Source organism: Paenibacillus sp. FSL H8-0259 (assembly GCF_037963255.1).
GTDB lineage: Bacteria > Bacillota > Bacilli > Paenibacillales > Paenibacillaceae > Paenibacillus_AQ > Paenibacillus_AQ phytohabitans.
The window spans coordinates 922,745-1,038,087 of record NZ_CP150147.1 but is presented as its reverse complement, the minus strand read 5'-3'; the positions used below and the strand labels follow the sequence as shown (position 1 = coordinate 1,038,087).

General features: G+C 51.0%; 92 protein-coding genes and 2 pseudogenes (2 of these 94 running past the window's edge). 22 read left to right on the top strand and 72 right to left on the bottom strand.

The features are described 5' to 3' along the window. A protein-coding gene (locus NSU01_RS04435; protein WP_076248004.1) for a methyl-accepting chemotaxis protein crosses the window boundary here: on the bottom strand, positions 1 to 696 show its 5' portion. It extends 132 nt beyond the left edge of the window; only the first 696 of its 828 coding nucleotides appear in the window; it begins with the start codon at positions 694 to 696; the stop codon falls past the left edge of the window. A gap of 295 nt (positions 697 to 991) precedes the next feature. On the opposite strand from NSU01_RS04435, the gene NSU01_RS04430 reads away from it, so the two are divergent. After that, the gene (locus NSU01_RS04430) at positions 992 to 2,527 is read left to right on the top strand and encodes an AMP-binding protein (protein ID WP_076248015.1); all 1,536 of its coding nucleotides are present in this window, start codon (positions 992 to 994) and stop codon (positions 2,525 to 2,527) included. A gap of 158 nt (positions 2,528 to 2,685) precedes the next feature. Here NSU01_RS04430 and NSU01_RS04425 read toward each other — a convergent pair whose 3' ends face one another. The 5 genes from NSU01_RS04425 to NSU01_RS04405 all read right to left on the bottom strand — a co-directional run bounded on the left by NSU01_RS04425 (position 2,686) and on the right by NSU01_RS04405 (position 7,143). After that, complete coding sequence (locus NSU01_RS04425; protein ID WP_076248002.1) at positions 2,686 to 3,576, bottom strand: CPBP family intramembrane glutamic endopeptidase; 891 nt, start codon at positions 3,574 to 3,576, stop codon at positions 2,686 to 2,688. A 108-nt stretch (positions 3,577 to 3,684) separates the two neighbouring features. Beyond that, positions 3,685 to 4,257 (bottom strand): hypothetical protein, encoded by a 573-nt coding sequence (locus tag NSU01_RS04420; RefSeq protein WP_076247999.1) that lies wholly within the window; start codon positions 4,255 to 4,257, stop codon positions 3,685 to 3,687. 20 nt (positions 4,258 to 4,277) lie between these two features. Continuing rightward, on the bottom strand, positions 4,278 to 5,237 hold the full coding sequence (locus NSU01_RS04415; protein ID WP_076247997.1) for a DUF561 domain-containing protein: 960 nt from the start codon (positions 5,235 to 5,237) through the stop codon (positions 4,278 to 4,280). 76 nt (positions 5,238 to 5,313) lie between these two features. Next, complete coding sequence (locus tag NSU01_RS04410; RefSeq protein WP_042133669.1) at positions 5,314 to 5,754, bottom strand: HEAT repeat domain-containing protein; 441 nt, start codon at positions 5,752 to 5,754, stop codon at positions 5,314 to 5,316. 135 nt (positions 5,755 to 5,889) lie between these two features. Beyond that, positions 5,890 to 7,143 (bottom strand): MFS transporter, encoded by a 1,254-nt coding sequence (locus tag NSU01_RS04405; RefSeq protein ID WP_076247994.1) that lies wholly within the window; start codon positions 7,141 to 7,143, stop codon positions 5,890 to 5,892. 246 nt (positions 7,144 to 7,389) lie between these two features. Here NSU01_RS04405 and NSU01_RS04400 point away from each other — a divergent pair, with 246 nt between their 5' ends. After that, complete coding sequence (locus tag NSU01_RS04400; protein ID WP_076247992.1) at positions 7,390 to 8,331, top strand: NADP-dependent oxidoreductase; 942 nt, start codon at positions 7,390 to 7,392, stop codon at positions 8,329 to 8,331. A 156-nt stretch (positions 8,332 to 8,487) separates the two neighbouring features. Here the strand turns inward: NSU01_RS04400 and NSU01_RS04395 are convergent, their stop codons facing one another. Continuing rightward, positions 8,488 to 9,198, bottom strand: coding sequence for a DUF554 domain-containing protein (locus tag NSU01_RS04395; RefSeq protein WP_076247989.1), 711 nt, complete (start codon positions 9,196 to 9,198; stop codon positions 8,488 to 8,490). Positions 9,199 to 9,528: 330 nt separating this feature from the next. On the opposite strand from NSU01_RS04395, the gene NSU01_RS04390 reads away from it, so the two are divergent. Beyond that, positions 9,529 to 10,719, top strand: a complete 1,191-nt coding sequence (locus NSU01_RS04390; protein WP_042133662.1) for a nucleotidyltransferase family protein — start codon at positions 9,529 to 9,531, stop codon at positions 10,717 to 10,719. Further along, complete coding sequence (locus tag NSU01_RS04385; RefSeq protein WP_179093630.1) at positions 10,700 to 10,852, top strand: hypothetical protein; 153 nt, start codon at positions 10,700 to 10,702, stop codon at positions 10,850 to 10,852. The genes NSU01_RS04390 and NSU01_RS04385 overlap by 20 nt, the downstream gene beginning before the upstream one ends. A gap of 455 nt (positions 10,853 to 11,307) precedes the next feature. Here the strand turns inward: NSU01_RS04385 and NSU01_RS04380 are convergent, their stop codons facing one another. The 6 genes from NSU01_RS04380 to NSU01_RS04355 form a co-directional block, all read right to left on the bottom strand. Continuing rightward, entirely contained in the window at positions 11,308 to 13,107 is a 1,800-nt protein-coding gene (locus NSU01_RS04380; RefSeq protein ID WP_042133661.1) for an ABC transporter ATP-binding protein, read from the bottom strand. A gap of 13 nt (positions 13,108 to 13,120) precedes the next feature. Next, positions 13,121 to 13,579: a lasso peptide biosynthesis B2 protein gene (locus tag NSU01_RS04375; protein ID WP_042133659.1), complete on the bottom strand. Its 459-nt coding sequence runs from the start codon at positions 13,577 to 13,579 to the stop codon at positions 13,121 to 13,123. Further along, on the bottom strand, positions 13,576 to 13,881 hold the full coding sequence (locus NSU01_RS04370; RefSeq protein WP_052421665.1) for a lasso peptide biosynthesis PqqD family chaperone: 306 nt from the start codon (positions 13,879 to 13,881) through the stop codon (positions 13,576 to 13,578). The genes NSU01_RS04375 and NSU01_RS04370 overlap by 4 nt, the downstream gene beginning before the upstream one ends. Next, on the bottom strand, positions 13,878 to 14,813 hold the full coding sequence (locus NSU01_RS04365; protein ID WP_042140742.1) for a hypothetical protein: 936 nt from the start codon (positions 14,811 to 14,813) through the stop codon (positions 13,878 to 13,880). Before NSU01_RS04365 ends, NSU01_RS04370 begins: the two co-directional genes overlap by 4 nt. Positions 14,814 to 14,929: 116 nt before the next feature. Beyond that, positions 14,930 to 15,055, bottom strand: coding sequence for a paeninodin family lasso peptide (locus tag NSU01_RS04360; RefSeq protein WP_039306512.1), 126 nt, complete (start codon positions 15,053 to 15,055; stop codon positions 14,930 to 14,932). Between the two features lie 29 nt (positions 15,056 to 15,084). Further along, positions 15,085 to 17,010 (bottom strand): asparagine synthase-related protein, encoded by a 1,926-nt coding sequence (locus NSU01_RS04355; RefSeq protein ID WP_076247987.1) that lies wholly within the window; start codon positions 17,008 to 17,010, stop codon positions 15,085 to 15,087. 279 nt (positions 17,011 to 17,289) lie between these two features. Here NSU01_RS04355 and NSU01_RS04350 point away from each other — a divergent pair, with 279 nt between their 5' ends. Both NSU01_RS04350 and NSU01_RS04345 read left to right on the top strand, forming a co-directional pair. Then, positions 17,290 to 17,877, top strand: a complete 588-nt coding sequence (locus tag NSU01_RS04350) for a GNAT family N-acetyltransferase (RefSeq protein ID WP_076247984.1) — start codon at positions 17,290 to 17,292, stop codon at positions 17,875 to 17,877. A 13-nt stretch (positions 17,878 to 17,890) separates the two neighbouring features. Continuing rightward, entirely contained in the window at positions 17,891 to 18,766 is an 876-nt protein-coding gene (locus tag NSU01_RS04345) for a GNAT family N-acetyltransferase (RefSeq protein WP_076247982.1), read from the top strand. A gap of 23 nt (positions 18,767 to 18,789) precedes the next feature. Here the strand turns inward: NSU01_RS04345 and NSU01_RS04340 are convergent, their stop codons facing one another. From NSU01_RS04340 to NSU01_RS04330, 3 genes are all read right to left on the bottom strand, one after another. After that, on the bottom strand, positions 18,790 to 19,443 hold the full coding sequence (locus tag NSU01_RS04340) for a SprT family zinc-dependent metalloprotease (RefSeq protein ID WP_039306541.1): 654 nt from the start codon (positions 19,441 to 19,443) through the stop codon (positions 18,790 to 18,792). Between the two features lie 23 nt (positions 19,444 to 19,466). After that, positions 19,467 to 20,918 (bottom strand): hypothetical protein, encoded by a 1,452-nt coding sequence (locus NSU01_RS04335; RefSeq protein WP_076247979.1) that lies wholly within the window; start codon positions 20,916 to 20,918, stop codon positions 19,467 to 19,469. 140 nt (positions 20,919 to 21,058) lie between these two features. Beyond that, the gene (locus NSU01_RS04330; RefSeq protein ID WP_076247976.1) at positions 21,059 to 21,811 is read right to left on the bottom strand and encodes a glucose 1-dehydrogenase; all 753 of its coding nucleotides are present in this window, start codon (positions 21,809 to 21,811) and stop codon (positions 21,059 to 21,061) included. A 173-nt stretch (positions 21,812 to 21,984) separates the two neighbouring features. On the opposite strand from NSU01_RS04330, the gene NSU01_RS04325 reads away from it, so the two are divergent. Continuing rightward, the gene (locus NSU01_RS04325) at positions 21,985 to 22,632 is read left to right on the top strand and encodes a TetR/AcrR family transcriptional regulator (protein ID WP_076247974.1); all 648 of its coding nucleotides are present in this window, start codon (positions 21,985 to 21,987) and stop codon (positions 22,630 to 22,632) included. 128 nt (positions 22,633 to 22,760) lie between these two features. On the opposite strand, the gene NSU01_RS04320 is transcribed toward NSU01_RS04325, so the two are convergent. The 7 genes from NSU01_RS04320 to NSU01_RS04290 form a co-directional block, all read right to left on the bottom strand. Then, on the bottom strand, positions 22,761 to 23,786 hold the full coding sequence (locus NSU01_RS04320) for a dipeptide ABC transporter ATP-binding protein (protein WP_076247971.1): 1,026 nt from the start codon (positions 23,784 to 23,786) through the stop codon (positions 22,761 to 22,763). Continuing rightward, entirely contained in the window at positions 23,783 to 24,799 is a 1,017-nt protein-coding gene (locus NSU01_RS04315; RefSeq protein WP_076247969.1) for an ABC transporter ATP-binding protein, read from the bottom strand. The genes NSU01_RS04320 and NSU01_RS04315 overlap by 4 nt, the downstream gene beginning before the upstream one ends. Then, positions 24,766 to 25,725 (bottom strand): ABC transporter permease, encoded by a 960-nt coding sequence (locus NSU01_RS04310; protein WP_076248012.1) that lies wholly within the window; start codon positions 25,723 to 25,725, stop codon positions 24,766 to 24,768. Before NSU01_RS04310 ends, NSU01_RS04315 begins: the two co-directional genes overlap by 34 nt. A gap of 59 nt (positions 25,726 to 25,784) precedes the next feature. Further along, positions 25,785 to 26,756 carry an ABC transporter permease gene (locus NSU01_RS04305; RefSeq protein WP_039306525.1) on the bottom strand — a complete coding sequence of 324 codons (972 nt, stop codon included), beginning with the start codon at positions 26,754 to 26,756 and terminating at the stop codon, positions 25,785 to 25,787. 123 nt (positions 26,757 to 26,879) lie between these two features. Further along, entirely contained in the window at positions 26,880 to 28,622 is a 1,743-nt protein-coding gene (locus tag NSU01_RS04300; RefSeq protein ID WP_076247967.1) for a peptide-binding protein, read from the bottom strand. Positions 28,623 to 29,251: 629 nt separating this feature from the next. Next, entirely contained in the window at positions 29,252 to 31,819 is a 2,568-nt protein-coding gene (locus NSU01_RS04295) for an ABC transporter permease (RefSeq protein WP_042133638.1), read from the bottom strand. 13 nt (positions 31,820 to 31,832) lie between these two features. Next, entirely contained in the window at positions 31,833 to 32,534 is a 702-nt protein-coding gene (locus NSU01_RS04290) for an ABC transporter ATP-binding protein (RefSeq protein WP_042133636.1), read from the bottom strand. 357 nt (positions 32,535 to 32,891) lie between these two features. Here NSU01_RS04290 and NSU01_RS04285 point away from each other — a divergent pair, with 357 nt between their 5' ends. Continuing rightward, positions 32,892 to 33,353 carry a hypothetical protein gene (locus tag NSU01_RS04285; protein ID WP_144026199.1) on the top strand — a complete coding sequence of 154 codons (462 nt, stop codon included), beginning with the start codon at positions 32,892 to 32,894 and terminating at the stop codon, positions 33,351 to 33,353. Between the two features lie 125 nt (positions 33,354 to 33,478). Here NSU01_RS04285 and NSU01_RS04280 read toward each other — a convergent pair whose 3' ends face one another. From NSU01_RS04280 to NSU01_RS04240, 9 genes are all read right to left on the bottom strand, one after another. Then, positions 33,479 to 34,375, bottom strand: coding sequence for an SDR family oxidoreductase (locus tag NSU01_RS04280; RefSeq protein ID WP_076247963.1), 897 nt, complete (start codon positions 34,373 to 34,375; stop codon positions 33,479 to 33,481). Positions 34,376 to 34,517: 142 nt separating this feature from the next. Then, entirely contained in the window at positions 34,518 to 35,357 is an 840-nt protein-coding gene (locus NSU01_RS04275; protein WP_076247960.1) for an aldo/keto reductase, read from the bottom strand. Between the two features lie 84 nt (positions 35,358 to 35,441). After that, the gene (locus NSU01_RS04270) at positions 35,442 to 35,624 is read right to left on the bottom strand and encodes a hypothetical protein (protein WP_076247957.1); all 183 of its coding nucleotides are present in this window, start codon (positions 35,622 to 35,624) and stop codon (positions 35,442 to 35,444) included. Continuing rightward, the gene (locus NSU01_RS04265; protein ID WP_076247955.1) at positions 35,597 to 40,471 is read right to left on the bottom strand and encodes an AAA domain-containing protein; all 4,875 of its coding nucleotides are present in this window, start codon (positions 40,469 to 40,471) and stop codon (positions 35,597 to 35,599) included. Before NSU01_RS04265 ends, NSU01_RS04270 begins: the two co-directional genes overlap by 28 nt. A gap of 240 nt (positions 40,472 to 40,711) precedes the next feature. Continuing rightward, a complete protein-coding gene (locus NSU01_RS04260) occupies positions 40,712 to 41,053 on the bottom strand; it encodes a cupin domain-containing protein (RefSeq protein WP_076247953.1) in 342 nt (113 codons plus the stop codon). 57 nt (positions 41,054 to 41,110) lie between these two features. Next, the gene (locus NSU01_RS04255; RefSeq protein ID WP_039292428.1) at positions 41,111 to 42,364 is read right to left on the bottom strand and encodes a PTS ascorbate transporter subunit IIC; all 1,254 of its coding nucleotides are present in this window, start codon (positions 42,362 to 42,364) and stop codon (positions 41,111 to 41,113) included. A 430-nt stretch (positions 42,365 to 42,794) separates the two neighbouring features. Continuing rightward, entirely contained in the window at positions 42,795 to 43,817 is a 1,023-nt protein-coding gene (locus tag NSU01_RS04250; protein ID WP_076247952.1) for a substrate-binding domain-containing protein, read from the bottom strand. A gap of 471 nt (positions 43,818 to 44,288) precedes the next feature. After that, the gene (locus NSU01_RS04245; protein WP_256704024.1) at positions 44,289 to 44,744 is read right to left on the bottom strand and encodes a putative immunity protein; all 456 of its coding nucleotides are present in this window, start codon (positions 44,742 to 44,744) and stop codon (positions 44,289 to 44,291) included. Between the two features lie 70 nt (positions 44,745 to 44,814). Further along, the gene (locus tag NSU01_RS04240) at positions 44,815 to 47,202 is read right to left on the bottom strand and encodes an amylo-alpha-1,6-glucosidase (protein WP_042133623.1); all 2,388 of its coding nucleotides are present in this window, start codon (positions 47,200 to 47,202) and stop codon (positions 44,815 to 44,817) included. Between the two features lie 170 nt (positions 47,203 to 47,372). Here NSU01_RS04240 and NSU01_RS04235 point away from each other — a divergent pair, with 170 nt between their 5' ends. Further along, positions 47,373 to 48,359, top strand: coding sequence for a DUF4003 family protein (locus NSU01_RS04235; protein ID WP_076247949.1), 987 nt, complete (start codon positions 47,373 to 47,375; stop codon positions 48,357 to 48,359). 350 nt (positions 48,360 to 48,709) lie between these two features. Here NSU01_RS04235 and NSU01_RS04230 read toward each other — a convergent pair whose 3' ends face one another. Continuing rightward, positions 48,710 to 50,089, bottom strand: a complete 1,380-nt coding sequence (locus NSU01_RS04230) for an amino acid permease (protein ID WP_076247947.1) — start codon at positions 50,087 to 50,089, stop codon at positions 48,710 to 48,712. 233 nt (positions 50,090 to 50,322) lie between these two features. Between NSU01_RS04230 and NSU01_RS04225 the strand changes: the two genes are divergently transcribed. Then, complete coding sequence (locus NSU01_RS04225) at positions 50,323 to 52,098, top strand: ABC transporter ATP-binding protein (protein ID WP_039292437.1); 1,776 nt, start codon at positions 50,323 to 50,325, stop codon at positions 52,096 to 52,098. Next, positions 52,085 to 53,860, top strand: coding sequence for an ABC transporter ATP-binding protein (locus NSU01_RS04220; RefSeq protein ID WP_076247945.1), 1,776 nt, complete (start codon positions 52,085 to 52,087; stop codon positions 53,858 to 53,860). Before NSU01_RS04225 ends, NSU01_RS04220 begins: the two co-directional genes overlap by 14 nt. A gap of 143 nt (positions 53,861 to 54,003) precedes the next feature. Here NSU01_RS04220 and NSU01_RS04215 read toward each other — a convergent pair whose 3' ends face one another. Together NSU01_RS04215 and NSU01_RS04210 are read right to left on the bottom strand one after the other, a co-directional pair. Then, positions 54,004 to 54,576, bottom strand: coding sequence for a GNAT family protein (locus NSU01_RS04215; RefSeq protein WP_076247942.1), 573 nt, complete (start codon positions 54,574 to 54,576; stop codon positions 54,004 to 54,006). 24 nt (positions 54,577 to 54,600) lie between these two features. After that, positions 54,601 to 55,518, bottom strand: coding sequence for an AraC family transcriptional regulator (locus NSU01_RS04210; RefSeq protein WP_076247940.1), 918 nt, complete (start codon positions 55,516 to 55,518; stop codon positions 54,601 to 54,603). Between the two features lie 66 nt (positions 55,519 to 55,584). Here NSU01_RS04210 and NSU01_RS04205 point away from each other — a divergent pair, with 66 nt between their 5' ends. Then, on the top strand, positions 55,585 to 56,145 hold the full coding sequence (locus tag NSU01_RS04205; protein WP_076247938.1) for a histidine phosphatase family protein: 561 nt from the start codon (positions 55,585 to 55,587) through the stop codon (positions 56,143 to 56,145). 67 nt (positions 56,146 to 56,212) lie between these two features. Next, positions 56,213 to 56,740: a ClbS/DfsB family four-helix bundle protein gene (locus tag NSU01_RS04200; protein WP_042133608.1), complete on the top strand. Its 528-nt coding sequence runs from the start codon at positions 56,213 to 56,215 to the stop codon at positions 56,738 to 56,740. A 39-nt stretch (positions 56,741 to 56,779) separates the two neighbouring features. On the opposite strand, the gene NSU01_RS04195 is transcribed toward NSU01_RS04200, so the two are convergent. Together NSU01_RS04195 and NSU01_RS04190 are read right to left on the bottom strand one after the other, a co-directional pair. Next, positions 56,780 to 57,052: a hypothetical protein gene (locus NSU01_RS04195; RefSeq protein ID WP_144026198.1), complete on the bottom strand. Its 273-nt coding sequence runs from the start codon at positions 57,050 to 57,052 to the stop codon at positions 56,780 to 56,782. Further along, on the bottom strand, positions 57,018 to 58,610 hold the full coding sequence (locus tag NSU01_RS04190) for a glycosyltransferase family 39 protein (RefSeq protein WP_076247933.1): 1,593 nt from the start codon (positions 58,608 to 58,610) through the stop codon (positions 57,018 to 57,020). Before NSU01_RS04190 ends, NSU01_RS04195 begins: the two co-directional genes overlap by 35 nt. Before the next feature lie 489 nt (positions 58,611 to 59,099). Between NSU01_RS04190 and NSU01_RS04185 the strand changes: the two genes are divergently transcribed. Then, positions 59,100 to 59,516, top strand: coding sequence for a VOC family protein (locus tag NSU01_RS04185; RefSeq protein WP_076247930.1), 417 nt, complete (start codon positions 59,100 to 59,102; stop codon positions 59,514 to 59,516). 236 nt (positions 59,517 to 59,752) lie between these two features. Here the strand turns inward: NSU01_RS04185 and NSU01_RS04180 are convergent, their stop codons facing one another. The 11 genes from NSU01_RS04180 to NSU01_RS04130 form a co-directional block, all read right to left on the bottom strand. Further along, positions 59,753 to 61,426: a sugar ABC transporter substrate-binding protein gene (locus NSU01_RS04180; protein WP_076247927.1), complete on the bottom strand. Its 1,674-nt coding sequence runs from the start codon at positions 61,424 to 61,426 to the stop codon at positions 59,753 to 59,755. Between the two features lie 71 nt (positions 61,427 to 61,497). Then, complete coding sequence (locus tag NSU01_RS04175) at positions 61,498 to 62,370, bottom strand: carbohydrate ABC transporter permease (protein ID WP_042133598.1); 873 nt, start codon at positions 62,368 to 62,370, stop codon at positions 61,498 to 61,500. 15 nt (positions 62,371 to 62,385) lie between these two features. Further along, on the bottom strand, positions 62,386 to 63,312 hold the full coding sequence (locus NSU01_RS04170) for an ABC transporter permease subunit (RefSeq protein WP_042140738.1): 927 nt from the start codon (positions 63,310 to 63,312) through the stop codon (positions 62,386 to 62,388). Between the two features lie 332 nt (positions 63,313 to 63,644). Further along, positions 63,645 to 65,927, bottom strand: coding sequence for a helix-turn-helix domain-containing protein (locus tag NSU01_RS04165; RefSeq protein WP_076247924.1), 2,283 nt, complete (start codon positions 65,925 to 65,927; stop codon positions 63,645 to 63,647). Between the two features lie 111 nt (positions 65,928 to 66,038). Continuing rightward, positions 66,039 to 66,878, bottom strand: coding sequence for an SUMF1/EgtB/PvdO family nonheme iron enzyme (locus tag NSU01_RS04160; RefSeq protein ID WP_042133594.1), 840 nt, complete (start codon positions 66,876 to 66,878; stop codon positions 66,039 to 66,041). 214 nt (positions 66,879 to 67,092) lie between these two features. Continuing rightward, positions 67,093 to 67,728 (bottom strand): glycoside hydrolase family 11 protein, encoded by a 636-nt coding sequence (locus tag NSU01_RS04155; protein WP_042133591.1) that lies wholly within the window; start codon positions 67,726 to 67,728, stop codon positions 67,093 to 67,095. A 287-nt stretch (positions 67,729 to 68,015) separates the two neighbouring features. Next, the gene (locus tag NSU01_RS04150) at positions 68,016 to 69,056 is read right to left on the bottom strand and encodes an NAD(P)-dependent alcohol dehydrogenase (RefSeq protein ID WP_076247922.1); all 1,041 of its coding nucleotides are present in this window, start codon (positions 69,054 to 69,056) and stop codon (positions 68,016 to 68,018) included. Positions 69,057 to 69,103: 47 nt separating this feature from the next. After that, positions 69,104 to 70,105, bottom strand: a complete 1,002-nt coding sequence (locus tag NSU01_RS04145; protein WP_076247919.1) for a sugar ABC transporter substrate-binding protein — start codon at positions 70,103 to 70,105, stop codon at positions 69,104 to 69,106. Positions 70,106 to 70,183: 78 nt separating this feature from the next. Beyond that, positions 70,184 to 71,218 (bottom strand): ABC transporter permease, encoded by a 1,035-nt coding sequence (locus NSU01_RS04140; RefSeq protein ID WP_076248010.1) that lies wholly within the window; start codon positions 71,216 to 71,218, stop codon positions 70,184 to 70,186. A gap of 10 nt (positions 71,219 to 71,228) precedes the next feature. Then, entirely contained in the window at positions 71,229 to 72,740 is a 1,512-nt protein-coding gene (locus tag NSU01_RS04135; protein ID WP_076247917.1) for a sugar ABC transporter ATP-binding protein, read from the bottom strand. 272 nt (positions 72,741 to 73,012) lie between these two features. Next, complete coding sequence (locus NSU01_RS04130; RefSeq protein ID WP_076247914.1) at positions 73,013 to 74,140, bottom strand: ROK family transcriptional regulator; 1,128 nt, start codon at positions 74,138 to 74,140, stop codon at positions 73,013 to 73,015. Positions 74,141 to 74,839: 699 nt separating this feature from the next. Here NSU01_RS04130 and NSU01_RS04125 point away from each other — a divergent pair. Then, positions 74,840 to 75,289 (top strand): acetyltransferase, encoded by a 450-nt coding sequence (locus NSU01_RS04125; RefSeq protein WP_042133582.1) that lies wholly within the window; start codon positions 74,840 to 74,842, stop codon positions 75,287 to 75,289. On the opposite strand, the gene pcp is transcribed toward NSU01_RS04125, so the two are convergent. The 7 genes from pcp to NSU01_RS04090 form a co-directional block, all read right to left on the bottom strand. Further along, the gene (gene pcp, locus NSU01_RS04120) at positions 75,258 to 75,869 is read right to left on the bottom strand and encodes a pyroglutamyl-peptidase I (protein WP_076247912.1); all 612 of its coding nucleotides are present in this window, start codon (positions 75,867 to 75,869) and stop codon (positions 75,258 to 75,260) included. The two genes, NSU01_RS04125 and pcp, sit on opposite strands and share 32 nt — an antisense overlap. A gap of 102 nt (positions 75,870 to 75,971) precedes the next feature. Beyond that, positions 75,972 to 79,334 carry a hypothetical protein gene (locus NSU01_RS04115; protein ID WP_076247909.1) on the bottom strand — a complete coding sequence of 1,121 codons (3,363 nt, stop codon included), beginning with the start codon at positions 79,332 to 79,334 and terminating at the stop codon, positions 75,972 to 75,974. A 198-nt stretch (positions 79,335 to 79,532) separates the two neighbouring features. After that, positions 79,533 to 80,303, bottom strand: a complete 771-nt coding sequence (gene yaaA, locus NSU01_RS04110; protein ID WP_076247907.1) for a peroxide stress protein YaaA — start codon at positions 80,301 to 80,303, stop codon at positions 79,533 to 79,535. A gap of 250 nt (positions 80,304 to 80,553) precedes the next feature. Further along, entirely contained in the window at positions 80,554 to 81,720 is a 1,167-nt protein-coding gene (locus NSU01_RS04105) for a GyrI-like domain-containing protein (protein ID WP_076247904.1), read from the bottom strand. Positions 81,721 to 81,774: 54 nt separating this feature from the next. Beyond that, positions 81,775 to 83,043 (bottom strand): AraC family transcriptional regulator, encoded by a 1,269-nt coding sequence (locus NSU01_RS04100; RefSeq protein WP_076247902.1) that lies wholly within the window; start codon positions 83,041 to 83,043, stop codon positions 81,775 to 81,777. A 349-nt stretch (positions 83,044 to 83,392) separates the two neighbouring features. After that, positions 83,393 to 85,555, bottom strand: a complete 2,163-nt coding sequence (gene gnpA, locus NSU01_RS04095) for a 1,3-beta-galactosyl-N-acetylhexosamine phosphorylase (RefSeq protein WP_076247899.1) — start codon at positions 85,553 to 85,555, stop codon at positions 83,393 to 83,395. A 12-nt stretch (positions 85,556 to 85,567) separates the two neighbouring features. Beyond that, entirely contained in the window at positions 85,568 to 86,587 is a 1,020-nt protein-coding gene (locus NSU01_RS04090; protein WP_076247897.1) for a glycoside hydrolase family 88 protein, read from the bottom strand. Between the two features lie 176 nt (positions 86,588 to 86,763). Here NSU01_RS04090 and NSU01_RS04085 point away from each other — a divergent pair, with 176 nt between their 5' ends. Beyond that, positions 86,764 to 87,705: an AraC family transcriptional regulator gene (locus tag NSU01_RS04085; protein WP_039292517.1), complete on the top strand. Its 942-nt coding sequence runs from the start codon at positions 86,764 to 86,766 to the stop codon at positions 87,703 to 87,705. Between the two features lie 2 nt (positions 87,706 to 87,707). Continuing rightward, on the top strand, positions 87,708 to 88,226 hold the full coding sequence (locus NSU01_RS04080; protein ID WP_179093627.1) for an IS3 family transposase: 519 nt from the start codon (positions 87,708 to 87,710) through the stop codon (positions 88,224 to 88,226). A gap of 208 nt (positions 88,227 to 88,434) precedes the next feature. Here the strand turns inward: NSU01_RS04080 and NSU01_RS04075 are convergent, their stop codons facing one another. The 7 genes from NSU01_RS04075 to NSU01_RS04045 all read right to left on the bottom strand — a co-directional run bounded on the left by NSU01_RS04075 (position 88,435) and on the right by NSU01_RS04045 (position 99,666). Beyond that, positions 88,435 to 88,866: a universal stress protein gene (locus NSU01_RS04075; RefSeq protein ID WP_039292518.1), complete on the bottom strand. Its 432-nt coding sequence runs from the start codon at positions 88,864 to 88,866 to the stop codon at positions 88,435 to 88,437. A 93-nt stretch (positions 88,867 to 88,959) separates the two neighbouring features. Then, positions 88,960 to 89,199: a NifU family protein gene (locus tag NSU01_RS04070; RefSeq protein WP_038596501.1), complete on the bottom strand. Its 240-nt coding sequence runs from the start codon at positions 89,197 to 89,199 to the stop codon at positions 88,960 to 88,962. A 286-nt stretch (positions 89,200 to 89,485) separates the two neighbouring features. Next, positions 89,486 to 90,883, bottom strand: coding sequence for a Fe-S cluster assembly protein SufB (sufB, locus tag NSU01_RS04065; RefSeq protein ID WP_076247894.1), 1,398 nt, complete (start codon positions 90,881 to 90,883; stop codon positions 89,486 to 89,488). A gap of 63 nt (positions 90,884 to 90,946) precedes the next feature. Continuing rightward, positions 90,947 to 92,254 carry a Fe-S cluster assembly protein SufD gene (gene sufD / locus NSU01_RS04060; RefSeq protein WP_076247891.1) on the bottom strand — a complete coding sequence of 436 codons (1,308 nt, stop codon included), beginning with the start codon at positions 92,252 to 92,254 and terminating at the stop codon, positions 90,947 to 90,949. Positions 92,255 to 92,277: 23 nt separating this feature from the next. Beyond that, on the bottom strand, positions 92,278 to 93,057 hold the full coding sequence (gene sufC / locus NSU01_RS04055; RefSeq protein ID WP_076247889.1) for a Fe-S cluster assembly ATPase SufC: 780 nt from the start codon (positions 93,055 to 93,057) through the stop codon (positions 92,278 to 92,280). Further along, positions 93,038 to 93,559: a MarR family transcriptional regulator gene (locus NSU01_RS04050; protein ID WP_042133557.1), complete on the bottom strand. Its 522-nt coding sequence runs from the start codon at positions 93,557 to 93,559 to the stop codon at positions 93,038 to 93,040. Before NSU01_RS04050 ends, sufC begins: the two co-directional genes overlap by 20 nt. Before the next feature lie 248 nt (positions 93,560 to 93,807). Beyond that, positions 93,808 to 99,666: an S-layer homology domain-containing protein gene (locus tag NSU01_RS04045; RefSeq protein ID WP_339302581.1), complete on the bottom strand. Its 5,859-nt coding sequence runs from the start codon at positions 99,664 to 99,666 to the stop codon at positions 93,808 to 93,810. 367 nt (positions 99,667 to 100,033) lie between these two features. Between NSU01_RS04045 and NSU01_RS04040 the strand changes: the two genes are divergently transcribed. Then, positions 100,034 to 100,618, top strand: a complete 585-nt coding sequence (locus tag NSU01_RS04040) for a DUF4304 domain-containing protein (protein WP_076248900.1) — start codon at positions 100,034 to 100,036, stop codon at positions 100,616 to 100,618. A 140-nt stretch (positions 100,619 to 100,758) separates the two neighbouring features. On the opposite strand, the gene NSU01_RS04035 is transcribed toward NSU01_RS04040, so the two are convergent. Next, positions 100,759 to 101,928: a DUF4317 domain-containing protein gene (locus NSU01_RS04035; protein WP_076248902.1), complete on the bottom strand. Its 1,170-nt coding sequence runs from the start codon at positions 101,926 to 101,928 to the stop codon at positions 100,759 to 100,761. 228 nt (positions 101,929 to 102,156) lie between these two features. Continuing rightward, on the bottom strand, positions 102,157 to 103,425 hold the full coding sequence (locus NSU01_RS04030) for a carbohydrate-binding domain-containing protein (protein WP_076248904.1): 1,269 nt from the start codon (positions 103,423 to 103,425) through the stop codon (positions 102,157 to 102,159). A gap of 202 nt (positions 103,426 to 103,627) precedes the next feature. On the opposite strand from NSU01_RS04030, the gene NSU01_RS04025 reads away from it, so the two are divergent. After that, positions 103,628 to 104,539: an SDR family oxidoreductase gene (locus tag NSU01_RS04025; RefSeq protein ID WP_076248905.1), complete on the top strand. Its 912-nt coding sequence runs from the start codon at positions 103,628 to 103,630 to the stop codon at positions 104,537 to 104,539. Between the two features lie 43 nt (positions 104,540 to 104,582). On the opposite strand, the gene NSU01_RS04020 is transcribed toward NSU01_RS04025, so the two are convergent. The 7 genes and pseudogenes from NSU01_RS04020 to NSU01_RS03990 form a co-directional block, all read right to left on the bottom strand. Beyond that, the gene (locus NSU01_RS04020) at positions 104,583 to 106,307 is read right to left on the bottom strand and encodes an ABC transporter ATP-binding protein (protein WP_076248907.1); all 1,725 of its coding nucleotides are present in this window, start codon (positions 106,305 to 106,307) and stop codon (positions 104,583 to 104,585) included. Then, on the bottom strand, positions 106,304 to 108,016 hold the full coding sequence (locus NSU01_RS04015; protein ID WP_076248909.1) for an ABC transporter ATP-binding protein: 1,713 nt from the start codon (positions 108,014 to 108,016) through the stop codon (positions 106,304 to 106,306). The genes NSU01_RS04020 and NSU01_RS04015 overlap by 4 nt, the downstream gene beginning before the upstream one ends. Positions 108,017 to 108,187: 171 nt before the next feature. After that, positions 108,188 to 109,876, bottom strand: coding sequence for a helix-turn-helix domain-containing protein (locus NSU01_RS04010; protein WP_076248911.1), 1,689 nt, complete (start codon positions 109,874 to 109,876; stop codon positions 108,188 to 108,190). A 50-nt stretch (positions 109,877 to 109,926) separates the two neighbouring features. Then, the gene (locus NSU01_RS04005) at positions 109,927 to 110,703 is read right to left on the bottom strand and encodes a (2Fe-2S)-binding protein (RefSeq protein ID WP_076248914.1); all 777 of its coding nucleotides are present in this window, start codon (positions 110,701 to 110,703) and stop codon (positions 109,927 to 109,929) included. Between the two features lies 1 nt (position 110,704). Continuing rightward, on the bottom strand, positions 110,705 to 111,778 hold the full coding sequence (locus NSU01_RS04000; protein ID WP_076248916.1) for an iron-siderophore ABC transporter substrate-binding protein: 1,074 nt from the start codon (positions 111,776 to 111,778) through the stop codon (positions 110,705 to 110,707). 252 nt (positions 111,779 to 112,030) lie between these two features. Beyond that, positions 112,031 to 112,312: pseudogene (locus NSU01_RS03995) on the bottom strand (5-methyltetrahydropteroyltriglutamate--homocysteine methyltransferase); the annotation flags it as partial. Positions 112,313 to 112,385: 73 nt separating this feature from the next. Then, entirely contained in the window at positions 112,386 to 112,931 is a 546-nt protein-coding gene (locus NSU01_RS03990) for a CPBP family intramembrane glutamic endopeptidase (RefSeq protein WP_256704076.1), read from the bottom strand. 291 nt (positions 112,932 to 113,222) lie between these two features. Between NSU01_RS03990 and NSU01_RS03985 the strand changes: the two are divergent. Then, positions 113,223 to 113,430: pseudogene (locus NSU01_RS03985) on the top strand (IS630 family transposase); the annotation flags it as partial. Here NSU01_RS03985 and NSU01_RS03980 read toward each other — a convergent pair. Next, positions 113,426 to 113,737: a YbjQ family protein gene (locus tag NSU01_RS03980; RefSeq protein ID WP_038585821.1), complete on the bottom strand. Its 312-nt coding sequence runs from the start codon at positions 113,735 to 113,737 to the stop codon at positions 113,426 to 113,428. The pseudogene NSU01_RS03985 and the gene NSU01_RS03980 sit on opposite strands and share 5 nt — an antisense overlap. Before the next feature lie 225 nt (positions 113,738 to 113,962). Between NSU01_RS03980 and NSU01_RS03975 the strand changes: the two genes are divergently transcribed. After that, complete coding sequence (locus NSU01_RS03975) at positions 113,963 to 114,697, top strand: response regulator transcription factor (RefSeq protein ID WP_076248918.1); 735 nt, start codon at positions 113,963 to 113,965, stop codon at positions 114,695 to 114,697. A 104-nt stretch (positions 114,698 to 114,801) separates the two neighbouring features. Further along, positions 114,802 to 115,343: the 5' portion of a HAMP domain-containing sensor histidine kinase gene (locus tag NSU01_RS03970; RefSeq protein WP_256704077.1), read on the top strand. Its footprint extends 1,090 nt past the window's final position; only the first 542 of its 1,632 coding nucleotides appear in the window; its start codon is at positions 114,802 to 114,804; its stop codon lies off the right edge, out of view.

Below are 115,343 nucleotides of genomic sequence, written 5' to 3'. Positions count from 1 at the left end.
AGACTGCTTCATCCCTGCCAGCTGGCTGTGGATGTTCTTCACCAGTGCGTGGCTGTCATTAGCCAGCTTGCGGATTTCAGTCGCCACCACGCCGAATCCCCGTCCCTGTTCACCGGCTCTCGCTGCTTCAATTGCCGCATTAAGCCCAAGCATATGTGACTGGTCAGCGATCCGTTTGACGGTGGACAGAATCTCAAAGCTGCTCTCGATATCTTGAACCATAGAATTCGAGCTGCTCATTAGCTCGTCCAGTCTTTGGGTAATTCCCATGGAGGAACGGGTCACTTCTTCGGAGGTCGCCGTCATTTCTTCCACCAGGGAGGACAATTCCTGTGCACCCTCCTGAAGCCTTGCCGCCTTGTGATTGGATACCATCGCTGCAATAACACCAATGACTTCACCCTCACGCATGACCGGGACTGCCGTTGAGAGATAGGATATGCCAAAAGCTTCCGGGCCGCGTTCCTCGCGCTGCACTTTGCCCGTCTCCAGGGCTGCATACGACACAGTACCTCTGAACTTCTCAATAGGTGCGCCTACCGGAACCTTAAGATCAATCTTCTCACCGGGAAGATAAGCAAGCACCTTGTCCGTATCCGCGAGCACCAGGGCAGCATCCTCGGGGTACGTTTTCTGAATCATACTGAGCACATTCTGCAGCTGCCCAAGCTTATCCTCCTGTTTATCCTCCAGCATAACTATCGACCGCCTGTTCCGTAATTTTCAAATATTCAGGTCTGATTATATCACTTAATGAAAAGGGGAATTGAATTTTTCTGAAAATCATGTGGTTCTCCCCTTCAAGATTAGAATGTTCAAAATAAAAGCTGTCACAGAACATTCTTCTGTATCGTTACGGGGATTTAGCATCTGGTACTAGGAGAACGTGCTATACTATATTTATCAGATACATCATCATGTTTGCATAGGAGAGGTTCAATTGGATAATCAACGCTGGATCGCACCTGAATTCTACAATCTCACTTCGGAAATGGAGCAGCATCCTGGAGATAAGATTGCTCTTAAATGGTTACAAGAGAACGGGGATTTCGAAGAAATCACCTATGGACGGCTTATGGCTCAGGCTAACCGTCTGGCGGGGGGGCTGTCAGGCCTCGGTCTGAAGCAAGGGGACCGTGTCCTGGTTATGGTACCACGCCGCATTATCGCCTACGTCATCTATCTGGCCTGCCTGAAGCTGGGACTTGCCGTTATTCCATCTTCTGAAATGCTGCGGGCCAAGGATCTGTCCTACCGGCTGCGCCATTCCGAAGCCCGCGCGGTCATTGTCTGGTCGGAGGTTACCGGCGAAGTGAACAAGATCGCCGAAGATCTGCCTTCACTGGACTATCGCCTGTCTGTCGGCGAAGCTGAGCTTGGCAACGGCTGGGTAGACCTGGAAGGCCTGATGGACGGACAATCCGACTCCTTCCCTGCGGTTGCCAGCCGCCGGGACGATATCGCCATTCTGGCCTATACTTCCGGCACAACCGGCAACCCGAAGGCCGTAGTCCATACCCACGGCTGGGGATATGCGCATCTGCGGATCACCTCTTCCCTCTGGCTGGATATCCGTGAATCGGATACTGTCTGGGCAACGGCCGCACCGGGCTGGCAGAAGTGGATCTGGAGTCCATTCCTCACTGTACTCGGCAACGGGGCTACCGGCTTCGTCTATAATGGCCCTTTCCATCCGGACCGTTATCTTCAGCTGCTGCAGGATGAGAAGATCGGGGTATTGTGCTGCACACCTACAGAGTACCGTCTGATGGCCAAGACTGAAGGCCTCGCCCAGTACGATCTGTCGAATCTGCGTTGTGCGGTATCCGCCGGTGAGCCGCTGAATCAGGAAGTCATTCACACCTTCCAGCAGCACTTCGATATTACGATCCGCGACGGCTATGGACAAACAGAGAGCACCCTGATCATCGCGGCGCTGAAGGATGAGCCGATCCGTGTCGGCTCCATGGGCAAATCGATTGCTCCCGGAATTGTTGAAGTAATCGACGAGGAAGGACATCCGCTGCCTGCCGGGGTCGTAGGTGATATCGCCGTGCACCTGAGCATGCCTGCCCTGTTCCAGAATTACTACAAAGATCCGGAGCGCAAGGCAAACTGCTCACACGGGGAGTATTTCGTAACCGGCGACCGGGCGCGCAAGGATGAGGACGGCTACTTCTGGTTCGAAGGCCGCGGGGATGATATCATCATCAGCTCTGGTTATACCATCGGGCCGTTTGAAGTAGAAGAAGCATTAATGAAACATAACCTGGTCAAGGAATGCGCAGTGGTAGCCAGTCCTGACGAGATCCGCGGCTCGGTCGTCAAAGCTTTTGTTGTGCTCAAGGACGGCCATGCCGGCACACCGGAGCTGGCCAAAGAGCTGCAGTCCCATGTCAAGGAACAGACTGCACCTTACAAGTACCCGCGCAAAATCGAATTCATTACGGATCTGCCGAAGACGACCTCCGGCAAAATCCGCAGAATCGAGCTGCGCGAGCAGGAGAAGAAGGCTGCGCAAGAGTAGGCAGCAGCTTGGCCGGCAGCAGCAGGCTCGCTCCTGTTGACTGGAAGCACGCCGATAAGGCCAGTTCCTAATGAACTGAAGAAACAATAAAATCCCCGTTCCTACAGTCACGTAGGAACGGGGATTTTTGTGCTTTTACCTCAAGACAGCCTTAAGCTCTAACGAATACGAATCGAACCTTCCTGTCTCTGTATCCTTGTACCGCGTTTGCCGCTGGACAGAAGCAGCAACGCTGTATACAGAATGACAAGAATGAGTGTGGTAACCAGACTCCCTTCCAGGCCGAACTTGCCCCCGGTCAGCAGCTCATTTCCTTGTAAGGATACCGAATAGATACCTTTGGGCGTATTCCCGCTCACCGCAACGCCGTATATGTAGCCCTGGAACAGATTCCAGGAAATATGCAGCGCCATCGCAGCGTACAAATTACCTGTCCGGAGAGTCACCCAAGAGAAGATTAAAGCGATAATCACGATATTCAGTCCACTGATCCAGCTATATCCTGGATTCGCCATATGGGCAAGCGAGAAGAAGATGGCGGTCAGGCCCACTGCGGCCGGAATACCGAGCCTTGAGGACAGCAGATGCTGAAGGTATCCTCTGAAGATCACCTCTTCGCAGATTCCGGCCAGCAGTGCCGTAATCACAATATCCGCCGCATCGAGCTGTCCGAACCGGGGCTGTGACCACTCTCCCTGAACCACAGCATTCCCCAGACCCCATAGCACCAGCAGAACGGAGGATAGCAGCAGTGCTCCGCCTGCGAAGCCGGCAGCGAACCGCTTGCCGTCAGGCCTGGACAGTCCAATGCTGGACAGCGGACGCTTATGTATTATTCGTACCGTATAACACACAACAATAAACGAATAGATGGCTGTAGATTTGAAGACACGCACCCAGCCGTCCGGATCGAATAGTCCTGTGGAACCCACACGCAGCGATAGACCAAAGGAGACAATTACCGTCAGAAGCGCAATAGCCCCGCCGACCCATAAAATCTCCCAGCCTGCTCTGAGCTGCCCGTTCCGGTTCCTGAATAGAAATTGCATGTGCAGTCACCCTTCCCTTCCTCATCCTCTCATCCGTTAGACGGACCGAAAGGGAAGGGCCCTGCAAAACAATTGAATATATGCAAAATAATCCAGAGCCGCAGCTGCTTACTCCGACCAGTACTTCGCATCCGGATTCAGTGCCGCGCCTACCTCGCCTTCCGTTACCAGATCACAGTCCAGGTAGCCCTCTTCATCCAGGAAATATACCTCCTGCTTATAGAATTCGCACAGGGTCTCCAGGAATTTCTCCGGTGAATCATACATGGTCACCAAATCGCCGTAGTCATGCAGCAGGTCGCATACCCGCTCGACCCCATCCTCAGACCGGTAGTAGCAGATAAAATCACTGCCGTAGTTAGTCAGCAGCGGCAGCACGACCCCGCCGCCGGCATAGCCCTTCTCCTGCAGGATGCCTGACAGTAGCGCCACTTCCTGGCCGTATTCCCCGATATGAATCAGCCGGTAGCCCGGAATGAATTCAACCAGGCTGGGGTCCTCTTCGCTGCTGCCCGTTCCCAGAACGGTGTCATAGATTGCCTGTAAAAGCGGAGGAACCTCGGGGGCATACTCTGAAATAGCGGCACTGCCTCCTGCCGGGGCCTTGCCCAGACTGGCGGTGTAGCCGGGCCGCAATTGCGCGGACAGCTCCAGGAATTCCTGAAATTTATGGGTAAGCATGAAATCATCCTTTTCTTGGATTAATATAGTGCGCCTGTATGAACATCATCGGTCATTTTATATACTTTGCGGCCAACGGTCTTAGCCTCTGCGAACATGGAGGTGATGACCTCCTGCACGGTGGTAATCTCACGTACCAGCCCTGCAATCTGGCCGGCCATTACCGAACCGTTCTCTGTATCCCCGTCACGGACCGCAAGGCCCAGAGAGCCCATTGCCAGTGCCTCCAGCTCCTCTTTACCCGCCCCGCCCTTCTCCAGCCTCATGTACTCCAGCGTCATACGGTTCTTAATGCTGCGCACAGGAACACCAAGCGAACGGCCGGTTACCAGCGTATCGCCGTCTTGTGCGGCAACAACCGCCTGCTTAAACTGCTCATGGGCCGGACATTCGATTGTCGCCAGGAAGCGTGTGCCCACCTGCACCCCTTGCGCTCCCAGTGCAAAAGCTGCCGCCGCTCCCCGGCCATCGGCGATTCCGCCGGCAGCAATAACGGGAATGGCTACAGCATCGGCAACCTGTGGAACAAGCACCATGGTTGTAGTCTCGCCCACATGACCGCCCGCCTCTGTGCCTTCAGCCACAATCGCGTCGACTCCCAGCGCCTCCATTTTCCGCGCAATCTGCACAGAAGGAACTACAGGAATGACCACTATACCTGCTGCCTTCCACATCCCCACGTAATTCTTGGGCGAACCCGCTCCTGTGGTCACGACCTTAACGCCTTCGTCTATCACCAGTTGCGCCAGTTCATCCCGGTTGGGAGCCATCAGCATCAGGTTGACGCCGAAGGGCTTAGCCGTCAGGCTTTTACACTTATGAATTTCTTCCCGCAGCCGGTCCGCACTCATCCCGCCGGAGGCAATGACTCCCAGTCCCCCCGCATTCGATACCGCTGCTGCCAGTTCGGCGTAGGCAATCTGCGCCATGGCCCCCTGGATTATCGGGTAGGTGATCCCTAGCATTCTTGCAATACTCATAATCCTTCCCCCTTATCACATCAAAAAGCGGATCGATAAGGAAGGCTCCCCCATCTCTCCGCTTGCTGTGCTCTACCTATTTGGTGGCCGAAACCCACATTTTCTCCAGCCATTCATCGAAATTCTCGCCCTTCTCGCCTTCATAGGCATCGTAGACGTCAACCCGCATCTTCTTCAGCTTCTCTTTGAACTCTTCGTAAGAATGGTCTTTCGGAAGACTCTTCTTAATCCGCAGAATAATCTTCGATACCCCTCTGAACAGCTCGGCCTTATTCTTCGACGGAACCTTGACCTCTTCGCCGAAGGCTCTCAGCTTGTTGTACGCGGCTTCTTGAACGGTATATACAGGATCGCTGATCATCAGACGATTAAGGATATCAATAATTTGTTTGTGGTTGTAGCGGCCCAGCTCTTCCACTGCTTCAAGACGCGCTCTCCAATCCGCGGAGCGGCCGGCGGCTTTCTTCAGTTCCTCATAATTCTCTGGCAGCTCTTGGATTACTTCTTCATTATTCAAACGATACAATCCCCTTCTTGGTTAAATCTGATATATAGAACGTTTATCTTACATAGTGCAATTCTACAGTACTGTACTCCTTGATTTCAATCTTTTGTACAAACATTCATGTGATTCCGGAGCAACCGGCAGATCTTACTCATTTCCTCCGGCATTCTCCGCTTCAGCACCAGCAACAGCAGCAGGCTTGCCTGCCTCGATCAGCACCTTATTACCCAGCAGGAAAAAGCCTTGGATAAACAGCAGCATTCCCGTAATGATCAGCAGCCATTCAATCTGTATAAGATCGGCCAACGGCCCGAAGACCAGCATGCCCAGCGGCATCATCGAACTCGAAATCATGCCCAGCACCCCGAAGACCCGGCCCAGGTAATCCGGCTCCACCTTCTCCTGCAGCAGAACTGTGGAGGGGGTATTGAAGAACGGCAGCGCCAGTCCCACCAGCCCCATTACGGCAAGATAAATCCAGAAGACTGGAATTACACCCAGCGCAAACGTGCATAACCCGACGGCAAGGGCCGATAAAGTCATCGTATGAACCCGGTTCCGGAAACCCGGCCAGACGGCCATCAGCAGTCCGCCAAGCATCATCCCGATCGAGAACGTAATCTCAATGGCGGTCAGGCGCCAGATATCCCCGCCAAAGGTTCGTGTAACCTGCAGCGGAGTCAGAAACGACACCGGGGCCGCCAGCACAAAGAAAAAGGCACAGAAAATAAAAAAGCTTCTAATATAAGCATGCTGCCGGATATAGCTGAAGCCCTGGCGCAGATCACTCAAATAGCTGAGTGTCTGCTCTGCAGCAGCTTTGGCATGAAGCGGCACCTGCACGAAGAAGAACATCGTCATAACCGCCACTGCAGCAGTGATCACATCGATGAAAAATATAATTTCAATACTTGCCATGCTCAGCAGGGCTCCGCTCAGCATCGGGGACAGCAGCATCACCATTGCCTGAATGCTGCCGTTGATTCCGCTGATCCGGGTCAGTTTGTCTTCCGGCACCAGCTGCGGCAGCATGGCCGCTACAGCCGGTGTCTGCACTCCGCCTCCAAGCGCCCGCAGGGCAGACACCACAAAAAGCAGCCACATCTGGTCGTATCCCAGCAGAAACAATATCGCCAGAACCAGTGTCGAAGCTGCAATAATAGAATCCGAGAGGACAATCAGCCATTTGCGGCTGTAACGGTCTGCCCAGACCCCCGCAAAGGGCGACAAGAGAAACATCGGCACAAATCCGCAGATAATCGCTAACGTCATCATTACTCCGGACTGTGTATTCAGGGTAATATACCAGAGAATCGCATACTGGACCAGTGAAGATCCGAACAGCGAGACGGTCTGGCTGGTAAGGAAAAAGGCAATATTTTTCTTCCAGTCAGTGTTCATTGTCAGGGGATTCCTCCTCTTTCTCAGCACTTTAGAGTCATATTCTAGCATAGTTTCCACAGCGCTACCTAATGGATTTTGACCAAGCAGGAAGGGTTTGCCGTCCTTTTTCAGGACGCTACCGTTTCAGCGGGAAAGATAAGGATAATTTATGCGCAAAGCATATAAATTCTTAGCTTTTAAATACATCTGCAAAAGTATAGTATGTACAAGCGAATCTGCAAGCAGTATAGGAGGTTACCATCAATGAAAGCCATCGCCATTCATGAGTTCGGCCCCGCTGGAAATTTAACAGAGATTGATATCCCTGTTCCCATTCCGGGTGAGCATGAAATACTGATTGAAATGTATGCGACTTCTGTTAATGCGGCGGACTTGAAGGTCAGGGAAGGCTCATTGCCTGCTGGCAGCGGCCACACTGCCGCCTTTCCGCTGATCCCCGGAATAGACGTTGCCGGAGTGGTAGTGAGTACAGGCAGCGGAGTAAGCCGGTTCAAACCGGGTGATGCGGTGTTTGGGCTGATGCAGGTTAAGGAGGGCGGGGCCTACGCAGAATATACATTGGCAAACGGCCAGGTGCTGGCACCGATTCCCCCGGGATTATCCTTTGAAGCAGCTGGCGCTCTGCCTGCTGCCGGACGTGCCGCCTGGCAGGCGCTGGCCAGTGCCAGGGTCTCCAGCCGGGACCGCGTGCTGGTTCACGACGGCGCGGGAGATATCGGCAGCTTGGCTGTCCAGCTCGCCAAGCTCCGGGGAGCTACCGTGATTACGACGGTAAGCGGTGATGAGCTTGATCTGGCCTGGGGCATCGGAGCCGACCAGGCGATAGACTGGCAAGAGCAGGATTTCGCCGCTATTCTCGGGCAGAGCATAGATGTTGTGATCGACACCGCCGGAGGTCTGATCCTGAACCGGAGCTTTGCGGTTCTCGCACCCGGCGGAAGGCTGATCTCCACTGCGGAGCGGCCTGACCCGGTACAAGCGGCGGCTGGGGACATCACCGCAGCGTACCTCACTCCCGCCGCTGACCCGTTCCAGTTGGCCGAGCTGGCCCGGCTGACGGCCGAACGCCGGCTGAAGCTGATAATTGGCCAGTCCTTCCCGCTCACTGCAGAAGGACTGCGCAGCGCACATCTGCTGTGCGAAGGCAGGCAGACTCAGGGCAAAGTCGCTATCACTATCAAATAACGGTCCGGCAATGCGCATGCCCGTTCATCTGATATAAGGCAAGGATACCTCCACTTCAAGACCCTTTATGGGCTAAGTGGGGGTAGTTGATTATAGAAATATTAGCCGTCTCACCACAAGTTCAAGCGGAGGAAATCCCGTATGGCCCAGGTTGCCTCAATTCAGTTGAAATCCATGCACCAGCACGACCAGCAGTACAGCCACAAGAATACCGGGCAGAAGATTGGCTACCTTGATCTTGGTAATTCCCAGCAGATTCAGGCCGATCGCCATGATCATAATCCCTCCCGCTGCGGTCATCTCAGCAATACAGTCGTTCAGCAGTGCTTCAGGCACAAACCGGGTAATCTGTGTAGCAAGCAGAGCAATAATCCCTTCATATAGAACAACAGGGACCGCCGAGAACAGAACACCGACTCCCAGCGTCGAGGTCAGAATAATGGAAATGAATCCGTCCATAATCGCTTTGGTATAGAGAATCTGATGATCACCTTTGATGCCGCTGTCGAGGGCTCCGAGAATGGCTATTGCACCCACCACAAACACCAGGCTTGCCGTGACGAATCCCAGCGAGATACTCCCCTGTCCGCCTGCCCCCACTCTACGCTCCAGCCAATTCCCTGCACGGGTGAACCTGTCTTCAATGTTGATCCATTCACCGGCTACCGCCCCGATCACGAGGCTTAGAATAACGATCAGGAAATTCCCGCTTTTGAGGCCCATCTGCACCCCCAGCACAACAATCGCCAGCCCAATCCCGTTCATCACCGTATTCTTCATACTCTCCGGTATCCGTTCCAGCAGCTTGCCCAGCATTGTTCCGATAATAATAGCTGCTCCATTCACCAAAGCTCCCAACAGCACCATCGCTCAGCAGTTCCCCCAACTATAATTTCTCTCTTATCCTAGCATTATAGGGGTAACAGGCACTGTAGCGTCAAGAGTGTTGCCGGCCGAGCAGATGCATATGGCCCATCAGGATTACATCGCCAGATTAAATTGACAGATTTCTGTTAACGATGGTACGCTCACTAATATCATTCTCTAAATACAAGTAGAAACGGCCAGCCTTCCTGAGAAGAACGGTATCCGTTTCAGCGGGAAAGATAAGGACATTCTAATGCGTCAGGCATATATATTCTTATCTTTGAACAAATCCGGTGCGGATCTGTTCAAAGCCAAGTAAGGAGAGTCTCTATGAATGAACGGCCTACCCTCGATAAGGGGAGCTTATCTAAGGAAACATTACTTCTTCTTGCGCTTTTAACTTCTGAGAATATCAATGAAACGGCACACCAGAATCCGCAGCTGTTCACAGGCCTGGACTGGGATGTATTCTTGCGGCTTACCTTACATCACCGGGTATATCCATATTTGTACCCCAAGCTCAGCCGGATGGATGGGGATGTGATTCCTGCCAGCGTCCTGGAGCGGATAAAAATGGAGTATCGCCGAAATACCGTCCAGATGCTTCAGCTCAGCGGTGAAATGAGTAACCTCGGCACTCAGCTGGCCGAATTGAATATCCGCTGCCTGTTCCTCAAGGGTCCGGTGCTTGCGCAGGCGTTGTACGGAGATATCTCGCTGCGGACCTCACGGGACCTTGATTTCCTGGTGCCGATGGCGCAGCTGCAGGATACGGAAGCCCTGCTGATCCGTCTGGGGTATGTGAAGGAAGAAACGTTCGAGAGCATACTCGGAGACTGGAAATGGCGGGAGCATCATACTACATTCAATCATCCGGTCAGTAAGATCAAGGCGGAGGTACACTGGAGATTAAGCCCGGGGCCGTCCAAAGAACCCGATTTCGATACCCTTTGGAAGCATGCGCGGACAAGCAGCCCCTTCGGCCGCAACGTCCACTATCTGGGCCAGGAGGATCTGTTCCTGTTCCTGGCTGCCCATGGAGCCAGACATGGATGGTCCCGGCTGAGATGGCTGCTGGACATCAAAATGCTGCTGTTGCAGCAGCCGGACTCCGCTGTATTGACCCGCCTGCTGCGGCGCTACAATTACAGCGCTGTAGGCGGACAGGCACTTATTCTGGCAGCCGGTCTGCTGGACGCGGAGATAGAGCCCGGATTGTCCGCTCTGACGGACCAACCCAAAGCCCGCAGATTAGCACAGCGCGCCCTGTTCTATGTGGCGCGGATGGTCAATCTGCACAACCCTCCGCTGGAGCCGGAGGTCGAGCGTCATTATAAATATTACCAGCCGGCGATTCTATCCCCCTGGCATCAGGTACTCTATGTAACCGGCTTTATGTACCCTTATGCAGCGGATGCGAAGACACTGCCGCTGCCGGAGGCGCTGCATTTCTTGTATTTCCCCCTCCGTCCTTTCCTGTGGAGCTGGCGGAAGGTAACGGGTGCAGAGAAACGGATATAGCAAGCGGGATGCGGAAACCGCACTTTCCTCAACAACCGCACGAGTTGCGGTCAATATCGGTCGATCGCTGGCGGGACTGGTCAGACTGGTCGGACTGGTCGGACTGCCGGGACTTGCGGGACTAACGGAATAAACACTTAAACACTTAAACACTTAAATCCTCACTTCTGATTGATTTCCGGCAGAATTGAGTCTCTTAAGTAAGCAATGCGGGCATAAATGTAACCTTAAATAAGCAATATAGGCATAAATGTTGTACGTTTTGCAACTTTGACTTCTGGATTGCAGGGTTTGCGGGAGGATTGTTGTACAAAATACAAGAATAATCCAACAAAGCCGCTTGAATAAGGTGAAATGCTGCATTTTGTACAACAATATTGGATTTGAGCCGGTAACATGAGGAAAATGTTGTATTCTGTGCAGGATTTAATAAAGTTACCTGTTCACTACCGCGAACAGGGGAGGGTTAGCGGATGAATCAAGAAATTCATACTACAGTTCATCAGCCATCCGGAAGTCCAAGATCACCGCAGTGACATCCAGCGTAGGCTAAAGACAATATAGGGGAGGGGCTAATTAGCCCCTCCCCTATATTGCTTCTTCCTGCCCGCTAAGCAGACGGCTGAACATGCCGCCCTTCTCTGAAGCCAGGCCGCTGTATATTCCCTGCTGGATCACCCGTCCCTGGTCGATGACCAGAATCTGATCAGCTCCCCGGATGGTGGACAGGCGATGGGCAATGACGATGACCGTCACCGATGCCTTCAGCCGCTCGAGCGCCTCCTGAATCCGCTTCTCATTCTCGGTATCGAGCGCACTTGTCGCTTCATCAAGCACAAGGATGGACGGCTTGCGGATAATCGCGCGCGCCAGTACCAGACGCTGCCGTTCCCCGCCGGACAGGCGTACGCCGCGGTCGCCGAGCAGCGTATCCAGTCCGTCCGGCAGCTTGCGCACAAAGTCAGCCGAAGACGCAAACTCCAGCGCCTCCCACAATTCCGCTTCCTCCGCATCCGGCTTGATCATCGTCAGATTGTCACGGATGGTCGCATTGTACAGAAAAGGGTCCTGCGCAACATACCCGATGGATCTCCGGTAGGACAGCAGCCTCTCACCTGTGATAGGCGCGCCGTCAGCCAGGATCTCTCCGGTCTCCGGCTGCATCAGTCCCATGAGCAGATCAACGAGCGTGCTCTTCCCTGCGCCCGAACGTCCGACTATGGCGGTCATCTTCCGGGCCGGAATCGAGACATTTACGTTCTGAAGCGAATATTCCGGTTCATGCGGATGATAGCGGAAGTCAACATTTCTGGCTTCAAGACCATGCTTCAAGATCATAGGGGCTACAGCTTCCCCGCCTTCCACCCGGTCATGCTCCACAGCGGCAAGACATTCGTCCTGCAGCTGCTGCAGCTGCTTGAAGGAGGGCAGTACGGAGGCTAGCTGCTCCATCAGCGACTGCAGGGTAGAGAATGTCGGCCACAGCCGGGTAAATACCAGAATAACCAGCAGCAGATTAGGACCCTCTGCTTGCATGAACCGGAAGGAGACGAAGATAAACACGGCAATCAGCAGTGTAGAGGACAACTTGTACAGCAGCTGTGAGTTCGAACGCAGGCGGGTATAGTCCAGCTGCTCCTGCTTCACCTCTCCGGTGAAGGCATGCAGCCACTCCAGCCGGGAATGCTCCAGATTATTGCTTTTGATATCCTTGATTCCGTTCAGCTGATCCGTAATTCCGCCCAAGTAGGTCTTGCCAAGTTCCGTGCTGCGGCTGCCCAGCTTCTTAGCCTTACGGATGAAGCGGCGGGAGAACAGGGACAACAGAACAGCGCAGACGAGTACGGAGAGCGTCATCTTGGGGGACAGCCAGAAGGCGAAGCCGATCTGCACCAGCGTGAACAGCAGCGAGGTAAGAAACTGCAGGAAGCAGCTGATGCCGGCAAGCACTCTGGCCAGTTCCGTCGTCATCACGTTGATCAGATCGGAGGTGCGCTTTTTCAGAAAAAAAGACCATTCGGCCCGCAGCAACGCACTGTATACCTCATAACGCAGCTGTCTGCCGTAGGTCTGCTGAATCTCCACATTGCGGATGGCCACGGACCGTGAGATCAGATTCTGGCAGAGCACAATGAGCACATAACCGCCAAGCACCAGCAGGAGCGCCGTGGTCTGCGGCAGTTCGGAGATGAAGCCAAGCATCGGAAGATGAAGACCGGCCGTGGCTGTGCCGCCTAACTGAATACCAGCCATACCCAGCATAGGTACAAGCAGCAATATGGCAGAGCTCTCCAGCAGACCACTGATCACCATACCGGACAAGTTGAGATATAGTTTAGCTCCCGACAAGCGCTGAAGCTGCCGGAAATAATAGATTATCGCTTGCATGGGCCCACCTCGATCACTCAGCTTGTAACACTTTGGCGAATTTCTCCACAACCACGAATCCCTGCATGGCATCATCACCGGAGACATAATAAGCCCCGCTTCTCAGCCAGGCATGGGCGATCATCTGCCCCTGCTTATCCCGCGCAACCCCCATATAGAGTGTGCTCTCAATCCCCCGCTTCTCCAGCATCTTCAGACCGGCTACGGCTCTGACCATACAGGTGCTTTTCCAGGGCGTATAGCGGCTGATCACCCGAATGGCCTTCGTGATTTGCTGAATGCGGGGAATATCCGTGTCTTTGGATACCGCCGGAGTCTCCAGGGATTTCACCCCGAGCTGCGGAGCCGTCTTGGCAAAAGGAAACAGCAGCTGGATTCTAACCAGGAAAAGCCGCCATAACGCCTCAGGAATCAGCGCCAGCGCGGCTTTGTCATACTTCAGCAGTAAACCGATGCGCCGGAGGGTAATCATGGCCCGTTGACGATGGCGACGAGATCCTCATTCAGCAGATTCTGCACAAAATCAAATACGTCCTGCTGTGCCAGCTCCGCCGGAACCTCAAAGATCTCCTGCATGATCTCGGCAATCCGGCGGATGGACACCGGTGATGCCAAGGCTTCCCAGATCTCGCCCCCGACCTCACCAAGGTTGTAATACTTACCGTTCTTCACATTCAGCATCACCTTCTCGCCATCCATGTCACTGGCGATATTGCCTTCCCGCTGAACCAGAACCGAATCAAGGGACAGGACTGCTGCTGTATCCATATTCATATTTTCATCTCCTTCACCTTTTGGGTAATCGTCTCAAAGATCAGCTCCGTCTGCTGCGGTGCACTGAAGCCCTGCTCCGGACGGGTCAGACGGTACATCGGCAGCCGGTTAACGAATGAGGCCAGCATACCGAAGTGCCATTCCCTGACCCCCATGGGGTCCACCAGCGCTTTTTGATAGGTATGATTATATAAGGTATGAAGCCGCTCCAAGCCGCTGATAGCCTCTACTGACACCGGCCCGTCCTGTACAGACAGTTCAAATATTCCTGCAAGCGGCAGCGGTTCAGCCTGGAACCGGTCATGAACGGGTATGGCAAACTTGGTCTCCCGCTTAAACAGCGGGCGGTACGCAGACGAATTCATTCCCAAATAGTCCAAGCTTTGCTGCCACAGCTTCTGCTGCGGATAACCTGGAACAGCTAATGGAGTTCCATTATGCACCAACACGGGAATAACGTCGTCACTGACCAGGAGATGTCCCTGATCCATTAAATAGGAAGCAAGCGTAGACTTGCCCGCTCCCGAACGCCCGACCAGCGCGTATGCCTTATTCTCAAGAACAAGTGAGCTTCCATGAAGAGCCAATACGCCTTTTTGCATCAGAAGAACACCCATGCAGCTGCCCAGAATGAACAGGCGGATGCTATCCGGATCGGCATGGACTGCGGGAGATACGGTAATAGTGCTGCCATTCTGTATAGAAAATACGGCTGTGCCTTTAACCATGAACATCACTTCTTGCTCTGCCATACCCAGATTCGGTGAAATCTTCGGTATCGCCTCCCAGCGCTCGGACAAATCAGCCTCCACAACAGATACGCTGCCCAACCTTCCGGGCTGCTCCGTACGGGGAAGTTCCGGCAAGGGGAATTCACTGAGAATTTGCAGACCAAAAGCCTTATACCCCAGGCATTGCACTGTGCTCGCCATACGGTTCACTCCACCTTTATCAATTTCATCCGGCTGCCTGCCGGTGATGTGAGGATAGCCCTTATCCCCCTCCAGCAAGCTAAGAGGGATGAGGGCTGGGATGTTGCCAAGCAAAACTAGGAGTGACTAACGATTTCTTCCGGATCCGATTGGAAGGAGTCGGCAATAGCGATCCCAGGTCCAGCCATAGTCATTTTAACATCCAGAACTTCCAATGCAGGCTTGCTGTATTCCTTTTTCATATTTGTCACCCCCTTTCAAGAAACATCCATCAGGTCACACGCTTCAGAAAGCGGTAGAACACCAGTCCTCTCGTAAGAAGGCGGAAATCCGTGTTGAATATTAATAATGGTGCGGGCTCACTACCCAGCCGGTCTAAACACCCGGCGAGCCCGGCATGATTCAAGTAAGAGGAAGTCCGGGGGTCCTGAAGCATCTCCCTTAGCTCCTGCAGGAACATCTGCCATTGGGGCAGCATACGTGTAATCCCATCTGCTCCCTGTATACCGCGCCGCGTCTGGTTTAGTCTGACCTTGTCCGGCAGCCGTCCTTCCATGGACCGGCGGATTAACGACCGGTCCACTCCGTTCTGGACGTACTGCCCTTCAGGGACAGACAGACAGAAGTTGATGACACGCAGATCATTCGTAGGGTCACGATCCCATACCCTGTACTTCAGCGACAGCTTGGTAGCTGCCGTTCCATTCACATTCCAGATATGCGGCTGCTGGAAATGCTGTCTGCGGATATCGTACACCGTCTGGGACGAAGCAACTCCTTCAAGCTCTCTCAGCTTCTCTTGCACCCCTGTCCGCCGTGCGAATTCAGGATGAATCAGCTCTGGAGGGGCCTCCTGCTTCCCGGAGATCAGCTGGCCAAGGCCGGGGAACACCTTGCGGCCGACAATCTTCAGCATTTTCTTGCGGCTTGCCCCCATCGAACGACTATAAAGCTTGTTCTCGCGGTAGAAGGAAATCCAGTGAAATTCGCGCAGCAGCTTCGCCTGGTAATCGAGTGCAGGCCCCCAGGAGATACTCCAGTTTCCCCGTTGTCCGCTGAGCAGAACACCGGCGCCTTTCATTTGTGCTTGTTCATATATGCCTTTGAGCCAATAGGAATTCTCTATGAATTTGTAGGGCATCTCCATAATATCCAGCCATTCGTCAATTTCACCATAAGGGCTCCGGTCAGGAAAGTTCAAGAAGCTGGGCTGAATGTTCCCCACATGGTCGATGGTCTCTTGAATATATGGACGCTCATCGGTGACCCGCTGGCCCAGTTTAAAGCCTGTAAAATTGTCCAGCGGATAAGAGCTGAATGTAAATAATGGCTTGCCGCGGCGGCGGAGCTCCTCTGCAGCAAAGCTGACCACTGAGCCGGAATCCAGTCCGCCGCTCAGATTGGCGCCTACTGCGAGATGGGTCCGCAGCCGGTCTCTGACTGCCTGCCCGAATACCTCACGGAACGCTTCCTCGTATTCGCCGTTGCCGCGAAGCCTTAATGGAGGCGGAGTCCGGAAGGTGTAATACTGGGAGAAGGTAACCCCCTTCGCGCTGACTGTAACCGAGTGGGAAGGCGGCAGCTGTTCCACCCCTTGATAAACCGTGGAGAACATATCTGCCACATCGTTCCGGGCCTGGCTCGCCAGATACTCTGAAATCCAGCCTTCGTTCAGTCCCTGCTGACCATCAGGCAAGGCCAGCAAGGGATGAATTACGGTACAGAAGGAGAACTCTCTGCCGGAACGGCGAAAGTAAAGCGTCCGGTTACCCGAGAAATCCCTCGCCCCAAACAGCGTCCGCTTGCGTGCGTCCCAGATCATGAAGGCAAAGTCACCGACCAGATGAACCGGCGCCTCCCCCCCCCATTTCTCATAGGCCAAGAGAATCAGCAGACTGTCTGGAATGGAATCACGATCTTCCCGGACAACCTGAAGTTGTCCGAACAGTTCGCTGCGGTTATCAATGATTGCATCGGCCACAATCGCCAGCCCGCGTTCCGGATCATAATAGGGGAGAATCTCATTCCTTGACTGTGGGGTGATCCACTGCGAGCGGCAGCCGAGGAAGAGTCCCTCTGCCCTCCAGGCCCTGGCATCATCAGCCGGATAACGCTGCAGCTGCTGCATAAGGCGCGGACCCAGCTCCGGGTCCAGCGGCCCATGCTGCATAGAATAGATCCCGGCGATTGCGCTCATTGTACGACCTCCAGCTGTCTAAGAATTCGATATTCGTTCTTAATAATGAACACTTCTTACTATATAAGATAACGTTCTTTCCATTGATTGTGAATAGTACCAGAGAGTACTTTTAGGTAGCCTTTAGCGTATTGACTTGTCACTAGTTATATGATATATAGCAGCTGAGTGAAGACCTATATAAGTTGCTATAAAAGTAGCTTCATTGAAAAGCTTCATTATATGCAGCTATATATAATGCTCACGCTCAGATTACATATCTCTCTAGGAGCTGAACTTATGCCTATTCATCCGATTGACCCGATCCTCCTCTCCATGCCGGAGAGCTTTGAAAGCCGCCGCCTGCTGATCCGTGCCGCTCTATGGGGAGACGGCGCCGCTGTAAATGAAGCCGTTCAGGAGAGCACAGCCGAATTAAGCCCTTGGATGCCCTGGGCACAGCATATCCCGTCTGTGGAGGAATCCGAAGCCTCCATCCGGAAGTCACGGCTGCAATTTCTGGAACGCAAGGATATCCGGCTGCTGCTCGTGAATAAGAAGACCGGCCAGCTGGTCGGCAGCAGCGGCCTGCACCGGATCGACTGGCAGGTGCGGAAGTTTGAAATCGGTTATTGGGTCCGCACCTCCTGCGCCGGACAAGGCTATATCACGGAAGCGGTGAGGGCCATTGCCGATTTCGCCGTACAGGAGCTGCAGGCGGCCCGGCTGGAGATCCGCTGTGATTCCCGCAATACACAGAGTGCGCGGGTGGCTGAACGTGCAGGCTTCACTCTGGAAGGCATTCTGCGGAATGACAAATTAGATGTACAAGGGGCCTTAAGAGACACTATGATTTATTCGAAGGTTCGCGGGGTTGAATATTACTGAAGGAGCAGCTACCATGGATAATCTTCAATTTGTCTGCAATTATAAAGATCGGGAGCCGCTAAGAAACAGCTTTTTCGCGCTGGCTGCTGATACGTTTGAACTTGAGCTGGAGCGCTGGTATGAGCAGGGCTTCTGGGGGGAACGGTACATTCCTTATTCTTACGCAGAGGGTAATCGGGTAATTGCAAATGTCTCGGTGAACCTGCTTGAGCTGATTATTAATGGTGTGAAGTCCCGCGCCGTGCAGCTTGGGACGGTGATGACGCATCCTGACTACCGGGGACAGGGCCTGTCCGCCCGGCTGATGAACAAAGTGCTGGAGGATTATGGACTACAGTGTGAATTCATGTATCTTTTTGCCAACGATACGGTGCTGGACTTCTATCCCAAGTTCGGATTCCAGCCCGTGGAGGAGCAGCTCTTCTCCATGAACTGCCCTCCCGGTTCAGCCGGATCTGCGGGAATCCGCAAGCTGGATCTGTCCATAAGTTGTGATCTGAGCCTGGTCGCCACCTTCGCAGCCCAGCGGCAGCCGGTATCCGAACGCCTTGGCGTCAGTGGTGCCGATGGACTGCTGATGTTCTACTGCCTGAACGTCTTCAGCGGCGATCTATATTACCTGGAGGACGAGGAGGTCATCGCCATCTGCCGGCAGGAGAGCAGCCGGTTAGAGATTTACGATCTGATCAGCACGAAGCCCGTCGCCGTCCGCGAAATCGCAATGAAGCTTGCGGACAGCGCCACGGAGGCTATAGTCTTCCACTTCACGCCTAGTGACGATGACCTTGAACTGGCGGGCAGCAGCTGCCCAAGCGGTTTGTTCGTGCGGAATCAGAGCAGTCTGCAGCACCCTGCGAACGTCAAACTTCCGGCAACATCCATCGCTTAAGCCACGCCGTCATCACATAGGATTCAGAGTGTCATGAATTGCCCCTGCCGGGCCAGATAAGCTTCCTTCTCTTTGTAGTCCGGCATTACACTTCCCAGGCGGCGCCAGAAGGACCGGTCATGATTCATATGCAGCAGATGACAGAGCTCATGAATGATGACATAGTCGATCACCTCCGGCGGCGCCATGGCAAGGCGGTAGTTAAAGGTCAGTTTTTTATCAAAGCTGCAGCTCCCCCATTTGGTCCGCGATTCCACAATCTCGATACTCTTCGGCTTCACCTTCAGCTGGGCCTGATAACGGGTGATGCGCTCTGCAACGATTTTTTTCAGACTGGCCATATAGAACTTCTTCAGCGCAAGCTTCAGCTCCTCCGCATTCATACCGCCGGTCGCAATCAGCTCATGCAGCGCGTGCTCCTTCCCCAGATACAGGTATGTTTCTTCCCCCTGATACTCCTTGACCTTCGGCACCTGCCTGGCCGCCGCATTGCTGCGCAGCTTCTCCAGAATCTTCGGGCCGAGCCCTTCCACCGCACTGCGGATACTCTCTTCACTTGTTCCTGTGGGTACCTTAACGGTAATGAGATCCGATCCGTCAATCTGAACGGACATTTTCTTGCGCTTGGCATATTGAACATGGAGCGTAATCATCTGATCTTCGAGCTGAATCTGCATAGCCACCATCATTTCTGTAATTTCTAATACACCGGATACCCGGCTACAAACACTGCCAAATACAGCAGACTCCCCACAATGAATAAGGAGGTAAGCGCGATATCCTTCCATTTCTTATCTTGGGTCAATACTACTGCCGCGAAGGCCAGCGGAAAAGCCACGGCGAAATAACGCGGAGCGGACAGCAGCCAGGTCGGACCCACAACGTAGACGAAATAGACGATTAAATACGCCATATAAGCAGGATGAAGTCTCTTCGCGCTTTTGAACATCATCAAGAGCACCAGGAAGATACTGATCAGATTCGGCAGCCACAGCCCCAGGAAGGAACGGAAGTCCGCATCCTTGAAGGTATTCACGGCATACTCCATCTGATATCTCACCGTATCGAAAAAGAAGTAGAACTGCTGCGACCAATGCTCCCGCTGATAAATACTGAACTGGAACGCGTTGCCCGTAACATTGTAATTGATATAGAGATAGGCCAGCAGACCAAAGGACACTGTAGCCAGAGAGACCCCTGCTTGGATCAGTCTGTTAATAAAAGCCTTCCGCTCCAGCTGTCTGTAGCCTGCTGCCAAATCCCGGGCAAATTCCACGACAACCGGTACAGCCAGCAGTATCCCCGGAGAACGGGTGAAGCCGGCCAGCGCCGCACAGAGACAGCCGAGCAGCCAGCGCTTCTGGCGCACATAATACAATGCCATCAGGGAGAGCAGCAGGAACAGCGCCTCCGTCATGGGGATGAAGAAAAAGAACGCCGAAGGAAAGATGAAAATATATTTCACGACCCGCAGCGCATTGCTGCGTCCCATGTCCAGCCTGGCAAGCTCATAAGCGAACAACGCTGCAGCAAGGGTGCAAAGGTTAGCGGCTACAAAGCCGGCGACCATATAATTGCCTGTAAAAAACTGCGCCAGCTTAATAATGACTGGAAATAAAGGCAGGAACACAATGTGGAACCGGGAGTCTCCTTCCGTGACATACCCGTGCTCAGCGATCCCCAGATAAGACATGGCGTCTATTCCGCGAATATGCCAGGTATCGATAAAACGGGAGAATAAGCTTCCGGAAACCCCGTCTTTAAGCATCCAGAAGACATAGGCTATCAGAATGAGCAGCACACGGCTGGCCACCACCCAGAGCACAATCTTCCACCATGTCCGTTGCCGCTCCTCAGGCAGACTGTTGATACGTACCGGCTCCTGCATATTCCATGAACTTATGTATCCGGTCAAAGCGGGAATGGCCCGCAGTCCCGTCCAGATAAACAGCCCCAGACAGACTAGCGAGGCAAGGGTGCCCATCAGGCTCCACGCATGCACGGACACCGCCCATATCCATACGGCCACTATCATTATAAGAATAAAGAGAGCTGAAACTGCTTTGTCGACCTTTTTCACCATAGCCTCCGGTTCCGCATCCATTGCGGCATTGATTAGGATTAGAATTACAATAATCAGTCTTTTTCTCATTTTCTTATAGAAGTGGCTTTTACACAATAATTAGTTTACGGCGGTATCAAAAGCAAAGAGGAGCGCTGCCCATAAACCCGGCAGCACTCCTCTTCATCTATTTCAAGTTTGTCCCTCCCGGCAGCCGGGGCTTCGGGCTCTTATTTCGCTGTAACGCCGCCATCTACCGGCAGTTCTACACCAGTGATATAAGCCGACTCATCGGAAGCGAGGAACAGCACGGCTTCCGCCACTTCGGAGGCACGGCCGACACGCGGCAGCGCCGTCTGGGACAGGAACCATTTCAGCCTTTGTTCGTCATTCACGAACTCAGCGCTCATTGGCGTTTCGATAAAGCCGGGATGCACAGAGTTGACCCGGATATGATCTTTACCGAAATCAACAGCCGCCGCTTTGCTCAGCATGCGGACCCCGCCTTTGGAGGCTGTATAAGCGCCTGCGCCGCTGCTTCCGGTCAGACCTGCGATCGATGAAATATTGACAATTGAGCCTCCATTATTCTCCTGCATATGCGGAACCACATATTTCATCCCAAGGAAGGTGCTGGTCAGGTTAATGCTGATGACCTTGTTCCACTGCTCCATAGTTGTATCCAGAAGTCCGGTTGCAAGCGAAATTCCCGCATTGTTAACCAGCACGTCGATTTTGCCGCAAGTCTTCATCACTTCTTCGATCACATGGACCCATTGCTCTTCAGAGACCACATTATGAACATAAGCTGTAGCCTGACCGCCGTCAGCTTCAATTTCCTTCACTACAGCCTGCAGCGCAGCTTCATTAATATCGGTAACGGCAACCTTGGCACCCTCCCGCGCAAAAAGCAGTGCTTCTTCACGTCCCATGCCGCTGCCGGCTCCGGTAATAATGGCAACCTTATCCTTCAGTCGATTCATAGCTGTATCCCCTTCGTTGTGTAAATTAAAATGTGTGGTGATAGTTACACTATCACTGTGATATTTATCATATCACTTTGTGCGGATAAACTCAAACCCTCCTTGCTTAAAGAATAAGCACTAGCTATACTACTGGTAGTTCAAATACCGATAGTGAAAGGGTATAAGCTCTTATGGATCCCAAAACAAGATACGAGAAGGAACGCCTTGACGGCAAACAACAGCGCTTATCCCTGATTCTGGAAGCAGCAGAACGCGTATTTAATCAGAAGGGGATTGAGAAAACCACGATGCAGGATATTGCAACTGACGCGAATATCGGCATTGCTACCCTGTTCAGGTATTTCCCCAAGAAAGAAAAGCTGATTGTCGCCGTTGCTACCCGGCTGCTGGAGCCGATGCTGGAGCGGTTTGAATATGTGGCCGGATTGCCTGTGCCATGCCTGGACAAGCTTGAAGCATTATTCGATTTTTTCATTGAGGATCACTATAAATTAAGCACAACCTTCATGGTTGACTTCGAAAGCTACGCCGCCCATTTCCCGGAACCGCTGGAGGATATTCATCATTTCAATGCTCTGACCCGCCGAATTTCGCAGGTCTATTCCCGGATCATTCAGAATGGCATTGAGGACGGCTCGGTCTGCTCTGATCTCGAGGTGAGGGATACTTTAACTACATTAATTAATACGTTCGGCATTTTCTCGAAGAAGCTCTCGCTGCAGAAGAACATCCCTATGCTTGAAGCGGATCTTCCAACAGAGCTCCAGCTGGATATTCTCAAGCGGGTGTTTCTCGACTATCTGAAGCCCCCCGTATAGAGCACATATGCAGGGCAATGACTATTCCAGAGATACAAAAATAGGGGGTGCCCCCGCAGCCAGTGGTGGATATGGCTGCGGGGGCACCCCCTTAATCTGCGGGATATCCTTAGGAAATCGCGGATTATTTATGAATTCGGAAGCAACGGGAAATGACAGGCCACCGGACGGCCTGGAACAACCTCTTCAAGCAGCGGCTCCACCTGGCGGCATTTGTCCTGGACAAACGGGCAGCGGGTATGGAACCGGCAGCCGGACGGCGGGTTAGCCGGGGATGGCACATCCCCCTCCAGCACAATGCGGTCCCGCTTGCGTCTTGGTGTCGGCTTCGGAATCGCCGAGAGCAGGGCGGCAGTGTAAGGATGCAGCGGAGCTGCAAACAGCTCCTCCGTCTCAGACACTTCCACCAGCTTGCCCAGATACATTACCCCGACGCGGTCCGAAATATGCCGGACCACATTCAGGCCGTGCGCAATGAACAGGAAGGTTAATCCGAGTTCCTTCTGCAGCTTCATGAGCAGGTTGATCACCTGGGATTGTACCGATACATCCAGTGCCGATACAGCCTCATCGGCAACGATAAACTGCGGATTCAGGGCAATCGCCCGGGCAATCCCGATCCGCTGGCGTTGTCCGCCGGAGAATTCATGCGGGTAACGGTTCCGGCGGCTGGCATCCAGCCCCACCAGCTCCATCAGCTCCACTACCCGGGCATCGATCTCTTTAGCCGACATGCTCCGGTGAATGCGCAGCGGCTCTCCGATAATATCCTTGACGAGGAACCGCGGATTCAGCGAGCCGAACGGATCCTGGAAGATAATCTGCATTTCTTCCCGGAGCTTCCGCATGTCACCGGAGCTCAGGGAATGGATATCCTTCCCCTTGAATAACACTTCTCCCCCTGTTGCACTCTGCAGCCGGAGCAGCACCCGGCCGAACGTGGATTTGCCGCAGCCGGATTCGCCGACCAGCCCGAAGGTCTCGCCTTTGCGGATGGATAAATTAACACCATCCACAGCCTTGACCTGTCCGACGGTGCGGTTAAGCAGACCCTTGGTGATCGGGAAATATTTCTTCACATCCTTAACTTCCAGCAATATTTCCGAAGAAGGCATATGTTCTCTTACCGGTTGGGTTGCCGTTTCATTCATCATGCGCGTTTCACCTCATTGCTGTAATCTGCCTGCACCGGCTTATCCTTGAATAGCCAGCAGGCCGTCCGGTGATCGTCCGAGATCATGAAATCCGGCGGCTCCTGGTTCCTGCAGATATCCATGGCATGGGGACAGCGCGGATTAAAGCGGCAACCGGAAGGCAGCTGGCCAATCGGAGGAATCGTCCCGAGAATGGTATACAGCTCGCCTCCCCGTCCGCCTTCAAACCCCGGAATCGACCGGAGCAGCCCGACCGTATATGGATGGCTCGGGTGGTCGAAAATCTCTTCGACCGTCCCCTCCTCCACGATGGCTCCGGCATACATAACAGCAATGCGGTCAGCCATCTCTGCCGCTACTCCCATATCATGGGTGATCAGCAGAATGGACATCCCGAGTTCGGATTGAAGCTTGCGCAGCAGATCCAGAATCTGAGCCTGCACCGTAACATCCAGTGCGGTTGTCGGCTCATCGGCGATGAGCAGTTCAGGATTACAAGCCAGCGCAATAGCAATGACGACGCGCTGGCACATCCCGCCGGACAGCTCATGCGGATACTGCTTGGCACGGATCTCCGGAGCCGGGATACCGACTAATTTGATCAGATCAACCGCCATCCTCAGGGCTTCGGCATCACTCTTGTTCTGATGAAGCCGCAGGCTCTCCGCAATCTGTTCGCCTACCGTAAATACCGGATTCAGCGACGACATCGGGTCCTGAAAGATCATGGCAATCTGATTCCCGCGGATTTCCCGCATCTCTTCCTGGCTCTTCGCCGCCAAATCCTGGCCGTGAAAATTAATACTGCCGTCAAGAATCATCCCTCCGGCATAATCAATCAACCGCATAATTGCGAGTGAGGTTACACTTTTACCGCTGCCGGATTCACCGACAATACAGACAGTCTGGCCTTTGTTCACAGAAATGGAGATGCCGTCGGTTGCTTTGAGAAGGCCCTTCTCGGTTGCAAAGCCGGCGGTCAGCTTCCGGATTTCGAGTAGTTTTTCCGCCATTGTTCCAGCCTCCTCCGGGATTTGGTCACTTGCTGTCTGGGATCTAGAGCATCCCGGATGCCGTCGCCGATAAAGTTAACTGCCAGCACTACGAGCAGGATGCAGAAGCCCGGGTACACTGCCTGCATCGGGTCAACCAGCATGAATTCCTGAGCGTTGCTGAGCATTAGCCCCCAGCTTGTAGCCGGTGCCTGAATGCCGAGGCCCAGATACGATAACGCAGATTCACTCAGAATCGCACCGCCGACCATCAGGGTCGCATTTACGATAATCGGGAAGCTTGCATTGCGGAGCAGATGCCGGAAAATGATGCCCCAGCTGGATACTCCAATCGCCCTGGCCGCCTCCACATATTGCATTTCACGCAGCTGCAGGAAGGTCCCCCGGACGAGCCGGGCAATACTCATCCAGCTGGTAAATGCCAGAATAAGAATCATGTATTTAATCTGTGTGCCGAACAGCGCCATAATCAGGATGTTCAGGAACAGGGTCGGCACAGAGTTCATCACGTCTACAATACGCATGAATACCGTATCTACAAACCCGCCGAAATACCCTGAAATCGCACCGATAACCGATCCGACAACTACGGAAACAAACGCAACGGAGAATCCGATAGCGAGTGAAACACGCGCACTGTACAGCAGTCTGCTGAGAATATCGCGGCCCAGTTCGTCTGTACCCATAGGATGCCCTTCAGCCCCCGGCTTCAGATTGGCGAACATCAGATCAATCGTTTCCGGTTTATATTTGGTCAGCCACGGAGCGAAGAGTGCAATGAGCACAAATATAATCAGGACTACCAAACCGCCCATTGCGAACGGATTGCGTGAGAATTTCTTCCATAAAACACTCCATGGGCCCGGCGGCCGCTTGGAATCCACTACCGCAATCTCCGGGTCCGTCCCTCCGGGCATCGGATTCATGTCCGGGGTTCCAAGCGGCTTAGACACAGCCCCTTTGGTAAGCTCAGTATTCTCTGTATTCATGCCGTCTTGCCCCCTTGCTTACCGAGCTTCACCCGGGGATCAACTACGGCATACAGTATATCTGCCAGGAGATTGCCGATAACGACTATAACAGCCGTCACAATAGTAACAGCCATCAGTGCCGAATATTCGCGCGCACCTGCCATCTCAACAAACCAACGGCCCATTCCCGGCCAGTTGAATACATTCTCAGTTAAAGCGGCCCCTCCCACCAGTATGGGAAGATCAAGGCCGAGTATCGTAATAATCGGAATCAGTGCATTGCGCAGCGCATGGCGGAAGACGACCTTACGCTCTTTGACGCCCTTGGCACGCGCCGTACGGATATAATCCTGATCGAGCACTTCCAGCATACTTGCGCGCGCATATTTCATATAAGAGGCCAGGAAACCAAGTGCCAACACTGTTATTGGCAGCACCAGATGCATGAACAAATCGCCTATATTGCCTTCCTTGCCTCTGGTATACATGTCCGACAACGGAAACCAGTCCAGCTTCAGTGACAACCATTGCTGGAGGAGTATTCCGAACCAGAAGGTTGGCATTGCGAAGCCTAAGTAAGAAATGAATGAAGCCGTCTGGTCAGATAGACCATACACTTTGGTACTGTTATAGATTCCCCAAGGAATTGCGATCAGCAGTGATACCAGCCAAGCCGCACCCATCAGAATCACGGTATTACCAATACGCGGCCAGAGAAGATCGGATACCGCAATATGGTTCTTGAAGGTGTAACCCAAGTCTCCTTGCAGCAGGTCGCCGATCCAGCGCACATACTGTACCGGAACAGGCTGATCCAGCCCAAGGTTCTTGGCTTGCTGTTCAAATATTTCCGGGGATAAGCCCGGAGATAGCATGACTTGCGTCGGTCCGCCCGGAGCAGCATGGATGAGAAGAAAGGTCAGTATGGTAATCAGAAAGATGACCAATACCGATTGAAGCACGCGTCGTATCAGATATTCTGTCATGGGCTATCCTCCTAGAGATGGTAAGGCGATAGATTACGGAAGGCTCCCCCATTCATACAAAAGGGGGAGGTGAAAGAGAATTCTCTTTCACCTCCCGTAATTCTATTCAGTTTGTTCGGTTCGTTAGTCGGTTACCCACCATTTGATAGCGTGGAAGAACTGTCCATAGCCCAGTGACGGCTCAGGAGCATCTTCCTCTGCCCAGTGTACTCTAGGTCCTGTTCCGATAGCCTGACCATATTGATACAGGAATACATAAGGAAGGTCGGTAGAAATTTCTTTACCTACTTCTTTGTAGATCTCTTTACGTTTATCCTGGTCAACAGTGGAATAACCGTCCACCCACAGCTGATCCAGCTTCTCATTCTTATACCAGCCGCTGTTCTGGCCGGCAGGCGGGAAGTATTTGGAGGAGAAAATGCTCTCTGCATCCGGATCCGGTGTATTCAGAGACCATGCCAGCAGCAGGGCCTGGAATTTACCCGGTGTTACGTTCTGGTCAATCCAAGCTGCAAAGTCGATCGCCTTAGGTGTTACTTCGATACCAACATCCTTCAGGTTCTGCTGGATAACAGCGGCTACTTGCTCGCGGCGGCTGTTGCCGGCATTGTATTGCAGTTCGAAGGAGAAGCGGTGTCCGTCTTTAGTGAGAATACCGTCTTTGGCATCGGCAACCCAACCGTCTTCTGCCAGGAGCTTCTTGGCAGTTTCGGCGTTGTAGTCATAGTTCACAGCGGCATCACCCGGGTCAGCCCAAGTGTCCGGAAGGAATGGGGCATTCATCAGGGCACCTACGCCTTTTAGAATATTGTCTACCATACCTTGACGGTTTAGTGCATGTGCAATTGCCTGTCTAGTCTTCTGTCCGGCGAACAGGCCATAGCTATCAGGGAAGTTCTTGCCGTCGAAGTTAAACATTACATATTCATACTGTGCGCCCGGCTTCTGAATAATGTCGATATCGCCGTCAGCTTTAACGGCTTCAACCTGCGTTACCGGAATCGCACTGATATGGTCCGTGTCGCCCTTCATGATAGCCTGAACCTCAGTGTTCTGATCGGCGTAGATTTTGTAAACCACTTGAGCGATATGAGGCTTAACCGTACCCCAGTAGTTCGGATCGGCATCAAGGGTGTGGCTTTCACCTTGTTTCCAGGCTGTCCATTTCCAAGGTCCGCTGGTTACGGTCTTGGCCGGGTCTGTACCGAAAGCATTGGTTTGGATTTCAGTCGGCTTTACATCCTTGAGAATGTGCGCTGGCACGATAGCCTGGCACAGGGCGTACAGGAACGGCGCATAGATTTGGGACAATGTGAATTTCACAGTCTGGTCATCGACCTTCTCTACGGTCTTCACCTTGTCAAATGCACTGGTCAGCGGTGAACCTGTCTCCGGATTTTTGCCGGTTTCAATTGTATACACTACATCATCCGCAGTAATCGGCTGGCCGTCACTCCATTTGATTGTATCTTTCAATTTCACGGTATAAGTCAGACCATCTTCAGAGATAACCGGAAGCTCTGCAGCCAGTGACCAAGGCTCCGGAGTTACGTTCCCTCCACGGTCCAGATCATACAAGGAGGCGAATACGAATTGGGCAATATCGCCTGAAGAGGTGTCATTGATTAAGAGAGGATTAATATTAACAATATCGGAGAATGTGCTAAGTACAATTGTTCCGCCGTCAACCGGTGCATCTGCGGCCGGTTCAGCTGTAGCATCAGGTGCTGCGCTCTCAGCGGCTGTTGTTGCTGCAGGAGCATTAGTTGGAGAACTTGCAGTGTTATTGGTGCTGCAACCCGTAAATAGAACCCCTACCAACGATACAACAAGTAAACTAGACCACCATTTTCTCTTTTTCGCCATTCCTTATACTCCTCCTTAGTTAAGTGCGTGTAGTGAGCGTTACCCGGAACCACAGGTCCGGTTCGCCACCTTCTCTTCAAAGCTTCCGGGAGACTGGGTATTCTGGATGATTCTACCCCCGCCGCTATAATTCAGCTGACATCTGCAATCCATGTAATATAACATCACATAAGATACCTATGACATTCAGAGATCAAATAGACCGCAGGTCAATTAGAGGCAGGGGCAACTTTCCCGGCTGGGAGTCTTAACAATTCCCTATAAATTATGGTTTATATTACATGTGAATATATCTTACGTCAATATATTTCTTTATCACTTTCATATCTTATTTATGTACACAAAAAATAATTCCTTCCAATATAGTAAAAGAAACTCACCTTAAACCTCTTTTCAAACTATTCAACTATGTTTAATACGGTTAGTTTTCATGACTTAATGTTATCATTTTCGTGTTAATTCGACATCTTTCAGCATGATTATCTTTTTTGCGAGCTTGGTCGCATAGTGATTTCTATATTTCAATACACAAAAAGGAAGAAAACCAGGCCAGGAGAACTCTTCCGGCAGCCTGTTTTTCTTCCTCATTTTCTTGCTCTTTTTATGTTTTTGACAAAATAGTGACTACGTTACTCCACCGATTTCAACGCTTCAATCATATGAATCCGCTTCAGCTTAAGGTGCATGAACGCCATTACAATCCCCGAGAACAGCACGGTCAGCAAGGCTGCGTACAGATAACTCTGCCACTTGATCAGCGGAGCGAACATCGTGGCATCCAGCTCAGCCGTTGACAGGACAAAGCCATGCAGCAGAATCCCCAGTGCACCGCCGAAGATGATCCCGAGCAGTGTTAAGAGAATATTCTCCCGGTATATATACATGGTGACTTCCTTATCATAGAAGCCCAGCACCTTAATCGTAGACAGCTCACGGACCCGTTCAGACACATTGATATTGGTCAGATTATAGAGCACCACGAAGGCCAGCGCAGCAGCGGACACGATCAGTACTACTATAACAACGTCCATGCTCTTCATGGTTCCGTCAAAAGCTTCGCCCACCCCGCTGGAAAAGCTGACCAGCGCCACTTGCCCGTTGGCGGTTAATTTTTCCCCGAAGTGGTCTTCCCACTGCTTATCCTGCGCGCTATAGTTCAGCAGCTGAGTGTTATAGACCGCCCCGCCGCCAAATACCTTGGCATAGTAAGCCGGCGTCATATACACATAATGCAGCACATAGTTCTCGGTAACCGCCGACACCTTGACCTGATATTCCTCATTGTTGCTATCCAGAACAGTCAGGCTGTCTCCCGGAACCAGATCGTACAGCTTGGCGAGCTTCTCGGTAATGATTGCGCCCTCGTCAGTAAGCATCTTCGGTTCATCTGTTATTCGGTCCTTCAGTACAACGAACGGAGCCAGCTGATCTGCAGCCGCAGGAACAAAAATCCGTACCTCCTGATCGTTAACCCCTTTGGCCCGGGCAGTCATTGCTTCCTGAAGCACATCCAGCGTTCCCGTAACTGCGGACTCCTGTTTAATCAGTTCTGCGTAGGACGCCTTATCTCCGGCTGTTGCATTGTCATGCAGCGCAACCAGGGCGTTATATTTCATAATCCCGCCGAACTGCCGGTCGGCAATGCTGCCAATGGAATCCTTCAGCCCAAAGCCGGTCAGAATAAGCGCGGTACAGCCCGCCACCCCGATTACCGTCATGAACATCCGCTGCTTGTAGCGGAACAGATTGCGGGCCGTCACCTTCTGCACGAAACTAAGCCGTTTCCACAAAAAGCTGAACCGTTCCAGCATAATGCGCTGTCCGCTCTTGGGGGCCTTGGGCCGCATCAGTACCGACGCATTACTGCGCAGCTCCACCCGGGAAGCGATCATCGCCGTCATTGCTGTACATACCAGCGCTACTATTATGGAAATAATGGCGTAGGCGGGATAGAAGCTTTTGATCACGCCCGGCAGGTTATAGAGCTGGCTGTAGGCATTGTAGATAATGCCCGGAAATAAGGTAAAGCCGATCGCAAGGCCCGCAATGGATGCCGCCAGACTAGCGAGTGTGCCATACACCAGGAATTTGGTCATAATATCCATGGAACCATACCCCAGGGCCTTCAAAGTACCGATCTGCAGACGCTGCTCCTCAACCATACGGGTCATCGTCGTTAAGCTGACGAGTGCCGCAATCAGGAAAAAGAACACCGGAAACGCCGTGGCAATCGCCGACAGCCGGTCCGCATTATCCTTGTATTCGGCGTAACCCGGGTTAATCGTCCGGTCTGTCACATACACCTTCGGCAGCTCCAGCGGGTTCTGCGCTGCTGAGGCCTCCGCCTGCTGTTGCTGCGTTTGCTGTTGCTGCGCCTCGTCCATAGGCTGCCGGCCCGCAGCCAGCAGCTTTGCGGCTTCCGCTTTCAGCTCTTCCAGACGCTGCTGCGGGTAATCCTTCAGCGCTTCCTCGGTCTCCGGCAGATGCCGCTCGATGAGAGCATCATAAGCCGGAGTATAAGCTGTTTCTGCAGCCGTATCCGTGAAGCTGAGATAGGCCTCTGTGTACACCGGGAGGCTGAAGTCATCCTCCGGGATGACAGCAAACGCATCGGCTGTCCCTTTGCCGATCCGGCTCGTTCCTCGGGTCGACGTTTCAATATATTGCGGACTCTGCGCGAAGCCGACCACGGTATAGCTCAATGTCTGGAAGTTCCCCGCCAGATCATCCCCTGCCTCGCCGCTGAAGGTAATTGAATCTCCCAGCGAGAACTTCTCCTCCTGCAGCAGATAAGCGTCAAGTACGATCTCCCCGGATACCTCAGGCAGATGCCCGGAGGTAATCTTGTACCCGTTCAGTTCATTATCGTCAGCATAGGAATACACCTTAGCAATCAGTCCGCTCTCACCAAGAAACACATCCGAGCTGTACACAGGCTGAACAGTCTTCACTCCGGGAATGTCCCGAAGATTATCAATACTCTTCTCTGTCAGCCCATAAGTGGACTGAACGCGTAAATCCATCAGCCTATGATCCTTATAATAAGTCGCTGCGGTATCCAGCATATCCGGCCCCGCTGATTTGATCCCGGCAAAAAAACTTACCCCCAGCATAATAATCGCAAAAATCGAGAGAAACCTTGCTTTCGTATGACGGATTTCCCGAAAAACATCCTTCCATAATGCCCGTTTCTTCATGTCCTCCGGCTCCTTACCATTCAATATCTTCCACGGATACCGGTGTTGCGTTCCTCACCATTTTCCGTACCTTCGCGTTATTGATTTCAATAACCCGGTCCGCCATCGGTGCAATAGCCAAGTTATGCGTAATGACAATAACCGTGGTTCCGGTATTGCGGCAGGTATCCTGCAGCAGCTTCAGTACCTGTTTGCCGGTATTGTAATCGAGCGCACCTGTCGGCTCATCGCAGAGCAGCAGCTTCGGCTGTTTGGCCAGCGCTCTGGCAATGGCGACACGCTGCTGCTCCCCGCCGGACAGCTGGGCCGGAAAGTTATTCAGCCGCTCTCCAAGTCCTACATCCTCCAGCACCTTGCGGGCATCCAGCGCACGCGGAGAGATCTGGGATGCCAGCTCAACATTCTCCAGCGTCGTCAGATTGGGCACAAGATTATAGAACTGGAACACAAAACCCACGTCATTACGGCGGTAGCCGGTCAATTCTTTGGCGCTGAAACGAGCGATGTCGGTACCGTCCACAATGACCTGGCCTTCGTCGGCGGAATCCATCCCGCCCAGTATGTTAAGCACCGTCGATTTCCCCGCTCCGCTGGGACCTACAATCACAGCGAACTCGCCCTGTTCAATTTCAAAATCAATTCCGTCATTGGCTACAATCAGGGTCTCCCCCATCTTATACCGCTTATATTCGCCTTTCACAGTAACAAACGCCATGCCATCTCCTCCTGTCTTCTCCACAAACCGCCTTTGCTTGGGCATACATGCCGGCAATGCAGCCCTGCTCTCAAGTTTAGCACAAGAGCCCCCTATAAATACAAAAGCGGGATTATGCGGCAATCCCGTGCCCCGTTCCTTGCCGGAATAACGGAATCAGAACAAAATTACCCTAACGGCTAAATCAAGCTGGAGCCTATGCGGTTATGCGGGCTGTGCAGCTTATGTAGATATAAAGGCTACTCCACAATGCTCCTCATTTTCTCCTGTTGCCCGTATTCGGTGAAATCAGGGGCACTTTTGCTCTTCATTTCCGCCTCCCGCCCACTTTCGGCGGATTTAGAAGGATTTATCCCTTTGATTTTCCCGTACCGCCCACTTTCGGCGGATCTAGGGGGATTTATCCCTTTAATTTCTCCATGCCGCTCACTTTCGGCGGTATTAGAGGGATTTATCCCTTTGATTTTCCCGTACCGCCCGCTTTCGGCGGATTTAGAGGGATTTATCCCTTTGATTTCCCCATATCGCCCGCTTTCGGCCGATTTAAAGGGATTTATCCCTTTGATTTTCCCGTACCGCCCACTTTCGGCCGATTTAGAGGGATTTATCCCTTTGATTTCCCTATATCGCCCGCTTTCGGCCGATTTAGAGGGATTTATCCCTTTGATTTCTCCATATCGCTCACTTTCGGCGGATTTAGAGGGACTTATCCCTTCGATTTCTCCATATCGCCCACTTTCGGCCGATTTAGAGGGACTTATCCCTTCGATTTTCCCATATCGCCCACTTCCGGCGGATTCACTGGGAATCCTGCTATAAGAACACATTCGTCCGTCAGACGAATCTACTCCTAATCCGACCGAATTTATCCATTACAGATGAATTTCATAATTTCCAAATATAACAAAAAACCTCCTTGCGGAGGTTTGAGCATATACGCTGATTTAAGGTGTCGGCATGCCGCCGTTAGCATTCAAAGTCTCGCCGCTGACATAACTGGATTCCTGGCTGGCCAGAAATACATAGGCCGGGGCCATTTCAGCCGGTTGGCCGGGACGGCCGAGTGGTGTTTTGGCTCCGAAATCCTTCAGCGCTTCCTGCGGCTGTCCGCCGCTTACCTGAAGCGGAGTCCATACAGGTCCAGGTGCTACAACATTAACCCGGATTCCCTTGGCAGCTACCTGCTGAGCCAGCGATTTGCTGAAGGTGTTAATTGCGCTTTTGGTGGTGGCATAATCCAGCAGAATCGGCGCAGGCTCATAAGCCTGAATGGAAGCAGTGTTAATGATCGTACTGCCCGGCTTCATATGCTTCACCGCCGCTTTACAGAGCCAGAACAGCGCATATACATTGGTCTTGAAGGTTGCATCGAATTGCTCGGTGGTCAAATCAGCGATATCCGGTACAAACTGCTGCTTGCCCGCGATATTGGCCAGGATATCAATCCCGCCCAGTTCTTCCACGGCCTTCTCAATCAGTTGCTCGCAGTACTTCTCGTCCTTCAGATCGCCTGGCACGGCAACGGCTTTGCGGCCGGCTTCCTCCACCAGCTGGACAACTTCCTTCGCGTCAGCTTCTTCCTCCGGCAGATAGGCAAGAACCACATCAGCCCCTTCACGGGCAAAAGCAATGGCTACCGCCCGCCCGATTCCGCTGTCCGCTCCGGTTACAACGGCCTTGCGGCCGGTAAGCCGTCCGCTGCCGCGGTACGTTCCCGCCCCGTCATCGGGACGCGGGTGCATCTTCTTCTCCAGGCCGGGACTCGGCTGCTGCTGTTCAAACTCAGGCGTAGCTTTTTCATACTGCTTCGCAGGGTCCTGAATCGTATACTGATCGCTCATTGTGTATTCCTCCTCTGTAGGCTTCTGACTCTTTCTATGTAACCAGCTTCCCATTTTCCTAAACGAATTATGTATGACCAGGAATATGAAAAAGCCCCCTGCTAAATAAGCAAGAGGCTTAACACTTCCCATTCAATCCTTCTTAAAACTCTTCGTACACCGCAGGGTCCTGATCCCACAGCGGTCCGGTTGCCGGGATTTCCGCAATCCGCTTCATCTCTTCGTCTGACAGCGTAAAGTCGAAAATATTAATATTCTCCCGCTGATGCTCTTCCGAAGAGGATCGCGGAATCGGAACTGCACCCAGCTGCACATGCCAGCGCAGAACAATCTGTGAGATGGATTTATGGTGCGCTGCGGCAATTGCGCCGAGCTGTTCATTCTTCAGCAGATCCGTGCCGCGTCCCAACGGACTCCAGGATTCTGTAATAATCCCGTGTTTCCCGTGGTAAGCACGCTGCTCTGCCTGATTGTAATACGGATGCAGCTCAATCTGATTGATGCTCGGTGCTACGCCTGTTTCCTGAACCAGACGGTCCAGATGCTCCGGCAGGAAATTACTCACCCCTATCGAGCGGATCAGCCCCTGCTTCTGGGCATCGATGAGTGCCTGCCATGCTTCTACATACAGGTTCACCTTCGGATTCGGCCAGTGGATCAGATACAGATCATAATAATCAAGTCCCGCGCGGTACAGCGATTCCTGAACGGTCACGATCGCCTCATCATACTTGTGGTGACGTCCCGGCAGCTTGGAGGTAATGAACAGCTGGTCTCTGGGCACTCCGCTCTGCCGCACTGCTTCCCCGACAACGCCTTCGTTCTCATAGTTAAATGCTGAATCAATCAGGCGGTAGCCCAAATCAAGGGCAGTCTTCAGATGCTGTACTCCCTCCGTGCCTTTAATCCACGCCGTTCCAAAGCCAATCGCAGGCACTTTCAATCCGTCGTTCAACACTACTTCTGGAATGTGATTTGCCATGATGATGCAGCCTCCCTATTAAGATAGTTGCTTACATTATCGCAGAGAATGAGGGTAATATCAAAAAGCCCCATATCATTATTCTCATGATCTGCTATACCAGGCGGCTCTCCAGCGGGTAGCATACACCCCTTCCTTCAGATAATTAAACGGTACAGCCTTCCGCCGTAATTCCGGCAAATAGCGGATCAGGTTCAGGTCTTCAATGATCCAGACTGCACCGTCCTGATCTCTGGTATCTACAAACTGCAGACCCCGGCTGTGCAAATATTCCACCAGGTTAAATCCGGAGCCGGAGTCCCGTCCTCTCCCAATTCAGCACTGTCCGCTGTTAAGCCCTGCCAGTAAGGAAGCTCCAGACCCGCATCCGCTTCCAGCAAGCTAAGCTCCTGCTCCAGCACCGCCTGTCTGTCTTCTTCCCTGCTTCGCATTTCTTCCGTCCAATAGTCCGTCAAATTCGGCTGCCGGCTGATTTCCTGATAAAAGAATTCCGCCGTCTCCTCGTGCACTTGCTCCGCAGCAATGAACCCCGCCGGCTCCGCCGCTGACCCCGGAGAGCTCGAATCTTCAACACCAGGTTCGCGTTCAAGCTCCTGCCATTCCCGCCGGATCTGCGCTGCCCTGTTTACGATAACCGTCTTCAGCGCAGGTTGTCCGGCCTCCCCGTCATCCGCATCCGCCTCCTGCCGGTGAAGCTCACGGGGAATATCGAGCTCCTCCAGTCTGCGGAACAGCGGCTGCAGCGCCTGCTCCGGATTCCGGAAATATTCACCGCCCCGAAGCCGCACAAAACTCCAGCCAAGGCGTTCCAGTATGGCTTGTATGTCCATATCTTCCTTAAGCTTCTCTGCCGGATGCCATTTGTCTCCGTCGCATTCCACCGCCAGACGTCTCCCGCCGCCTTCAACAACCATATCAATCCGGTACGCCCCTACTTTCCATTGAGGCAGTACTCTATAGCCTTCATCCAGCACCCGCCGCATAACCTGCCGCTCGAATTCGGACTCCAGCACGGGCTCCTGCTGTTTATACGTTTCATCCGCTGCATACGGATTTCTGACATATTCAATTAACCGTTTCCGCAAATCCCCTTCTTTGAGCTGGGCTACGGAATCAAGCGAGTGCACCAGCCATAGCTGGTCGCGGGCGCGGCTTACAGCTACGTTATACCTTTTCTTGGTGCGGTTCCCCGGATCAGAGATGAGGCGCAGAGGCACAGCTTCCTCTGAAGCGTCCACCATGGACAGGAACACAACATCGCGCTCATCCCCCTGAAACTGGGCGGAGTTGCCGCAGCGAATCTTCCGCCGCTTGTATTCCGTTGCCGGAATATACTTCTGCAAATACTGGTCAATCAGAATGGCCTGCTCTTCGCCAAGCAGCGTAATCACGCCAAATGTAGCATCCTTGTATTCTTCCAGCTGGATAGCAGACAGAATTAGCGAAGCAATGGCCTCTGCTTCTGCCTCATTGCGTTTACCGTCCCGGCTCCCGCCCTGGGCCCGGTATTCCACGGTATACGGTTTCGTGGTTACTCCGCCGGCATCGCGGAGCGGAAGAATGGAACCATTATAGGAGAGCAGGTTGCTGAACTGGATAATCGGCTCCACACAGCGGAAATGCTCCCTAAGCTGCGTCATGCCCGCGAATGAGGTTTTGGCTAAGTCATAAATTGAGGTGCTGCCGTCATAAAGTGCGGCATTGGGAATCCCCTCCAGATGGGCATCCATCAGTCTTCTGGTCTCATCCAGCCGCTGGCCGATGGCCTCCGGGCTCACCTGCTCATCATCACCTACCACGACAATTTGTGTGCCCAGATACAGTGCTGTCAACGCCATAATATCTGCCTGGCTGGCTTCGTCCACGATAACCACATCAAACCGGTTCTCGGACGGAGTGAAGCTGTCGACCACTCTGTACGTAGGCATAATCCAGACAGGAACAGCCGTCTGGCAGACCGGCATCAGCTTCCGGGCTTCGGCAAGCAGATGGGGAGCCGCTTTTCCCGTACGCTTGCCGGCTTTTTTCATCAGCAGCTTCCAGCCGTGAAGAGCGTTCTGCTGCTTCAGCGTAGTTTTCCGGGCAAGCGCCAGCCAGGCCTTCTTCTCCACTAATTGAAGTGTGGCCGCTTTGAACTTTTTACGAATCTCCACCAGTTCTTCTTGAAGTTGTTGTGCGGAGATACCCGCCCGCTGATCAAGCTCCATATCCAATTGTTTAAGCAGCCAACCCGCTTCAAGTCCATTGGGGGCCCGGTGCTCTCCGTGGATTCCGCTTCTGTGCCTGAGCGCCTCCGCCCAATCCGGAGCACTCTGCTGCAGCCGCTCCAGCCATTCTTCCCTTTGGCTGATCCGCGCACTTTTATCCCATAATTGCTGAACTGCCTGATACGTTTGCTCATAGGACTGCGGGTCCAGCCGCTCTACACTCTCCTGCAGCCGGCAGGCTATAGCGGAACGCGAATCTGCCAGCGACTCTGCAGCCCTGCCTGCTTCCGCGATCTGCTCTTTAACTGTTCTCCATTTCTCTGCATTAATATTGGCACCTATAATAGAAGGAAGCTCTTGCTCTACCAGCTCCCGCATATGAATCCAATCCATATGTTTGCCTACCGTCATAGGCTTGGCGTTCAGCAGAACATTCCACAGCAGCCCCTCGCTCTCGAGGGATTGAAGCGGCGGATCAAAGCTTGTCTGCCGCCAGTCCAGCAGGCTGCGGATCTCCTGAATAATGTTATCCATATACTCTTCGGGCTGCGGTCCGAACCGGGCCAGATCATATCCGCCCCCGTCCGTAACCTGACGCTTCCAGCGGATGACGGACTTGGCCCGCTGCGCCTGATACGTACCGACAGTAAGCAGAGCCTCCAGGTAGGCAGCGTTGACCTCTTCAATTCCTTTGCCGGGAGGCGCTATAAGCTCGCAGGCCTTCTTCCACGGTCTCTTAAGCAACAGCTGGAACGTGCTCAGCTTCCCCCTGTCTTCCAGATACCGCTTCATCTCCTCCAGTACAGGCAGCAGCGGCTGCAGATCCGTATCGGCCAAATGTTCAAAACCATATCTGTACCGCGCAGTTCTGGCGGCGCGGTATAGCTCAAGCCACTTCTCCACTTCTTCCAGCAGATCGGTCCAATCCTTCTTCTCCGTTTCCTTAGATGAGATCAGATTCAGCTTCCACTCTTCCTCAGTAACGGCACCAAACGCCTCACGCAGCTGCTGGAGAGCGGCGTTCAGCTTCCCGGGATGTACAGCCATACCGGGCTTAAAGTAAGGAAGATGTCTGACGGTATCTGCAGCGGCAAGTGTCTGATATTCCAGCACAAGCTCATGGAAAATTTCAGGAGTGACAGGCAGTTCTATACGATTGCGTAAGTACCGGAATTCCGCTTCATCCAGCGCACTGATTTCCCCAGAGCTTCTATATAACTGTTCCAGCTCGTCAGGGGTAAGCGGACAAGCCTGTCCGGCCGCTATCCTTCCCGGCACCAGCTCCATCGTATGCCGGCCTGCGGAGATCATTTTGGCAGCTGCGGATGGATCGAAGGAAGTGCCAAAAATAACAATAGACCGGTAATCGTTCTCTCTGGAGAGCCGCAATCTGTCTTCAATGCCTCTGATCTGCTCCAGAATGGATTTGCGTCCGGCAGTCAGCTGCTCTACTTCCGCTTCCGTCTGTTCAATGGATATGGAGCTTAAGGTGGAAGTAATCTTATCGATGGAATTCTCCAGCTGCTTCTGCCCGCTGGCATCATCCAGCACACTGACACACAGATCCTGAAGCGGCCTTGCCACCTTGTCACGCAGCACGGCGAGTGCCCTTGAGGTGTGACTGGTGACCAGTACGCTTTTGCCTTCCGCCAGGAAATGGCCCAGCAGATTGGCAATCGTATGCGTCTTCCCGGTACCCGGCGGGCCCTGCACCAGAACAGAACCGTATCTGCCCAGCTTAAGAGCAATATCCAGCTGCTCAGAGTTCGCTTCTTTGGTGAACAGAATCTCTTCGTTCTCACCATTCACATTCAAATTCGAATACGAAAAAACCTGCGTTCCGTCTGAAGCCTCCCCCGGATCAATGCCGGTAATTCTGGCAATCGCCTGAGGGAGTTCCTCTCTATCTTGTAAATCCTGAATAATCTCTTCGAACGCATGATCGAAACCGGCCGACCGCTTGCGCAGGAAAATAACCGGTTCTCTCCGGATATACACTACTGTCTTGTCCTGAGCCGGTTGTGCAGATGTTCTATTATAAGGAATAAACGCAGTCTGGGCAGACAAGTATCCGGATACTTTGCGCAAATATTCATCCGTATCCGTGAAATCCAAGGGGGAGCATGCAGCCTCGAGCAAATCCGCGGTGCATTTCTTAATCGACCCCGGACTGACTTCAGGCACATCTCTGAACAAGGAGCCATGAAATTCGGGGGCGGCTTCGGAGGCTATAACTGTAAATTCGGGTCCCTCCGTATTGAATACAAGCTCGATCCTCTGTAGCAGCACCGGATGGTGAATCGTCTCCGGTGTAAGCTCCCAGTGCAGAATCCCGTCGCCGATTATCAGCTCCACAGCGTCCCGCTCCCGCTCAATCCACGAATAGAGCATGTACAAATCCTCGAACAGCTTAATCGTTCTGCGGACAGGCCACTCCCGCTCCTGCCAGGCCTCACGCTCCTGAGTCCAATTCTCCCAGAGCCGCACTCTCTCTTCGTCCTGATCGAAACGTTCAACATAAGCCTCATATTCCCCGGAATCCGCAGCTTCCCGGTAGCTGTCCATGCTCTCCAGCCGTTCCGGGCGGGTATGAATTTTCTCCCAATCCGGCTTCAGCCAGCGCTGCAGCAGCTCCGGCGGCTTCGGACAGGCGGTCCGGTCAGGCCGCTTCACGCGCAGCAGAACCTCAGGCATCTCCTCGTCTATACGTTCAGAGGGACTTATCCCCTCTGTGAAATCACAGGTCACATTAGAATGAACCGGCAGATCCGCAAGGGACTGCGACCATAACTGCCCGGATATATGCTTGATTATCGGCTGCTTCAGCTGGTGCAGAGCCTGCAGATAGGTGAATACCTGAATAAGCTTCTGTCTCGCTGCGATTCGCTGATCTTCACTAGTTCCCATATAAAGCCCTTCTTCTCTGTCCTTTTACGACAAAGATCCTGTTTTTTTGAACTAATTATAATATAATCCGCAAGGTTACAATACCAGTATTTTCATATCAAATAACCCCGCAAGGCGGGGCATTAACTGCGATGTTTAATCAGGTACTTTGCGTAGACCCCATATTATAATTATTTCCAAAAAAAGAGACACGGATTCCCCGCGCCTCTCAACAGCCTTATCTGCTGTTCAGTTACTCTTTTAAAGAAAATCCGCCCGTGCCGGTGTAAAAGCATCCAGTAAAATGCCGTCATCCTCCAGCGGGATACAGCCGTGAAGCACATTGGACGGGAAGTGGATACTGTCGCCAGCCTTGACGGTCTGTACATCCTGCGTTTCACCGTCATCGATCATGAACTGAAAGCTGCCCTGCAGCACATAGGTAACCTGTTCATGCACATGCTTGTGCAGCGGGATTTCTCCTGCCTGGGCTTGGGCGAACATCACCTTCGTACACATAATCTGGTCGCTGTGAGCGAGCACCTTACGGGTAGTATTGCTGTCTACAGTTACAGCCTGAATCTCTTGATCGTGATAAAACATAAAGTAATACCTCCTATTCAATAGTTACTAAATCGATTTAGTTAATGTCCAAAAAAATTAATGGAACCAGCGGAAAATCCCCCATAGGATAACCGACAAAGAAGTAAAGTCCGGATCAGCGAATGTTACCCCTTCAGCTCCCAGGTAGGAGAACAGCGGCAACGTAAGAGCAGGCAGCAGACACAGCAGGAAACCGTTCAGACAGCTGGAAATGACAGCCCCTCTGAAGCCGCCGCTGGAATTCCCGAAGATCGCAGCAGCACCGCCGGCTAGGAAGCAGGCCATAATTCCGGGAACAATTACCGGCAATCCAACGAGCGGGAACAGGAACACGCAGGCCACACCCGTGAAGAAGCTGACCAGGAATCCGACCAGAGCGGAATTCGGCGATTTGTCGAACAGGACCAGAACATCCACACCTGGGATTGCGCCCGGAGCGAACACTTGGGAGAAGCCTTTGAAGGCAGGGACGATTTCTGTAGTAAACAGCTTAACACCGGCTTTGGCGATATACAACCCGGCGGCGAAAATTGCAGCCTGCTCCAGAATGAAGACGATATATTCCTTGCCATCCGATAATTCGTTAACAAAATCAGCACCGGCGACGAGTCCTGACACCAGCAGCAGCACCAGCATCGTTAAGGTAGTAGCCACATTGGGATCGCGCAAAAAGCTGATCCGGTCGTTAATCTTAATGTTCTCCGTATCATTCTCACGGTTGCCGAACACTTTGCCCAGGTACGTACCGATGATGTAGGAGGTCATGGAAGCATGAGCGATGGTATATTCATCCGACTTGATGATGTTCCGGCTGGCATTGCGCAGCAGATAAGGAAATACCGCCATGTAACTGCCTATGGCCAGGGAACCGACAATAACAGTCACTACTGAGCTTAGTCCCAGACCTTTCATAACCGCAGTAGCGGCGAAGCTCATGAACAGAACAAGGTGCAGAGACAGATAGATGTATTTGAACTTCGTTACCCGTGCAAGCACAATGTTCAGAATCATGGAGAACAGCAGGATCAGCGCAGCGTCTGCACCAATCTGATCAATGGTCAGCGCCATGATCGCTTCGTTACTCGGCACAACACCCTTGAGGTGGAAGGCATATGAGAACATTTTGCTGAAGTTGGTGAGCACGCCGCCCAGGATACCGCCGCCTACTTTGATCATGGTGAAGCCCATGAAGGAAAGGGTTGTGCCCGTAATAATTTCAGGAATTTTCTTACGCTGGAAGATGAGGCCGAGAAGCGTCACAATGGCAATAATAATTGATGGCTCTTTGATAATACTCATAAACATATGCATGGCGGGTCTCCAACTTCTTTCTCAAAGTTATAGTTTTAAACTCGTTACTAAATCGATTTAGTAAAATTCCAAAAAAATTTGGTCCTCTCGTAAACCATGAAACAACATGCCTTAACATTGTGCAATAAAACTACTCTGTTTGTTTGTGAACAAAATCACAACCAAAATCAAACACTTCACTCATTAACCGCCATCCGGTACCCCCCTCTTCAAAAGAACACGCTATCATTGTTAAAAACAGGAACAATCAGGAATGCAAGGGTATTCATTACTCGAATCATACGATCATTATAACGTGATATCTGCTTTTTGCAACAGAAAAAATAAAACCGTTTCCAAAGCAAAAAAAGACTTACTCTCCTTCTCCGGTTCTGTCTCCGGTCCAAAAGAAAGTAAGCTGCGCGAAGCAATAATCTATGCTACTAATCATTCAATCCAGCGTGCGGACCGATTCCCTATGGTTAATCTCAGGGTTCAAACGGACCAGCTCGGGCCGCCCTGCCTGCTCCTCTTCCTTCTGGTCAATTAGATCCAGCAGCAGCCGGGCGCTCCTCTTCCCCATTTCAAAGCTTGGCTGGGATATGGTCGTAATCGGCGGATTGTAGAAGGACGCAAAAGATACATCATCGATCCCGATCAGGGAGAAATCCTCCGGTATGCTTAAGCGGTTATTCTTGGCGTAGATCAGCACCTGCTCCAGAATCATGTCATTGGTGGCGATGATAGCAGTAGGCGGATTGTCCATATGGAACAGCTGTCCGATCAGCGCCGGCATTTCGTCCAGTCTGCCGCTTTTGATATAGCTCTCATTCACCGGAAGACTATGCTTCTTCAGCGTACTTCTGTAACCGGACAAGCGCTCAACCCGCGTGGTAATTGCCTTTTTTCCAAGCGGGAAGGTGATGATTCCTATTTGGGTATGGTTATGAAGGACGAAGGCTTCGACTGCAAGCTCGCTGGCTTTTTCGTTATTGAGCAGTACGGTGTCCACGCTGATATCGTCTATTTTACGGTCAACAAATACAAATGGATAACCATTCTTAACCAGCGAGGAATACATCTTCTTATTCTCTTCCGTCGGAAAAATAATCAGGCCGTCCACCTGCCGCGCAATCATCGACTGAACGTATTTCTTCTCCTTGAGCGGGTCATCATCAGTGTTGCAGACGATCACCTGCACCCCCTTCAGCTGGCATTCATCCTCGATGGCACGCACAACCTCCGTAGTGAATTTTGATAGAATGGTTGAGGAAATCACGCCTACAATGAACGTCTTCTTATGCTTTAGACTGCGGGCCACCTCATTGGGAATATAGTTAAGCTCTTCAATGGCCTCTTCAATCTTCTTCTTCGTATCCACACTCATATAGTTGAATCTCTTGTTCAGAAATTGCGAAACCGTACTTTTGGATACCCCTGCAAGTTCGGCAACTTCCTTCATCGTAACTGCCATGATCCAGCCTCCTACAACACTTTCCCTTATGCAAAAAGACACTTCGCCCGTGTGCCAAAGTGTTTTCACGACGCATGTGAGTTCTACTGTATTATATACTTTCTTGGGCGGGTAGGAAATCAGGCATAAATTTGCCCAGGCGGGAACGACACAGTTTGTTCAGAGTTCATATCTTTAAGCGAATCGCGGGATCTTTTGCAGCCGGTAAAGCGATAAATCATAAATGTTGTACGTTTTGCAACTTTGATTCAATCATATTTGTGTGTTTAAGAGAATTGTTGTATGAAATACAAGAATTCTACCGCTAAAGCGCCTGCAAGCGGAGAAATGTTGCCTTTTGTACAACAATTTCTGATTATGGTCGATTTAATCAAGGAATTGTTGTATTTAGTGCAGGATTTCAAGTCTGTGTAACTGACTGCCGCCAAAAGGATCGCAGGAGGACTTCTACCAGTCCTCCCCCTCAACTAATCAGTCCTCGTTAAGCTGGGCCAGATGCCGGTACTGCCATTCACGCTCCTGCGTGACGGCGAGTTCCGCTCCGTCAGGGGCCGCCGCGGCATGAACAGCCTTGACGGCATAGGTTGCGGCATGCACTGCATGGGCGGCGACATGCGCAGTTGCCGCAGCATGTCCGGCTGCGCGGGCTGCAGCGCAAGCCTCTGCCGGACCGGCGTCACGTGCCGCTGAATGAGCGGCAAACGCTGCCTGGCGGGCTGCGGCCATCTTAAGCTCACCGCGCACCCAGGCCCGCGCGGCTTCAACCGCTTGCCGGGGCCGGTTGTCTTCCGGGCATGCTGCCTCCAGATAAGGCAGCACGCGCTCGGCGCAGTCGGCAGCCCAGAGCGCTAACACTTGATGATTACTTGTGCCTGCAAGCGCGGCGATGGACTTATCCAGTCCGCCCGCGGCCAGTTTCGCTTTCACTATATTCCTCCCTTGGAAGAAGGCCGGAATCTTCCTGAGATTCCGGCCCTTCGGTTAGTATTCATTTCTATCAGGCATTGTCAGGCGGAAGCTTGACCAGCACAGTATACTCCATACCTGGTTCCAGATCCTTAAGAATACCACCCTCCGCTAACTGGCCGTCCAGATAGACTTCTGTCGCCTTAACCCCCGCTTCACGCTGCATCTTGATATGCAGCCCGGCACCTCTGAAGTTACGCTTAACCGTAACCTCCGGCCAATCGGAAGGGAGCTGCGGCTTCACCTGCAGTCCTTCGCGCATGCCCTGGAGTCCAAACAGGCCATCTATCAGGCAGCGGTATACCCACGGAACGGTGCCAGTATTAAACAGATGGCTGGAGCGTCCGGCAGTCTTCGGGAATTGCTTGTAAGCACCGCGGTAATAGTTGGGGATGAAGACAGGCAGTTGGCCCCGTCTGATGATATCCCCGATGTCAGGTCCCGGGAGCATTTTGCGCAGCAGGCGGTACGCCTGATCCTGCTCTCCTACCGCATACAGGCCATAGATATAGAACGCTGCAGCATGATTATAGACTGCCCCGTTCTCGGCAGTGCCCGGATGCTTCTGCGTGACCCGGCCTACATCCTCCCGCATGGCGGTATAGGAGGGTGCCAGCTTTTCCACTCCGTAGGGTGTCTCCAACTGCTCCGTGACCGACTTCATCAGCTTCTCCCGCTTCTCTTCATCGGCCGCACCGCTGAGCAGCGCCCAGCCTTGCGGATTAATGAAGATCCGCCCTTCCTTATCCTCACTAATTCCGAACACGACATTGTCATCGGTGATTCCCCGTGCGTACCACTCACCATCCCAGAAATACTGATTGACGACCGCATTCGTCTCATCCGCCGCAAGGCGGAATGCCTTGCCAGCCTCCAGCCGGCCGCTGTGATCACAGATATCCGCCCAGATCATGCAGGCATAAGCCGTAGCTATCGTCAGCCATCCGGATACTCCTTTGCCCCGGTAACCTACCATATTCATCGGGTCACACCAGTCACCCTGATTGATATAGTTCAGACCCCGCTCATCCCGCTCATGAATCAGCCAGTGCATCGCCCGGTCAATATGCTCGAAGACTGATCCGGTTTCCTCACTCCCCGCATAAGGGACAACCTCTTCCAGAATGCTGTAATCATCCGTCTCATCCAGATAGGTACTGAGGCAAATGGGCAGCCAGACACAATGGTCCGTATGCGGGACCTGATTAATATATTTCAGTTCAGCGGCTTCATGCAAAATAATGCCATCCGGCATGGCTCCGCTTACCGCCTGCTGGCTTAGAGCAGTCAGAAAAGCCTGCCTGGCTATCTGCGGCTTAATATAACTCATGCCCATATTATCCTGCAGATAATTACGGGTCTGGGGGTCTGTCGTCAGGCGGTTCGTCTGCCCGTGATAATACATCTGCCGGGGCAGCCAGTGGTTGACCAGATTATCAAGATCCGCATCCGGAGTCGTGATCTCAATGCAGCCTCTGCCTTCGCGGATGTATTCCGCATATTCACGTTCTGCAAGCTCGAATCCGTCTTCGCCGTCGGCATCAGCATTCTGGAACATCCGCTGGCGGATATCAGCGATCTCCTGCTCTGTCTGAGCCGGACCGAAGATGAACCGGTATTCGCGCTCTTCACTTGGCTCGAGGCCGAGCCGATATTGCAGAACTGCAACCGGCGATTCGTAACGGGATTCTCCCCGGGATAGCAGACTGCTTCTCAGCGCTGACGGCGAGCTGATCCCGCCCTCCCCTTCGAATGCTTCCTGGTTCACCTCCCAGGATGCCGGAGCGTGATCAGCCAGCAGGAAGGTCTTGTCCTTCAAGTGTTTGATTCTGTCGTATTCCTGATATTTCTGATATGGCGTAACGGCTGTAGCTACGATGCCTTGCAGAGCTTCCTTATACTCGCCGGACTGGTTCATCCATGACATGTAGCCGATGGTGAAGTAGGGATAGATACTTATTTTCCGTGGAGCAGAAGACAGATTGGTTACCTTCACGCGCCACAGCTCCATCGGCTCATCCTTGGGCAGGCTCAGCGTCATCTCTATGGCGATACCGCTCTTCTCTATTTTCCACACAATATTATGTTTGCCTACTGCAAAGGTATAGTGATCAGGGGGCATACGTACGGGTTCATACGGGGCAGAGAATAGCTCACCGCTCTCCTCATCCTTCACATAGACAAACCGGCCGGGATGGTGGGCATAATAGGGCTGCTCCGGCTGCATGAAGGTCTTGGCTTCCAGATTCGGGGCATAGGAGTACTTGGCAGGCTCGGGCTGCATGAACTGGGCTACCGCATACCCGCGGCAATTCATATGAATCATCATCTGCTCATTCCATAGAAATCCTGAAGCCTTGGGCAGAATTGTCGGGCTCGACAACTCATAATACTCGTTATCTTCAGATGCTCTTATCATTCTCATGCCTCTCTTCCAGGTTTATAATGCGCTGATGTACCTTCTCTATGTTCAAGAATACGCTCTCATAGGTTACACGGCAAGTCTATGAGATTAGATTCATTTTCATCATTTGGGTTTGTATAGTAGAATCAGCCCAAGTGTCCAAGTATAAATGAGAGGTGTACCCGATGAAGGAACAATACCTGGCAAGACTTGAATTGTTCGCTGAAAATGCACAGAGAATCATGAAAGAATTCCCCTGGCAAAATGCTCAGGTGAACCGCCTGGCGGCATTGCTCTACACCGTGGAGAACAAAACAGCCGATCCTGAAGCGATCCGTGCGCACCATGCGCTGATCAAGGAGAACACCCGGATGTTCTCTTCCTTCCGCGGGACTTCCGCCATCAGTATTGCCACCCTGCTCTCTCTTTCTGCTAAACCGGAGCAGCAGCTTGCCGAAACGTTAGCCGTGTATGATCTGATGAAGGATATCAAATTCAGGGCTTCTGACTATCTCGTCATTGCCGCCTATCAGATTGCTGCCCATACTACATCCGAGCAATATGTCCAAGTGATCGAACGCACGAAGGCATTCTTCGATGGCATGAGAGCGAAGCACCCTTTCCTGACCGGACAGGATGACTATATCTTCGCTGCCATGCTCGGAATTTCCAATATCGGAATCGAGCACGGAGTAGAGCGCCTGGAACAGCTCTATGTAGCTCTGAAGCCTGAGTTTTTCTCCGGCAACAGCGTTCAGGCTCTGACACAGGTAATGCTGCTTGGGGAGGAAGATGGCGGATCTGCAGAACGGGTGCTCAGCCTGCGTGAGGCCTTCCGTGCACAGGACATCCGGATGGACAAGGAATATACCCTTCCTTCGCTTGGCATCCTGTCGCTGCTCCCTTATGAACAGAAAGAGCTGGTAAGCGATGTCTCGGAGACGTATGAGTTACTGCGCACCCGGAAGGGCTTCGGAAATTGGTCGATTAACAAGCAGGAGCTGCTCCTGCTGTCTGCTGCACTGGTGTCCTATACGTATGTAGACGACGTGAAAAGCGGCATTATCACTTCCGCGTTATCTACCAGCCTTACCAACATCATCATTGCCCAGCAGACGGCAATTGCGGTTGCAGCCGCATCTGCTGCGGCAGCCTCGTCTGCTTCGAATTAGATTTATAGGCCTGCCGTGTGTGGCAGAGACCGGTTATGTGATGGAATTCTTGCACCAAATACAACATTTTCTTCGAAAAATCGGCCGTAAACCAGAAATGTTGCACAAAATGCAACATTTCTTCGGTTTCAGGCAGTATGACGGGAAAATTCTTGTATTATGTACAACAATACTCTCAAACACACGGGTAACTATGAGCCAAAGTTGCATTACGTACAACATTAGGCCGATACAGTGTTTACCTAAAAGTCTCAATTCTGCCGGGATGTATTCCGGCGACATTTCTATAAAAGTGGTTCCAGAAAAAGAGCCCGTCCCCAGTTTATTGGAGACAGGCTCTTTATTATCATCTAAGCTTCCCCCGCCTCCTCCGGACGCACACGCTTGCCAATGCCGAAGGCATAATAGCCGGCAACAACAATGGCCAGGAACGAAGCCCCCACAATCAGCGACAGGTGTGTGTCCGGGTTGAACCACATGCCGACGATCACGAGCGACAGGAAGATAATGATAATGTAGTTGCTTATCGGGAACAGGCGCGACTTGAACGGATGATCTGCCATTTCGCCCTTCCACTTGTCCCGGAACCGGAACTGGCTGAAGGCCAGAGCGAACCAAGGAATCATTCCCGGAAGCACACTGGCGCTGTAAATATAGAGAAACAGCTTGGAATCCGGCATAAGGTAGTTGAACAGCACCCCGACCAGCAGCAGGGAGATGGTTGTAATAATACTGTTTCTGGGCACCCCGCTTGCCGAGACCTTCCCGAAGAACTTCGGAGCCTGCCCGTTCTGGGCTAAGGTGTACAGCATTCTGCCCGCACTGTAGATTCCGCTGTTGCAGCCCGACATGGCCGCTGTCAGCACGACAAAGTTGATGATGCCCGCAGCGCCGACAATTCCCACCTTGGCAAAGGTCATCACGAATGGACTGCCGATTCCGCCAATTTCGTTCCATGGATAGATTGTTACAATGATGAAGATTGCCCCCACATAGAAAATCAGGATACGCCAGATGATATTTTTGATCGCTTTTCGTAGCGTTTGCTTAGGATCCTCGGCTTCCCCTGCGGTAATGCCCACCAGCTCAATCCCCTGATAGGCGGCCGTGACAATACAGAGCGCAAACAGGAAGCCCTTCAGTCCTCCCGCAAAAAAGCCTCCATGGCTGTACAGGTTCGACAAGCCGAGCGGCTGTCCGCCGTTCCCCAGACCAAAGAAGATTACTCCCGTTCCAATCACCAGCATCACGACAATGGCGACCACCTTGATCATCGCGAACCAGAATTCAAACTCCCCGTACAATTTCACAGCTGCCAGATTGGCTGCCGCAATAATACCTACACCAATCAGAGCCGGAATCCACTGCGGTATGTCCGGGAACCAATATCCCACGTAAATCCCGATTGCCGTAACCTCCGCCATGCCTACAGTCACCCAGAGGAACCAATAGCTCCAGGCAGTGAGAAATCCGGCCAGCGGACTGATGTATTTGTGGGCAAAGGTGGCGAAGGAGCCGGTGACCGGTTCGAGCACCAGCATCTCCCCCATAATCCGCATCACAAAAAACATGATTATTCCCGCCAAAAGATAGGCCAGCAGCACCGACGGCCCCGCCCATTTAATCGTACTTGCAGAGCCCATGAACAACCCTACACCAATCGTACCGCCGAGTGCGATCAGCTCGATATGGCGCGGCTTAAGCCCTCTTGTTAACTGTTTCGTTTCCAAAAAAATGCTCCCCCTCATATATGTTCCTTGCCTATGTAGAACGCAAAACTATCATAGTATGTCAGAATCATTGTAAGCTGTGACATACATTAACGCAATGCAGAATTACTCCACCAAAAGTTCGGTCGATTGTAACAAGAAAATTAGCTGTAAACCTATACATTTTGTTTCATAGTGTTATAATCACTTTGATTTATTCACACGAAATAAGAAAAACAGAAGCAGGTGATCAGATGTTTGAACTTAAATGGCTGTGGCAAAACCTGGAGGGCAACCGGGCACGGTATATCGTGGCACTTTGTCTCTCGGTAGTGGGCTCAAGTCTAACGATTGTGAACCCTTACCTCAGCCAGCGTATCGTCGATACGTTTATAGCCGGCGACCATGCAGGGCAGAATCTTGCTACAGAGAGGGGTCTGCTCATCGCGCTCTGCCTGGGCATGATTGGCTTTTCCCTGCTCCGTACAGGTCTGGCTTATCTAACGACCATGCAGTACGAAATATCCTCCCAGAATATGATGTACAACATCCGCATTTATTTGTACAACAAGATTCAGGGGCAGGACCGGGAGTATTATGACCGCAACCGTACCGGTGATCTTATGACCAAGATGACAGGCGATCTGGATATGGTCCGGCATTCGATGGCGTGGATTTTCAAGACGATCATTGAATCGCTGACGATTTTTCTGGCGGCCGTTATTTATTTCCTTACGATCGATGTCCAGCTGACGCTGTGGATGCTGATCCTGTCGCCACCGATTTTTGTCGTGGCCTTTATCTTCGCCAAACGTGTCCGTCCCATGTACATTGATCTGCGCGAGCGGCTGTCCCAGCTTAACACGACGACCCAGGAGAACATTTCAGGCAACCGTGTAGTCAAAGCTTTCGCCCGTGAAGAGTTTGAGATTGCCAAATTCACGGAGAAGAACGTCAACTACTCTGTGGCGAACAAGAAGGCGGCCCTCGTCTGGCTCGATTACTTTCCTTATCTGGAGTCCTTCGCCCAAGCCTTCAACGTCATCCTGATGCTGGCCGGCGGTTACTTCCTGATGCACGGCCGGATCACCTTTGGTGAATTCGCAGCCTTCTCTTCGCTTATCTGGGCGGTATCCAACCCTATGCGCAATATCGGGATTATTATCAATGATATCCAGCGCTTTTTTGCCAGCTTATCCAAAATCGTTGATATCTATTATGCCCGCCCCGCTATTGTGAACGAGCACAATGTCACAGAGAGCCGCCGCTATGAGGGCCGGATTGAGTTCGAGCATGTCCGGTTCAAATATGACAGCGCTACCGTGCTGGATGATCTGAGCTTCACGATTGAACCCGGCGAAACGATCGCCATTATGGGCGCAACAGGCTCAGGCAAGACATCGCTGATCAACCTGATCCCCCGGTTCTACGATGTGGCCGGAGGCCGCGTGCTGGTAGACGGCAGAGATGTCCGTGAGCTTGAGCTTGATGAACTGCGCGGGAATATCGGGATGGCTACGCAGGACGTCCTCCTGTTCTCCGATACGATCGACGGCAACATCGCTTATGGCGACCCTGAGCTTACGGAAGAAGAAGCGCAGGCCTATGCCGGCCTCGCAGCAGCCCATGACTTCATCGTCAAAATGCCGGAAGGCTATGACACGGTAGTCGGCGAACGCGGTGTCGGCTTGTCCGGGGGACAGAAGCAGCGTATTGCGCTTGCCCGCGCGCTGGCAGTCCGCCGTCCAATCCTGATCCTGGATGATACGACGTCTGCGGTCGATCTGGAGACGGAGGAGCATATTCAGCGGAGTCTGTGTGAGCTGGAGTATCCCTGCACGAAGATTATCATTGCACAGCGGGTATCCACTACCGCCCAGGCAGACCGCATCCTGATCTTAGAGGGCGGCCGTCTGATTGAGGAAGGCACCCACGCCGAGCTGCTGGCCAAGCGGGGGTATTACTACGATGTATTCATGCTGCAGAACGAGGGCATTGGAAGGCAGGTGACCGAGAGTGGCCAGGAATAAATTCGATGTCGATGAGAATCTGGAATCGCCGTTTAATATTAAGCATTTCCGGCGGGCTATGGTCTATATCAGACGCAAGAAGAAACCGATGATTCTCGCATTCGTGCTTAGCGCACTGTCAGCGGCTATCGCCCTATCCGCCCCGCTGATTATGCAGCATGTGGTAGACGTAACCATTCCGGCAAAAGAAATGGGCGCGCTGGTCGGCTGGTCCGCGCTGATGCTGGCGACCATTGTGGTCAGCGTAATTCTGGCTACTATCCGCTCACGGATTATGACCAGTGTCGGGCAGGATATTATCTTCGATATCCGTACCGATCTGTTCAAGCATCTGCAGGATTTGCCGTTCAAATATTACGATGACCGGCCGCAGGGCAAGATCCTGATCCGGGTTGTTAACTACGTCAATGCGGTATCCGACGTGTTGTCGAACGGAATTATTAACTTTATCCTGGAAATCGTGAATCTGATCTTCATCGCTGCCTTCATGTTCGCCGTTGATGTCCGGCTCTCCTTCGTCATCCTTGCCGGACTGCCTGTATTCCTCGGTGTCATGCTGCTCATCAAAACCCGGCAGCGCCGGGCATGGCAGGCGGTATCGAACAAAAGCTCCAATCTGAACGCCTATCTGCAGGAAAGTATCAGCGGTATCGGCGTAACGCAGATGTTCTCCCGGGAACAGCGCAATGAGGGCGTCTTCACGCGTCTGGCCGGTAACTTCCGCACAGAATGGATGCGGGCGCTGCGTTACAACACGCTTATCCCGTTCACTGTCGATAACTTGTCTACTATGGTTACGGCAATGATTTTCCTGGTCGGCCTGCTGACTCTGAACCCGCAGAGCATGACGCTCGGCGTCATTCTCGCGATGAGCAGTTATGCCGCCCGCTTCTGGCAGCCGATTCTCAATCTATCCCAGCTGTACAATAACTTCATTAATGCGGTAGCCTATCTGGAGCGTATCTTCGAAACGCTGGATGAGCCGGTTACCGTCAGCGATATTCCCGGGGCGAAGGCGCTGCCGCCCGTTCAGGGCCGGGTCACCTTCGACGATGTAACCTTCGCCTACGATCCGGGACTGAACATCCTGGAGAACATCTCCTTCGATGTCGCAGCCGGAGAGAGCATCGCCCTGGTCGGTCCGACCGGTGCAGGTAAAACTACGGTCGTCAATCTGATCTCGCGCTTCTATAACCTTACCGGCGGCAGAATCCTGATCGACGGGCAGGATATTGCCGGGATCACGCTGAAATCGCTGCGCAGCCAGATGGGGATTATGCTGCAGGACAGCTTCATCTTCTCGGGAACGATTCTGGATAATATCCGCTACGGCAGACCGGATGCCACCGAGCAAGAGGTCATCGCCGCTGCGAAGGCTGTCTGCGCCGATGATTTCATCCGTGAATTTGACCAGGGCTACCTGACGGAGGTTAATGAGCGCGGCTCCAAGCTGTCCCAGGGACAGCGGCAGCTCATCTCGTTCGCCAGAACCCTGCTGGCCAATCCGCGCATTCTCATTCTGGATGAAGCCACTTCTTCCATTGACGCGCAGACCGAGCGTCTGCTCCAGAAGGGTCTGAATGAGCTGCTTAAGGGACGTACCTCGTTCATCATCGCGCACCGGCTGTCCACCGTGAAGAACTGCGACCGCATCATGTATGTCTCGAATAAGGGCATTGCGGAAAGCGGCTCGCATGATGAGCTGATCGCCCGCCGCGGCCTCTACCACCGGCTCTATACGGCGCAGAAGATGGAAGCATAAGCCTCCCCCGCAAAGTGAGGCTCCAGCTTCGAAGATAACTCAAGTACTTTGCAGGGACCCCAAAAATTAACCCAATAATTTAGTTCTTACAGCACCAAAAAGCTCAAGCCTATTAACGGGCCTGAGCTTTTTTTATCTTATTGTCACACCTGAATATAATCTTCCCTAAGCATACTGTATATCTCCAGATCGACAATCCCTTTGCCTGACCACAAGGCGGCTTGCCGCAGCATTCCCTCCTTGATGAAACCGGTCTTCAGGAGCACCTTCTTGGACGGTTCATTGCTCAGCATGACTTCGGCCTGAATTCTGTTTACCTGAACCTCCCTGAAGATATAATCCAGCAGGATTTCAACAGCCTTGGAGGCAATACCTTGTCCCCAATGGGCTTCCGCCAGGAAGTAGCCGATCGTCACCATATTCACCTTCTGATTGAAATCACAGGCTTCAATTATTCCGAGCAGACGCCCCTCCTCACCACTGGCAAAGATTCCCCACTTGATCCTTGATCTTTTGGCGTAGTCCCGTTCGAAATGTCCTATCATATTGCTGACTGTAGCCTTGTTGTGCTTCGGAATGATCCCGCAATATTCAAAGACCTTGTCATTGCTGTAAATGTCAAACAGCTCGTCCAGATGAGTCTCCTCAATTCGGTTCAATACAAGTTCATCTGATCTTAGTACAGGAAACCGTTCAAATACAACATCCAAATTCATTCCCGCCACTCCATTCTCCGAAACTTATACGTGCTGCTTAATGGGGATGTACAAATCAACCTTACACTTGCCTTCCTGATCCTTCATGGGATCATTCAGACAGAATTCAAGACACGGCCTGTCGTCCGCTTCGTACCCGCTGCGGGGTAACCATACGCTGAACATACTCTCATACGCGAGGACCAATTTGTCCACCGTATCGTAGTATGAATACACCGCATACATGCCGCCGGATACTGTCTTGAATTGTACCTGCGGCCGGTGTGCTTCCTGCCCAAACCCTTCCGGAAGGGTGACGCAGGCATCATACCGGCACGCAGACTCCTCGACGAGATCCCCGTCATCCAACGATATTCCGATAAACTGCTGATTCCCCCCATGAATACCCTGCTGGTCTGCCCAGCGGCTTAGCTTGTCCCATGCGCTATACGTATCCAGGTAACTTCCAATATGCCTGATATAAGCAACTTCAACCTCAGGGATCTGCCTGATTGCTACCATACTCTCCCAAGCCCTCCTTAACAGCGGATTACTTCTTGCTCTATTGTAATCTGCCAGGAAAGCTGATTCTGCCTGCATATTGCTGAGGGATGATGCGAAATTGCTATTTCTCCGACTCCTGTTCCTGATACTGCCCGGTGTACAGCCATAATACCGTTTGAAATGGGCATTAAAGACCGATACCGATTCGAAACCGCTTTGACCCGCAACCTCCAGAATGGTCTTATTCGTTTCGGTCAGCAGCACCAGTGAGTGCTGTATACGCTTCCTGTTTACAAAGGCCATCGGAGTCACACCGACCATAGCTGTGAATATTCTGCTGAAATGAAATTTGGAGAAATGGGAGATCTCCGCCAGCGTATCGAGCTTAAGCGGCTGACTGCTGTGTTCCTCTATGTAGGCAATGACCTTATCGATCCGCTCTCTATAATCAAGATTCATCGCTGAATTCCCCGCTTCATTCATGATACAATGCATTACAAATATTAGCAGATGAGGTGATAAATAATGGTTACAAATTTGTATTTGGTAAGACATGCGCACTCGGCTTATTCTGCCGATGAATTAAACAGACCTTTATCTGAACGCGGACAGGCAGATGCGCGGAAGGTCAGCGGACTGCTCATCCATGAGAATATTCATGTCCTGATCTCCAGTCCCTATAAACGGGCAATACAGACCATTGACGGACTGTCCGGCCCCCTGGGCCTTGAACCTGTAATCGAAGAGGATTTCAGAGAACGGTTATTGTCCGGCGGACCCGTCAGTGACTTCGGCCAGGCCATTGCAAAGGTATGGGAGAATCCCTCTTTTGCCTGGGAAGGCGGAGAATCTAACCTGATTGCCCAGGACAGGGGAGTTCAGGCACTCCACAAAGTATTGCAGCAATACCAAGGCAGTAACGCCGTCATCGGGACTCACGGTAACATTATGGTCTTAATCATGAATGCGCTGGATAAGCGTTATGATTACGGCTTCTGGAAGCAGCTGGATATGCCGGATATCTATAAGCTAAGCTTCAATGGAGATACACTTACCGGCGTGCAGCGGATTTGGAACAGGACCTGACTCTGGTTAAACTGGACAGACTGCTGTCACAGCTCTATGGTATAACCAATGTAAAGGAGTGAGCGCGATGGCAAGCTATGAATATTCGTCCAAACAGGAGCTGATGGAAACGATCCATACCCTCTACCTGCTCTTGGACGCCGAGTATGACGGTATTGACGATAAGTATAAGGATACGCGAATTCCTGAAGTGGATAAAACCCCCGCCGAGATCATCGCCTATCAGCTGGGATGGCTGGAGCTGGTGAGGAGCTGGGATCAGAAAGAGCTGGAAGGACAAGCCTTCCTCATGCCCGCCCAGGATTATAAGTGGAATGAGCTGGGCGGATTATATCAGTCCTTTTACAGCACATATTCTGAGTATTCACTGACTGAACTGCGCAGCCTATTCCGGCAATCAGAGCAGCAGTGGCTGGACTGGGTCAGCACATTAACGGAAGAAGAGCTGTTCATCCAGGGCTCACGTAAATGGACCGGAACCAAGGACAACTGGCCCATGGCCCGGTGGATTCATATTAATTCAGCCGCTCCGTTCAAATCCTTCCGGGGGAAGATCAGAAAGTGGAAAAAGCATTTCCCCGCCACGCTGGCATAACCTCCACTACCCGGCCGGCTCATTGCTGGCTATTGCTCTCTATTGCTGGCTGCTGCCCGTTCCCCTATCCGTCCCCTGACTGCCGCCTCTGCGCGTGCCTCCCCGATCCATCCCCCGGCCGCCGCCATTGAAATTCGTGCCGCCGTTCATGCCGGGGAACACGCCCGACCTGGAGTTGAAATCGTCACTTGAGATCTTCTGGGCAGTAATTGCCTCACAAGAGGTGAGCACCAGCGAACAGCTAAGCACAGCAATGAGTAAGGTGATGCGAAATTTCTTAGTCTGCATCTTTAGCCGCATGTTGAGCCGCATGCCCAAGCCCCCTTTTCGTGGTCAGAAGTTCATAGACATCTTTAAAGCCCATATAGGATAAAACAATCAGCAGCGGATATACCGGATAAATATACCGGGCCTTGATCTCCCAGAGCAGATAGAAGCCGATGAAGCCCAGAATCACCAGCACCAAAGAGGTTTCCGCATACCGCTTAGCCCGAATACTACTGATCAGCCGGAAGAGAATAAAGCCATACATCAGTAAATTCTGCATATACACCACCCATTGCAGCCCGCTCCGGTAATTCGAATCTCCCTTAAGCAGCTCTGATGCAGAGGTGGAATAGATATAGCGGTCCATCACAAAGCCGTTTCGTCCCCCGCCGCCGATAGAGGTTCCATCATTCCCGATGCCGTACCGTTCAAACTGATACGTTCCTTCGGTCCAGATCCATACGAGCTTTTTATAATACATTCCGGCAAGCTCCCCTAGAGTAGCCTCAGAGAGCTTATTGCTGATGGACGCTTTGAACAGCTCCACACTCTCCGCTTTATTGTATCCGGCATCCTGCTGATAGATATTATAGCTCTCCCGGTTATCCCAGAAGCCGAGCGTCTCCAGATTGATCCCCATATTCAGCCACATATAGACCGGCGCAGCATTGCTGGAAGGGGATTCGTCCACGATACCTGTTGCCTGGAGCGCAGCGTTCTGCGTCCAGCCCGGAATGTTAAATATCAGCAGTGTTATGGCTATGGAGGCGATGGCTTTTTTAAGCCCCAGGTGACGCAGGTTAACTAGCAGGCAGATGAGCACGGCAATCAGAAAGATCATGCCGGTACTCCGGAAATAGTTGCCGATGGCCAGCAGGATGGCCGCGAACACGATATCCTTCATGGATCTTCTGCGGATGAACGTAACGGCAAAGAACAAAGCGCTGGTCAGCAGAGCGGTTGCAATCACATCATTATAGATAAAGTTGCTCATAAACAAGGATGGAATATAGGTCGCGGCAAATACCAGGACACCATAGTCATTCGATCGGGACTTGGTATTCAGCTCTTTGTAGAGCAGGTAGATCATTAGCGTGGTGACCAGCGAGAACAGGATATTGAAGCTTTTGATGACCAGATAATTGTCCGGGAACAGGAACAGCAGCGTCTTCAGGTACAGAACGATTGAGAAATTGAACGGGAACATATACAGATATCCGCCCTGCTGGAAGGATGAATAATCCTTGTTGTACAGCATATCCCACGCCAGCGACAGCACCGTTTGCGAATCGTCCGTCGGCATGCGGGTGAACAGGAAGATGATCACGAGTTGAATGGCGGCAGATAATAACAGGACCGCAGGGATGACTATTTGCCTGCTGTATTTATTAAGCTTCAGACAGAGCCTGTACAGCACGTAGCTCAGTCCCAGAACGGCTGCGATCAGCAGGATAAAGAGCAAGAGATTCTGTTTCTCCAGCACTGTTGTATCACCATAGATTGCATAGTTATACTTCGCCCTGATAAAGAAGGAGGAAGCAATAAACAGCCCTATGAAGAAGGCGAGCATGACATACAATATTCGCTGGATTCCTTTTACCATGTTAACCTCCTCTACGGCAGCGTCCGTTCTCCATCCGCACATGCCTTGATTTATAGAAGTAGTATAAACACCGAACCTGAATAACAGATGAAGATGGGGTTAAGGTGAATTTCAGGTGCGCCAATATACATGGATAAAGCTGAATAGCACGCTCCCCCGCCCAGCAGCAGAGTAAATCCCACAATTTCACCCTCAAAAAATAATAATGTTGTACGTATTACAACTTCGAGTCGTAGATAACCGGGTGTTTGGGAGAATTGTTGTACAAAATACAAGAATCCCCCCGCTGAACTGCCAGTAGGAGGAGAAATGTTGCATTCTGTACAACAATTTTGAAATTCGGCCAATTTATTGAGGAAAATGTTGTATTTGGTGCAGGATTATATAATACTAACCCTTCAGGTTCACTCCTGGATCTGTTTTTCTTTCACGATCTATGATGTTAAAATATGTATAATAAAACAATTCTCTTACCAGGAGATGACCCCGATGCCAATTACCCCCACCCTGCACTTTAACGGGCAATGTGAAGAGGCGATCGCTTTATACACGCAGGCTTTTGACTTAAGAACAAACTATATCCTGCACTACTCTGACGCAGACAAACGGGACTGGGATACCCATCTCACCGGCGAACAGCTCAGCTATGTATATCATTCAGAGGCTTATATTGGTGAGCAGCGCCTGATGCTGGCAGATGAGCTTGAACTGCAATCTGCCGGAAGCCGCTCTTTCTTTCTCACGGTTACTTTTGAAGCTGAGGCTCAGGTAAAGCTGGCTTACGAGGTTCTAACGAGGGAGGGGAGTATCCTTCAGTCCTTACGTAGCACAACCTATAGCTCCTGCATGGCTTCCGTCATAGACAAATTCGGATTTCGCTGGGGGCTTATGACGGAGCAGGCATAGCCGTGCACCCTAACGACAATAATCAGCAATAACTGATCAGGAAAGTGCAATCTTTTGCCAAATATGTTGTGCTACTATGACAGCATTAATAGAGAATGGATGCTGACGATTAGGAATACACATAGAAATCCCCTCCAAGCCCTCTCCAGCCACCGCATCCTAAGATGCTGCTGCCGGAAAGTCTGCCTGAAGGGGATCTGCCGTACTTGAATCTATTTACTTAAGCGAGTTAATCATTAATACCCTAACAGACTCTTTGTCTTCGCAAAAATGTCATTGGCCATCTCCGTATACCGCGTGCTGCCATTCGCTTCAACCTGAGCCGTATACTGGTCCCAGTTGTCCAGCTTTTCCTGGCCGGTCACGAACTTGAGCGTCATGGTCTTGACGTAATCCATCAGCGGCGTCGAGATCAGCTTCATCTGCTCATTCTCTTCAGGAGTAGCCATGATCGGCGGTGCCAGCTTGCGGGTATCCCGTGTCGACTGGACGCGGCTCACGAAGTCTTTCTCCCCATCGGTCATCTTGGACAGCTTCAGCTTCTCAGAGCCGCCGTAGGCAAACATCCCGCCGGCGAAGCCGTAATCCACATTCAGCTGCTTAGCAGCACCTTCATTGATTCCGTTATAATAGATATCCGGATTCAGCACTACATTTCCGTCTGCATCCAGTGTATACGTCTCCCCTTCTACGCCCCATAAGCTGAGCATCTGACCTTCATTAGAGTACCAGAACCAGTCGACGAAGCGGAGCATCTTAATGAACTCTTCTTCGCCCAGGTCATCCAGCGCATTCTGGCTGATCATGATTCCGTTCTCCAGACGGGAGGTTTCGACCTGCAGCTTCCCTTTCGGTCCGCCCGGCTGGTTGATCATGTAGAGCTCGCTATCCGGAACCTGCATCTTGCTCTTGAAATCGGCCATAACCTGATAGATTCCGCTGATCACATAGGTGTCGCCCTTGAAGAACTTGGCTTGTGCCGCATCATCTTCCTGAGTGAAGGATTCAGGGTCCATAATGCCTTCATTGACCAACTTGTTGAAGTAACCCAGATAGTCCTTGAAGTCATCGGAGGCATCGGCAAAAACAAACTGCTGCTTATCCTGGTCAAAGACCAGACCGTTGGATAATCCCCAGCCGGCAGTAACGCCATATTGAACCGCAGCAATGTTCAGTGCGGAATCTCCCTTGAACTGATCAGAGAGGACATAATTGCTGCCTGTGAAGTCCTTGACCTTCTTCATCGCTTCATAGAAGTCTTCGTAGGTCCAGTTGCCCTGCTGGCCTTCAACATCCACTCCTGCAGCCTCAAACACATCCTTGCGGATAATGTAGGAATAACCGCCGCCGGCAATCTCCCACATGCCTGGAAGCACGTAATATTTACCGTCCTCCTTGAGCTTAGCCTTCAAGTCCTCTTCCATTCCCCAATCCTTCACGGCCTTCATATAGTTCGGCATGTACTGCACCCAGTCACTGACAGGTACAATCTGGCCTGTGGCCACGAAAGCGGATTCATCATAAGTCTTAGGAATAATATAAGGAGCATCTCCGCTGTTCACGAGCAGGGATTTCTGGTTCTCATATTCGGTTCTTGCCGTAATGGCCAGATCGAAGTTTACATTCGTTTTCTCCTGGATCGCACTCCACAGCCGCCAGTCTTTATTATATGGATAATTCTCATGGTCGCTGTACATCATGGAGTAGGTTACCGGTTCATTCGAGTGGAAGGTCTGATCTGCGCCAAAGGTATAATCTTCCGCCCCGGCTGTTGCAGGGGCATTCGTACCCGCAGCATTCGGTGCTGTGGAATTACTGGTGCCCGAAGCCTCTTTATTTCCGGATGAACAAGCTGTCATAGACAACATCAACGCCAGCGATGCCATTGCAAGTGGTTTACTGAATCTCATTGTTTGCCTCCCTTTTTGTGTATAGAGCTATATATAACAGAGAGGGCCATAACCCCCTCCGGTTATACCGTTTATCCTTTGACCGCGCCGATCATCATGCCCTGTACGAAATACTTCTGCACGAAAGGATACACGCAGATGATAGGCAGTGAGGTTAACACCATGGCCGTTGATTTGATGCTAGCCGCAATCTGGCTCGTCTGATCGGAGGATGCCCCGATTTCGGTCGGACTGACCGCGTTGTCGATGATTTGCTTCAGATATAGGGCGACCGGCCATTTCTCTTTCGACTGCAGATAGAGTGACGGTCCGAACCAGTTGTTCCACATGCCGACCATCACGAACAGCATAATGGTTACCAGAATGGGCTTCGATAACGGCAGAATGATTTTGGTGAAAATCCCGAATACCCCCAGACCGTCAACTCTTCCCGCTTCTTCTAATTCATAAGGCAGGCTGGCAAAAAACGTCTTCATCAGGATGACATTGAAGGCGCTGATCGCCCCCGGAATGACAATCGCCCAGATCGTATCCCGCATCTCTAAAGTTTTGGCCACCAGAATATAGTTCGGGATGAGCCCGCCTCCGAAATACATCGTGAATAGTACGAATGGAATGAAGAATTTGTTGAGCCTCAGCTTCTCTTTGGACAGCGGATAGGATATCACTGCCGTTGCGGCCACCGCGATTAAAGTGCCTGTTACGGAATATACAATGGTGTTCCAGTAGTAATGGAAGAAATCCGGCTTGCTCAAGATCACCTCATACGTTTTGGTCGTGAATTCTACCGGGAATAAGGTCACCTTGCCTGCATAGATAGCGGCTTCCGAACTGAAGGACTGGGCTACGAGATAGACGAATGGATATAAGGTGAAGATGACAATCAGAATCATAAATATACTGTTCAAAATGTTAAACAAGTTAAAGGTTGAGGTTCGCTTCACGGGTTCGGCTCCTTTCTACCACAGGCTTGATTTCGTAGTTCTTTTGGATACGGTATTGGCAATCGTCACCAGGATCAGTCCAATAATCCCTTCGAACAAGCCTACCGCTGTCGCATAGCTGAAGTTCCCTCCGGTGATCCCCATCCGGTACACATAGGTAGAGATAACATCAGCGGTTTCGTAGGTAAGCGGATTGTACAGCAGCAGGATTTTCTCGAAATTGGAACCCAGAATACTGCCGATATCCAGAATCAGGAGCACCATAATCGTCGGCAGAATGCCGGGAATGGTCACATGCTTCGCCAGCTTGAAGCGGTTAGCGCCATCAATCTTCGCTGCCTCATACAATGATGGATCGATGCCGGTCATCGCGGCCAGATAGAGAATCGTTCCCCAGCCCAGGCTCTGCCAGACGCCGGAGGTAACATAGATCACCGGAAACCACTGCGGCAGGGAGATGAAGGAGATTGTTTCCAGTCCAAAGGACGTCAGAACGCTATTCAGGGGGCCCGTTAAAGAAACCACCTCTTTAATCATCCCTGCGACGATAACCATGGAGATGAAATGCGGAAGATAGGATACCGTCTGGACGAATTTCTTCCATTTGATCCTCCGTATTTCGTTAAGCAGAAGCGCAAATGACAAAGTAACAGGGAATTTTACCAGCAGATAACTAACACTTAAAGTAAGATCATTGAAAAAAGCCCGCCAAAATGTCGGATCCTTCATAAACATCTCGAAGTACGTAAACCCGACCCATTCCGTACCCAGGATATTAGGCCCGCCTCTGTACTTCCGGAAAGCAATAATGTTCCCCAGCATCGGCGCATACTTGAAAATAATGAAGTAGATTACCGGGATGACCAGAAACGAATATAGCTTCCATTCTTGTTTAACATGCTTCCATAAGGGAATTCTGTCCGCCTTCTTGCGTGGAATCATGCCTGCAGTCTTGGCTTTAGCAGGAACTGCCATGTCATCATCACTTCCTCACGAATAATTCACTCTAGCAGGGACGGCTGCCTGAAGCTTGCGGGCGGGTTCGCGGCTGTCCGGATGTAATCGCTTTCTGCTCCATCAATGTACTTGCTAACCCGGCGGCTCATCAATGTTCAATACCGGAAATGATGTACGTTAACCTGCAATTGGTGGTTGACATCTTGAAACGGATAGACGGTTTCGCGTATTTCCGCTCTGGAAACCAAAAAAGATGACCTCCGGCAACCGGAGATCATCTGTCACTCTGCCTCACTATCCTGTTTCACTATCCTGTTTCACTGGATCGCCTTGTATTTCCCCGGCGTAATCCCTTCATACTTCTTAAATACCCGGATAAACGCATGGCTGCTGGCAAATCCAACCTTCTCGGCGGTATCGTCGATGCTGGCCCCTTCGAGCAGCAGAACCTTGGCTGCTTCAACCCGGCTCTGGCTGATATAATCACGCAGTCCGACCTGCCCTGTCTGTTCGCGGAACAACCGGGATACATACTGCGGCGTCAATCCGAAATGATCGCCGATCTGTGACACACTCAGGTTCTTGTCGCTGTAGTTCTCCTGCACGAACGCTGTAACCTTCTCGCCGATACCGGCACTCGTCTGCAGATTAGGCTTACTGCGGAGCACCGTGCATACCCGCTCAAAGATATCGAGCAGCTCCTGCTCGAATTCAGGCTTCGTGGTGCAGGACAGCAGCCGCTTGAGCGGCCGCCATTCATCCCAGGCGATGCTGGCCTGCTCTTGATCAGGAATGGCCTTAATCATCGTAGCCGCTACATCAAGCAGGATGCATTTCGAAATTTCATGCGACCTCTCTCTTTGGAACGCTTGCTGTAAGATACTATTAATCATCTCGTTGGCCTTATCAAATTCATCGGCCTTCAGGAAGTTGATCAGCATCATCTGGTCATTCACCGTGAAGAAATAACTGCCGGCGCTTGGCTTGATGCTTCCATACCAGATCAGCATCTCATCTCCGAGCACGCTGCGGTATTCCTGGGCTTCCAGGGCTTGAAGGAACGCGAGATTCACGCCGTTCAGACCTGTCTGCAGCTCACTGCCCACTGTGGTGAAGCGGAGCTTGTACCGGAGAGTAATGAATTCGTAGGCTTGGGCCAGATCATCCTCGATATCATCCTTCCAGTGCTCTGCACGCTCCGGAGCTACGTTCACGACCGCCGCCAGCATGCCGTCCATATCTGTGAAATTGATCGTCCAATGATTGCTGACCAGGTCGGCAACAATATTGGATACAATAAATTGGGATAACGCGAGATCCTGTATCCCATCGTCATCGCTATCGATATAGAACAGCAGCACTGCGAAATGATCAGTCGTCCAATTCAGCTTATACATCTTTGCCAGCTCCGTGAACGGGACGTTACGGTCGGCCTGACCTTTCAGGAGCCTCCCTAAATAGTAATTCTGCAGCACGCGCAGCTGTTGATCATGCTTATTGTTCGTATCATCCCGTTCCCTGATCGTCTCCAGAACATTCCTGCGGATGAAGGTATATTCATCCAGGTATTCACCGGTGCCCTGCGCCGGATTGCGGTTGAATACGCTGACCAGCTCTTTGATCGGATCATAGTTTTTGCGGGCGAAATAATAGATAACCACACTGCCTACCGCAAAGCACAGCAATAATCCGTACATGTTCATCGTCCGCATTCCCCCGATATGCTCCCAGAAGACATCGGTCGGAAACACGCTGATATACTTCCAGCCTGTCGTATCGGACGACTCGATGGTGATCATCGATTTAACTCCCTGAAAGGTGCTCGTAAAGGTGCCGGTGCCGCGGTCATTCCATTCCTGATAAGCCGAAGGTTCGATCAGCGTATCTCCAGCATTCTGAATCATAATCTGGCCGTTTGTGTCCATAATAAATACCCGGCCCCGCTCTACCCAGTCGATATTCGCGAGCATCGTCATCATCTTCTCCACATTAAGCGGTATGATGAGTGCGCCTGTTAGTTCGGCAGTCGCCTGAATCGGCAACGAACGGATATAGAACGGGGTATACGTAACTTTTTTATCCGGATTCTTGAGCGGAAGCAGCACGTATTCACCCGAATGATGCTGGCCCATAAGCTGCTGCCAATCATCGTAAGCGAACGTATCCGTCTGAAGCTTCATCTCATAAAAAGATTGTTCTTCTATATAGGTCTCACTGGAAAGCACCGACTGCAGCGGTTTCGAATATAAGTTAATCTCCTTAATGAAGTTGTTGGCAGATAACATTTTGCCCAGCTCCTGCTTCAGCCCGTATATTTTGTAAGCGTTATCAGGTGTGGATGAAGACAGAAAGCCTTTCACTTCGGAATGAACGGCCAGCTGCGTAGCAAGGCTCTCTGTCTGCAGCAGCTCCCCGTCCACAATATATCTTACCTGCTGAAGCATCGCTCTGCTTGCCAGCTTAATCTCATTTTTCACAACTTCTCTCGTCTGACCATAGATGATCACACTAAGAATGACAGGTATGCACAGAATCACCGCATACGAGACAATTAACCGGAAAACTACACTTTGTGTGAAGTGACCCCTTTCCAAATTCAATTGCAATCCCCCTAATTCCCTTTTTTGTACATTTCAATCATAAATGAAATTGGGGTAAGCTTCATATGTACAATTTGAAATCTGATGTACAGTTTAAGCAGGTTTGGCTATTTACTCACTGCGGATCACACGAAAACCCTGGTCATTTCCCCTGCTGCTCCCCTCAAACTTGCCCCGAAAAGATACCTCTGTATTGTTAACGCCGCCGATCCACCCGCCGCCCTTCACCAGTCTGAGGGAGCCGCTGTTGCTGTCCGGGCCTTCGTACCAGTTCCAGCACCATTCCCTCACGTTACCTGACATGTCGTAAAGCCCCAGCTCATTGGGTTTCTTGAGGCCGCTAATTTTCGTCTGGTTATGGTTATTCTCGATCGCCGGCCAGTTCCAATCCCCGGTTAAGAATTGATCCCCGGAATTCCTCCAATACCAGGCTACCTCATCAGCCTTGCTGCTTCCGCTATAGCTGCTGCTCTTGCTCATCTGTCCTCCGCCTGCTGCATATTCCCACTCCGCTTCAGTCGGCAAACGGTAGCCGTTCACTCCTGCATTGACCGTTACGGTCCATTTCATGAAATCTCTGTCGCTTGTATTATTCGGATCAACAGTGTTCTTGTCTATATTGTAATAGGGCTTCAGGCCCTCTTTCATACTCCGTTGATTGCAGTACTCCACAGCATCATACCAGGTTACACTCTCTACGGGCAGATTATCCCCCTGAAACTGGGAAGGGTTATTCCCCATCACCTCCAGCCATTCTTGTTGAGTCACCTCATACTTACTGATATAAAAATCAGGGAGGGTCACATCTGTTCCGTAATAATTGGATTTTGTGTCTACAAAGGCACCGCCCTCGACCCATACAAGACGCTCTTCCCTGGCAGGCTTCTCCTGCGAGCAGGCAGCGGCAATACCCGTTAACGCTATTAAAAAGACAATCGATAGTTTTCGCATGGATATATCTCCTTTGAACCGATTGGGAAAGGTACGGACCTGCTGATAGCCTCTATATAGGAAGCACAGTAGTTATAGAGATTTCATGTGGAGTTCAGCCTATATAGCTGGCTTATTAAGGCCGCCGGCTGTGTGACCGGCAGGCCTCAGTCCTATCAATGATCAGCCGTCTTTCTGAATAGCCGGAACCCGGTTAGTGCCTGTCAGCCGCCTGTTACCACACCGTTACGTTAGAGCTGCCGCTGCTCTGATAGCCTTCTGTTGCAAGCACCTGATAGGACCAGCTGCTTCCCAGATTCATCCCTTTGCTCTTCCATGCGTTAACATGGTTACTGAAAGTGATAGCAGAATTGCTTCCCGTCGCTCTCTTCGACTGTCTTACACTCCAGTATTGAGGGAATGTGGCATTACCATCAATGGAAGGCGCGTCGTAGCGCATAGTGGTATAGATATCATAGGTGCCCCCGTCACTGGTCACGGTGCCCTTATACGTTCCGGTAGGTCTATAAGTACCCCAGCTGTCAACAACGTAATATTCGATGAGTGAATTTCTTGTCCAGCCGTACAGGGTTAAATACCCGTTGCCGGACGGCGCCCAGACGCCTGCATTGTAGTTGATTGTTCGTGTTGGCGATCCAACGTTCCAGCCTTTGCCGACCACGAAATTGCCGGTATTGGACCAGTTCACACTGTAATTCCCGCCTGTTCCGTTCGTAGCATTGACTGTACCTCCGCCATCAGTCCAGTTCTGCCAATAATCTGTTGCTGCACTTGAGGTCGCTGCAAACGCGCTGAAGCTCATTGTGGCTGCCATGAATACCGTTAGAATTTTCTTGTTTAGCTTAAACATTGAATTACCTCCTAAGAATAATTTGTTGTGTACAGCCTTTCTTCCCCGCCCTCACTTGCCCGTAGCCTCTGTCCGCAGAATCTAACTTATCCTGAGTTATCTCCCAGATATTTACTTGTCCTCCTTCACGAGTAAATTATATAAGGTAAGCGTTTACATTTCTCTCTGCAAATTAAAGGTTTAATCCCAATTTTTATAGGTCTTATGGAGACGAGGCGGCATAACTCATCAATTAAAAAAGCCGCCCCATTAAAGGACGGCTCTGCATCAGCAATCTTATGGATTCATCAGCCCATCTTGATTACGGCCTTCACCACATCTTCCTTGTTATTGATGACGAAATCAAAAGCCTTCTGGGTATCCTCGAAGTTGAATTCATGGGTCACGATACCCTTGACGTCAATTTTACCGTCGGCAATCGCTCCAATGGCGGCAGGATACAGGTTGCGGTAACGGAATACCGATTTGATATCGGCTTCTTTGAACATAATCTGCATAAAGTCGAAGTCGATGATATCCTTGGCTGCGAGTCCGACGAGCACAATCGTTCCGCCTCTTTTGACCAGATAAGGCGTTTGCTTCACGGTATGCTCGCTTCCTGCGGTTTCAATGACCTTATCCACGCCCTGACCGTCTGTCAGTGCAGCGATGACATCCAACACATTCTCTTGCTTCGCATTGATAACCAGGGAGGCGCCCAGCTTCTTCGCCGCTTCCAGCCGCTTCTCAATGATATCTACGACCACAATATCCGTTGCTCCGTACGCCTTGCAGGCCAGAAGTGTGACAAGCCCGATGCACCCCGCTCCGAGGATCACAACACGGTCCCCCAGCTTAATTCCGCCTTGCGCCGCAGCATGCAGGCCCACCGCCAGCGGCTCCACCAATGCCCCTTCTTCCGAAGATACGTTGTCCGGCAGCTTAAAGGCCATGTTCTCCGGAAAAGCCATGTAATCCATCAGGCAGCCATGGTAAGGCGGAGTCGCCAGAAACTGTACATCCGGACAGAGATTATACTTGCCGCTCTTGCAGAACTCACACTGGCCGCAGGTGACTCCAGGCTCCAGCGCAACCCGGTCACCTACCTTCAGATGCTTCACCCCCGGTCCCAGCTCTACCACTTCTCCGGCACATTCATGCCCGAGGATGAAATCTCCGTCGACCACGAAGTCACCAATCCGGCCATACTCCAGATAGTGCACATCTGAGCCGCAAATCCCGACATATTCCAGCTTTACAACAACCTCGCCCTCTTTGGCTACCGGCATGTCAATTTCATTCATTTCCAATTTCTTCAGCTCTGTCATATAAAAAGCTCTGTTCTTCACAAGTTTCTCCTCCTCAGGGGCATTAGCGTTCTGTATAACCATCTGAATTACTTCAAGGCCTCTGCCTTCTCCAGCAATTCGATATACTCATCCACATTATCCTTGGCAATCAGCGGGTTACCGATATCGGTGTCGATCTGTTTCTCCGCGCCGGTCAGCAGCTTGTTGCTGGTATCGAGCAGCTTCTCTGCCAGCTCAAAAGCATTCTGCAGACAAGTGGAGGTCATCTTGCCCTCCTTGATCAGCTGAAACGCCTCAGCCGTTCCATCCACTCCATAAGCCAGCATGCTGCTGAACTTGGCATTATCCTTAACCGCTTCAATCGCGCCTGCCGCCATATTGTCGTTCATGGAAACTACCGCGTCGATCTTGTCGTTGGCCTGAACCCAGTCCTCCATATATTTCATCGCTTCATCCTTGTTCCAGTTCGCGATCTGTTCGCCGACGATCTGCACATCCGGACGTTTGTCGAAGAATTCCTTCTGCCAGCTTTCTCTCCGCTTATCGGCGTGGAAGTTCCCGGACGGGCCGTTGAGTACTACGACCTTGGCATTCTGCGGGATCTGTTCCAGCGCTGCCCGGGCATTGACTCCGGCCTGCTCGTAAGGATCGGCATCCACGGTGGAAGCTCCTTCGATGCCGGAGATGCGGGCATTAGTAGTGATGGCAAAAATACCGGCTTTGATTACCTTCTCTACGTAAGGTCTTTGCGCCTCACCGTTATTCGGCTGCACAATGACGAGGTCGAACTTGTTGGTGATGGCATTCTCGATCATGGAATTCTCTTTATCGTCACTGGCCTGCCCGTCGAAGACCTCCAGCTTGATGTTCGGATATTTCTTGGCTTCTTCCTTCACGGCGTTAGCAAGCCAGGCGGCAAAGGAGTCAGACTGCGCACGGGCGATATAGGCAACCTTATATACTTTCTCGCCGCTGTTACTTCCTTGCGCTCCTGAATTAGAAGAGCTTGCCGTATTCGAATTGCCACAGCCTGCTAGCAGTCCCAGTACCAACAGTATCGAAACTAAGGTGATCCATGTTTTTCTCATTGTTTTTCCCCTTTTATTTATTTTAAACAGCGCCGCTGTTTAATCCGGTTGCCTGGACATCCTCTTACCTGTACCGGGTCACTTGGCGATTCCCGGACTCTGCTCCCTCTTGCGTCCGCTGCTCTTGCCGTTCTTGCCGTTCTTGTCTTCAATTCTGCCAAGTGTGTTCTTGGTTCTGCGGTTCTTGGACCGGATATCGTAGATTACTGCCAGCGCAATGATGGCCCCGCGGATAATCTGCTGCATGTAGGAGTCGACATTGGTCAGGTTCATGATGTTATCCAGGAAGCCTACAATGAAGGCGCCAGCCAGGGTGCCGCCCGCCGAACCGATCCCGCCGGAGAAGCTGGTGCCCCCGATGATCGCCGCCGTCAGCGCCGTGAATTCATAGTTGATTGCACCGTTGGGAAGCCCGGCATTCACCCGGGACATGAAGAGAATTCCGGCAACCCCTACGAAGATACCGTTAATGATGAAAGCGGTGTATTTGATCTTGGATACGTTGATACCTGAAGCCGTAGCCGCTTCTTCATTCCCGCCCACTGCAAACAGCGAGCGTCCGAACCTGGTGTGCCGCAAGATGTACCAGGTGATAAGGGCAAAGGCAATCAGAAATAGCACGGGGATAGGAATGAAGCCGATGGAGCCTTGGCCGAGGACGGTGAAATCCCCCAGCTGCAGGATGTTCTGTCCTTTGGTGAAGAGGAGGGCAACCCCGCGGGCCATCGTCAGCATGGCCAGTGTCGCAATGAAGGGCGGCGTCTTGAAGGTGCTGACCATCACGGCATTGACAATATTGCACACCACGCCGGTCACGATGCCGACTACAATAGCGGCTGTAAAGGAACCTGTAGATTTGTAAGCGGATACAGCAAACACTCCGGAAAGGGCCAGCACAGAGCCCTGCGATAAATCCAGCATCCCGCTGATAATCAGCAGGGTCTGGCCAAACGCCAGGATGGTAGTTACCGCCAGCTGGGTGGAGATGTTGGTCAGGTTATTAATGGACAGAAAGTTCGGGTTGGCAAAAGAACAGACAATAAATAATGCCAGCAGCACCAGATAGATGCTGTACGTCTTTTTAAATGTGCTCCAGAATTGGCTCCAATTCATCTCTTTCAATTCAGTTCACCTCATTTGATGTAGTCGTTCCGGTGGCGTACTTCATAATCTGCTCCTGGGTGAAATCCTCCCGGCTGATCTCCCCGGTAATCGTGCCCTTGGCCATCACGTAAATCCGGTCACACATCCCCAGCAGCTCGGGCAGCTCGGAGGAGACCATAATGACGACCTTGCCCTCCTTGACCAGATCGGTCATCAGCTTATAGATTTCGTATTTGGCACCCACGTCGATGCCCCGGGTAGGCTCATCCAGAATAAGAATATCCGGACCCAGAATCATCCATTTGGCCAGCACCACCTTCTGCTGGTTGCCTCCGCTCAGCGAGGCGATAACTGTATCCATCGAGGGTGTCTTCACCCGCATCTTCTGGAACATCTCCGACACGATATCCTGCTCGGCCTTGGCATGATGCCGGAAGCGGTAGAACACGCTCTTCAGGGAAGACAGGGTCGTATTCTCCTTCACCGACCGCATAGGAATGATCCCGTATCTGCGTCTGTCCTCGGAGAGCATGACCATACCATGCCTGATGCTCTGCTCCACGTTCTTGATTGTGACCTCGCGGCCCTTGATGTACACCTGCCCGGAGGCGATGGGATCAAGCCCGAAGAGCGAACGCATCACCTCGGTTCTCCCTGCCCCGATCAGTCCGGCGAAGCCGACCATTTCCCCCTTGCGCGCATGGAAGCTTACATTCTCATAACCGCCGTGACCGCTCAGATTCTCTACCTTCAGCAAGGTGTCGCCAATCTCTACCTCTTCTTTCGGGTAGGTATTGGTAAGCTTGCGGCCGACCATCAGCGAGATCACCGTCTCAATGTCCAGCTTCTCCTTGGGATGGCTCTCCACTACCGTTCCGTCCCGGAATACGGTAATTTCATCGGCGATCTGAAAAATCTCGTCCAGCTTATGCGAGATGTAGATAATGCTGACGCCCCGGGCCTGCAGCTCCCTGATCTTCACGAACAGCTTATCTACTTCCTCGTGGGTAATCGCAGAGGTAGGCTCATCCATGATGATGATATCTGACTTGTACGAAATCGCTTTCATAATTTCCAGCATCTGAATATCGGACACCGTCAGGTCCTTGAGCAGGGTAGTCGGGGAATACGGCAGATTCTCTGCACGCAGCAGCTCCTTGGTACGCGCTCTGACCTGCTTCCAGTCCACCTTGCCGAACCGGTTCGCCGGCAGATTCCCGAGGAAGATATTCTCTTCCACTGTCATTTCCGGCACATAATTCAGCTCCTGGAATATCATCGAAATCCCCAGGCTCCGTGCCTGAATCGGGTTGCTGATTCTGACGGGCTTCTCGTCTATGAAGATCTGCCCGCCATCCGGCTGGTGAATGCCGTTGATGATCTTCATGAGGGTTGATTTACCTGCACCGTTCTCGCCGCACAGGACATGCACCGAACCTTTTCTTACCTTGAAATCAATCTTGTCTAACGCCTTGACCCCCGGAAAGGACTTCTCGATCTGTGACACCCTGAGTTTAATGCTCTGTTCCATTCCTTTCCCCCCAAATGATGAACTGATTTCCCGCCTGCTCCAATTGTTACTAAAGTACTTTTATAAAACCTTCTAAATAAGATTATAGCCAGTTTTGTATTGAAGTCAACAAAAACTTAAAACACGATGGAAACGCATTCAATCTGCGGTTTTCTGTATACAGGCGGACATACAAAAAAGCCTCCGGAAGAAGGCGGAGCCGCAGATGCAGCACCGTCCCTCTTCCGGAGGAGCGGGAGAAGAACACGATATTCTTTTGATTAAGGGTATATCTAGATGCTGTCAATAAACTCCGTTACCAGTTCCAGCGCAGCTCCCACGGCGGTAGCCTCCAGCTTGTATTTGCAGACCCGGAGGTAGGTGCCGTCCTGCTCGAAGGTGTTCTTCCGGGCCGCGAGCGCCTGGAGATCATCAATGTATTCCTCCATGTACGCTCCGGCATAACCGCCGAGAATTACATCGCAATCGTACAGCATCCGCAGGTTGTTAATTGTAATCACCAGGTAGCCAAGGTACTCCTGCCATATAGCCTTTTGCGGCTCATTCCCCTCCCGCAACAGCCGGAAAAATTCAGAAATGCTGCCCCCGGTGCTGTCCGATAGTATTCTAGCTGAGCAATAGGCATCCACACAGCCCTTCTGCCCGCAATAGCAGGTACGGCCCTCAGGCATAATCGTCATGTGTCCGAACTCTCCGCCACGGTGGTTCTGACCGGCGTAGATCTGGTTACTAACTATAATTGAACCGCCCACGCTGTTGTTAAGGGATAAATAGACTACATTGTGAATGTCTTGCTCCCCCCACAATTCGGTGAAGCCGGCCGCATTCGCATCATTGCTGAGAATACAAGGATAAGGGATGAATTCCGCGAACCGCTGGACACTTCCCCCCTTGAAATCAATAACCGTGGCATAGCTCACCGTCTGGCGGTCATCGGACAGAATCGCGGGCAGCGCAATTCCCACGCCCAGAATCCGGCTGCGGTCAAGCTGACAATCTTCCACAAAATCCTCCACCAGCTTGCCCACCCCCTGGAAATAAACCTCGCTGTTCGCGAAGGGGAAATGGTTTCTGACATTCTTAACGATTCTGCCGCTTAGATCAATGATGACTATCCCCACATGATTCAGGGTCACATCCAGCCCGATGGCATATCTCGCCACACTGTTGCAGGCCATCGACTTGGCTTTGCGGCCGCCGGTGGATTCGAACAACCCGGTCTCCTCGATCAGCTCTCTTTCCTGCAGCTCTTTAAGATTCTGGGTAACTGTAGGCAGGCTTAGATTGAGCGCCTGCGCAATCTCTTGAATAGAAGTAGATTCACGGTGATACAGATATCGGTAAATGGCGTTCCGGTTCATCTTTTTAACTTCCATACTGTTCAAGCGATGTGTCGCCATTATATAGCCTCCGACTTTTATAAATGTACTTTAATAATGTATATAAATATAATATACAATCACATCCGTTTTTGCAATCATATGTATGTTCTAATTGTGAATATTTTCACTAATATACGGTCATTGTATCAAGTATTTATTTCCCCGTCATTAGTCTTTTCACACTTGCACACCGGATTGCGTTGTTTTGTCCGAATTACGGCCCCTAGACTAGCTGGACTATTACATTCAACCGCATAAACACCCTAATGTTGTACGTATTACAACTCTGCTCCCTAAATAATAGACACCTCGTCAGAATTGTTGTATGAATTACAAGAATTGTCCTGCTCAACCGCCTGTTGAAAGGCAAAATCCTGCCTTTTATACAACAATTCCCGAATAGGACTGATATTAATAGAGAAATGTTGTATTTCGTGCAGGATTTAGTAGGGTAAAAATGACAGCGAACGGTTGAGCCTGAATGCAGCCAGGACAACAGCTAAGCATCCGGCAGCGGGGGAGCAGGCATAGGCATCATAAACAGATACTGGGCAAAAAAGAGAATACCGGAAAGAATGAATGTGATTCCGCCAAACTTAATCAGGTTAACCGTTGGTCTCAAGCCGCGTCATCTCGATTCAGTTATATATGAAATCAGCCTCAGAATCCATTCCTTGTCGTATGCTATAATCATAGCAAAATTGCCAGGAGGAGCCTATGAACCGGATTCAAAAAATTACAGATAGAGATCAGAATATATCACAAGAGCTGCTGGACATTTGGGAATCAGCGGTCCGTGCCACGCATCTTTTCCTAACAGAGCAGGATATTGAAGGATTACGTCCCTTGGTTCATCAAGGTATCGGACATATCTCCCATTTGCTTGCCTATACCGGTCAGGAGCATTATCTCGGCTTCATCGGCGTTCAGGAGCAGAAGATTGAAATGCTGTTCGTAGACCCCGCCGTCAGAGGACAAGGCATTGGTAAGCAGCTAGTCACTTATGCCCTGCACACTCTGAACGTACTCTACGTGGATGTGAATGAGCAAAATCCCCAGGCTCTCGGATTCTACGAGCATCTGGGATTCCAGGTCTATGACCGGTCTGAACGGGATGAACAAGGCCAGCCTTGGCCTATTCTGCATATGAAGCTATCACAGATATAGCAATCCGGGTAGCCTTAACAATATCACCCAGCGCCATGCTGGCCTTGCCCGGTTTATCGAGCACCTGCTCAGGGATATAGGGCACATGGATGAAACCGCCGCGCATAGCCGGATAATGTTGCTCAATGTGATGGAGCAGACCGTACATGGTGTTGTTGCAGACATAAGTTCCAGCGCTGTTCGAGAGGAAGGCCGGCAGGCCGTTGTCTTTGATCGTCTGAACCATTCTTTTGACAGGCAGGCTGGAAAAATAGGCATTCGGTCCGTCCGCGCAGACCGGCACATCCTCCGGCTGGCAGCCTTCGTTATCGGCAATGGAAGCATCCATCAGATTAACGGCAATCCGTTCCACCGTAATGCCGCTGACCCCGCCCGCCTGTCCGATACAGACCACCGCATCCGGTCTTTCGGACTTCACATAGCCGATCAGTGTATCCACCGATTTCTGGAACACCACGGGCAGAGACCGCTTGATGATCTCCGCACCGCCAATGTAATTCTCCAGACGCTGTACCGCCTCCAGCGAAGGGTTGACAAGCTCTCCGCCAAACGGCTCGAAGCCTGTTATAAGGATTTTCATAGCGTGTAGCCTCTCTTTCTTTCTGATCCCGTTATCCCGGAAAAGCCAGTACATGCGCATTGACAATCAGGAACAACGCTATGGATCATGTCAGCTTAACCTCTACTCCCTCGCTGTCCAAATATTCAGCGCACGCGAGCGGACCGCAAGGTTCGTGTGATTTCTGAACGACCGCAAACGCTCTGCCGGTTCCGGGCTCCAATGTAGAGCCTGTCCTGCTACTTCCAGCAATGAAAGTCCCATATACGGGGATTCGTAACGCTGTTCAGCCCCTAGCACATCCACAATTTCGAGCAGAATCTCCGGATTCCAGTATCCTGCGCTGTCTTGTATACTATGGGCGATCTGGCTGTACGCTTCGCTTAACAGCTGCGGCTGATCTGACATACCATCAACCAACCGGTTCAGATACGCGGCGGATTCCACCACGTTATTCCAGTCCATGGCTGCGATATACAACTTCATCACAAGCTGCTGTAAAGTCTCATCGGGTGCGTGGCAGGCGATCAGTCCCAGGTACAAAGGGATAAGATGGATCCGTGTATTCTTCGGCAATGAGGTCAGCTGGTTAATTAATTTCTGGAGGCGCTGCCGGTGAGGCAAATCTCTTCCCGCAGCTGCATTCCAATCCCCGCTTATCCCTGTACCGGCCAGCTTCCGGCAAACACCAATTACAACCTCGTTGACCTTGCCGTCGCGGCAGGTTTCGATCAGCGTGTTCACCGCAGCTTCCCATCTCGTGCTGTCTTCCAGGTCCGTAATCGCCTGAGCAGCGGCAGCAGCAATCACATCTTCATTTACATTAGTCCACCAAATCATAGCAGCAAAAGCATACCTGCCAACGGATGTATCCGGATGATTGGCAATCTCAATGATTAAGGCCAGATAGCGCGGTCTATAGTCAAGCGGAAGAGCATTAGGCTGCTGGGATAATAAGCTTAGTGCGATATCACTTTGCGGGGAAGCAGCGATGGCCCTTAGAATCTCCCAGCTGCGTTCATCATCCAAAAGCTGCTTTGCAGCATGCCCTATGGCGATGATCACATCCTTATGGGCGCTTGGTTTGCCGAGCTCGTTCAGGAGCAGCGGAAGGCTGTCCTCACTTCTATACGCGCCCAGCAAGCGGATGGCTTCTTTCCGGACCGTAATCTTCAGCTTATCCCGGTTTAGCAGCTCCTTCAGCAAGGTAACCAATAACACCGGATTCACTCTGCGGATGCACCTTGGTATGGAGTACATCGCTACACGTGCCCGGTCTCCATCCAGATTGTCCAGCAGCACGGGGAGCACCTTCTCCGGCTCTTCCAGCAGTGACAGGGCATGAAGCGCCGCCTCTGCTACAGCGACTTCCCCATCCTGTACCAGTCCAAGCAGCCTGTCCGGGCCAAGATCAGGCATACCGGCCATAATCCTGATCACTCTTGCACGTTCGGACAGACTGCGCTTAGGATCATCCGCAATTTTCGCTAAGAGGGAACTGTAAGCTTGCTGCTGACGCGGCAGCCACCGGTAGAATCCGCTCTCCGCCGGCACGGGATAAATCGTTTTGCCTGACAGGAACCTGCCTTTGATCACAGCCCCCGAAATGAATGGATCGAGCCACTCCTGACGCTTCAAGTGCAGGTGCCGGAACACTTCATGGATCGTAATATACGATTTATCCGAGGCCAAAAGTTCCTTAACTCTGGCATCACGCATCTGATGTGGTTCAAGCCAGAGCCGGGTTGCACGCATAGCTATTGCATCTGCCGTGGACCTCGTGGCTTGCTTTAACAGATTCTGAAGTTTAATAATACCGTGACCTCTTTTGCCAAAAGAACCCGCCAGGCTCATTACCAGATAGTAGTTCTCTGTCCGGTTGGCCTGTGCAGCAAAGGCATATATGCCGTCGAAGATCATCTCTTCTACTCCCTGGGGCAGTTTCTCTAGTGATGGAAGGGATAGCTGCCCGTTCTGCTTAGCCAGCTTCCTGATTGTATCTAGCGCAAACTTGAACAGCTCACCGTGAGGCTGCCCTGCGTTATGCCGCAGAATAGCAAAGGCCAGCTGCTGGACAGAGAACTTCGTACCATACGAGGTATCTCTGGCATCGACAACACTATCAACGAGTAAAGTAAGCGCCTGCACATGGGCATCCTCGTATACAGACGCAGGACTTTCCGACAGCTCCTTGAACACTGCGCTGCGGACAGGGTCCTGGTCATTCTTAATCCGGCCCAGATATACCAGGGTTTCATTCATCCCCTGCCTCGACAGAACCGTACTTCGTATCAGCTGCATAAGCGCCGTAGCACGTTCGTCTGCACCAGATACCCGTGTGGCCAGCTCAAGCGGCTCCCTTGAATAGAGAATGGAGCGGCAGGCGGCAATACGAATGGTCCGGTCCCGGTTATCCTTGATCTCACGAAGGCCAAGCATCCGGGCAGCCTCCTTATCACGCAAGGCATGCGGCAATACATACAGTAATTTTTCCGGGAAAATCCGCTCTTTGCGTCTATCCTCCTCATACACGGCATCAAAAATCACCTTGCGGTTAGACGGCGCCATATGTTCAAGCAGCTTCGCTACATGCATAGGGTAATCTGCGAGTAATTTCGCAATCCCGATCCACTGGTCTATAGACAGAACTTTCTTTCTTTTCAGCACAGCCTCAGGAACACCATGGGACAGCAGATCGCTCCGCAATTCCGTTTGTGTCAGCAGCTGGAACACCTTATCCGGATTCTGGCGTACAAGTGTGCCCAGATGTTCTTTGAGTGCAGGATGTATAATTCCCATAGGCCCGTGATTCAGTGCACACGCAAGCATCAGATCCGCCTTATGATTGCACAGATGCTCCATAGCAGACGAGAACCTCGACCAGACATGCCCTTTTTCCCTGAGTGGGGTGCTCTCCAGCGTGGCTGCGAAGTATTCCGCTACTACATCAAGATGCCGGCTGGCTAACTTCTTCCAGTCTCTGATGGCAAACCCGATATCCGCAAGCCACGTGCTAACCGTTGCCGCATGGCAGGCCTGCAGTATAATCGCTGCCTCCTCCGCACCCCACCGGGCGTATACCAAGGGTAACAGGCGTTCCGCCAGTTCCTGACGGTCTATCTGTGAAATGGTGCGAAGCAGCTTGCGGCGGCAATCATGTGATAAGTGCGGGAGCTCACGTTCTATTTCTTCATCTGAAGCTGCTTTGGATAGCAGACCCGCAGCCGTGTTCCTGATGCTTGCCAGGGGATGCCGCAGCGCAGACAGAATAACCGGGGCATCCAGTGTGGCGATGGCACCCATTAAGGCAAGGCGCGCTTCATACGCACCGCCCTCCAGTAATGAGGCCAGTAATTCGGAGTACTTGGCTGATCCAAGGTGCTCACGGCCCAATGTCGTTACTTTTCTGATTCTGTCGGAGTAACCTAGTGAATCCAGTTCTTTAAGTAAGCTCTGCTTGTCCAATGGATCTCTTCTCAAAATCATAAGTCCTCCTCGTTAACCTGTTCTGATTTCATTCATTATAGGCTGAACTTAAGATACTAACTTAAACTCAATCGTCACTACGGTGAATATTTGCGCTATTGTTATTTTCTTTTATTCAGTTTAGATAATCTCCTTAACAAAAAAAGGGCAACCCCAATCCGGTTATTCAACCGTCTTCAAGATTACCCGTTGCAAGCCTTACTCTACCATTTCATTCTTATCGCGCTTCTGTTGGATAAACACATACGTCTTCTCATCCGACAAGGCTTCCGCAAATGCGAAATCAAACCCGTCGAAGCCTTTGATATCCTCCACGCGGGTAATTTGCCGCTCGGCCATGTAGCGGACCATTTCACCCCTGGCCATCTTGACCAGCGTCGCCCGCTCAACCACCTTGCCGCCGATGTCCTGCCCGAACACCACACTAATCATTCGAGCGTCCTTGCCAATGTACGGAGAGATACATTTGCTGTATTCCTTGGAAGCCAGGTTCAGAATGATGTCACTCTCCGCGAACAGCTGGTCCGCCAGTCTTCTATTCCAGAACTCATAGAGAGAACTGAAGCCCTTACCACCCAGCTTAGCCTGCATCTCCAGCCTGTACGGCACAACGCCGTCAAAAGGTCTGACGATTCCATAGAATCCGGATAAAATCCGCAAATGCTGCTGAAGATAATCCAGCTCCTCAGTCTGAAAGATCCCGGGCGCCATGTACTGGTACTGTATTCCCTCATATGAGAAGATAGCCGGCGTCAGATTCCTGGTGACATCCATCTCCCGGATCCGTTCCATATTCAGCGTGGCGATGGCATCATTGCATTTCCATAGCGCTTTGGCTTCTTCATAATTCAACTTGCGTAATAAGGCCAGAAGAGTCTGCGAATCGCTGATGAACTGCGGCACTTGGCGGTAATCCAGGAAATCCGTGTCCGTCTTCATCTTCTTGGCAGGCGATATAATGATTCTCATGCTGCTCCCTTTTCTACCCCCGCGGGGAAAACTAAATATACCTTTATACTATCATAATTTATATTATATAAGCTGAACTCAAGATACTAACTTAGTATACTAACTTAAACCTTAGTCGTCACTGCGGTGAATATTTGGACTTCCAGCCGCTGTTGTCCCCAGATTTCTTGATTATTACCGCTCCTACAGTTCCCAAAATCCCCCTTCGATCCTTCCGCTTTTTGTTATTTCTTCTATCCATCTTATTTAGTTATTCGCTGGCAAGCGGCACAAATACGGAGGCACAGTTCGCCTGCCGGAAACGGGCGATCACATGCCTGCTCCAGTCACGCGTATATTCAGGGTGAGCATTCAGGAATAGCTCATCCAGATGATTGAACGCCACATCATACGGCATGCCGGGATTATCACCATTCACTTCGAGCTGGGTAATGTGCAGATAGATGCCTCCGGGCACCGTAATCTTTTCAACGCAGTCAGGAAGTGACTCAAAGGTGCTGACTCTGGTGCCGAAGCAGGAGTTAACCTTCCCCTCCTCCTCACTGTTCACCGGAAAACCGTAATAATCATGCAGATAATATTTAGCCGCCTCAGTGGCGAATACCTGGTCCTGCACGTCAAAATATTTCGTAATTACAAACTCCTCATCATCCGGCAGCGTCATGCTGCAGGCGATCTTCATCTCCGGCATTGTCACCGCCTTGAAGCGCAAAGAGTCAAACCGCTCCGCATCATTTCCCGGTATCTTAACGGGTTCGTATTTGGTGAGAATCTCCCCTGAGTCATCATATGTATTGAAGCTAAGGCCGGAAGGGTTATAGACGTAGCTGGTGTCATTACGGAACTGGCCGATGAAATATTCATCTGCATGCATCCGCTCATCATAGCCGATCCGTCCAGCCTCCTTTGTCTCATTGATCAGGACTTTGGCATAGCGGCATGCAGGCACTGTAAGCGTCTCAGTATATTCCGGCAAATGTGCGGGTAACCCGTCGAAGCTGCTTACCTCATATCCCACAATGACTTTATAATTGCCGTCACCCTGCACCTCTGATCGTACGGTAACAACCTCTTTACCTTTGATTTGCCGGGTGATGAGACCGGAGAGGAGCGCGATATCGCCTTCTGAAGTCAGCTTCTTGGTATACAAGTAATCATTCAACGTACAGCTCGCATGCTCAGACCCATGGAAACCGCCATATCCCCGGCTCTCATACGAAACCGGCAGCGCGATGCCCACCACTTTCATCTCCGGCCGATCCACAATACTGCACAGCTCCGTAATCTGTTCTACCTGAATCTCACTTGGAATCTCCATCTGCTTCATCTCCTCCACCATTCTCAGGATTACCGGCTTCACGCGGGGGCTGTAGTCTTCGGGCGCATGCTGCGGCAGTGCTTGTTTTCTTAGATTCATTTGTGTGCTCCTTTCCTATATAAATCTAGTTTATAGATGAACGCGTACTAAATATTATCCGTTCTTAACATCTTTCAGCTTGATCCACACTCTCATTGTGATAGCATCCGGGTCACCCTGACCTCCGGTCTCATAGGTAGTAAAAGCAGGCAGCTCATCCTTACTCCATCCGTGCTCCTGTATCCATGTATCCAAAAGAGCAATAAACACTCCGCGGTCACTACAACTGTCCCTCTCGAGCATCGCATAATGGCCTTCGGCAACCCGCAATATTTCAAGCCTGCTATTTATGGGAAGCTCTCTCTCCTGTTCCAGCCGCACTCCGCAGGTGTAGCTTAAGCCGCTTTGGGCTACATAGAACTCCTTTACTGTGCTTATCACCTCAGGGGTATGAAGGGATATACAGTTCATCACCGCAGCAGATGCCTCCCCCTCTGCCTGATCCCCTTCCCGGGACGACACCAGAAACTCTAGACCTGCACAGAAATTCACACTGATCTTGTCATAATCCGTCCGCCTCTTCACTGGCAGATACAGAATCAGCTTCCTCACTTGCCCGCTTTTGCAGATATATTCTTCGAAATAACGCACATCATCCTGCACGAACATACTGGTTCGCAGCCACTTCAGATAGAGATAATCCCATGCCAGCCCGATCTGGGCCTCATCGTTCCTAACGGTTGTCTTCGCGAAGGTTGAACTGAATTCTTGAGCCACCTTTATTCCCTGAAAAGTGCTGTCTGCCAGTCTGTCTAGCAAATCCGCATCATACTCCACAGCGAGCTCATAACAGAATAAGCCGTCCCGCTGCTGCCCGTCTCTGCCGAAGATTCTGCCCTGGTATTCAGGTATTAGAAAATGCAGCGCTTCTAGCGCTTGTTGCTCAATGCCGTACTGCTTGGGATGATAGAATTTCGCGCGTAAGGTCTTGGGGATCGTTTCAGCGGTGACGGTTACCTGCCGGATGGTTTCACTGTCGAATCTGGGGAAGAAGTAGCAGGCTTCACTCTTCTGGTACTCTAGCGGTGTCATATGGGTTGCGGATTTCACGTATTTGCACAAAGCCTGCTGGGAGCTATAGCCGCAGGAGTAGGCAATCTCAGCAAGCGGACGCTGCGAAGCTCGGATCAGCCCGAGCGCGGCTGACAGCCTGCGCTTGCGTATGTATTCTTTTACCGAATGTCCGGTATAGGTGTAGAAGTCACGATACAGCTGCATCAGCGACGTGTACCCGGCCTGCGCAGCTTGTCCAAGGTTGATGTCTTCGTATAAACGTTCCTCTATGAAGGCTATGGATTGTTTGAAGCGGGCGGATTTGTCCATGGGAAGTCCTCCGGGAGCCTGTCGCTGAAAGCTTCAGCGTCTTTGCTTTGTAATTCCACAAAGGTTAGGGGAATCCTTCCAGTAACACATTGTATTCGGTTTTTCGCATACATTGGGCTCATTCCCCCTATCGCTGGCACATTGTATTCGGTTTTTCGCATACATTGGGCTCATTTACCCCATCGCTGGCACATTGTATTCGATTTTTCGCATACATTGGGCCAATCTCCCCTATCGCGCCGGCACATTGTATTCGATTTTTCGCATACATTGGGCCCGTTTAACATCTCACACAACACAAAAAGCCCAAGCCCGGCATAACACCCCAGGCTTGAGCTTTTTCACATTCCTATTCCCCAATAGTCCGAATAATCGTATCGAACGGTTCCAATTCCACAGTCTGCGGCCCATATTCCGTCTCAATCGTAGTCTTTTGCAGCTGGTCGCTGTTATTGATCACGACAAGCATCTTGCTCTCCGGATAATACGCGCACTCGGTATAGAGGTTATCCGGAATATATTTCGTTTCCTGTAGCTCCTTACCGGCATAGCAGATCAGGTTCAGCAGCAGGCGGGTATTCTCCCAGCCGAATTCGAAGGAAGGCAGGTAGATTCCCTTACCCTTACCAAAGTTATTCGTAGACAATGTAATCTTACCGTCCAACTCACTCATCACAGCAGCGGAACCATCCGTAAGATGGACACCGTTCTTCGGTGTAATGCTGGCGCCATCAGGCACCAGACCTTGCTCAGCTTGAACCTCATACGCCCATTTGCCGTGAGCTACCCGCGCACCCGTGTCCTCATCCACACCCAGAACATGCGCCATTCTGAAGTAGCTGTCGTATCCCTCAACCGCTGAAGGCTGGTTAATCCCGATAAAGGTACCGCCCTCATACACCCATTTGGTCAGGACATCTACAGACTTGCTGTCTTTCCAGTAGTCCCCGCCGCTCCAGGCTGTACCGGCACTGCCTGCATTAATCACTACATCCACATGCTGCAGCACGCCCTGGCGGATATCCTCGAAATCAATGAACTGCACCTCAACCGGCAGACCGGATAGAGCTTCATTAATGTGAATCAGATCATGCATATACGTCTCATGGAAGTGGCCGGACAAGGTCCAAGATCTCAGCTTGCCCCAGCTATGCAGAATAGCAACCTTGGTCTTGATATGATATGGCTTGCCTTGCTCATGCAGCTCCTTAATCTCTCTGAATTCATTCGCAATCTTCTCGATATAATCACAGAAATCCGGGTAAGGCTCGACCAGATGCAGATATCCGCCCAGGCCAATCCGGTCAATCGGCTCACGCAGGAGGGCACGCCGGATGTTGATCCAGTATTTTTTGGCATCCAGTGTCGGATTCCCCCCTTCCATGAAGGTAGGCGCGCCGCCTAAACCCACCGGAAACAAGTACGGATGCAGCCGTATCTCATGCGTATCCACTTTCACCCCTGAACAGAGCCTTGCTTCATATCCGGAGAACACACATTTGATCATTCCGTCGAAACCAAACTCACCGAAGCGGTCATTGTAAGGCTCTGCGCCAACCCAGCTGTCATCGTAGAAGACATACGCCAGCTTGTCATGCTTATGCACAATATCTATTAACTGCTTGCCGAATCCGATCACGAAATCATTGATAAAAGCCATATAGTCCAGCTTGCGCTGCTCCGCCGGGATATGACTGACGCGGTATTTGCCGCCGTTCACGAAATCCTCTGCCGTCAGCGAATAGCCGTATTGCTGCGCGAACAGATCCAGACCTCTGGCACTCACCGTGAAATCATAGGAACCCCAGTCTGAGAACAGATGACGGTTACGCTCACTGCTGCCCCAGATCCAGGCGAAATTATAGAACAGGGAAGTAAAGCGGACAACCGTTGTTTCTTTATGCTTCACACACCAGTCTTCCATCCAGTCCAGCAGGTACTTCTGCGTGTCCTGATACATAGGATCAATCTGCATCAGATGCTCTTTGTTCCAGTTATTCGTGGTGTGATTGTACATCGAGATCTCTTCCCAGATCCGGTAGGCCATGAAGCTGACGGTGTATTTATGCCAAGGTACGATTCCGGTAAGCACCACATTGCCTGACTCCCGGTCGTAATTCCACTGCTCTCTCGGTACTTCTTCACCGGTCGTCCGGTCATACACCTGCCAGTACTTGAACGCCTCACGGGAATCATTCACTCTGAACTGTTCAGCGAAGAAATCCTCCATCAGGTAGACCGACAAATAATCTTGCACAGCTACCTTCGGATTCGTAATAAGGAAGCTCTGCTGCAGCTTATCCGGGTTCTGCGACGCCCATTCATTATGGTCCCGGATGATACAGACTGTAGAATAAATGCCGTATCCGGCATTGATAATCTCATCAGATAACTGTGTACCGTCACTGTCACGGATGACATCGGCACCCCAGCGTTCAGCGAGTTCAAGCGTTAGCGCTTCGTAACCGGATTCTCCCGGCAGTGTGAATGCGCCTGTTGATGGTTTGGACAATTCGGTTCCCTCCTATTTAAGCATATCGGACAAGAAAGCAAGCGCTAAGCCTTGGCCCCAGCCTTGAATCCAATCTTTTGGAATATTGCGGTACCCTTCGCGGTCCTTCATTACGGCTGTGCCGCCGGATACGCCCAGGACACGTCCGTCTTCGCTGATGTTTGCAAGAATGCCTTTTAACGCTTTTTGCACGTATTTGGTGTGCAGCGGGTTGCCGTTGTTGATCATCGCCGCCGCAATGCCGCAGGATGCCGATACTTCTTCATAAGATTCCTCATCATCCAGCACCGTCCGCCACAAGCCGTTATCTGTCTGGACAAGCTTCAGCGCCGCCAGCTGATCACGGAGCGAACATTCCACGTCCATACACTGCGGATACAAATACCAGTCCTTCAAAAGCGGCTTCACCTGCGACATCGTATACGCACCCCAGGCATTCGCTCTGCCCCAGTATAATCCGGACATATGATCCTGCTTCACATTGTTATAGCCATGGAACCAGAAGCCGGTGCCAGGATCCTGCAGGTATTTGATATGCCAGTAGTATTGGTTAAGGGCATCCTGGATCAGCTCCTGATCCTTCAGCTTACTGCCCACACGCAGCAGGAAGAATGCCGCCATAAACAGCGTATCCGCCCAAGCCTGTTCCGGAAAATCATTAGAAATCGATACCGTATGCTGCAGCACATTGTCTCCGAACCGCAGTGCATTCTTCCGGATGTATTCCACCTTGCTCATCGCAATATCCCAATATTTCTGCTCTCCAGTCGCTTCATACAAGGTGATCAGCATGTGGCCCATGGCACAAGTGTTGACCGTCCAGTCCGGCAGCCCCAGCTCAATATATTCATCCGCCCACTGAACCAGCCTGTCCAGGTACTCCTTGTTCCCTGTAGTCTGATAAGCTCTGGATACCCCATAATAAGCTACGCCGCAAGGCCAGTCCCATGTTAAGTCCATCGCCAGTGTTTTGTTGGTGACCTTATCAATAATGCTTAGAATCTCTTCCCTGTTGAAATCCACTTGAATCATCTTATTACCCCTCTCTTGTATCACGCGCCTCAATAGCGCTTACTATCCGTCTCATTGCAAGCGCTTTACATACTCCATTGTAAGCAGTAAAATATTCTATATCTAAGCATATTCACAGCAAAACTGCGCATTTTCGACCATTTATCTATTTTAATATTATAGAGGAGTCCCCGGATATGCCCAGAAAAAAGAAACCCGTCATCGAGTACCGCCACTACAGCCTGCCGATCCATTTCCCTGTGCTGCTGTTAAGCGGGGAACGCTGGAAGATTTCCGATATCAAGAGCGAGCACCTGCATTTCCATAACCACCTGGAGATTGGGATTTGCTATTCGGATAGCGGCATCATGGAGATCAAAGGCGAGTCTGTACCTTTTACAGCCGGTGATGTGACCTTCCTCCCCCGGTACCTTCCGCATACGACGTATAGTTCTCCGGGTGAGGCCAGTCTGTGGTCTTATCTCTTTTTCTCGCCGGAGGACCTCTTTCAGCATTCCTTCAAGAGCGCCTATAGCAACTTCGAGCCCAATTTGTGGGCGGTGCTGGGGAAGAACTGTATCCTGAATAAGGATAAGCATCCCATGGTGTATAGTCTGGCCACATCGATCGTGGAGGAATTGCAGCAGCAGAAGCCTTATTATCAGGAGAGCGCCTATGGCTTATTGCTGTCGCTCTATATCGAGCTGCTCCGGATCCATTCCACGAATGAGGCGCTGACCGATCAGGAAGCTGGGCATAATCTGAAGGGCGACTTCGTCATCTCCCCGGCGCTGGAGTATATCACCAGGAACTATATGCTGCCGATGACCATCGATTTCCTGGCCGACCTCTGCCACCTCAGCACTACACACTTCCGCCGCAAATTCCATGAAATGATGGGCACCGCCCCTCTCGATTTCCTGAGCAGTACCCGGATCGAAGAGGCCTGTAAGCAGCTGAAGAGCACCGAGGATTCTATTCTTGAGATTTCTGAGAAGGTGGGGTTTCATTCCATCTCCAGCTTCAACCGCTGTTTCTCTAAGCTAATGGGCACGTCACCCAAGGAATGGCGTAAGAGTGCACAGTCCGAGACGCAGTCGGCGAAGGCAAGTATTCTGGAATTTACGGGGTGGGTATGAGAATGAATAATAAGGGTGAAAAGTCTGTCCTTGCAGACAAGATTCACGAACTGAACAAGCAGGTGCTGGCAAAAGAAGAGGAGCTTGCCGTCCTAAAAAAGACCCGCGCATATCTTCCGCAATCTAAAGCACAAAGATTTCAGTTCATCGAAGACCATAGCTCCGAATTTTCGGTAGAGAAGATGTGCAGCATTCTTGAAGTATCGCGGAGCGGATTTTACAAATGGAGAATCACCGAAGTCAGCCCTCAGGCGAAGCGCAAAGCCTTACTGCTAAAGCGGGTCGCTTACCTCTTTGAGGCTAACCACGGCCAATACGGCAGTCCAAGGATCACCCTCCTCTTAAGGGAAGAGGGCTACATTATTAGCGAGCGGACAGTAGGAAAGTACATGCGGGAACTTGGTTTACGTGCGTCGCCCTTCGCTGATGGACAACGTGAACGGCTTACCATCTGCAAACAGATGGACATGCGCATTGATCAGCCCGGCATCAGATATTTCCCCGCTACATCAATCGATTGATAACATTAGTAATTGGATAAACGTATCTTAATTTGGACGTTATTATCCAACTGTTGCCCGGCAAGGGTGCCTCCGTTCATGAGCAAGCGGAGAAAATCCAACTAGTTCCCCATCAGGGATCATAGTTGGGAAAATGGGCGGCTTAACTCAGGAAGAAGGCAACCGCATCCTGCGGATCGCCCGTAAGGGAGCAGATCCGGCATGAAATTTAGTGAACAATCAGGACGGGGCAATTTGATAATTGTGAAACTTTGTGACTGACACTACCTAACATCATTTCTTTTATACCGCTTAGCCCGCGACTTCCAATAATAATTAGTTGCTGTTTGGTGTTTTTTGCATAATTTAATATTTCATGCGCAGGGTCTCCCTTAAGATGAATCGTTTCTGCAAAGATCCCTTCAGCCGCTAATTTGAATTGGGCTTGTTGAAGCTGTTCTAAACTCATCTTTTCCATCTCATTTAACATTTCTTCCAAGTAGCTCTCTGGTATATATGGCATTCCGCTGTTTACATATGCATGGCTGACATTCACCAAAGTTACCTGAGTATTTTTGTTTTGTGCAATTTCAACGGTTGCTTCAAGGATTTTGTTAGTTATTTCAGATTTATCGATGGCCACGAAAATTTTCTCGAACATTATTAAATCAATCCTTTCCTTCGTATGTCTTAATTGATTCGGCATTTTTTCTATGCGGATTTTTGTATAACAGCCTCTTCTGTTAAAAGGAATTTAGAATACTTGTACAACTTCTTTAATATCATCGATTTCCTCTAGAATTGCGCGCTCAATAGCAGCCTTTAACGTAATCGTAGCACTTGGGCAACCGTTGCAAGCTCCCAAAAATCTTAATTTGGCTATACCGTTCTCCACCTCGACGAGTTCAGCATCTCCGCCGTCACGCAGTAAGAAAGGACGTAGTTTAAGAAGCACTTCCGATACTTCATCGAATAAAATTCCATTCTCCTCCATAATTCCAGCTCCTATCATTGTTTTACCAACAGTCAATTCTCTTTTTCAACCTAGATAGTCTGAGTGATCCTTTGCTTTTTGCCTAAGAATGGCCTCTTGATCCGAAAGTTCCCTTATAAGCGTATAAACAGAGTCTAAAGGTATCAACGCACCACAGCTTGCGCTCAATCCTGACAGCATATTGTAGTAGAACTGAAGTTTCCGTATCTCCCGGGTAAGTTGAGCTAGTTCTGAATTGTCCGAATTCTTTTTCTTCATTACCAACACCTCGTACTTCCTTTATGAATCAACCGATGCTTCCTTCCATCTCAAATTGAATCAACCGATTCATTTCAACGGCATATTCCATCGGCAATTCTTTGGTAAACGGCTCAATGAAGCCCATTACAATCATTTGTGTGGCCTCTTGTTCTGTAAGTCCGCGGCTCATTAAGTAAAACAATTGCTCCTCGGACACTTTGGATACTGTTGCCTCGTGCTCCAAAGTAATCTGATCATTTTTAATTTCATTGTACGGAATCGTATCAGAAGATGACTGGTTGTCCAAAATCAACGTATCACACTTAATATTAGACTTGGAGCCTGCAGAATCGCGGCTGAAGCTGGACAATCCCCGGTAGTTTACTTTGCCGCCCTGCTTGCTGATGGATTTGGATATAATCGTAGATGTTGTCTCGGGAGCAAGGTGAATCACCTTCGCGCCGGCATCTTGATGCTGATCTTTACCGGCTACGGCAATAGACAGGATGGACCCCCTAGCTCCCCTTCCTTTCAATATTACAGCCGGATACTTCATGGTTACCCTGGAGCCAATGTTGCCGTCCACCCATTCCATTGTGGCATTTTCCTCTGCCACAGCCCTTTGGGTTACCAAGTTGTAGATATTAGGAGCCCAATTCTGGATTGTCGTGTAACGGACACGGGAATCTTTCCGGCAAATAATTTCAATAACTCCGCTGTGCAGAGAACTGGTACTATAAATAGGCGCTGTGCATCCTTCCACATAGTGGACAAAGCTGCCCTCTTCGGCAATAATTAATGTCCGCTCGAATTGTCCCATATTTTCAGAATTAATCCGGAAGTACCCTTGGATCGGCACCTCACACTGAACACCTCTCGGGATGTATACAAAGCTGCCGCCTGACCAAACCGCACTGTTAAGCGCAGCAAATTTATTGTCGGCGGGAGGGATGATCGTTCCAAAATGTTGCTTGAACACTTCAGGATATTGCTTTAAAGCTGTATCCGTATCAAGGAACACAACGCCCTGATCCTCCAGTTCCTTCCGCATACTGTGATAGACTACTTCCGACTCGTATTGAGCGGATACGCCTGCCAGAAACTTTTGCTCCGCTTCAGGAATCCCCAGCTTGTCAAAGGTTGCTTTAATCTCGGAGGGGACCTCCTCCCAGCTCTTTCCCTGTTTTTCGGAAGGGCGAACGTAATATTGGATGTTATCAAGATTTAGCCCGGACAAATCCGCTCCCCACCCAGGCATCGGCATTTTGTAGAATTGCTTCAAAGCTTTCAGCCGAAAATCGAGCATCCACTCCGGCTCTTCCTTAATTCGGGAAATTTCCCGGACAATCTCTTCAGTCAGACCTTTTCCAGATTGAAAAATAGACTGGTGCTCATCGCGAAACCCGTATTTATATTCACCCATATCCGGCGCTTTTTTAGCCATTAGTGTCGCTCCTTTTAACCTTCATAAGAATCACTTTGATTGGCTCTGATTGGCTCTAATTCCCTATGATCTGCCAAGCTTTTTCTCCACTACATCCTGCAGGCGGCTACGCACTCCCTCCAGCGGGATCTCCGAAATGACAGGAGCGAGGAATCCGAAAATAACAAGATATTCGGCTTCACTCCGTGAGATGCCGCGCGACATCAGATAATAGATTTGTTCCGCGTTTACTTGCCCCACGGATGCAGCATGACCGGCGGTTACATCATCCTCATCTATCAGCAGGATCGGATTGGCATCGCCGCGCGCATTTGGACTTAACATCAGTACACGTTCTGTTTGCTGACCGTCACAATGGGTTGCACCTTTTTCGATTTTTGTAATCCCGTTGATAATGGCTGTAGCTTCTTCACGCATTACTGCGCGTGTGATCATTTGGCTCACCGAGCTTCTGCCAAAATGCTGGGCTTGCGTAGTAAAACTCAATTTCTGGTCCCCAGAGCCTATCGCAATCACCTTAGCGTCAGAGATGGACCCGTTGCCTTGGAGTAATGTCTTGGTATCACTGGCGGTATAGCCATTATTCATCTCGCCGACAATCCATTCTACACGGCCATCCGCAAGCACAACCGCAAGCCGCTGGGTGAAATCCGTTGTTGCTGCAGCAAGCTGATGAACAGAAGCGACCTGCACCTTGGAGCCTGCCCCTGCAAACACCTCTACCACACCGTTATGCAAAACCTTGATATCATCTCTGCTCGATATATAATGATCCACATAGCTGATCTTGCTGTTGTTACCAGTCACAATCAAGATATGAGGAGCAAAACGAACCCCGCTCGTATCGCTATAAAAGATCGCTTGAATGGGAACTTCAATCTCTATACCGTCTGGGACATATAGAAAAACGCCACCACTCCATAAGGCACTGTGCACAGCTGACAATCTGTGTTCTTCCGGCTTCACTGCCTGAAAGAGATAACGTTGAACCAACTGCTCATACTCTTTTGCCGCAGTATGCAGGTCCGTTAAGATTACTCCCTGGGCGGCTAAGTTCTCGGACAATTTCGTATATACTACATCCGAATTGAACTGAACGATTAGTCCGCCTGTCACTGGAGAAGCAACCAAACCTCGAACAATCTCCGGCGCATCTTCCAAACCTGACCACGCATTCTCAGCTTTGTAGTCTCCACTCTCGTAGATATCCCATTTTTCGAGTTTGATTTTCTCCACGCTTGGCAGCTCCAGTGTCCCTGCCAGCTCAAGTGCCCGAATCCGGCGTTCAAGCAGCCAACGAGGTTCATCCTTAGCGCTTGACCATGCGCGTAATTCATCCACATTCATTGAATTTCTGGCTTGTATAGCCATTTGCTATTCCTCCTCTCCGGCTCTTAAACTTCCCCGCCTACCGCCTTATCCGTAATCCCAAGCTCCTCCTTCACCCAATCGTACCCTTCTGCCTCTAAACGGTGGGCAAGCTCCGGACCGCCAGATTTAACTATCCGGCCTTGCATCATGACATGTACAAAATCCGGGGTAATATAATTCAACAGCCGTTGATAATGGGTGATGATTAAAAAGCCTCTATCCGCGCTGCGCATCTCATTTACACCATTGGCCACAATACGCAGTGCATCAATATCAAGCCCGGAGTCCACTTCATCCAGGATCACAAACTTGGGTTCAAGCAGCATCATTTGCAAAATCTCATTCCGCTTTTTTTCACCGCCGGAGAAACCCTCATTCAAATAACGATGCGCAAATTCCGGGTTCATCTCCAGCCCCTTCATTTTGCTCTCCATTTCACGGATGAAACGGATTAAGGATATTTCTTCTCCTTCTTCACGCCGTGAATTGATGGCACTTCTGAGAAAATCCGAATTGGTTACGCCGGCAATTTCACTTGGGTACTGCATAGCGAGGAACAAGCCTGCACGGGCACGCTCATCCACCTCCATCTCCAGAAGATCTTCATTGTCTAGTGTCACCTTGCCGCCAGTAACCTCATATTTGGGATGGCCCATTAAAGCTGAAGCCAACGTACTTTTCCCCGTCCCGTTAGGCCCCATAATCGCATGAATCTCTCCGCCCTGAAGCTCCAGTGAGAGCCCTTTTAAAATTTCTTTCCCTTCAATCTTGGATCTTAATTCCTCAATCCTTAATGTCGTCATTTATCGTAAACTTCCCTTCGGAGTATTCTTCGGCACGCGCCACCAAATCGCTCATAAATTTTCCAATAGTCTGCAGTTCAGCCTCTGTATAGGATTCAATGAATTGGTAAAACCTTTCTTCTTTTTCTTTGTGCAGCTCTTTATGCAAATCATAAACGTGTCTTCCCTTATCCGTTAAACTAAAGTAAATCTCCTTACGATTGTTGTTCAGCTGACTTCTCATAATGAAGCCCATTTCCAGCAGCTTTGAACAAATTTTATTAATGCCAGCTTTGGACAACCCCATTTTCTCCACAATCCCGGTATGATTTATCGGTTCATAATCACCAATGCAATCAATAACGTGTACACTAGTAATATTGTTGGAGAGCATGTCAATCTGGTACTTTCTGGCCTGTTCCCGAAACGAATTAAATTCTTGTTCTGTATACAACTCATTCAGATGCAGCATTCTAATATATTGCTCGTAAAGGTGACCTTTAAAATTATTTTGAAACTCCAATTTCGCTATCTCCCCTCTCTTGTAGTAGTTGCAGACCAAGTTCAGTGTCAGCAATAGACTTTTTTATTTTTGTTCTCTAGTGAACAAAATTATATTAACATAATTGATATTGATAATCAATATCAATTAGCATTAGGAAGCCAAACGAATGCCCGGATCGACATTTCTGGAAATTGTATAATTTTCTATACAATAAAGAAGCGAATTCAGCACAGTGTCTGAATTCGCTTCTCCTATAATTAACTTAATTAATCAATCAAATCCGACTTCTGCAGTAGCCGCTGAATCAGTACTGCCACTTCCGCGCGGGTAACATTAGCCTTTGCCTCCAGCTTGCTGTCTCCACGGCCGGTGATTAAGCCAGCCTTAGCAGCAAGCGCCAGGCTATCCCCGGCCCAGGCAGCTATGCTGCCTGCATCTGTAAAGGCTGCAAGTACACTTGCTGTATCCACTGTGCCAGTCTGGTCTGCCAGGCCTGTCAGCTTCATCGCTTTGGCGATAATGTTCATGGCCTGTTCACGTGTGATTCGGGCTTCGGGACGGAAGGTTCCGTCCTCGAAGCCGGTGATCAGCCCGTATTCGGATGCTGTTTCCACCGCTGCTGCATACCAGCTATCCGCTGCAACATCTGCAAACGCCGATGTTCCTTCCCCAGGCTTCAATCCCAGGCCGCGTACGATAATCGCTGCGAACTCTGCACGGGTGATGTCTGCGTTCGGGTTGAAGGTCGTTTCGTTCACACCGTTAATGACCAGACGCGATCCCATATCGTTCACTGCGTTCTTCGCCCAGTGATTGTCCACATCTGCAAAAGTCAGCGGATGCCAGACCACCGCATACGAGCTGTTCGTCAAGCTCTTGATATCTGCGTAATATCTGCCGTCATTCCGGACGAGTCTGGTCGGCACATGGCGCACTGTACCATCCGGATCTACGACGATGCCCGTCGTAATCCGGTTAGGGTCAATACCATCCGGAAGAGCTACTGTCCGCTCCACGTAAGCATTGAACCGGCTCACTTCCACTGTCAATGTACCGTAAGTTGCGGTAACGGTGAAATCTATTGGCGGTGCAACAAGGGTAAAGCCCCCTCTGCCTGCAGCAGCTGTCACTACCTGGTTCATGGATGCCGGGGTTTCGCCAATCGTAATCCTCAGCGTAATGTCCTCCAGCTTAATCCCGTTTCCGAGTCTCTCGGCCAACGCACCGATGTTGATCTCGGAGGCCGGCAAAGTATAAGTCCCTTTGGTTGTCTGAAGCACCAGGGTAGCCGATACATTCTCCATGTTCTTGATCATCTGGCCGTTCAACTCCGCGATGATGATATTGGAATCCAGCATCATCGGAATTGTAACTACAGCGCCATTCCCTTCCGCATCCAGCTTCGCTTGAAGCTTCGCCGGATCAACAGCGAAAGTAGTTATCTTCAAGTTTCCGGAGGTCGTTGTTGTGGCTTTGCCCGCGTTCTCTTCCTTGCCGTTAACAAGGACGATCACATCGGTAACATTGCTTGCCGCGTTACCGGTACTGGTTCCGCTGCCCGGATTGCTTCCGGTTCCCGGACTGACGGGATCGGGATCTGGTGTTACGGTATTAGCCGCCACAACAACCGCTGTTGCGCTGCCGTACTTCACTACCTTGCCGTCAGCATCCACTTCTGCTATTCCAATCCTATCGCCGTTAGCTGCAGGAATTAGACCATCGATTCCTACAAGGGTGTATCCCGTCAGGGTTTCCCCCGCATTAGGTGCAACAACGCTGCCAGTGCCAAAATTCTTGTACAGCAGCTTATGTCCTGCAGTTGGCTCCGGTGTAACACTGATCTGCGTATATCCGTTATTCCCTGCACCACTTGGATCGCTGGCGCTCACCGACAAGCCCCCCGCAGGGATAAGCTCATTAGTTGTAAAGGCCAGTGTAGTTGCCGGCCCTGCCGGAACCGATCCGCTGGCCGCAACCCTCACCTTAACGGTGTGTTCACCGCTCAAGTCCGGCAGGTTGGTTCCGTCGTAGCGTACGAAAGTTCCATCGTCCACTGAGAATTCCATGCTGGTGTCCAGACCAACAATCGTATTGTTCTGGTCATCCGCTGCCACTTCAGGTGCAGCCGGGATGACTGCATCCGAATCATGAACGGTAACCTGAGCAATATTAGAAGCGAATGCTGTTGACGTGGCCTTCTCCCGTACATAATACGTGTCCGGTGCAAGGCCAGTAATGATTGTGTCTGTAACTTCTGACCAAAGACCTGTACTGCCAATCTTGTACTCCATTTGTACTGTCAGATTCTGCAGGGTACCGTCATTCGCCCCGTTGTACGTCACATCTGTAACAGTAACACCAACCGGAGCTGCCGGACGGGCTGGAAGACTCACAGTCTGCGACGCACTGTCTATAGTCGTCGAACCGTTACCCTTCTTCACAATGTTCAGTGACGTTCCCAGCCAGCTGCTATCTATAGCCAGCTTACCATCCGCTGCCGCTGTTACTGGTGTACCGTTCACTGTGTATGACGCGTCCGGTGTCAGACCTGTCAGCTGCTCAGCCGCATAGTCAATGTCCGCTGCCGGAGTCGCTTCCGGCGTTGCCGTGAACGACAATACTGTCAGTTGCACAGAAGCCGAAGTGAATGCCGATGCTGTAGCTTTCGTCCGGACGTAATACGTGTCCGGCACAAGCGCTGTTACAGTTGTGCCCGCTACATCGGTCCACTCACCTGCTGTCCCCTTTTTGTACTCCATCGCTGTGGTTACGCCAGTCAATGTGCCATCTTCGGCATCTATTGCTGTCTCATCCGTCGCCGCCACACCAGTAGGTGCTGCTGGACGACTAGGAATACTCACCGTCTGCGCCGCACTGTCTATAGTCGTAGAACTGTTACCTTTCTTCACAATACTCAGTGACGTGCCCAGCCAGCTGCTATCTATAGCCAGCTTACCATCTGCTGTCGCCGTTACTGCCAGCGTACCGTTTATCGTATACGCGCCGTTTGCCGTCAGACCCGTCAGCTGCTCTGCCGCATAGTCAATCTCTCCGGCCGGGGTCGCCTCCGATGTTGGCACAAAAACATTCACTGTCACGCTTTGTGCTTCCGACACAAATGCTGTCGATGTCGCCTTCGTCCGTACGTAATACGTGTCCGGTGCAAGTCCTGTCACGGTTACGCCCGTTATACCAAGCCACGTCCCCGCGATATCTCTTTTGTACTCCATCGCCGTGGTTATGCCAGTCAATGTGCCATTTTCAGCACCTATTGCTGTCTCATCCGTCGCCGCCACACCAGTAGGTGCTGCCGGACGACTAGGAATACTCAACGTCTGCGCCGCACTATCTATAGTCGTCGAACCGTTGCCTTTCTTCACAATGCTCAGTGACGTGCCCAGCCAGCTGCTATCTATAGCCAGTTTACCATCTGCTGTCGCCGTTACTGCCAGCGTACCGTTTATCGTATACGAACCGCTTGCCGCCAGTCCCGTCAGCTGCTCAGCCGCATAGTCAATTTCTGCTGCCGGGGTCGATTCCGATGTTGGCACAAAAACATTCACTGTCACGCTTTGTGCTTCCGACACAAATGCTGTCGATGTCGCCTTCGTCCGTACGTAATACGTGTCCGGTGCAAGTCCTGTCACGGTTACGCCCGTTATACCAAGCCACGTCCCCGCGATATCTCTTTTGTACTCCATCGCCGTGGTTACGCCAGTCAATGTGCCATTTTCAGCACCTATTGCTGTCTCATCCGTCGCCGCCACACCAGTAGGTGCTGCTGGACGACTAGGAATACTCACCGTCTGCGCCGCACTGTCTAAAGTCGTAGAACTGTTACCTTTCTTCACAATGTTCAGTGACGTGCCCAGCCAGCTACTATCTATAGCCAGCTTACCATCTGCTGTCGCCGTTACCACCTGCGTACCGTTTATCGTGTACGAACCGCTTGCCGTCAGTCCCGTCAGCTGCTCAGCCGCATAGTCAATCTCTGCGGCCGGAATTGCTTCCGATGTTGGCACAAACGCCACAACCGTTACACTCTGTACTTCTGAGGCAAACGCCATCGAAGTCGCCTTCGTCCGGACGTAATACGTATCCGGCGAAAGCCCTGTCACGCTTGCGCCCGTTATACCAAGCCACGTCCCCGCGATATCTCTTTTGTACTCCATCGCCGTGGTTACGCCAGTCAATGTGCCATTTTCAGCACCTATTGCTGTCTCATCCGTCGCCACCACACCAGTAGGTGCTGCCGGACGACTAGGAATACTCAACGTCTGCACCGCACTGTCTAAAGTCGTCGAACCGTTACCTTTCTTCACAATGTTCAGTGACGTGCCCAGCCAGCTACTATCTATAGCCAGCTTACCATCTGCTGTCGCCGTTACTGCCAGTGTACCGTTTATCGTGTACGACCCGCTTGTCGCCAGTCCCGTCAGCTGCTCAGCCGCATAGTCAATTTCTGCTGCCGGGGTTGCTTCCGGCAATGCCGTGAACAGCGATACAGCTACCGTCATCGGCGAACCGCTGATCTTGTACCCGCTTGGCGAATTTACCGCTACCGATACGTCACCTTCAGTTATCACCGAAGTAAGACCGATGCTCCATTCTGTCCCTGACCCGCTCAAAGCTCCTTTTACAGCAGAACCAGCGCCATCTGTAATTGTAATATCGCCTGCCGTCAGCCCGGCAATCGCAGTATCGAAGGTCAGATCAATTTTCGTCGATGTTGTTGTTCCGGCTACGCCGTCAGCTGCCGCTGACAGCAGCACAACCGGAGTTGAAGTCTCTGTATCAAACAGCTTCCCCTTTATTCTATAGTGACTCGCATCCGTATTATCTGTTTTGATGAGAACAACCTTATCGCCGAAGGCGGGATACAAAGCGAATTTCGGATAATATTCTACAGCGAACATCCAGCTGTCTTCATCATATCCCTGAAATACCACCGGAGCGGAATCTACAGGCTGATCTGAGGTTAAGACCAGGTTGCCTTCATAATCATAGTAGTTCAGGTAAGCATACTGAGTTCCTGACCACTCTGTACCGTAGTTGTATGCATCGTTGATGGCTTCATTAGAGGTGGGATCAGTGCTTACTGTTACAAAACCCGGCAGTGCACCGTTCTTATAGATTGCAGCCGAAGCTTCCCCCAGGGAACCGCTTATCGTAAATCTGCCTTGGCTATTCCCCTCGTTATCATATAAGGAGACCGTAGAGCTATCATTAACCCAGTAATATTGGCTGAGCATGAAATTCCCGTTATTTAGCGTAGACAGATACAGCTGTCTCTCATTCGTTCTTGCTCCTACATCAATTGTTCTTAAGAGTGTTCCGCTGTTGCTGAATAGCTTCAGATAAATATTATCGTTCGAGGGCCCCGAATTGTAAGCAACCATATATACACCATCTCCGGCGGATACATAAGACATGCTCGCATTAGCATCTACCAGAAGTGTTTCACTTGTAACAGGCGAACCCGCAGCGGTGAACACACGGGTAACTGTGCTCTTATTGTCGTTTCTTTGCCAGGAGAAGGCGATGTTACCATCGGACAATTCTGCTATCGATACATTACGTGTAAGCTGCGGCGGAAGACTTCCATCACTAAATGTATTAATCTGAGTCTGGGCGGTTACTTTGTGCCCCTCTTTGTTAAGTACCATGAAATAGGTGTTAGGAGTGCTCTCCTTCACTGTCCCCAATTGCAGATTATGGTCATTAGAGTCGCTTTTATTGTAAGTAATTAATAGATTACCGTTATTTAGCGCAAGCATACTCACATAAGTCATTTTGTAATAAGTGTCCATTAAACTGCTCAGATCCACATCCGTGATCAGCATTCCTGCACTATCAAAAACCCTCAAAAAATTAGATGAAACAAAAACATTACCTTCATAGACAAATGAATTCAGCAACACTGCCGTACTTCCGTCCTGAAGACCTTGGGCAGTGGAAATATTTTTGCCCGCATTGTATGTTGCCGGAGGCTCGATAACAAAGTCCTTTGTTTCCGTGAATGAAGGCATCGCCGCGTATGCGCGGAGTGACATCAGGGGCAGCAGCCCAATGACCAGCACCAGAGCCAGTCCTATTTTGCCTACCTTGCCTATCTTTTTCAACATTTCGTTCCTCCTTGTCGAATGAGTATCTTTTATAAATTGATAACGTTTCCGTATGAGCGCACAACAAAAACTCTTAGTCTACTTTATCGACATTTCGTATGAATAAGTTTAATTTTCGACAAACAATCGTAGTAATTAGCCTGATTCACATGACTTTTATTATTGCTTTATAACAAAAAGACCCAAGCATCCATGCCTAGGCCCTATGTCTATATCTATTCCGGGGTAACCCTATCATTGGATTCCGCATTTACTTCTGGTTCCTCTTTTTGGCATCTGCAAGTATTTATTGCTATAGTAGAATGGTGCCTGGCATGTGATCAATCAGAAGGTCATCATAATTAACTATGGATGGGGAGGGCTTCCTTTGCAAGAGCTGTTTAAGACGATCATCAAGCAAGACGTGAAACCTTTTTTCTCCGCACAGGGCTATCGTACAAAAGATCTGAATTTCTACAAAACAGAAGGCCAACTCAGCTATAAAATCAATATCCAGAAATACAAGTACAATACACACAAGCAACTCAGCTTCTATGTGAATTACAGTCTTCATTCCGAAGAGCTTGCACAATATAGGCCTGCTTCGTCTCTGGGCTTGCCTCACTTCTATGTCCGGATCAGGAACATCGTCCCCGCCGCCCCGGAACGCTACTTCCTGACGCCGGAGGTAGATGTGGACAAGTTCACGGCAGACCTGCTGCTCCATTTGGATCAGGGTCTTCAATTCTTGTACACCTTAACCGATGCCAGGGCCATTATTGAATACTATATGCAGCGGACAGCACTGCATTTAAGTGAGGAGACCTTGGGGTTCCTGCTGGATACAGGGGATACAGAGACTGCGGAGCAATACCTGAAGCAGCTCCAAGCGAAATACGGCGCCGAGAAGCGCTGGGCGATCTTGGAGAAGAAGTATGCAGCGGTTTGGGAGAAATACGGGCTGAAGCTTTAGCGTTAGCACATTGGGTTCGGTTTTTCGCATACATTCGGCCCGTGCGCACTCGCACCAACCCTACACAAATAAAAGGGCTTCCCGCTCTCGTAAGGAGACGCCGGGATAGCCCTTGTTCAATATACATCTATCTGCACAGGTCAGGATAGATTCTCCGACATCAGTGTAAACCCTTCAATTACAGCATCCTCATCAATCTCAATCAGGATACAGCGTTTCCCCTGATAATTCACCTGTCTCACATACTTCAGATCCTGCGGGCTGACCGTAATCGAAGCTACCTTTGTATCGATCTTGATCGATTTGGACGTGAATTTCGGGATCACGCTGTTTGCTTTCATCTCATAATTCTTATCGTCGACGATGGTTTCGAACGCGCGCTCTACCTTCTCCATCGTCACTTCCTCTACACCGCTTGCCTTCAGCACACGCTCTACATCCCGGTAATCGAGCTTCGGCGGCTCTTCCTCATCCTCATGGTCCTCGATGACCTGATGAATACTTTCATATACCTGCGCAATGGTCGCCACATCGAGTTGTTCGCCCGTTATTTCCTTTACGATATCCTCAAAGATGGATCTCTCTTCCATGGCTGTCACGGACCGCTCCGCATTCAGCACCTGTTCGATGAAATGAGGGTTCGGATTATTCGAGCTCCCTGTACAATACAGGATACGATTAATATCCGAATAGTTGTCCGTTACACTCGGGTAGAAGAAACCTTGCTCCGGCGTGCTAAGCTTGATGATCGGATCAACCATCACATTGTATTTGAATTCCCGCTCCACGTAATCGAACAGGAGGGTTTTGCGCTGCTGCTCCGTGGAGTTCACACTGCATAGGATGAACGGATGTGAGAACATCTCATCCTTGCCGGTTTCTTCGGCTTCATCATTCCGGGCCTTGGTCGGCCGGAAGTATTGTCCGCGGACAAACGTGATTACCGCATCCTTCTCATACTTGACGTCCACCAGCATTTTATCTACCAGCATCAGCATCAGGTCCTGCCATTCTTCCGGATCTCCCGTCACCAGCCCCTGATGAAGCATGACCTGCGACGGCTCCTCCGCTTCTTCAAGGAACTTCAGCTCGAACAGTTTATGATCCAGCTCCCCGGTCAGCAGCTTCCGGAAATTCGCCATATACAGCTCCTGCTTTTCGCGGTCCAGCATGGCGAACGGCTGACGTTCACAATGGTAGATCTCATTGGTTTCCTTCATAATATACACGTTCAGAATATCGAACAGATGCAGCTGATCGTGGTCCATCTTAAATTGCTTACGTATATGTGCGGCTTCTTTCTTTATCATGTTCTGGGCACAGCTCCTATGAAATAAATTGGTTTAATCAGTATAAACGATATAAAAACCCTTCGCCAGAAGGGTTTTTATTGCCGGTTCTGTTCAGTTGTGTACACACGCCACAGGAATCTACGGTTCCGGTTCGCTCTGATTGCTGTTTTCTCTGCCCCTGCCGCTCAATCATTCCCAGATAGCGGTCAAGCGAGCCCATCCTGCCTGCTCCTTTCCTTTGCTTAATTATTGCCCCGTCCCTCTACCGCCGCCTGCGCCCCCCCGGCCACCTCCACCGCCGAACCCGCCTCCGCGTGATTCCGTGATTTCAGTGATTTGTTCGCCATTAACTGTGACAGTGCCGCCATTTAATTCAGCTGTACCATCCGCATCAAAAGCGGAAGTCGCTTCTACATTAATGGTCCCGCCATTAATATAAATATCACCATTTGAATCAAAGGCATCCGTATCCCCGCTAGCCATACTTACATCAATCGTACCGCCATTGACCACAATTGATGCGCCGGAACTAACTTTGGGTGTAGCATTTATACCGTCATCAGTCGCATACAACGTAAGCTGACCCTCATTTACAATAATATTATTTGCCTCAATACCTTCTACTGCACTCTTAATGTTGATGATTCCGCCATCGATTTGCACCAGGTTATTGCCGGTAATGGCATCGTCAGCAGCAGTGATTGTTAAGGTGCCGCCTTCAATATAAATATTACCAAGGGTAGTATCCTCTTCGTTCTCGCTATGCAATCCATCCTTCTGTGTATCAATCGTGATCGTTCCATCATGGATCATAATCGCATCATTCGCTTCTAATGCATCCGCAGAGGATTCTATGGTATACACGCCTCCGGTAATTTTGAGATCATCCTTGGAAGAGATCCCATTTCCTTGACCCGATACAATATCTAAGGTTCCGGTTCCATTCAGGGTCAGATCTGCTCTTGAGAAAATAACCGCATCCAGATTGGTCTCCCCATCCGCTACATAGCTTCCGGATACCTCCATATAGTTCTCACTGTCCGTGGAGGTAACGAATACCTTATCCGCAGCTTTCACATAAATGGCAGGTGCATCTTCATTGGTTATACTCACACCGTCAAGAACGATTTGAATTTTGGCATCGTCGGCAGCCTCAACCGTTACCGTCACATTGTCCACATCACCACTCAAAACATACACGCCTTCCTCACTCAGTGTCACATCCTGATTGCTTTCCAGATTCATTGGTGTTGCAGCGGTAAGATCCGCCGACTGCTCCAAGTCCCGGTCACTGAATAATTCCGCGGTGTCTAGAGCGGCTGCTTCCGGTGTTTCAACAACAGTACCTTCTTCTGCTGCGGATGTTGCGCTTGGTGACACGGTCTGAGCTACAGATGGAGTGGTTGCAGCAGCAACCCCGCTGCCTTCTTGTGCATTAGAGCATCCTGCGGCAGATACGGTAAGTACTGCGGCTAGAGCAATGACACTTATGCTGTTCAGCTTTATAATTTTCATGGATTAACACTCCTCGTATAGTTAGTAGTCATCTATAGGCTGTTTATCGTTCAATAAGCATTAACGCTACCTGACTTATTCCAAGCATAAGCCATAACACTTAAATCAAACTTAAACCGCGAAAACTAAACTATATATGACAATAGATGTCATTCCCATACTCTATAATGAAGCTGTATTCAACAAAGGAGGTAACCACGGAATGAGGAGTTTACAAGGGAAAATCGCTTTAGTAGCCGGAGCTACCAGGGGAGCTGGCCGGGGGATCGCTACCGAGCTAGGGGCAGCTGGCGCAACGGTATATGTGACAGGAAGATCGACGCTAGCCCAACGTTCCGAATATGACCGTCCTGAAACCATAGAAGAAACGGCTGAGCTTGTCACCCGGGCTGGCGGTCACGGAATCCCGGTTCAGGTCGATCATCTGGACCCTGTCCAGGTAGAGAAATTGGTCAATCGCATTGAAGAGGAGCAAGGCCGGCTCGACATTCTTGTGAATGATATCTGGGGCGCCGAAAAGATCATCGAATGGAATGTTCCGTTGTGGGAGCATTCCCTTGAGAAGGGGCTGCGGATGTTACGGCTCGCGATAGATACCCATCTCATTACAAGCCATTACGCGCTCCCTCTTCTGATTAAGAATAAGAATGGGTTAATTGTAGAGATGACGGACGGAATTGCTGAATACAACAATCAGAATTACCGGGTGTCAATGTTCTATGATCAGGCCAAAACCTCCGTGACCCGTATGGCCTGGGCTCTTGCCCAGGAGCTTAAGCCTTATGGCTGTACAGCGGTAGCACTCACACCAGGCTGGCTTCGTTCGGAGATGATGCTCGAACACTATGGGATACAAGAAGATAACTGGCGGGATGCTGCTGCCAATGAGCCTCACTTCATCATCTCGGAATCCCCACGTTATGTAGGCCGGGCCGTCGCTGCTCTTGCTCAAGACCCCGAATTATCCAGATGGAACGGACGGTCACTCTCAAGTGGAGAGCTGGCACAAGTCTACGGGTACACAGATATGGACGGCTCCCAGCCGGATTGCTGGCGTTACATGGTCGAGGTCGTAGATGCCGGTAAACCGGCGGATGCTGAAGGATACAGATAAAATACAAAAACCCGGGCGCTGAACGCATCCGGGTCTCCTTATATCAACCTGCCCTATACTGATTCTGGAACAGCAAATTATAGGCTTCGTTCCGGTTAAACAGGTTCTCATGGGTATCGAAGGCTGCGACCCTGCCCGCTTGCAGAACCATTACCTTGTCGCAGTCCAGAATGGAAGATAGACGGTGAGCAATGGAGATCATGGTTTTCCCCGATGACAGGCTCTTGAGTTCGCTAATGATGTCACTCTCATTCTCGCTGTCCAGCGCACTTGTGCTTTCATCGAAAATAATGATGTCCCTGTCCTGCAGAAAAGCACGGGCAATCGATAACCGCTGTCTCTGGCCTCCGGAGAGCTTCACACCCTTTTCTCCAATGATCGTATCCAATTGATCCGGCAAGGTGTCAATGAAATCATATATACTCGCCCTGCGGCAGCACTCTATCAATTCCGCGTCGGTTGCCCCGGCCTTGGCCAGCAGCAGGTTGTCTCTAATCGACATATTGAACAGAACGGGTTCCTGCACAACAATACTCACTTTGTCGGACACACTCTCACTGTTCACCGAAGAGATATCTGTGCCGCCAATGCTTACCGTTCCCCCTTGCGGTTCCATCTGCCCTGTCAACAGCTTGGCGATGGTGGATTTGCCGCTGCCGCTTTGTCCAACAATCGCCAGATGCTCCCCCTTACCCACAGAGAATGATATACCGTCAAGCGCAAATGAATCGTTCCCCTCATAGGTGAATTTCAGCTGGTCAACATTGATATCTGTTCCTTCAATCTTCTTATAAGGCTTCTTAGCTGCTTCTATATTTAGAAGCCCGATCACTTTACCGATACTCACCGAGTCATTCTTGAAGTTCATTATGGAATTACTAATGTTCTCGATGTATCCGAAAAACTGCCCGTAAAAGCTGATAAACACAAGCAGCACACCAACCTCCGAGTAGCCTTTGATGACAAATAATCCGCCGATAAAATAGATGAACAGCTGGGTAATGAAATTCTTGGTGAAGAACGAATAGGTAATCCCCAGATGCATATAGAGCTGGTTAAGAAACCACACATGCCTGATCTTCTTGTAATGTCCGTTTAGCTCAGCCGATTGGGTGTCTTCAAGATTATTGGTTTTGATATCCTTCCAGTTTTGAAAGTTGGAGTGTAAAAAGGATTCATACTGAATCTGCAGTTTCCAGAGCTCTTCTCCGGTAAGCTTCGCTTTCCCTCCCAGAAAATTAACCGTTACCAAAGAAACCGGAACAAAAATAAAACTGATGAGCGCAATCCGCCAGTCATAGCATAGTAGAATTACCGCTAACGCCACAGCATAAACAACAGCGTAGATAAAATCTAAGATATGCGTCTCGAAAAATTTCCCGGCAATTGCCGAATCGTTCTCAATCCGGCTCTTAACATCGCCAATGCTATATTGGCTATAGTCATCGTTATCGAGGCTGATAAGCTTTTTGAGCAGTTTATTCTTGATTCTCAGATCATACTTCAGCATTAACTGGTTAGAAAACCGCTTACTGACGGCAATCCCGGTTGTAGTAAGCAGGAAAACCGCCAGATACCCGCTGATGATTAGCCAAAGCTCATTCAACTGCTTATCTACCAAAACGCGGTTAACCAATAACGAGTACAAGAACAGGGGGATCAGCCCGAATACTAAGCTCCATATCTTGAACATCCCCAGCGCAAGGAGCGGTTGTCGGATACCGTCTATTTCCCGGGTTAAGGCCTTATAGGTGTCCCATCGTTTCATACAGCTTCACCTCCTGCATACTGTTCGCTGAATAAGTCTATGTATGTTGGATTGCTAGTAATCAGTACGTCGTGAGTATCGTAGCCTTTGACAACACCGTCTGCTAACACCGCGATTCTATCACAGCTCTGGATGGTGGAGAACCGGTGGGCGATGATGATCAGCGTCCGGTCCTGCGAGAGCTCACGCATTACTTTCCGGATCAGCGCTTCGTTCCGGCTGTCGAGGAAGGATGTAGCTTCGTCGAAGATCAGAATCTTCGGATTCTTGACTAAAATCCTGGCGATTGCCAGACGCTGCTTCTGCCCGCCGGATAATTCCTGCCCTCCCGTCCCCAGCAGAGTATCCAGTCCGTCCGGGAAGGTCATGACCACATCATACAGAGCAGCCTTCTTGATCGCTTCTATCAGGGCTTCATCATTATCCTTAAGATTTGTAAATGAAAGATTGTAACGCAAGGTCTGATCGTACAGAATAGTCTCCTGATGGACAATCCCCACCTGGCTCCGCAAGCTATGCAGGTTATAGTCATTAACATTTACACCGTCGATCAGAAGCTCGCCGCTGTCCACTTGATACAGATTGTAGAGCAGGTTGCCCATCGTTGTTTTACCCGCACCGCTCCTACCGACAATGCCGATCGTGCTGCCTGCATCGACGCGGAGATTGAACCCGTTCAGAACCTGTCTGTCTTGGCTGTATCCGAAGGTGACATTATTAAATTCAATCAGGCCCTCTTTTATGGGCTGCGGAGGCTGGTTTTCCCGGTAATCCTCTTCATCCTCATTCAGAATATCCACGACACGCTGCAGGGAGACCCTCTGCCCCCAGACATCGGTAATTTTGCCGTTAATGGAGCTGAAGTAATTCACGGCCATATTGAAATAGCTTATCGCGGCTACAAACACACCGAGCTGCATTTGGCCTTTAACAATGAAATAGGCGCAGATAATAAATATGAGCAATTGTGCGGCAAGCGTGATGAATGCATTCACCCTTTCTGTGGTCACTCCGATTTTTCCGTTTTCCACATTCATTTTATGAATGGCAGCCGTTTTCCTTAGATAAGTGCTTGTTACTTTTTTACCTGCGCTAAGGATTTTGACGTCCTGCAGATTCTTCACAATTTCGAATAAATACGAGGATAGCTTTCCCTGTTCCGCCCGAAGCTCCTCGTTTACCTGTTGCGCTCTGGTCTTGAAATATTTCGAGGCAAAAAACACGGCGGGAACCAGAACAACCGTAAAAGCGCCCAGCAGTATATTGTAGTAAAACATAAAACAGACAGCGAATAGGATATGCAGCAGGTTGGAGTATCCCCACAGTCCGCTCCAGAAGACGAGATTCATTATATCCGTAGCGTCGTGGTTCATCCGGCTGATCATATCCCCGCTGTACATCCCGGAGAGGTCTTTGCCTTTTTTATGTAATATCTTGTTGAACAGAGCCCGCCGGATATCGAAGACAAACCCGGTCATCATCTGCGACGAAATAAGATTGTTTAACGTTGCAACAACAAACTGATTGAACAAGAGTATGCCGGCATAGACCAGACATAGATCCAAGAAGGCGCTCATGTCCTTATCATAAAAAGCGATATTGATCATCTTCCCGCCCAGGAACGGATAAATCAGGTTGACCATCGTCATCAATGTTGTGATCATGAACCCGCATAGAAAAACCCATTTGTGCATCCGCACAAATTTCATGACCCATTGCCTCTTTGTCATAGACTCACGCAGCCCCTTCCATATATTCACAAAAGGTATTGTAGCACAAACGTTCGCATATAAGAAGCTCAAAAAAACACCTGCCAATGACAGGTGTTAGGGATGCAACAACCGGCTAAATCTAATAGAATCTATTGGGATTGGCACTACTCAGGCCAGCAAGGCGCGGGCTACCTGATCCACAATGCAATTGATGCCTGTCGGCCCATAGCAGCCGATCCATGTAGCGGCATCCACCGGGTATATATGCTGCCGTTCATCTGCATCCAGCAAGCCCCGGGCGTTCTGCTCGGTCACAGCCAGGTTATCCTGCAGCAGCTCGTTGCTTAGCCAAAAGTAGTGGCTGGCATGCACTGCCGGCAGCCTGTCGACGGAAATATGATACGCCGTGTCGGAGGTATCTGCGACGAATAGCGGAGCAGGCAGACCCAGGTCGCGGTACAGCACAGCGCCTGTGCGGTGCGAAGCCGTATGTACGCGGACCAGTGACTCCCGCGGGCGGATCAGAGCCACGCTCTTGCCTGCCAGCACCGGGGCAAGCTCTTCTGAGAGCAATGCCGTGCGGCGAAGGTAATCGGCAATAATACGTTCCGCCTCGGCCCGCTTGCCCGTCAGTTCACCGAGCAGGCTCAGAATCGTCTGCCAGCTCTTATTGCGCCGAAACATGATAGTGGGAGCAATCCGGCTTAAGCGTTCATAATGCGGATCATGCACCTCGGTACAGATAATCAAATCCGGCTGCAGCCGTTCCACAGCCTGCAGGTCCGGGTACTCATAGGTTCCGAGCATTTCCGTTGCCTTAAGCCTTTCCCGGATATATTGGGGGAATTTCAACACTGCACCGCCCAATCCTACACTTCCTGCGGGTGACAGCCCAAGGGCAAGCAAATGGTCAGCATATTGAACATCGAGTACAGCGATTCGCTGCGGAGAAGCAGTGACGTTATAATCGCCCCGCATATGACTGATCACCGGGTCCGGCAGCCCGGAATAAGCAGCGCCAGCACGGGGCTCTGAAGCGGCAGTCCGCCTGTAGAGCTGCGGGGGGACTCCATAATATTTCTTGAACGCCCTGCTGAAGTAATACATGTCGCGGTAGCCTGTTCTTTCAGCGATTTCGCCGATAGGAGCATCCGTATGACGCAGCATCCGCTCTGCGCTCTCCATCCGCAGCCGGATCACATATTCCATCGGGCCGAGCAGCTTCTCCTGCTTGAACCGCCGCTGCAGCTGTCTTGCACCGCATCCGGCAAGCGCAGCCAGCTCTTTAAGCTCCAGCTCCTGACGGTAATGCCCCGCTATATAGGCAGCAACAACCTCCACCATATCCGGCTCCCCGCCGCCCTGACCGCGTTCATGCTCCATAATAAGCTCGTACAGCATTCCTTGCAGCAGCGCATTGGCATGGAACCGTTCCAGCCCTTCTCCCCGGCTCCATTTGGCTGCGAGCTTGTCTGCCGTCTGGTGCAGCTCCACCGGATGCGCGGGATGATGAACAAACGAAGTGCGCAGCGGGTGGCTCTGCTGCGGGAACAGTACACGGGCGGCTCCCGCCATTGGAACAGCCTTGTAGAGAATAACGGTATAATGAATGTTCTCCGGTCCGGCAGTCATCGTAAATGCCGACCCCTTAACAGCGTGGCAGACAAAAGAGGCCTGGATATGGCGAACCTCGCCATTCATCACAAGCCTCCCTTCCCCGCCGCCTGCCAGCAACAACAGATTGGCTGACAATCCTGCTTCGCTCAGAACACCGCCGGGCGGCAAAGTACCGCTGCGTACGTCAAGCGTCTTGATCGCCGTATCACTCCATAAACTTGCCTGCTCCTGCAGCGGCATTTCTCTCATCTCCTGACAATAGCATCCTTTTGCTAACGGACGACCTGTTGTCATTTTAATTGAGATTCATTCTCATTGTCAATTTTCGGGCATTTCCTGCAATACTCCCCTGACATCCGGTAATAGAAGCAGCAGGTGCTGCGCTTGTTCTTCGCAACCGTCGTCTCGTCATTATGCTCTGTGAACCGGGTAAACGGATTGCGCCTTGACCCAAACAACTCTCCGGGAGCCGTCCGGGTCAGAAAAGCGAAATCGGCTTGCGTCCGCTGCCTGTCTTGCCCGGATTCGTCTGTTCCAGGAGAATATAGCGGGGCAATGCGCACCATAATATTCTCCCAAAGCACCGCCATCGGGACGGGTCCTATGGCGGCAAGCGTCTGCAGCAGCGGGGGAAGCCGTACCGCAAAAATCTCCATAATGACCTCCTCCCGCCACGCTTCCCTGTCTTCCGGTGGCAATGCTGTTCGAAGCCCGTTCACCGCCAGGAAAGGAAAATGCGTATCCCCATTAAACTCCGGGGAAGCCGGATGATAAAGGAAGCTTGTATCCAGCGGAAAGGAGACTTCCCGGTTATGAAAGGTCATCGCAGCCAGCAACGGCGCGATCCACAGATAGCCGATCCGCTTAGCCAGCATAGAAGCCGCAACCTGCATATCCGGCGCGCCGATATAATCCTTAAGCCAGCTTACATATTCGCGGCATGCCGCTTCTTCCTGCAACTGGCTCAGGGCAAGGGTGCGGATGCTGTCTTTAGGCGGACCGCCCAGCCGCAGCCGGTATTCCTCCGCCATGTCCCTCCAGGAGGCCGAAGACAGATAGTTGTCCATTTCAATGCGTTCCCAGCAGTGCTTCCGAGGCCTGATCTACAATAATATTGAGTGCAATGGGGCCATAGTAAGCGATCCAGAGCGTTGAATTCACGTCATAGGCACGGTTATTCTTGACGGCATCAAGTGATTTCCAGACCGGGCTGCCTGCCAGAGCCTCTGCCTCTTTGGCGAACAAATCATCCGACAGCAGGAAATAATGATCTGCTCCGACATCAGCGACTGTCTCCATCGAAATTTCAACGGAGGTGTCATCTTTAATCTCCTGAACGAAGGCCGGGGCATTTAACCCCAAATCCTCATAAAGAATGCTTCCGGTCCGGTGTTCGGGACCATGTACACGGATACCCTCCGGTCTCGGACGAATCAGCGCTACGGTTTCATCGCCCAGCTTCGCCGCCAGTTGCTCCCGCAGTCCGGTGATTTTGTCCCCGTAAGCCTGACGCACCACCTCTGCCTCCGCCTGCTTACCTGTTATCGCACCGATGACAGCCAGCGTATCCCGCCAATCCTCGTAGAAGTCGAGCACCACTGTAGGCGCAATTTGACTGACGCTGTCATATACCTCCTCCTGAAAGTCGGTCATCAATATAAGGTCCGGATTCAGCGCCACAATAGCCTCAAGATTGGGCTCATCCCGTGTGCCAAGGACCTTCACATCACCCAATTGGGCGTTCAAATATTCCGGAAATTCATCCTTCGTCCCAGCCACAACGCTGCCCGCCGGGCGCTCCCCAACCGCTATCAATTGATCGACGAATTTCACATCAAGCGCTGCAATCACCTTTGGCTTCTCCGTCAGTGTATATTCGCCCTTCAGGTGTGAGATCGTTACCGGAAAAGCTGCAGCAGCCTGCGCCTCCGGCGACGACTGAGCCTCTGTATCCGGTGGCGCCGACGGCCCCGCTGAAGCTGCAGCAGACGGCTGTGCGGCTGTGCCCCCATTAGTGTCTCCACCAGTGCCGCATGCCGTCAGCACTAGTATCAATGCCAGCATCCATACCATTAATAGTCCTGATTTCTGAGCGGCGTATACCCTGCTGCCGGTTGTCTGCCTCTTTGCTGCTCTCTTCATGCTGACTCCCCCTTCTTATGTGATAATGATTTTCATTATCATATTCGTAAAGTGAGTATAATCGATCTGCCTGCTCCGTTTCCATGTACTTTTGCGACATTGCAGCCGGATTAATGCGACATTGTGTTCCATAGGAGCATGCTTCCTTTTACACAGTATCCCTTCGGGATTCCGATAATCCAATATAAAAAGACTGCCGACATTACCTTCGACAGTCTTAAGGAAGGGGACCTGCTCCCCTCATTAACTGAGTTAAATATTAATTACCCCATATTGCTGGGCAATCTGTTGTCCTTGTTTAATTTTCGCCCACTGTTCATCTTCCGTTAATTCATTGCCGCCATCACAGGACGCAAACCCGCATTGACGAGAAAGTAATAATCTATCCTTATTAATGATTTTCGAGACTTCATCAAGCATTTGAACTACACGGGCCTCATCGTCAAGCGTATTGGTCTTAGAAGACAACAATCCAAGTACAATTTCTGTATCAGGCTTATCTTTGAACACCGCAAGCGCCTCAAGGGAGCCTGCACAGCTTGGTTTCCCGGTCGCGCGCAGCTGACCGAGCTGTTTGTCTCTGCCACGATGTCTCATAAAATTAGATCTATAGCGTAGAATAGTAGAGAAGATTGAGGCCGTTATACACGATATGCACCACGACCCCGGGCCAGATGGAACCCGTCTTACGGAACAGTATACCATTCAGGATGCCGACCATGAATGCGTCGAACAGGATGACGTTGAATCCATGAACGACGCCGAAGATCGCAGCGCTGCCAACCACACCGGCCCATGCTCCGTAACGGTTCAGCGCATTGGCAATAACGCCCCGGAATACAAACTCCTCGCCGAGCGGCGTGAGGATAGCGCCAGTGATAAGCAGAACGAAGAGTGAGAGCGCGCCACCTTGCGCTGCCGTCTGGAAGTCCGCTTGGTTGTTCAGCTCGGTGATGAAGTGAAAATATACCCCCTCTATAACGAAGCATCCGCCGAACGCGACAACACCGAGGGCGGCTCCCACAAGCAGCCATTTCCGTTCGATCGCCCGGAAACCGAAAGCGCGCAGACTTCGAACCCGCAGGGCGTAGGCTGCGAACAAGGCGGCGAGGCCAACAAGACCATTGCCTGCACCCCCGATGTTAATTCGCAAAATGGCTTGCTCGTCAGGGATTTGCGTCATCCAAAGACCGAGCATAACTATGCCGATCAGATAGAGCCCCAGTGCAGTTAGGGTCTCTGGCCAGCCAGGTCGGGCTTGGGGCATAGTGGACGTGGAAGAGCTAATTACCTCCATGAGTTCCTTTTCAGTTTCAGACAATTTTTGAACCTTTTTCACGGGTGTACACCTCTTTGCATCGTTATGCGTAGATAACGACTTATTTAGTATATAAGTTGAACTAAAGGGTTTTTTTTCATATCATCGAATAAAGAACTTCAACCTACGCTAGCTGCGGTGGATGAAGTCAAGCAACAAGCCTTCACAGAAGTAACTTTTCCTACTTTGAAAAAAGTTAATGGACGAGAAAACCCCTCACTTGCTCTTCAAAGATGAGTCGATGATCCGCGATTACCAAGCGCTTCAGCATACGTGGTTGCTCAAAGGCAAGCAACGTGTCATCCAGACAAGAGGCAAACATCGTGGTGTTAAACGATCACGGCCGTCCCGCTTACGGCAACCATCAGCATGCCATCGCGAATGACTTCATAATCAATGTCGACTCCGACAATCGTATTAGCTCCCATCCCTGAAGCTTTCTGAGTCATCTCAGCAAATGCCGTATCTCTCGCTTCCTGAAGCTTGCCTTCGTAAGCGCCCGAACGCCCCCCTACGAGGTCGGTAATCGAAGCCTTAAAGTCTCTGAATACGTTGGCTCCTATAATGACTTCACCAGTGGCAATGCCCAGATACTGCCTTATCGGGGAGCCTTCAATAGTTGATGTAGTGGTTATAATCATAAATTATCCTCCTCAATTGGTCTGGCTATAGGGTAATACTTTTGTTGACTAGGGACGATCTTCTCATAAACCAATCCTTTGTATGTTCGAAGAGCTTTCTCACCCCTATCCTACCAGCCCCAATGAAACAGAACCTAAACGGATAGACAAACATCAGCTTAATTTCACTCCCGCCGTTTAGGTTCTGTTAAAGTGATTATGCTACTATGGAAATGGGTGAAAACAATGACAAATCTATCCGATTTTAAAATCGCAATCGTCGACGACGAGCCTTCGATTGTCACGATGCTGCAAATGGTGCTTCGCAGGGAAGGGTTTCATCAGCTGTACGCGGCTTCCACCTGTGCGGAAGCTCTCGATTTAGCGAAGCGTGAAGCCCCCGATATCCTCCTGCTCGACATCATGCTCCCCGACGGCAGCGGCCTGGAGCTCTGCTCCAAGCTCCGCAAATACGGGAATCCGCATATTTTGTTTCTGACGGCCAAGGCTTCCGATCTCGATGTCCTGCGAGGCTTCGCTATGGGCGGGGACGATTATATCACGAAGCCCTTCAATCCTCTGGAGGTGGCCGCAAGAATTCAGGCACGCATACGCCGACTGGAGCCAGAAACCCCGGCGTCCAGTCCGGCGAAACGGCCCGATCCGGGGATTTATCGGTTTGGCCGCTTCACCGTCAACGAGGTGGAGGGCGAACTAATCGTGGAGGGACAGCCAGTTCCTTGCCCCGCGCAGGAGTTCCAACTGCTGCTGCACTTCTGTAAGTTTCCCGGCATCGTATTTTCCAAAACACAGCTCTACGACAAGGTTTGGGGGATCAACGGACAGGGCGATGATTCGACGGTAATGGTGCATATCCGGCGCATCCGAGAGCGGATCGAGATCGACCCCGGTAATCCGAAGCTGCTGCTTACCGTACGCGGGCTTGGCTACAAGCTGGTGAAGGAGCCGCAGGAGCGATGAAGATCCAACAGCGCATGGCCTTCCACTTCACGTATCAATTGATTTTTTATGCCCTGCTTATGGTGGCTATCACTCTGGTTGCCTGCATCTTGTTTTTCCAGAACATGACGAGTAATGAGATACGCCGGAACTTTCCGGTTGGCGTCCTGCAACAGATCGCTCAAGAAGCTCATTACAAGGACGGGATGGTTCAGATCTCCCCTGAGTGGGACAAGCTCATCGAGGAAAAAGGCATGTGGCTACAGGTTGTCAGTGCCGAAGGAGAGGTGATCTACGCCGTCAATACAACTCCGCACCATACGCTGCCGGCCTCCTACTCCATCGCTCAACTGCTCGATATCCAAGAGACACGGACGTTTGGGACGTATGCCGTACACACTCAGCTTAATTTTGCTTTCCAAGACCCGCTTCTGTATATGCTGGGCTATCCTAGTCCTGACCTTGACCAGCTCGTTGCCTGGTTTCATGCCTACGGGCAGCATGGAATCGTGCGTAGCGAAGCGGTTTCCCACTTGGACCGGCGGCTGCGCAAAACCGGCAGCTATCTGCAGGTGATCGACCCCGAGAGCCATATCGTACAAGGCATCGGCGATGGAGCATACGTGCAGAAGGCGTATCGACAGCTGGATATCCTGGCCATCCAGCA

Bases quoted from the DNA above. Each gene is read 5' to 3' on its own strand.
- NSU01_RS04255 (WP_039292428.1), bottom strand. From the start codon at position 42,364: ATGCATATGTTTATGAGTATTATCAAAGAGCCATCAATTATTATTGCC.
- NSU01_RS04035 (WP_076248902.1), bottom strand. From the start codon at position 101,928: ATGATAAAGAAAGAAGCCGCACATATACGTAAGCAATTTAAGATGGAC.
- NSU01_RS04420 (WP_076247999.1), bottom strand. From the start codon at position 4,257: ATGCTTACCCATAAATTTCAGGAATTCCTGGAGCTGTCCGCGCAATTG.
- pcp (WP_076247912.1), bottom strand. From the start codon at position 75,869: ATGAAAATCCTTATAACAGGCTTCGAGCCGTTTGGCGGAGAGCTTGTC.
- NSU01_RS04400 (WP_076247992.1), top strand. From the start codon at position 7,390: ATGAAAGCCATCGCCATTCATGAGTTCGGCCCCGCTGGAAATTTAACA.
- NSU01_RS04415 (WP_076247997.1), bottom strand. From the start codon at position 5,237: ATGAGTATTGCAAGAATGCTAGGGATCACCTACCCGATAATCCAGGGG.
- NSU01_RS04135 (WP_076247917.1), bottom strand. From the start codon at position 72,740: ATGGAACAGAGCATTAAACTCAGGGTGTCACAGATCGAGAAGTCCTTT.
- sufD (WP_076247891.1), bottom strand. From the start codon at position 92,254: ATGGCTATACAAGCCAGAAATTCAATGAATGTGGATGAATTACGCGCA.
- NSU01_RS04225 (WP_039292437.1), top strand. From the start codon at position 50,323: ATGTTTGAACTTAAATGGCTGTGGCAAAACCTGGAGGGCAACCGGGCA.
- NSU01_RS04070 (WP_038596501.1), bottom strand. From the start codon at position 89,199: ATGGAGGAGAATGGAATTTTATTCGATGAAGTATCGGAAGTGCTTCTT.
- NSU01_RS04015 (WP_076248909.1), bottom strand. From the start codon at position 108,016: ATGAAATTTGTGCGGATGCACAAATGGGTTTTTCTATGCGGGTTCATG.
- sufB (WP_076247894.1), bottom strand. From the start codon at position 90,883: ATGGCTAAAAAAGCGCCGGATATGGGTGAATATAAATACGGGTTTCGC.
- NSU01_RS04265 (WP_076247955.1), bottom strand. From the start codon at position 40,471: ATGGGAACTAGTGAAGATCAGCGAATCGCAGCGAGACAGAAGCTTATT.
- NSU01_RS04310 (WP_076248012.1), bottom strand. From the start codon at position 25,725: ATGAATCCGATGCCCGGAGGGACGGACCCGGAGATTGCGGTAGTGGAT.
- NSU01_RS04155 (WP_042133591.1), bottom strand. From the start codon at position 67,728: ATGTTTAAGCTAAACAAGAAAATTCTAACGGTATTCATGGCAGCCACA.
- NSU01_RS04195 (WP_144026198.1), bottom strand. From the start codon at position 57,052: ATGCGGCTCAACATGCGGCTAAAGATGCAGACTAAGAAATTTCGCATC.
- NSU01_RS04115 (WP_076247909.1), bottom strand. From the start codon at position 79,334: ATGATTTTGAGAAGAGATCCATTGGACAAGCAGAGCTTACTTAAAGAA.
- NSU01_RS04390 (WP_042133662.1), top strand. From the start codon at position 9,529: ATGAATGAACGGCCTACCCTCGATAAGGGGAGCTTATCTAAGGAAACA.
- NSU01_RS04205 (WP_076247938.1), top strand. From the start codon at position 55,585: ATGGTTACAAATTTGTATTTGGTAAGACATGCGCACTCGGCTTATTCT.
- NSU01_RS04090 (WP_076247897.1), bottom strand. From the start codon at position 86,587: ATGATTCAAGTGGATTTCAACAGGGAAGAGATTCTAAGCATTATTGAT.
- NSU01_RS04335 (WP_076247979.1), bottom strand. From the start codon at position 20,918: ATGAGAAAAAGACTGATTATTGTAATTCTAATCCTAATCAATGCCGCA.
- NSU01_RS04080 (WP_179093627.1), top strand. From the start codon at position 87,708: ATGAATAATAAGGGTGAAAAGTCTGTCCTTGCAGACAAGATTCACGAA.
- NSU01_RS04260 (WP_076247953.1), bottom strand. From the start codon at position 41,053: ATGTTTTATCACGATCAAGAGATTCAGGCTGTAACTGTAGACAGCAAT.
- NSU01_RS04000 (WP_076248916.1), bottom strand. From the start codon at position 111,778: ATGAAGAGAGCAGCAAAGAGGCAGACAACCGGCAGCAGGGTATACGCC.
- yaaA (WP_076247907.1), bottom strand. From the start codon at position 80,303: ATGAGAATCATTATATCGCCTGCCAAGAAGATGAAGACGGACACGGAT.
- NSU01_RS04325 (WP_076247974.1), top strand. From the start codon at position 21,985: ATGGATCCCAAAACAAGATACGAGAAGGAACGCCTTGACGGCAAACAA.
- NSU01_RS04100 (WP_076247902.1), bottom strand. From the start codon at position 83,043: ATGGACAAATCCGCCCGCTTCAAACAATCCATAGCCTTCATAGAGGAA.
- NSU01_RS04190 (WP_076247933.1), bottom strand. From the start codon at position 58,610: ATGGTAAAAGGAATCCAGCGAATATTGTATGTCATGCTCGCCTTCTTC.
- NSU01_RS04020 (WP_076248907.1), bottom strand. From the start codon at position 106,307: ATGAAACGATGGGACACCTATAAGGCCTTAACCCGGGAAATAGACGGT.
- NSU01_RS04425 (WP_076248002.1), bottom strand. From the start codon at position 3,576: ATGCAATTTCTATTCAGGAACCGGAACGGGCAGCTCAGAGCAGGCTGG.
- NSU01_RS04145 (WP_076247919.1), bottom strand. From the start codon at position 70,105: ATGAGAAAAACATGGATCACCTTAGTTTCGATACTGTTGGTACTGGGA.
- NSU01_RS04405 (WP_076247994.1), bottom strand. From the start codon at position 7,143: ATGAACACTGACTGGAAGAAAAATATTGCCTTTTTCCTTACCAGCCAG.
- NSU01_RS04235 (WP_076247949.1), top strand. From the start codon at position 47,373: ATGAAGGAACAATACCTGGCAAGACTTGAATTGTTCGCTGAAAATGCA.
- NSU01_RS04105 (WP_076247904.1), bottom strand. From the start codon at position 81,720: ATGAATCTAAGAAAACAAGCACTGCCGCAGCATGCGCCCGAAGACTAC.
- NSU01_RS04005 (WP_076248914.1), bottom strand. From the start codon at position 110,703: ATGGACAACTATCTGTCTTCGGCCTCCTGGAGGGACATGGCGGAGGAA.
- NSU01_RS04280 (WP_076247963.1), bottom strand. From the start codon at position 34,375: ATGAGCGATCAGTATACGATTCAGGACCCTGCGAAGCAGTATGAAAAA.
- NSU01_RS04380 (WP_042133661.1), bottom strand. From the start codon at position 13,107: ATGCAAGCGATAATCTATTATTTCCGGCAGCTTCAGCGCTTGTCGGGA.
- NSU01_RS04210 (WP_076247940.1), bottom strand. From the start codon at position 55,518: ATGAATCTTGATTATAGAGAGCGGATCGATAAGGTCATTGCCTACATA.
- NSU01_RS04130 (WP_076247914.1), bottom strand. From the start codon at position 74,140: ATGGCGACACATCGCTTGAACAGTATGGAAGTTAAAAAGATGAACCGG.
- NSU01_RS04170 (WP_042140738.1), bottom strand. From the start codon at position 63,312: ATGATTCCACGCAAGAAGGCGGACAGAATTCCCTTATGGAAGCATGTT.
- NSU01_RS04045 (WP_339302581.1), bottom strand. From the start codon at position 99,666: ATGTTGAAAAAGATAGGCAAGGTAGGCAAAATAGGACTGGCTCTGGTG.
- NSU01_RS04370 (WP_052421665.1), bottom strand. From the start codon at position 13,881: ATGAATATGGATACAGCAGCAGTCCTGTCCCTTGATTCGGTTCTGGTT.
- NSU01_RS04025 (WP_076248905.1), top strand. From the start codon at position 103,628: ATGAGGAGTTTACAAGGGAAAATCGCTTTAGTAGCCGGAGCTACCAGG.
- NSU01_RS04320 (WP_076247971.1), bottom strand. From the start codon at position 23,786: ATGATGAATGAAACGGCAACCCAACCGGTAAGAGAACATATGCCTTCT.
- NSU01_RS04010 (WP_076248911.1), bottom strand. From the start codon at position 109,876: ATGCCGCTGCAGGAGCAGGCAAGTTTATGGAGTGATACGGCGATCAAG.
- NSU01_RS04345 (WP_076247982.1), top strand. From the start codon at position 17,891: ATGGATAATCTTCAATTTGTCTGCAATTATAAAGATCGGGAGCCGCTA.
- NSU01_RS04240 (WP_042133623.1), bottom strand. From the start codon at position 47,202: ATGATAAGAGCATCTGAAGATAACGAGTATTATGAGTTGTCGAGCCCG.
- NSU01_RS04340 (WP_039306541.1), bottom strand. From the start codon at position 19,443: ATGCAGATTCAGCTCGAAGATCAGATGATTACGCTCCATGTTCAATAT.
- NSU01_RS04395 (WP_076247989.1), bottom strand. From the start codon at position 9,198: ATGGTGCTGTTGGGAGCTTTGGTGAATGGAGCAGCTATTATTATCGGA.
- NSU01_RS04200 (WP_042133608.1), top strand. From the start codon at position 56,213: ATGGCAAGCTATGAATATTCGTCCAAACAGGAGCTGATGGAAACGATC.
- NSU01_RS04030 (WP_076248904.1), bottom strand. From the start codon at position 103,425: ATGAAAATTATAAAGCTGAACAGCATAAGTGTCATTGCTCTAGCCGCA.
- NSU01_RS04375 (WP_042133659.1), bottom strand. From the start codon at position 13,579: ATGATTACCCTCCGGCGCATCGGTTTACTGCTGAAGTATGACAAAGCC.
- NSU01_RS04315 (WP_076247969.1), bottom strand. From the start codon at position 24,799: ATGGCGGAAAAACTACTCGAAATCCGGAAGCTGACCGCCGGCTTTGCA.
- NSU01_RS04300 (WP_076247967.1), bottom strand. From the start codon at position 28,622: ATGGCGAAAAAGAGAAAATGGTGGTCTAGTTTACTTGTTGTATCGTTG.
- NSU01_RS04430 (WP_076248015.1), top strand. From the start codon at position 992: ATGGAGCAGCATCCTGGAGATAAGATTGCTCTTAAATGGTTACAAGAG.
- NSU01_RS04290 (WP_042133636.1), bottom strand. From the start codon at position 32,534: ATGGCGTTTGTTACTGTGAAAGGCGAATATAAGCGGTATAAGATGGGG.
- NSU01_RS04305 (WP_039306525.1), bottom strand. From the start codon at position 26,756: ATGACAGAATATCTGATACGACGCGTGCTTCAATCGGTATTGGTCATC.
- NSU01_RS04160 (WP_042133594.1), bottom strand. From the start codon at position 66,878: ATGCGAAAACTATCGATTGTCTTTTTAATAGCGTTAACGGGTATTGCC.
- NSU01_RS04185 (WP_076247930.1), top strand. From the start codon at position 59,100: ATGCCAATTACCCCCACCCTGCACTTTAACGGGCAATGTGAAGAGGCG.
- NSU01_RS04350 (WP_076247984.1), top strand. From the start codon at position 17,290: ATGCCTATTCATCCGATTGACCCGATCCTCCTCTCCATGCCGGAGAGC.
- NSU01_RS04125 (WP_042133582.1), top strand. From the start codon at position 74,840: ATGAACCGGATTCAAAAAATTACAGATAGAGATCAGAATATATCACAA.
- NSU01_RS04085 (WP_039292517.1), top strand. From the start codon at position 86,764: ATGCCCAGAAAAAAGAAACCCGTCATCGAGTACCGCCACTACAGCCTG.
- sufC (WP_076247889.1), bottom strand. From the start codon at position 93,057: ATGACGACATTAAGGATTGAGGAATTAAGATCCAAGATTGAAGGGAAA.
- NSU01_RS04360 (WP_039306512.1), bottom strand. From the start codon at position 15,055: ATGAAAAAGGAATACAGCAAGCCTGCATTGGAAGTTCTGGATGTTAAA.
- NSU01_RS03980 (WP_038585821.1), bottom strand. From the start codon at position 113,737: ATGATTATAACCACTACATCAACTATTGAAGGCTCCCCGATAAGGCAG.
- NSU01_RS04330 (WP_076247976.1), bottom strand. From the start codon at position 21,811: ATGAATCGACTGAAGGATAAGGTTGCCATTATTACCGGAGCCGGCAGC.
- NSU01_RS04295 (WP_042133638.1), bottom strand. From the start codon at position 31,819: ATGAAGAAACGGGCATTATGGAAGGATGTTTTTCGGGAAATCCGTCAT.
- NSU01_RS04355 (WP_076247987.1), bottom strand. From the start codon at position 17,010: ATGAGCGCAATCGCCGGGATCTATTCTATGCAGCATGGGCCGCTGGAC.
- NSU01_RS04275 (WP_076247960.1), bottom strand. From the start codon at position 35,357: ATGGCAAATCACATTCCAGAAGTAGTGTTGAACGACGGATTGAAAGTG.
- NSU01_RS04365 (WP_042140742.1), bottom strand. From the start codon at position 14,813: ATGGCGAGCACAGTGCAATGCCTGGGGTATAAGGCTTTTGGTCTGCAA.
- NSU01_RS04180 (WP_076247927.1), bottom strand. From the start codon at position 61,426: ATGAGATTCAGTAAACCACTTGCAATGGCATCGCTGGCGTTGATGTTG.
- NSU01_RS04075 (WP_039292518.1), bottom strand. From the start codon at position 88,866: ATGTTCGAGAAAATTTTCGTGGCCATCGATAAATCTGAAATAACTAAC.
- NSU01_RS04215 (WP_076247942.1), bottom strand. From the start codon at position 54,576: ATGAATTTGGATGTTGTATTTGAACGGTTTCCTGTACTAAGATCAGAT.
- NSU01_RS04140 (WP_076248010.1), bottom strand. From the start codon at position 71,218: ATGAATTGGAGCCAATTCTGGAGCACATTTAAAAAGACGTACAGCATC.
- NSU01_RS04250 (WP_076247952.1), bottom strand. From the start codon at position 43,817: ATGGCAGTTACGATGAAGGAAGTTGCCGAACTTGCAGGGGTATCCAAA.
- NSU01_RS03975 (WP_076248918.1), top strand. From the start codon at position 113,963: ATGACAAATCTATCCGATTTTAAAATCGCAATCGTCGACGACGAGCCT.